The sequence below is a fragment of the Hymenobacter sp. J193 genome, assembly GCF_024700075.1.
Lineage (GTDB): Bacteria > Bacteroidota > Bacteroidia > Cytophagales > Hymenobacteraceae > Hymenobacter.
The window spans coordinates 3610343-3722415 of sequence record NZ_JAJONE010000001.1 but is presented as its reverse complement, the minus strand read 5'-3'; the positions used below and the strand labels follow the sequence as shown (position 1 = coordinate 3722415).

Below are 112073 nucleotides of genomic sequence, written 5' to 3'. Positions count from 1 at the left end.
GTGGCAGGTGAGGGCGTAGGCGAATTTTACCTGCAGGGCATTCAGGAACGGGTCTTTGCGCAGGGCAGCGGAGCGGTCTTTCTTGGTGGGCAGGTCGGCGTAATCAAGGCCCACGGCGTCGTAGAGGGCTTTGCTGCGATCGGCGGGCAGGGCTGGACTTTCTGTGTGCAGGGTATCGAGCAGAAGCTTTACTTCCATGTCGGGCTCGTCGGGGTAGTCCACGAGGCGGACGCGGGCATCGGCGAAGCGGAAGCCGAACTCCTCGGTGCGCCGCACAATCTTCACCACCTGCACAAAGTCGCCGTTGGCTAGAAACCCGATTTCTGAGTCCTTGGGCAGCCAGAAGTAGTTGTTGCGCACCACCATCAGGTAGTCGCCCGACTCAATTTCGTCCTCGGCATCGAACAGGATGCGCCGGATAAACTGGTTGTACTGGTTGGCGTTCTTGTTGGAGCGGCAGATGATGGTGGTATTCTCGTGGCCAAAGTTCTTGTAAGCCCAGCGCAGGCCGTCTTCGAGCTTGTCGCCGCCCATAGAGAAGATATCGGGGTAGCCTTTGGTGAAGAAGGTGATTTTGGGCTGCTCTTCCCGCAGCTCTTCCCGCAGCACCGTGGCGTTCATCAGGATGCCTGAGGACTCGGCCTGGCGCATCACCTGGCGCAGCTCCACCGACTGCACGTGGGCCCGGAAGCGGTGAGCCAGGAGCTCGGGGTCGAGGGCGGGGCTGAGCAGCTGGCCCACGGGCGGCAGCTGGGCCGTGTCGCCGATGAGTAGCAGGCGGTTGGTTTGCTTCTCGAACACGTAGCCCATCAAGTCATCCAGCAGGCCGTTTTCGCCGAAGGCCTTTTCGTCGGAAATCATGGATGCCTCGTCCACGATGTAGAGCATGTCGGCCGTGCGGTTTACCTGCCGCTGAAACGAGAGTCGCTCGGAGGGCGAGCCGCTGGTTTGCCGGTAGATTTTCTTATGGATGGTGCTGGCCGGCACGCCCGAGTAGGTGCTCATTACCTTGGCGGCGCGGCCGGTAGGTGCCATGAGCGTGTACTTGCGCTGGCGGTGGTGCAGCCACTGCACCAGGGCGCTGACCACAGTGGTTTTTCCGGTGCCCGCATAGCCGCGCAACACAAAGGCCTTGCGCCCGGGCAGCTCGTCGCGCAGAAACAGGTCGAGCTGCTGAAACAGCAGGGCTTGGTCGGGCGTGGGCTCGTACGGGAAAAAGTCGCGGACGGAAGGAAGGCGGAGTGAGAGCATAAGTAGGTAAAAAGAATAATGCCGCAGGGCCTTTTAATCGAGCAGGGTCGGATTGACCTCACTAATAAACTGCTGCAAGAACAACATTTCGCGACCAGAAAGTCCCGCACGGCGGCCACTATCTAAGGCCGTTTGCCGGAAGTTGGCCAAAGCCTGAACCCGATTTTCCTCCGTGGAAAAATTGGCGCTGATTCCCCAGACAACCGCTTGGCGCAGGCAGGCTTTGGGGTGCCGCTCAAGGTAGCGCAACGTCAGCATGGGCTGTTGCGCCCATATAGCAGCGGCGGCCTCGCTGATGCCTTCCGAAAGATACCCATCACTCTGGCAATAGATGGAATCCAAAAGTTGCAAGGCACCTACCGACCGCTCAACTGCCACCTGCTGCTGAAGCTGGTAAATTCCCGCCAGCACTAGGCTATCATCGGGCGGCGGCAGTGGGGCCAGCAACGCAGAAGAGGATGCAGCGGTAGACGGATTTTGGCCGGGTACTGTTTGCTCCGATTGGCACCCGGCAAGGGCTAGGACGAATAACGCTGAAAGAATAATCTTCATAGCTGCTCAAGCTTTTCACTTTCCTAAATTACCCAGCACGCTCTAGCTTTTTACCCTTGTGGCTCTACCACGGCCATGGTAGCCGAAGCTTTGGCAATCAGCTTGTCGTCAGCCCACACTTCGGCTTCGCAGAAATAAAGGCGGCGGCCGGGCTTCAGCACCCACCCCACGGCACGGAGCTTCTGGCCGACGCCGGGGCGCAGGTAAGTGGTTTTGAGTTCAGCCGTTACTAGGCTCACGTCTTCCGGGGCCAGGGTAACGGCGGCAAAGCCTGCTGCCAGATCGGCCAGCGTAGCTATTAGGCCACCGTGCGCAAAGCCCCCGTGCTGCTGGTGCTGCTGTTGCAGCAGGACTTCCGCCTCTACGCGCCCCGGCTCAATGCGCGTGAGTTCGGCGCCGATGTGGTGCATGAAATGCTGGCGCTTTAGCCGGCGACGAATGCGGGTTTCCAGCTCGTCGGGCGCTGTTGCCTGGGGACTTTCGGGAGGTGTCATGTAGGGCAAAGATACCGCTCAGATAGTCCTGAACCGCAGAGTTGCGTACCTTAAACCCGACTACTGCCCTACTGCTATGGAACCCAAGCTTTACCTCTTATCGGGCGCCCTCGGGCTGGCCCTGGCCGCGTGCAGCGGCTTCCGGGTGTTTGTGCCGCTACTGGCCGCCAACGTGGCCTACCTCACGGGGTATATGGCGCCTTCTCCCGGCTTCGCGTGGCTGGGAACCTGGGCGGCGTTTGGGGTGCTGGCCACAGCCACAGTGGCCGAAATGCTGGCTTACTACGTACCCGTGGTGGATAATTTCCTGGATACTATCACCACGCCTGCCTCGTTTATTGCCGGCACCTTGCTGATGACTTCGTCCCTGCCCGAGTTAGACCCGGTGCTGCGCTGGGGGCTGGGCATCCTGGTGGGCGGAGGCACGGCCGGCGTTATCCAGACGGGTACCTCCCTGCTGCGGGCGGGCTCCACCGTAACCACCGGCGGCCTAGCTAACCCCGTGCTGGCCACCGGCGAAAACCTGCTGGCCGTGGTAGGCTCGGTACTGGGCCTGCTGCTGCCCGTGCTGGTAGCGGTGGCAGCCCTGGTGTTCGTGGTGTACCTTGCGGGACGGCTGTGGCGCCGGGGCCGCCGCCTGCTGGCCTCGCGCCGCCCGCTGCCACCCACCGGGCACTAACCTTTCTTTTCCTCGTATCCCACCACCTATGCCTGATCTTTCGCCCGACCTTGCCGCTTCGCTGCTCAGACCCTACGCCGGCCAGGTGCGTGTGCGGGTAGGCGGCCTGCTGCTGCGCCAAAATGCCGTGTTGCTGGCCGCTCACCGGGGCTTGCTGCCCGATGGTATTCCGTTTTGGTCGCCACCCGGTGGGGGGTGGCAGTTCGGTGAGTCGGTGCAGGAATGCCTGCAGCGGGAGTTTCGGGAAGAAACCGGTTTGCTGGTGACGGTAGGCCGGTTTCTGCACGTGCATGAGTTCCGGCGTGGGGAGCTGCAGGCCTTGGAGCTGTTTTTTGAGGTGACCCTGGCCGACGACTCCGCCGAAGCCAAGCTGGGCCTTGACCCCGAGCACGCCCGTGACGCCCAACTGCTCACCAAGCTGGCCTACTTCACCCCGCGCCAGCTGGGCGCCTTCGACCCCCAGCAGCTTCACCCCCTCCTGCGCCACATCCTCAGCCCCGACGACGTGTTCATCCCCCAGGTGGTGTTCGATAAAACCCGCCGGTAGCTTGCTGCTACCAGGAAGCCGCTTTTCCGGACATTACTATGTCCCGAGCAAGACATAGTAATGTCCCAAGTAGATCGTGCTGATGTCACAGGTGTGACATAGTAATGTCACGCTACCCGGCCCCGGACCACACAACGCCAACGGGTTTGTACCTTTGGGCGCCCCTGTTCTTTTTCCTTTGCTTTTGCCCGTGTCCGACTCTGCTTCTACTGCCGCTGCCTTAGCCGCGCTGCCCAGCCTGCGTGATGAGACGCTGGACCCGGACCAGCTGGCCGCCTACAACCTGTACCTCTCGGCGGGCGCGGCCGGGCTGCGGGTGGGCGTGGCCGATGCGCGGCGCAACAAGTTCCTCCTGCTGGAAGACTACGCACCCCAGCCCGCCACCCCGCTGGCCGAACAGCTCCAAATCCTCACCGCGCAGCATGATCTGGTAGGCCAGCCGGGCTGGAACCAGGTGCGCCTTTCGGTGCACAACCGCCACTTCACCCTGCTGCCAGCACCCCTGTTCCGCGAGGGCGACGAGGACACCTATCTGCGCCTGCACCACCGCGCCGACGCGGCCCGGGAAGTAGTGCGTAGCTACCGGCACGCCGGCCGCGACATTGTGAGCGTGTTTGCGGCCGAGCGGGATGTGGCCGAGTGGTTTGGGCGCCTCTACCCCACCGGCAAGCTGCTGCACCACACCAGCGCCCTGCTGGAGGGCCTCGTGCACCAGAGCGACCGGGGCGCCCCCCGCCGCCTTTACGTGAGCATCAGTCAGCAGGAAGTCACGCTCCTGGTGGTGCGTGATAAGCAGCCGGAGTTTTGCAACGTGTTTGCCTTCTCTACGCCCGAGGACCTGATTTACTACATCATCCTGGTGATGCAGGAAATGCAGCTCAACCCCGACCAGGACCCGGTGCTCGTCTGGGGCGACCTATTGCACGACTCGGCCCTGTTCACCATTCTGCGCAAGTACATCCGCAACATCCGCTTCGGCAACCGCCCCTACGACCTGGGCTACAGCTACCGCCTCAACGACGTGTTCGAGTACCGCTACTTCGACCTGTTCAGCCTGCATTTGTGCTGAGTTGTGTCTCTTGCTGGCGTGCTGTTACGCGTAGCAATGGCAGTTTTTGCTACTTCACTCAGTCATTCATTCGCTCATTCACCGCATGAACATAGCGCTGTTTCCCGGTTCTTTCGACCCGTTCACGAATGGGCATCTTGATGTAGTGCAGCGCGGGGTAGGCCTGTTCGACCAGATTATTATTGCCATCGGCAATAACAGCAGCAAAACCCGCTACCTGCCCGTGGAGCAGATGGCTACAATGATTGAGCAGGTATTTGCTGATGAGCCCCGCGTGACGGTGCAGACCTACAAGGGCCTCACCGCCGATTTTGCCCGCCAGGCAGGGGCCCGGTACCTTCTGCGCGGCCTGCGCAACACCACCGACTTCGAGTACGAAAACACCATTGCCCAGGCCAACCGCCACGTCAACCCAGAGCTGGAAACAGTGTTTCTGATTACCTCCCCCCGCTGGCGGCTATCAGCAGCACCATTATCCGCGAAATTCACCGCTTCGGCGGCAACGTGGATGACTTCGTACCCTTCAAATTGCCAGCTGTTAGCGAAAAAGGCCCTATATAATGCAGTAGGGTGCGGGGCTTGTCCCCGCCCGTCGTTGAACAATCTGTACAGATTTCGTTCAACGACGGGCGGGGACAAGCCCCGCACCCTACTGCGTGTATCGTGTCAGTTAACAACTATCAGTTAACTGCCAGATGCTGGCTTACTTGCGGCGCGGAATGATGCGCACGCCCTTCACCTTGCCGGACTCCCCGCCACCATCGGGCAGGGGCAGCACGATGTAGTCGGGGCTGGTCATCATCAGGCCGCCGCGCAGCATCAGGTCGTCTTCGTTTTCGCCCACCAGCACAATGTCGCTCACGCGGCGGTTGCGGGCGTTGAAGGTTACCACCAGCGTGTTGCCCTCGGTCTGAAAGGTGTTGATCCAGCCTTCACCATTGGTGCTTTTCATCTGGTCAGCGTTGGGGTCGGCACCTACCAGCTCGTCGCTGGCTTCCTGGGGCTGGCCCAGCTGGCGGCGCAGCTGGTCGATATTGCGCTTGAGCAGGCTGCCTGCGTCGAGCTTGCCGGGTGCCACGGCGGTACCGCGCTCAGCGGCGGGGCGCTCGGCCTCGGAGGCCGTCTGGGAGTTCATGCAGCCAGCCAAACCCAGCAGCCCGGCAAAGGCCGGCACCAGCAGCCGGCGCGAAAAGAAAGAAGAAGCGGACATAAAGCAGGGAGAAAAAGAGGGACGTCCGCTATTTAACGGGTTCGGTTGCGGCGGGTTCGTTGGAGGTGCCGGCTACTTCGCTCAGGTAGTGGCGCACCACCAGGGCAATGGAGGCGTAGGTATCGGGCAGCACAGCCAGGGCCTCCTGGGGCGTCATCCAGCGCACTTCCTCAATGTACTCCTCAGCCTGGGGCTTCATCAGCGAGTCGTCGAGGCACTGCATGATGTACCAGTTGGTTTTCTTGAGGATCTTGTTGCCGTTGTAGGCGTAGGAGTGCCAGGTGCTGGGCAGCTTGTCGCCGAGGGCCAGCTGCACGTTGGTTTCCTCTTCCACTTCGCGCAGGGCGCCTTCGGCCGGGTCCTCATCTTTTTTGAGCTTTCCCTTGGGCAAGTCCCACTTGCCCAGGCGGTAAATCATCAGAATCAGTCCCTCCTTCACCACTAGCCCACCGGCGGCTTTGGCAATACGGAACTGGTCTTTGAGGTGCAGGATGAGGGCCTTTTTCTTGCGGGCCAGCAGCGTGAGGGAGGTGAGCTTCTTGAGCTTTTTCACTTCCATCAGCCGCAGCAGCCGGTCGATGAACGCAGGCGTAGCATCGCGCACCAGCACGTCGCCCACCAGGTCCTTGGAGATAAACTCGTCCTCGGCGTTCAGGATCAGGTCGTAGCGGTGCTTGTACACCTTATCGCTGGTCTTCTTGACAATCAGCGGAATGTCGTTGATGAAAACGTTCATCGCGGGGGTAATAGAGAGGAAAGCAGGAAATTCAGTTGGGTGCGCCGGGCTCCTTTGCAAATCAGTGCATAAATATCGGCAAACGGAAATACCCGGCAAGCCGGGCAAGATACGTGAAGCCAGCGGTTCCGTTGTCAGTTGCCGGTGGTTAGTTGTTCTTTGCTAGTGTTCAGCTAGCGGGCGGTTGCATGCCAGCACCCTGCATGGCGTTTACACAGCATCCCTTCTTCCGTCGTTACCTGAAAACGAACAACGAATAACCGACAACGAGCAACCGCCACCTGTCCACTACCTTGCATCATGCAACAGATTGGCCTGCTCTCCGACACCCACAGCTACCTCGACGACCGGATTCTGCACCACCTGCGGGGCTGCGACGAAATCTGGCACGCCGGCGACTTTGGCACCGCGGCCGTGGTGGAGCAGCTGCAGGAGCTGGCCCCGCTGCGGGGGGTGTATGGCAACATTGATGGCCGCGACGTGCGCCTGACCCAGCCGCTGGTGCAGGATTTTGAGGTGGCCGGCCTGCGCGTGCTGATGACGCACATTGGCGGCTACCCCGGCCATTACAGCCCCGCTGCCCGCCCGCTGGTGCAGCAGGCGCGGCCCGGCTTGTTTATCAGCGGGCACTCCCATATTCTGAAGGTGATGCCCGACTCACGCCTGGGGCTGCTACACCTGAACCCCGGCGCCGCCGGCCGCCACGGCTTTCATAAGGTGCGCACGCTACTCAAGTTTCAGGTAGCGGCCGGCAAGGTGCAGCAGCTTCAGGTAGTGGAGCTGGGCTCACGCACGGGTGAATAGCAGCACGAAAAAAGCGCCTTGCTCCGAGAACAAGGCGCTTTTCAACAATTTATAGGAGCCAACCGACGCGGGTGGCGGGCAAGCTAGAGGGCAATTTCCGGCTTGGGATGCTCGCCTTCCTGACCGTCTTCGTTTACGGGCTTGGTTACAGCCTCAGCATCGTCGAATGCGGCGGCATTGTCCTGCGCTACGCTGGCTTCGGCGTTGGCATCAGCCTGCTTCTGGGAGCGGGCGGCTGCTTTCTCCGCTTTGGTCTGGGATTGGGCGGGGGCAGCACCGCCGTTGAAGCTGGCTTTCAGCTCTTCGATGTCCACGTTCTTCAGAACGGGGGTCAGGAGCAGTTGCTTGATGATGCGCTGCTTGTTGTTGGCGCGCGCAATGTTCTTGCGGTGCTTCCGCTTCAGTCGGGTGACGCTCATATCCGGGTCGGTTTTGTCAATTTAGTAAAGGAGGGGCAAAAGTAAGTCTTATTTTTGAATCCTGAAACCTGATTTAGAACTCCATGACCGCAGCCCGCATCGATTTACGCTCCGACACCGTTACCCGCCCCACGCCGGCCATGCTGGAAGCCATGTTCCGGGCTCCGGTGGGCGACGACGTGTATGAGGAAGACCCGACCGTACGGGCCCTGGAAGACGCCGCCGCGGCCCGTTTCGGGCTGGAAGCCGGCCTGTTCTGCCCATCCGGCACCATGACCAACCAGATTGCCATCAAGGCCCACACCGAGCCGCTGTCGGAAGTTATCTGCGAGCAGACCTCGCACATTTATCTGTGGGAAGTGGGCGGCATTGCCTTTCACTCGGGTGCTTCGGTGGCCTTGCTGACTGGCAACCGGGGCCGCGTTACGGCCGCGCAGGTGGAGGCCGCCATCCGGCCCATTAACGTGCACTACCCTACCACCAGCCTTGTTTCCCTCGAAAACACCCACAACCGGGGCGGCGGCAGTTGCTACACCCTTGAGGAAATTGCCGCCATTGCCGAGGTAGCGCGCCGCCACCAGATTCCGCTGCACCTCGACGGGGCCCGCATCTTCAACGCCCTGGTAGCTACCGGACAGCAAGCGGAGGAGTACGGGCGCTATTTCAACTCGATTTCGGTGTGCCTGAGCAAAGGCCTGGGGGCGCCCGTAGGCTCGGTGCTGCTGGGCAGCCGGGCGTTTGTGCAGAAGTGCAAGCGCATCCGCAAGGTAATGGGCGGCGGCATGCGCCAGGCCGGCTACTTGGCCGCCGCAGGCCTCTACGCGCTGGAAAACAACGTAGCGCGCCTCGCCGATGACCACCGCCGCGCCCGTCAGCTGGCCGATGCGCTGACCGCGCAGCCTTACGTGGCCGAGGTGCTGCCCGTGGAAACCAACCTCGTCATCTTCCGCCTCCACGACGCCCACCCTGCTGACCAGTTTCTGGCGCAGCTGCAGGAGCGCGGTATTATTGCCTCGTCTTTCGGCCCCCAGATGATCCGCTTCGTGACCCACCTGGATGTGGATGACAGCATGATTGAGTCCGTGGTACGGGCGCTGAATGACGCAGCGGCCTAGAAGCTGCTTGTAGGGTTCGGCCCGGGGTCGAGACACAACATGCTGCGTCTCGACCCCGGGCTGACCGTTTCAGTACCTTACGCTTCGTCGTCTGCCTCCGGGGCTGTCTTCAGGATGACGATGCCTACCAGCGCGGCCAGCACCGAGCCAACAATGACGGCCAGCTTGGCTACATCTACGCGGCCGGGCTCGGTGAATGACAGGTTGGCAATGAAAATGGCCATAGTGAAGCCAATGCCCGCCGTGAAGCCCAGGCCCAGCAGCATCCGCCAGGTCACGCGGGCGGGCAGCCCGGCTACGCCGGTTTTCACGGCCAGCCATGTGGCCGCAAAAATACCCAGCGGCTTGCCCAGCAGCAGCCCCAGCCCCACGCCCAGCCCCAGCGGCGTAAGCAGCCCCGCCACCGCCTCACCCGACAGCACAATAGCGGTGTTGGCCAGCGCAAATACCGGCAGAATCAGGTAGCTGACGGGCTTTTGCAGCGCGTGTTCCAGCTTCTCGATGGAAGCCGTGGGGATAGTAAGGGCCAGCAGTACGCCGGCAATGGTGGCGTGAATACCCGACTGCAGCACCACAAACCACAAACCCAGCCCCAGCAGCAGATACAGCGGCAGCCAGCTTACCCGCAGGCGGTTGAGCGCCACCAGCAACGCCAGAATGCCCGCCGCCGCCATCAGGTAGCCCAGGTGCAGCCCCGCCGTGTAGAAAACGGCAATGATGAGCACGGCCAGCAGGTCGTCGATGATGGCCAGGGCCGTGAGGAAGATGCGCAGACCGGGCGGAATCCTACTGCCCAGCAACGAAAGGATGCCCAGGGAAAACGCAATGTCGGTAGCGGTAGGAATGGCCCAGCCGTGAGCGGCCGGCGTGCCCGCCGTGCACAGCAGGTAGATGCCGGCCGGCACTGCCACGCCCCCGGCCGCCGCCAGCACCGGCAGCAGCGCGTGCCGCACATCGGTCAGCTCCCCGTAGAGAACTTCGCGCTTGATTTCCAGCCCAACCAGGAAAAAGAACACCACCATCAGCCCGTCGTCCACCCAGTGGGCCAGGCTTTTGACGAGCGGCCCCGCTCCAACTTCGGTGTGCCAGAAATGCAGGTAGCGCGGCCCCCAGGCCGAGTTGCTGAGCGCCAGAGAAACCAGCGTGGCCAGCAGCAGCAGCAGCCCCGACAGCTTGCCGCTGTCCGATAACTCGCGGATAGGCGTAATGATTTTGCGTAGTGGCATCGTTGGCAAAGTTACCCGGTCCGACCTTATTTGCGGCTGAACAGCCTCAGCACCTCCCCTGCTGTTGCCTGGTATTTGCTTATTTGCCGCTATGAATCTGTTTGTAGTCGGTGATGTACACGGCTGTTATTATACCTTTAAAGAGCTTTTGCGGCACTGGCAGCCCGCCACCGAGCTGTTCGTGCAAACTGGCGACCTGGTAGACCGGGGACGCTACGTGCCCGAAGCCGTAGCGCTGGCCGTGGACCTCAGCCGGCGCTACCCCACGCAAACGGTGTTTCTGAAAGGCAACCACGAGGCCATGATGCTGCAGCACCTGGGCCCCGCCGGGCCGCACCCGGGCTGGCTGCGCTGGGGTGGCCGCAGCACCCTGCAGCAGTACCGAAGCCGGCCGGCTCTGCTGGCCGAGCACCTGCCGTGGCTGGCCTCCCGGCTGCTGTTCTGGGAAAACGACGCCTTGTTCATCAGCCACGCCGGCCTGGCCGACACCCCCGAGCCGCTGCACGAAACCAACCCCGATGGCGTGCTCTGGCGGCGCGGCCCACTGCGGCCCGTAGGCAAGCGCCAGATCATCGGCCACACGCCTACTGCCGATGGCAAACCGCTGTTTGATGCTGCCACCGATGCCTTGTATATTGATACGGGTGCCTACCTTGGCCGGGGCCTGACGGCGGTGCGCCTCAGTTCCGCCGGCCAGCTGCTGGAAACGCTTACGGTGCCCACGCGCCGCCGGGATATTGCCTGACTTTTTGCTTTCTGCCTATGGCTTCCGATGCCCTCACTCACCTTTCCCAGGCCGATCCGGTACTGGCTGAACTGATTCGCCGGGGACGCCCCATCCAGCCCAGCGCCCAAGAGGATTTGTACCTGGCGCTGCTGCGGGCCATTGTATCTCAGCAGATTTCCACCAAAGCAGCCACCGCTATCTGGCGCAAAGTGCAGGCCCTGTTTCCACCCGACGGTTACCCTGAGCCGGCGGCCGTACTGGCCTTATCGGATGAGGACTTGCGCGCCGCTGGCATTTCGCGGCAGAAAGCGGGCTACCTGCGCGCCATTGCCGACTTTGCCCGGCGCGACCAGCTCGACCACGCCCACCTCAGTCAGCTGTCCGCCGATGACTTCACCCTTCACCTCACCCAGATAAAAGGCGTAGGCCGCTGGACTGCCCAGATGCTGCAGATGTTTGCGCTGGATCAGCCCGACGTGTTTCCGGAAGGCGACCTGGGCATTCAGAATGCTATGCGCCGCCATTACCGCCTGGAGGAAACCGGCCGCGCCCTGCTGCGCCGCATGACGGAAATAGCCGAAGCCTGGCGCCCGCACCGCACGCTGGCCAGCAAATACCTCTGGCAGTCGTTGGACAACACGCCGGCCCAGTAGCTTCGCCGGTTATTTTTCCTGCTGTTCAATGGCCTCCCGCCGCCGGGCATCGCGCATGGCCAGCCCAATGGCCACGAAGGCCGACAGCATGGGCACAAAGAAGCCGAACAGCAGCCACGGCCAGAAGCGCCGCCCGTACATATGGGCTATATACACCGTGATAAGGGCCGACAGCGGGCATACCGCCACCAGCAGAAACAGAACGTCAGAAAGCTCCATATACAGTTAAAATCAGCGCTGCCGGAAGTTTTAGCGGCCTTTGTTGCGCTTCACTAGGTAGGCGTAAAGCACTTTGTCAAATGGCTCCCGGATGTCTACCGGCACGAAATCAATTTTGTACTGCCCGCAACGCAGGGCCAGTTCATGCTCGTAGCGCTGCATGGCGGCGCGGTACTGCTCGCGCACCTGGTTGGGCTGCAGCTTGATGGTCTGGCCGGTTTCCAAGTCCTCAAACAAGTACGGCCGCTCCTGGAAGGCAAAATCCGCCTCCGTGGCGCGGTCCATTACGTGAAACAGCAGCACCTCATGCTGCTGGTGGCGCAGGTGCTGCAGGGCCGCCAGCGCCTCAGTTTGCTCCTCGGGGGCGCGGCCCAGCATGTCGCTGAACAGAATCACCAAGGAGCGTTTCGGAATCTGCTGGGCAATCTGGTGGATGACGGCGGCTACATCGGTGGGGCGGCGCACCACGGGGCGCTGGAGCAGCTGCTGGAGCGTGAGCAGCAAGGTGTGGCGGTGGGTGCTGGTGGAGCGGACCGGCGTTTGCAGCTCCACCTGGTCGGCGAAGGTGACAAGGCCTACCGCGTCGCGCTGCCTTTGCAGGAGCGTGCAGAGGGCCGCCGCGCACAGAATGCTGAAGCGTAGCTTGTCGAAGTCGGGCGCGGGGTAATACATGCTGGGGCTCACGTCCAGCAGCAGGTGGCAGCGCAGGTTGGTTTCCTCCTCGTAGCGCTTCACAAACAGCTTATCGGTGCGGGCCAGCACTTTCCAGTCGAGGTGGCGGGTGCTTTCGCCGGGGTTGTAGAGGCGGTGCTCCGAAAACTCCACCGAAAACCCGTGGTAAGGCGACTGGTGCAGACCCGTAATGAAGCCTTCGACCAGTTGGCGGGCCAGGAATTCCAGGTTTTCGAACGAGCGGATGGCCGCCAGGTCCAGGGGTTTTGCCATGGGAAGAAGCTGCGGAAAGCCGATGCGAAGAGAGCCGGCCAACAAAGGCTGCGGGCCGCTTTAATCTCCACAATAGCCGATAAAGACCTTCAATATCGGCAAAAAGCTGCAAGCAAAATCCCCGGTCTTTCTGCCGTACAATTTCCGGAATGCCCTATTTTATGAACGGACCTTAGCTCGCAGGGCCTCTTAATTTTTATATCTATAGATAAGTGCCTATTTTGGTCAGCATTTTAAGCAGTTTTGCATAATCCCAATCTACTCGCACTACCGTGGAAGACCGTCAAGATCAGGAAGAAATCTACTCCCAACGCATCAAAGCTGGTAAACGCACCTACTTTTTTGATGTAAAAGCCACGCGGGGTCAGGATTTCTACCTCACCATTACCGAGAGCAAGCGCCGCCTCCGCGACGACGACACTTTCTCCTACGAAAAACACAAAATCTTTCTGTATAAGGAGGACTTTGCCAAATTCGTGGATGCCCTGCAGGACGCCGTGGACTACGTGCGCGAAGAGCTGCTGACGGAAGAGGAAGTGGCCGAGCTGGACCGCCCCCGCCCTACCTACGACAGCTACGACAGCCGCCCCGGCGACGCCGGCTATAATCTCAATCGCGCCGACGACACCTATTAACCTTACCCCGCGCCTAGCGAAACAAACTCTACTCTTTTTGCCCCGACTACCCCGGCGCGCCCTGCTTTCCCGAAGGCAGCGGCGCGCCGTTGCGTCAGGGGTCTTCTTCATACCTGCGCAGCTTGCCAAAACCACAGGCAGCAAACCCGCCCAAAACGCCCTACCTTTGCGCACGAATTGCGCTTTCGGTGCAAATCACCATTTCACTAACTCACTATTTCACCGTCATATGGGTCTCCGCTGCGGTATCGTCGGCTTGCCGAACGTGGGCAAATCCACGCTGTTCAACGCTCTTTCCAACGCCAAGGCCGAATCGGCCAACTATCCGTTCTGCACCATTGAGCCCAACGTGGGCGTAATTACCGTGCCCGATGAGCGGCTGCAGATCTTGGAAAAGCTGGTGAACCCCAAGCGCGTGCTGCCCACCATCATCGAGTTTGTGGACATTGCCGGCCTGGTGAAGGGCGCTTCCAAGGGCGAAGGCCTGGGCAATAAATTTCTGGCCAACATCCGCGAGGTAGACGCCATCATTCACGTGGTGCGCTGCTTTGAGGACCCCAACATCGTGCACGTAGCCGGCGGCGTCGACCCGGTGTTCGACAAGGACGTTATCGACACCGAGCTCCAGCTGAAAGATCTGGAAAGCATCGATAAGAAGCTGGTGAAGTCGGAGCGCTCGGCCAAAGCGGGCGACGCCGTGGCCAAGAAGGAAGTGGCCGTACTCCAGCGCTTCAAGGCAGCCCTGGAAGGCGGGCAGAACGCCCGCGCCGTGGCGGCCGACGAAGCCGAGCTGGAAGCCGTAGCCGACTTGCAGCTGCTCACCATCAAGCCCGTGATTTACGTGGCCAACGTGGACGAGGCCAGCATTGCCACCGACGGCAACAAGCATGTAGCCGCCCTGCGGGAACACGTGAAGGCCGAAAACGCCCAAGTGGTGCTGGTATCGGCGGCCATCGAGGAGCAGATTGCCGACATGGAAGACCCCGAGGAAAAGGAAATGTTCCTGGCTGAGTACGGCCTCACGGAGTCGGGCCTGAACAAGCTGATTCGCGCCTCCTACGAGCTGCTGAACCTGATTACCTACTTCACGGCCGGCGTGCAGGAAGTGCGCGCCTGGACCATTCACCGCGGTGACAAAGCTCCTGCCGCTGCCGGCGTCATCCACTCCGACTTCGAGAAAGGCTTTATCCGCGCTGAGGTTATCAAGCTGGCTGATTACCAGGAATACAAAACCGAGGTAAAAATCAAGGAAGCCGGAAAAATGGCCGTGGAAGGGAAAGAGTACGTGGTGCAGGACGGTGACATCATGCACTTCCGGTTCAATGTGTAAGTCAGTCCTACACAAATCAGATTACCTCATTTAGACTAACATAAGTGCCCCAGCCGTTATTCGGCTGGGGCACTTACTTTAAAGAATTTTGTATGAAAACTTTATTCACTTGGTTGTCTCTATTAGCAGTATTTTCATTTACATGCTGCGGAAATAGGCAAACTTTGATTCACGAAGAAGGCATTCTAATATTAGATAGTAGCCGCAATCATACTAGCTTTGACTACTTCATACCGTGCAATATTAGCGACTCTATTTCTCTGGGGAAAAATATATTGAATATCAAATCCTATGTAGCTCGTCGAGTGCGGACGGGCTTGTTTCATTTCAATTTAATAAGCACATCTTGGGAAAGCACTGCTGATTCTTTTTATATAACTCAAAGGAAAAATAAATGGAAGTATGTTTCTGCGGTAGAGTTAACACTTGCTCCAGATGAGAACAACAGTTTAATAGTTGAAAAAGTAACTCCGATTAAATTAGGGGGAGTTATTACTACTGATAGATTTTTTGATGGTAGCTACCGCATTTTGCATGCAAGGCAAATTATATTGCCGATGACTGACTAATATCCAAGAGAAAAGCTCGTGTTAAACACGAGCTTTTCTCTTGGATATTAGTCAGTTAAAGCTATTTACCCACCACCTTATACAATTGCCCGGCGGTAAGCTTGGTCGAGGTTTGCATTCCGTTCAGAATGGCTAGTTCTTCATAGCGCTTCGAAGGAATGCCATTAGCAGCCAGGGCCGAAGCCAGGGTCTGGCCGGCTTTGGCGGTGCGCAGGCGGATACGCTCCGGAGCTTTATTGATTTTGGCCGCGTCGGTGAGGCGCTTGAAACCCTGGGCTACTCGCTGGAAGGTGGGGCCGTAGGTGCCGAGCGTCTGCGGGCCGCACATGCCAATGAGAGCATACATCGTCTGGCCGTCCTGAATGATGTAGCTCAGGGTAGCCGCCGTCACGCCCTGCTCTCCTACCTGATTGCCTTGGATGGCCAAAGCTGGGAATCCATTGAGCGTCGTGCGCGAAGCCTGTGGCGACTGCAGGCTCAGCTGCTTGGCTAGGGCCTGAGCCGCCTCATCGAGCGAGCTACCCGGGGCGGCCGTCAGAATCTGGACGGCTTTACCGCTGGGCTCGGCCATCTGAAACTGCTGGGGCGTGTTCTGGGATTTCCAGCCGGTAGGCACCGGAAACTGTATTTTCAGATCGGGGTGGTAAAAGTAGTTGCTCTGCACGTAGCCCTGGCGTGGGTCGTCGCCATACACCAGGCCGTCGAGGCGCTGCAGATAGCCGTTGTGGTTAACGGCCAAGGCCCGGTTACCGGCGCTTTGCTTGGCATTGGCGGCCAGCTTTTTCACGGTAGAATAGCGGTTGGCCGAGTTGGGGTGCGACGATAGAAACGTGGGCACACTAGCGGCGCCGCTGGCCTGCTCGGTGCGCTGCAGCGTCTGGAAGAAGTCGGCCATGCGCGAGGCATCGTACCCGATTTTGGTGGAGTACTTTACGCCCAACTGGTCCGACTCGCTTTCGTCGTCGCGGCCGTACTTCAGCAAGCCCAAACCCACTACCTGCGAGGCCGGCTGCGCCAGAGAGGCTACGCGCTTGGAAAGCAAGGAACCCAGCAGGATAGCACCGTTGGCAATGGTGGAACGCGTCTGCTGCTTTTGGCCGTGGCGGGCCGTGATATGGCCAATTTCGTGACCCAACACGCCCGAGAACTGGGCTTCATCATTGAAGTAAGCCAGAATACCGCGGGTGAAGTACACGTGCCCATCGGGGGTGGCGAAGGCATTGATGATGGGCGAATCCAGCACCGTAAAGCCCTTTACGTCGTTGGGGCGGTCAGATATGCGGCCCATGGCGCTGCCTTTCTGGTCCATGAACTGCTGAAGGGCGGCATTATCGAGCACCCCGAACTGGGCCACTACCTGCGGGTCGGGCTGGGCGCCCTGCACGGGGGCAACGGCGCTGGCCGGCGTGGCGGGTCCTACCAGGCTGCCCAGAGGCAGCAACAAACCCAGCAGAGCGCCGGTGCGGAGAGAACGGGAAAGGAAAGTTTTCATGAGGAGCGAGTAAACAGTGGAAGGCGGCCGGCAGCCCGCCTGACGGGCACCAGCCAGGGCTCCGTTACGCAGGCATCGTGCCAAAAGGAGCGCGGCTACTTTTCCACTACTTTAATGAGGGAGCCGGCATTCACTTGCTCATTCAGCTGCATCCCGTTCAGAATGGCCATTTCCTCCAGCCGCTTTTCGGGCACATTGTAGCGGCGCAGGGCCGTTTCCAGGTTGCTGCGCAGCGTCAGCTTTTTGATGCGTACCCGCTCGGGCTGGCGGTTCAGCTTTTCCGCGTCGGTGAGGCGCTGGAAGCCCTGGGCCACGCTGGTAAACTGCGGCGCAAACCCGTCGAAATCGGCCGGCGCGGCCACGCCAATCAGCGCGAAGATGGTTTTGCCGTCCTGAATCAGGTAGGTGAGGGTACGCACGCCCGCTACCTGCTGACCGGTTTGCTGATCCTGCTGCACCTGGTCGGCCACGAAGGCCAGGGCCGGGAAGTTGTTGATGGTAGTTTTCTTGGAATCGGTAGGCTGCAGGCTGAGCTGCTTGGCCAGGGCCTGGGCCGCTTCTTCGAGCGTGTTGCCGGGCGCCATCATCAGCATTTGCATGCCTTTGCCGCCGGGGTCAGCCATCTGGAATTGCTGGGGCGTATTCTGGTGCTTCCAGCCCGTAGGCACCGGAAAGCGGAACTTCAGTTCGGGGTGGTAGAACACGTTGTTTTCCACGAAGCCCTGCTTGGGGTCGTCACCGTACACGATGCCGTCAATCATGCGCAGGTACTGGTCACGGTTGACTTGCAGGTTGGTGGGGTTGCCGTTGCCGGCTTTCCACTGATCGGCCAGCTGATGCACGCGGTTGTAGCGGTCGGCGGGGTTGGGGTGGGTGGAAAGGAAGTCGGGAATGGGGTCGGCGCCGCTTTTTGCCTGCTCACGCTCCAGCGTCTGGAAGAAGTCGGCCATCTGGGCCGCGTCGTAGCCGATTTTGCTGGAATATTCCACCCCCAGCTCGTCAGACTGGCTCTCATCGTCGCGCCCGAATTTCAGAAATAGCAGCTGCATGCCCTGCATGGCCTGGTCGCCGAACTGGGCCAGCTTGGGCGAGGCAATCATGGCGCCCATCAATCCCACCTGCCCGATGATGGCGTTGGTTTGCTGCTTGGCCGAGTGCCGGGCCGTGACGTGGCCGATTTCGTGGCCCAGCACGCCCGCAAACTGGGCTTCGTTGTTGAAGTGGGCCATGATGCCCCGCGTAAAGTACACGTAGCCACCGGGCACGGCAAAGGCGTTGATAACGGGCGAATCAACTACGCGAAAATTGTAGGTCAGCTCGGGGCGGTGCGAAATGGCGCCCATCTGCTTGCCTTTTTCATTGATGAACTTCTGCAGCTTATCGTCGGGATAAAGCCCAAACTGCGCCGTCACGGCCGGGTCCGACTGCTGGCCCATAGCCAACTCCTGCCCTTCCGACACCAGCATCACCTCTCGTTTGCCGGTGACGGGGTTGGTAGCGCAGGAATTAAACAGCAAGGAGGCAGCCACGCTGCCGCTTAGGAAGAGAATACGCGGTTTCATACGGGAGAGAGTACAGCAGCCAGCCGCGCCGAAGCGCCGCAAGCCAGGTGGGAGAGAAAAGAAACGTAAGTCTGCTGCGGCCAGGAAGGGAGACCAGCCGCCACAGGTACTGCCAGCAACGTAGGGCCGCCGCCGAGGTTACACCGGGAGCCTCAGCGGGTGGGTTTTCCCGGGTTGGCAGGCCGCTAGCGCGGGGCGGCAGAGGACTGCTTGGGCGGCCCTTCCCCGGCCTGCGCCTGCTCATCCAGCTCCTGCGTGGTAGGCCGACCGTGGTAGCGGTCCAGCCAGTTCATCACGGGCGTGGCCAGCACCCCGTGCAGAATGATGGAGGCCAGTACCGTGAAGCCGGTAATAGCCCACAGCTCGCGGGCATCGGGGAATGCCTGCTTGTTGATGGCGTAGGCCAGATAGAAAAAGGAACCGATACCGCGAATCCCGAAAAACGAAATAACCAGCTGCTCGCGCCAGTTCAGGCGGCTGCGCCAGAGCGTGAGCATGCCGCCCATGGGCCGCAGCAGAAACAGCAGAAACAGCCCCAGCCCTACCCCGCGCCACGTCAGCGGCTCCAGCAGGCCCCGCACCAGCGCGCCCCCAAACAAAATCAGAATCACCACGATGAGCAGACGCTCCAGCTGGTCCGTGAATTCGTGCATCTCGGTGTGGTACTCGTGGCTGCGCTCGTGGGTACGCAGCGTAACGGCGGCAATAAACACGGCCAGAAACCCGTAGCCGTGCACCAGTTCCGTAACGCCGTAAGCGGTGAGCGTGACGGCCAGGGCCACAAACCCATAGGCCTCGGGGTTGATGCGGATGCGGTGGGGCAAGTCAAAAATTAGAAAAGACATGGCTTTGCCAGCCAGCCAGCCACCCGCAATACCCGCCGCCACGCGGTAAAGCACATCCATCAGCACCCAGTCGGTGAGGCGTTCTGCTATGGGAACGGCCGCCGGCAGCAGGGCCAGCGCCAGGTACACGAAGGGAAAGGCAAGGCCGTCGTTGAGGCCGGCCTCGCCGGTAAGGGCAAAGCGCACGTTGTCTTCGCGGCCCTCGCCGGGCTTGCCTACCTGCACGTCGCCGGCCAGCACGGGGTCGGTGGGCGCGAGGGTGGCGGCCAGCAGCACAGCCGAAGCCAGTCCCAGCCCGGCCAATCGCCAGGCCACCACCCAGAAGCCGGCAATGGACACCACCATCAGGATAAGTACCAGCTTGAGCGGGGCCCGCCAGCGCACCCGGGAAAACTTCCGGTCGATTTTCAGCCCCGTGCCGGTGAGGGCCACAATCACGCACAGCTCGGTGAGGTGAGTGGCAAAGGCAGAGTGCGTCACGGGGTCGGGCGAGGGCAAGCCCAGCGGCAGCGCGTACACCAAGGCCCCCAGCCCCACGAACAGGACGGGGTACGACAGCGGATATTTTTTCAGCAGCGAAGGCAGCCAGGCCACGGCCAGAATAGCCACGCCCAGCACCACCAGCCCAAGGTTATACAACGACATGCAGCGGGGATAAGCAGAGACAACGGGAGCCTCTACTTACGCAACCTCGGCCGTAGTGGCTGGAATGGGGCCGAGGGCAGTGGCCTGTCTGCTACAACAAGCCGTCATGCTGAGCGGAGTCGAAGCATCTCTACCGCTTCGTCTGCATCGTTCAACGAAGCGGTAGAGATGCTTCGACTCCGCTCAGCATGACGGCCAAAATCAAGCCGCCTCACCGCCCCTGGTTGAGCTGGATGATCTGGGCATTGGCTACGGCCACGGCGCGGTAGCCGATGAGCAGGTCGGTGCGGGTGCCGGGCGGACGGTAGTACACCAGCAGGTCGTACTGGTTTTCGGTTTCCTGGTGGCTGCCCTCAAAGTATACTTCGTTGGCCACTGGCGCGCCTCCCACGGCGTAGCTGTAGTTGTAGTAGCCCTGCTTGAGGAATAGCCGGCCCTGGTACTCCTGGGCCTCGGCGTTGTAAGTGAGCTTGTTTTCGTCGCGCAGCTGCCAGTCTGATAAGGCCCCCAGCACATACACCGGACCGGCCGCGGGCTGGGGGGCGCGCAGGTGAAAGGTCACGTCGAGGTAGTCGCCGTTGGTGTCGCCACTGCCATACTCGCGGCTTTCAAATACGCGCTGCCCGTCCACGTCGGGGTACTGGGAATAAGCCAGTCCGTTGCGGGAGGCCTCGGGCATAAGGTCGGCTTCGCGGGGGTCGGCATCGGGGTTGATGCGGGCCACCCCGGCCCCGCTTGCCCGGAAGGAGCGCAGATCCAGAAAGCGGTACTCGCTCAAGCCGGGGAAGGCATTTTCGAAGTTGAAGTACTGGTAGTCGAGCTGCCGCTCGGCGTCGCGCACGAAGGTGGGACGCAGGTTGTAGCGGGCATTGTCCCAGCGGAAGTTCTGGCGCAACACCACCTTCACTTCCTGGGCGGGGTTGATAATAGGGTAGCCCCCATAGCGGATGCCGAAGTTGAGCTGCTGGTGGGTGTAGCGCTGCTGGCCGGCTGCCAGCGGCCCAGGCTGCAGAAAGGCCTCCACCCTGTTCTCGTATACCAGCACCCGGCGCGAAATCAGCGGTGCGCCGGCCCCGTTCTGCACCACCCAGAGGTAGTTGCCCGAAATCTTCACGCGGGGCAGCTGGGCGCGGTAGTGGTAGTAGGCCACCTTGGTGCCCACGCTGGTGCGGTAGTCGGTGAGGGTTTGCTCGTTTATCTCGCTCAGAAACTGCATATCTGTGAGAATGGAAGGCTTCCAGTCCACATCGCAGTGCACCAGCCGGGCCGTGAGACGCTGGCCCTGGGCGCCCAGCACGTCAAATTCCAACGTGACGGGCAGCTCTTGGCTGAGCGACACCACCGGCGCCGAAAACACCTCCGTAGCCTGCCCCGTGGCCACGTAGCACTGCACCGAGCGCACGTTGGGCGAGTAGGTGACATCCTCGTAGCGCAGCGCGGGCGCAGCGGCCACGGGCGTGCTGCGGGCCGGGCCGGTAGCATTAGGGTCGGTGATGGGCGTGCCCAGGGGCACGCAGGCGGCGCTGGCGAGCAGCAACCCCGGGAGCAGACGAGCGAAGTAACGCATAGACTGCGAAGGTACGGGCAGAACGCGGTTTGCGGGTGCCGGGCGGGGCGACGCGGCAGTTGTAGGAAAGTCCGGGGGAAATTTCCTGATTCATACAAGGTTTGTAGGAATCCGGCGAAAAAATATTTTTTCTCCTACACGTGTGTAGGGGTTTCGGAAAAAATAAACGCTTTGCCTACAAGCCGCTCCGGGGTGCTGAGCCACAGTTGATTGGAGGCGTCCGGCATCTACCGGAGGCTGGTACCAACATTCGCGTTGTCTAGGATCTTTTAGGGCACAGTAGCATTAAAACCACTGAAATTTACACCTATGTGGCCCAACGCAGCCGGCCTGCTTCTCCCCTTGATAGCCTCGGGTTGTAAAGACCATGATTCGGCAATAAGCCCAACGTCAGCGCTATTGCCGAAAGACTATTGCGTACAGAGCGTATATTACCGAAACTCAAACACCCTCACCACCATCGGCAATAGGGATGTTAGCGGTAATTTTACGACCAACCAAAATAATGACAGACATAGACCAAAGACTTGAAATTCTTTACGACTTGTTAGTTGACAATTTCGGAGCACTTGAAACCGAAGTAAAAGACTTAATTTCTAAACCGAAAAAAATAAAGAATACTAACAAATTCGCATCTCTTTTAAGTGCGTTAAAGAACTCTACTTTTATTAATCCACTTTTATTGACAATAAGTTTGTCAGACAAAGGTGATAGTTGGCTGACCGACTTTCTTTATGCTGCAATAAATTTGTTAGACGAAAGCTCTGTAAATGACGAGTTTGACATTCCAGAAAACCTCATAAACAAATTACAAATCTGGGTTCTTGACAACACAGGAGAAATTGCGTGGAAATCAGCTAATCTGTTGAAATTCTATGAATCAGAAGCGGCTGAAAAAATACAGCTGAAGAAACTTGAAGAACGTGGAGACTTTTTTTTTGACATATGCAGAATGCATATTAGGCCTTTTGAGATATGACAAGGAAAAACATATTGAATTAGTGAGACAAATTGCAAAAGATGAAACTCGGGACCAAAAATTAAGGGAATTTGCTCAAGATGCAGAACAAAACTACCGCTAACAGCGTGTTTATAAAATTGTGGCGGGACGTTCAGCATTTGGCTTCAAATCATTATTTTACTTTTGTAGTTAATTTAAACTGACATTTTTCAACTGCCACAACTTCATAAACACTTTAACGTTTGACAATTAAAAAGTAAAAAGCCCCACCTGAAACCAGCAGTTTCAGGTGGGGCTTTTTGAGGTAATGGAGGCAGGCGGTTACATTTCGGCCAGCATTTCCCAACGGTCGTTGAGCTGGGCTAGCTCTTTTTTCACCTGCTCGAATTTGAGGGTGGCGTCCTTGAGCTGGGCGGCGTTCTGGTAAATCTGCGGGTCGGCGAGCTGGGTTTCGTAGCGGGCCAGCTCCTTTTCGCTTTCCTCGATTTTCTTTTCCACCTCGGCCAGCTCCTTCAGGGCCTTTTTCTGGTCGGGCGAAGGCGTTTTGGCGGGGCTGGCGTCTACCTTTTTCTCTTCCTTGGGCAGCGGCTTCGAGGCCGAAGGGCTGGGCAGACCGGCTTTCTTGGCCGCCTTTTCACGGTCATCCATCCACTGCTCCCATTCGGCGTAGGTGCCGGGGTACTCCTTGAGCTGGTAGTCCTCGATGTACCAGATTTTGTTGGCCACATTCTCCACGAAGAAACGGTCGTGGCTAATCACGATGTAGGTGCCTTCGTACTGGTCCAGGGCCTGAATCAGGATGTTCACCGACTGCATGTCCAGGTGGTTGGTCGGTTCGTCGAGCAGCAGGAAGTTGGCCTCCGAAATCAGGGTTTTGGCCAGGGCCACGCGGCTCTTCTCACCCCCGCTCAGCACCTTGATTTTCTTGTACACCTCGTCGCCGGTGAACAGGAAGGAGCCTAGCACCGAGCGCAGCTCCATTTCGGAGCGCTTGGAGCCGGCTTCCACCATTTCCTGCAGAATCTCGTTTTCGATGCGCAGGCTTTCCAGCTGGTGCTGGGCGTAGAACGACATTATCACATTGTGGCCCAACTGGTGGTTGCCGTTGGTGGGCGCCTCCGAGCCGGCCACCAGGCGCATGAGCGTGGATTTACCCTTGCCGTTGGCCCCAATGAGGGCAATTTTGTCGCCCCGCTCGATGTGCACGTGGGTGTCGCGGAAGATGAGCTTCTCGCCGTACTTCTTGCTCACGTGCTCCATGCGCAGGATGTGGCGGCCGGGCGTCACGGTAAAGTTGAACTTGATGTTCACCTTGGCATCGGCCTGGGCCACGTCCTCGATGCGCTCCAGCTTGTCGAGGGCCTTCACGCGGCTTTGGGCCTGCTTGGCTTTGCTGGCTTTGGCTTTGAACCGCTCGATAAACCGCTCGGCCTGCTTGATCTGGGCCTGCTGGTTTTCGAACGCGCCCTTCTGAATGGCGTTGCGCTCCTCCTTTTCTTCGAGGTAGTAGCTGTAGTTGCCGGCGTAGGGCACCAGCTTGCCGCCGGTCACTTCCACGGTGGTGTTGGTGGTGCGGTCCAGGAACTCCCGGTCGTGGCTCACGATGATAACGGCACCTTCGTAGCCGGCCAGGTAGTTTTCAATCCACTTGATACTCGGCAAGTCCAGGTGGTTGGTGGGTTCGTCGAGGAGGAGCAAAGAAGGCTGCTGGAGCAGGATTTTGGCCAGCATCACGCGCATGCGCCAGCCGCCCGAAAACAGCTTCAGCGGCTTCTGCAGCTCCTCGGTGGTGAAGCCCAGCCCTTCCAGGATTTCCTCGGTGCGGGCCTGCATGGTGTAGCCGCCCAGCGACTCGAAGCGGTCCTGCAGCGCGGCCAGCTTTTCCACCAGGTCGTCGGTGTAGTTGGTTTCGAACTCCAGCAGCACCTCGTCAATCTTCTTCTGCACGTCCAGGGCCTCGGCGAAGGCCTGCATGGCCACAATCAGGATGGGCTCGTGGGAGTCGTAGCTCAGCAAATCCTGGTTGAGGAAGCCCAGGCTCACGTCCTTGCTCATGGAGATGGAGCCGCCGTCGGGCTTGTACTCGCCCACCAAGATGCGCAGGAGCGTGGATTTGCCCCGGCCGTTGAGCCCGATCAGGCCAATCTTATCCTTGGGTTTGATGTGGAGGCTGGCCTTGTCGTAGAGCGTGCGCGAGCCGAAGTGAAAGTCGAGGTCGGTAATGGAAATCATCCTACTTTGCGGGGTATCAGGCCGCAAAGGTACGGGTTTGGGGGGAGGGATGCTTATTGTCCTTTCATTACTCTCCACTCTTTACCGATTTCAATAGACAAGCATTTAAAGACAAAATAGGCCAATTCGGCTATTCTTTCTAATGTCTTATCTGCAACATCAATAGTCATATTGACATTAATATAGCCATTGCTACAAGTTTTGTCACAAAATTCACCATGCAATATCCCTTTTTGAGTACTACTAATTTCGCCAATGGTCTTACCTTTTATAACTCCTTCGCTATGTACTAAAGCATGTCTAATAACGGACAGCGCCTGATACCATTCATAAATATCCATACCGGCACCATTATTATTTTCTCCGTTTCTAAACGAACCAGATAATTCTCTAATCAGTTTGAATAGATCTTTATTATTACGACCCGAATTATATTTCCTCATACTTTCTTTATAGTCAATTAATGACGAATTATACTCAACATGCTTTATGGAATGAAAATCCTTATTAAGAAACAAGTATGAAGCTACTATATCTTTAAGAAAAGTTGAAAACGATTCATAAGCTTGAATTACAGAGTAATTAGCTTCCCTGACTTCATAGTTTCTTATCTCTGATTCATATAACTTACTTTGTACAATATAATTTTTACCTGTATGATAGTATAGTTTCCATCCATCTTCGTCAGGGCCTGTCAAGTCCCCAATTACCAGTGAGCTTGCGGATAGAAAATTAGGCAAATTGTTTTCTCTTGACACAATAGATTCTGATTTATCCTTAAAAATATTTACCACGTGATATAGCATGCCTTTTAGGACAATAACTCTATCCAAATAGACTGAGTAAACTTCGTAAAGTTCTGAGCTAACACCAGTTGGATGATTCATTACTAACAAATTAAAATTGAAATTTAAACACCCTCAAACACCTCCGCCCACTCCATCTGCAGCTCCGGCAGCGTGGCTACCGGAATAGCGCCGGGCGTGTAGAACTCGCCGCGCAGCTGGTAGCGGCCGTCGTCGCCCAGCAGGTAAATGACCACGTTGCGCTGCTCGGGCGTAACCATCCAGTACTCACGCACGCCGGCTTCCTCGTAGAGGTCGAATTTTTCCTTGGTGTCGCGGGAGACGGTGCCGGGCGAGAGGATTTCGATAATCCAGTCGGGGGCGCCCAGGCAGCCCCGGTCGTCGAGCTTCTGCGGGTCGCAGATGACGCAGATATCCGGCTGCACCACGGTTTCGATGCTGGCGTCGCCGTTGGGCGTGCTGCGCACGAGGCGCACGTCGAAGGGGGCGTGATAGATTTTACAGGATTGCCCCCGCAGAAACTGCATAATCGGCAGCTCCATATTGCGCGTAATGTCTTGGTGCCGCCGCTTGGGGGCCGGGCTCATCAGGCGCACTTTTCCCCGAATCAGCTCCACCCAGTCGGTTAGCTGCCAGGTGAGGTAGTCGGCGTAGGTGTAGCGGCGCGTCAGGTCGAGTTGGGATATATCGGTTATCGGAGCCATAGAGCAGGTTGTACGTGGCAGGGGTAAAGATAAGCAGCAAACCGCCTCTCCCCTGCCCGCGTACACTCCGGCATGAAGCTGCTCTTCCTGCCTGCCACCCTCCTCCTGTCTTTCAGCGCCTGCACCTCCACCGAGCGGGAAACGGCATCCAACCAAACTCCCGAAACCCTGCCGCCCAACCTTCTGGCCGAGGTATCGACCACCGAAACCGTGGGCGAAACCGGCCGCAACCACGGCTACATCCGGCGTCTCTACCAGCAGAAAGGCCAATATTACGTGACGGTGGACTACATCCAGTTCCTGAGTGGGGAGGCCGCCGTGGCCGCCGCCCGCCGCCGGGGCGACGCTGCCGTAGACGTGAAGGCCAACGGCGACACCACCTACTCCGTCTTCAACGACTACTACATCGTGAACGAGCAGCCGCGCCTGCGCACCCTACGCCTGAGTCCGGCGGCCACCATCACGCTGTGGCGCAGCGCCGAAACCGGTCTGGAGCAGTACCCCGCCACCCCCGCGCAGTTGCAGGAAAAAGACCCGCAGGCCCTGGAACTGTCGCCCTTCATCATCGAAACCCGGCGCGGGCAGGCCATCAGCCTGTCGCAGCAATACGTTCCCTGAAAGCGTCCAGCCCGCTGTCATTCCTCAACCTGATGAGTTGAAAATAAGCTCGATACTCAGCAGAGGGCCACATTTCCGGCACCCAGGCGTCACGCCGCCGTATACAGCTCGTATCCATCCATCCAAACAACCGAACCCATGGCAACTGCCCCTTCCATTACTCCCGACGAAAACGATGACCGCTCCGCCAATGCCGCCCAGGGCCGGCAGGAAGGCGGCACGGTAGGCCAGACGGCCGGTAAACCAACCTATGGCAGCGGAGGCTATGAGCTGAACCTGGACGCCGAAGCCAACGAAGAAGGCGGCTCGGGCAGCGCCACCTCCTCCACGGCCAAGTCCAGCCGGGAGCAGCCCGCCGACGACAAGGAATAGCCTTTGTTGGCACAACAACCAGCCGCCCCGCTTCCGCAGGATTCAGTTCTGCGGAAGCGGGGCGGCTGGTTTTATGAGGTAAAGGGCTACCGCCCAATCAGCGGTTATACAGCACGTCGAACCGGCCCGCTTGAATTTCTACCGTGCTGGCCGGCTTATCGACGTTGGCCAGCCGGCCCCGAAAGGTGCCCGATACAATCCAGGCCACGGTATCAATTTTGGTGATGGTGACGCTGCCGTCGAGCCGGGCGCTGCTCTGGTAAGTGGTGCCCTGGCGGTTATCGGCAAAGGTAAGCTGGGTTTGCGGGGCATCCAGCGGGTAGGTGCCCACGCCCACCAACGAGTCCAGGGTGAGCGTGAAGGCCTGGTCGAGCTGAAAGCCGGTGCGGGCCGCACTTACCTGCAGATGCAGCCGCCCCGCCTGGATGTAGGCCGAGGCTTCCACTTTATTGTCGGTGCAGCCGTAGATGCCGCAGCGCTGGCCCCCGGGCACCCAGGCGTCGTCATTCAGCTGAAAGCCCAGGGTTTCGGCCCCGGAGGTTGTAGCCGGCGGCAAGCCCTGATCGGGCATGGCGTCATCTTTCTTACACCCAGTCAATAACAGTAGTACGGTGCTTAGCACCGGCAGCCAACGTCTCATAGCTCAGCAGGTAAAGCCGCCGGCTACGCGCCAGCGCTACTGCTGGGCATACGAAAGCCGTGCCACCTCTGGCAAAAGCCGGCGCCCTAACCTTTCATCTACCCCACAAACGGTGCCCGGAACGCCGGTGCAGCCCGTTTCTTGGTGGCTTGCTCGTAGACGTAAGCCAGCCCCAGGAGCGGCCCTTCCTGCCAGGCCGTCCCCACAAACGACAACCCCACGGGCAGCCCGTGCGCCTGCCCCATGGGCACCGTAATGTGTGGGTAGCCCGCCATAGCAGCCGGCGACGAGAAGCCCGGACCTTTCCAGGAGTCCCCGTTGATGAGGTCGATGGCGGTGGCGGGCGAGTTGGTAATGGCCACCAGCGCGTCGAGACGGTTATCGGTCAGCACTTTGTCGAGCACGCGCTGCGCCCCTCGTGCGACTTGCGCCGGGCGGCCTGGTACTTGGTGCTTTGCAGGCCTTCCAGCTTATCGGCCATTTCCAGGATTTCCTGCTGGAAGAAGGGCATGGCCTTGGCCTTGTTTTCAGTGTTAAAGCGGATAACGTCGGTGAGGGTTTTGACCGGGGCGCCGGCCGTGGACAAGTACTGGTTTACGCCGTCCTTGAACTCGTAAAGCAGCACTTCGTACTCATCCTCACCCAATGGGTCAATCAGCTTTTCCACCTCCACTTCCACAATGGTGGCGCCCTGGGCCTTGAGCACCGCCAGCGCGGCCTGCAGCATGGGTACCGAGTCGGAAGTGCCGGTGAGGTGGTTTTTCTCTACACCCAGGCGCTTGCCCCGTAGCGCATCGGGCTTTAGGAAAGCAGTATAGTCGAACTGGGCTTTGCCGGCGCCGGCCTGGGTGGCAGCATCGGCGGCATCGGGGCCGGCCAGGGCGCCCAGCAGCAGGGCCGCGTCGCGCACGGTACGCGTCATGGGGCCGGCCGTGTCCTGGGTAGCCGATATGGGGATGATGCCCGCGCGGCTCCAGAGGCCCACCGTTGGCTTCAGTCCCACTAGCCCGCAGCACGAGGCCGGCGACACAATGGAGCCATCGGTTTCGGTGCCGATGGCCAGGGCGCAGAGGTTGGCCGCCGCCGCCGCGCCCGAGCCGGAGCTGGAGCCGCTGGGGCTGCGGTCGAGGATGTAGGGGTTTTTCACCTGACCGCCTACGCTGCTCCAGCCGCTGGTGCTGCGTGTGGAGCGGAAGTTGGCCCACTCGCTCAGGTTGGTTTTGCCCAGCACCACGGCCCCGGCCGCCCGCAGCTTCTGCACGATAAAGGCATCCTGGGCCGCCTTGTTGCCCGCCAGCGCCAGCGAGCCGGCCGTGGTAGGCTGCTGGTCGTGGGTGTTGATGTTGTCTTTGATAAGTACCGGAATGCCGTGCAGCGGCCCGCGCACCTTGCCGGCTTTGCGCTCCGCATCCAGCTGGTCGGCCAGTGCCAGGGCGTCGGGGTTCACTATGCGCACGCTATTCAGCCGCGGGCCGGCCTGGTCGATAGCCTGAATACGGGCCTGATACAACTCCACCAGCCGGCGGGCCGTCAGCTCCCCGCTTTGCATCTTCTCCTGCAGGCCGGCCACCGTGGCTTCTTGCAGCTCAAACGCGTCGTTGGCCAGGCCAGCTTCACCATCGGCGGCCACGGCGGGCTTATTGGTGCTGGACGAGCAAGCGGGCAGCGAAAACGTGGCGAGGGTGAGGCCGGCCAGGGAGCCGTTGCGCAGGAAGATTCGGCGGTTCATCAGGAAAGGATTTGGCGGTAAGATAGACCCGTGCCCCCCACATTTCCGAATGCCTGAGCTGAGGTGCCCCGGCCAGCCCGCGCAAGCCGGACGCTACCGGGCCTCGGCCTTGGCTCCCAGCAGCGCTTCCAAGGCCTTCAGCCGCTCGGCCAGGCTGGCCAGCTCCGCCGTAGCCTGCGTTTGCTGCCGGGTGAGCTGGGCCTGGGCTTGCTGACGCAGGGCTGCGTTCTGCTTTTCCAGGGCCTCCACCCGGCGGGCCAGCTCCTGCGTGGCACTCACGTTCAGCATGGCCAGGGCCTCGTAGTCCACGGTGCGCACGTCGGCATGCTCCAGGCCGAACACGAACACCTGCTGGCCGGCCAGCTGCCGGGCACCGCGCAGCACCAGCACCTTACCGCTGGCGCGTACTACCGTGCCGGTAACATCGCCCGCCTGTCCAATGAGCTTGACGCGCTGGCCGGCTTGGGCTGGCGTAGCGGGGGCCGCAGGCAGAGTCAGCTGTACGAGCGAGTCGCCAGGGAGCAGCGTGGCCGCCGTGGCCAGGGCGTACACGTCGGGCAAAAAGCCGCTGTGCTGGCTCACGGCCTGCGGAAACACCTGCTCGACTTCCTGGGCAATGACTTTCTTGAACTGCCGGCTGCCGTACTGCACCCGGTCGCGCATGGTGTAATCGGTGATGCGGATGCGGTTGAGCAGGGCCAGGTCCTGAGCCGCGTTGCTCAGGCCGATAACGGTTTTGAGGCGGCGGTCGGAGGTGGCGTTGAACTCGGTGGCCAGCACCCGGCCCGTGGCGCGGATGCTCACCGGGCCGGTGCTGCTACCCGTAGAGCCACTGCTAAACGTGCCGTTGGGGGCCGCTGCGAAGTAGGCGTAGGCATAATTGCCGGGGGTAACGGTGCGCTGCACATCCAGCGGAAAGATGGGGTTGGCAGTCCCAATACCCACGTTGGCATTGCTAATGGTCAACCAGTTGGTGCCGGCGGTATTACCAGAGAAGGCGGCGCCTTCGCCAATCTTAAACTTGTAGTTGTCGGATGCATCCAGGCCGAGGGATGCCCACGAGTTGTTGGGCGAGTGCAGCACGATGTACGGGCTGTTCTGGCGGATTTCCAGCGGGCCGTTGGGCAGCGCGGCGTTGTTGAAGCCCGTGCCAATGCCCAGCCGGCCGTCTTTGAGCATCATCTGCATGGTGCCCCCGCCCGCGTCGAACTGCGTGTTGCTGTGTGAGCCGCTCGTGTACCAGGCAAAACCATCGCCCGAGCGGAAGTACTGGGTGTTGTCCTGCACCCCGATGCCGTAGGCGGTACCCCATAGGTTCAGCATCTGCCGGGTGCTGGTGCCGAAAGCCAGCGTGGCGCTGCTGCCGCTGGTGTTGAGGCCCAGGCCCAGGCGGTTGTTGGCTTTGTCCCAGATCAGCTGACTGGGGTTGCCGGCCAGCCGGTTGTTGTCGCTGAATAGAATGGCCCCGTCGGCCTGGCCGGTCTCGGCCTGGGTCAGACTGATGGCGGGTGCTTCGGCGGGCCGGTTGGGCGTCAGGCGAATGTAGCCGTTGCCGGTCTGGTAGCCTTGGGTGTGAATCACGTTGGTGGCAACGGTGGGGTCGGCGTAGGAACTGCCGCCGCCGCCGCCGCCCAGCGGGCGGGCCCCGCCGCCGCCGTAGTACCCGTCGCCGCCGTCGCCGCCGTTGTAGATGGTAGTCCCCAGGCCGTTAACGCTCCGGGTCTGGCCGCCGGTGCCCCCGTAGCGCAACCTACCGGCCGTAGCCGTAATGGCGGTGCTGCTGCCGTGCCCGGTGCCGCCGACGCCCCCGCCGGCCGACTGGCTGCCAGCGCCAGCGCCGTGGGAGCCGTTCGCGCCGGTCAGGCCGCCGCCCGCCCCGCCCGCTTGCACCGGTGGGGCCCCGGTAACCTGGTAAAACTGGATGCTGCCCGCTTGGCCGCCGCCCCCGGCCACCAGCAGAAAGGTTTCGGTGCCGTTGGCCCCTATATAGGATACGGAGCTGGCCTGGCTAAAACTGGTGGCTTGATTCAGGTAGAGCCGGGTGCCGGGGGTAACGGCCAGGGTGGCCTGTACCCGCCCGCCCTTGCCGCCCGGCGAAATAATCGGGGAGCCCACCGGGTTCAACGACTGCCGCGCCTGGCCTTCAGCGCCGGCCATGTCAATCAGCACGCTGGTCACGCCCGCGGGCACCGTCCAAGCGCGGGAACCTTCCAATGACTGGGTCGTGCCGATGGTTTCGGTCCAGTAGCTGCCGTCAAACAAACTCAGGCGGTTGGTTGAGGTGTTGAACACGACCAGCCCGGCGGCCGGATTGGCAATGGCGTCGCGCTGCGCCTGAGTTACGCGCGGGGGCAGAAATCCTTTGTTGGTAGCCGTTACGTCGAGCTGGGCCGAAGCATTGGGGGTGCTGGTGCCGATGCCCACGCTGCCGCCGTTGCTGATGCTCAGGCCACTGCCGCCGCCGTTACCCACCAGCTGGCTCGTGCCCAGGTTCAGGTTCTGGGTGGCGGTGTGGTTGCCCAGGTTATCGGCGACGGGGGCGGTGGTCAGCGTGGTGCCGTCCGGGAATTTCAACCCGTTGCCGCTGCCGCTGATCTGCACGTTGCCCGCCACTTCCAGCGGCTGGGTGGGCGCCGTGGTGCCGATGCCCACGCGGCCCACGCCGTTGTAGTTTTGCAGCGTAAGTACCTGAATATTACCTATGCCTGGCGCACTACTCCCAGTAGCGGTGCCCGCGTTGTTGAGAAAGAAATCCAAGGCGTTGCCACTGGTCATCAATGAGTTGTGGCGGGAGCGTAACCAGTGGCGGTAGCCGCCGCCGCCGTACTGAAAAGCAATGCTGCCGGGGTCGTTGCCGCCGGCGTTGTCGGCCCCGGCCAGCAGGTCGAGGCGACTGGCCCCGACGAGGCTGTTGCCCGCCAGATTTAAGCTCTGCGTGGCGGTGTGGTTGCCCAGGTTGTCGCCGGCCGGAGAGGGGTTCAGGTAAGTCCAGGCCGTGCCCGAGTAGTACCAGAAGCCCAGCTGCACGCCATCGGTCTGGTACACCAGCAGGCCCGGAGCCGGGCTCTGGATAGCCGCGCGCTGACCGGCTGTCATGCGCGGGGCCAGCAGGCCTTTGGTGGTGGAGCTTAAGTCCAGCAGGGCTGAGGCAGCGGGGGTTGTGGTACCGATGCCTACTCCGCCGGTGGTTTGCGCCCGGGTGGCCGGCAAGCTGCCCAGCATGGTTATCAGCAGGCACAGATAGCGTAGTGGTTTCTTCATAGCGGAGCGCGGAAAAAGAGCATGAGAAGGCATCAGCCACAAAGCTCTTTCCCGGCACCCCGCGCCGCAACCCGCACGTGTACCGCATTTGGGGGTATCGGCGCACATTTGCGGCCAAGCGGAGACGCCCCGTCAGCTTTCCGGCCAACGGGGCGTCTCCAGTAACCCTAACCAGCTTGTACTACTGGCGCACCAGCCGCATGGTGGTCTGCTCGGTGCCCTGCCGCGCCGTGAGGGTGTAGAGGCCCGGGCGCAGCGCCGCCGTGGCCTCGGCGGGCAGGGAGGCGGCTCCGTTCAGCAGCGGCAGGGACTGGCGCAGCACCGTGCGGCCCAGGGCATCCTGCACCGTCAGCTGCAGGGGCAGGCCGGGCTTGGCACCGGGCAGCGTCAGGCGCAGGGCCTGGCCCTGGCGGAAGGGGTTGGGCCAAGCCTGGCTGCCTACGGCCAGCACCGAGGCGCGCCGGGCCGTTACTACGTTGCTTTCGGTGGAATAGTCGGCCGCAACGGGGGTGCCGTACTCGCGCGAGGTATAGTAGAGGTCCAGTACCGGCTGAGCCGAGTTGTTGCGCCAGAACTGGTCGAAGTAAAAAGGTGTCTTGCCTCCCTGCTGCATTCCAAAGGACGAAAGCAGAATGGCCGGAGCCGGCTGGCCGAAAAGATACACGCTGTCCTGTCGGATGGAGCGGCTGCGAATCTGCAGCACCGGCAAGGCATCGGAGCCGGCCGGGCGGCCCGCCACCGGAATCTGCAGCCTGCCCCAGCCCGCCACCGAATCGACATAAGTGTAGCGCTGTACCAGGCGGATGGGGGCATTATTGAGGAGAAGGGCCTGGACCGTGAGCGTGCCCTCAGTGGCTACCCGGAAAGAGCGCCGGCTCACGTCGCTGGCCGTAAGGGGCAGGGGCAGGTTGGCCACACCCTCGGGGCCGTAGCGCAGGGTTTGTGCGTCCACCACCACCTTGTCGTTGGGCCCGCCCGTAATGGCCGTAATAGAGGCTTCCTGCCGCTCCATCGTGCGGCCCAGCGCCAGCCAGCCGTTGGGAGCCAGTGCTCCATACACCGTGTAGTTGTAAGCCAGATTACCAAATACGGCCTGCCGGGGCTGCATCCACTGAGCGTCGGCAATGCCGCCCGTGGCCGGGGCGGGTTCCCGCGCAATGGTGTAGGGCGCTCCTTCTGCCACGAGCGTGCGGTAGTCCCAGGTTTGGTTGGCGCCGGTGGGTGTAGGGGCCGCTCCGGTGGGCAGGGCAGCATCCTGGTACCTTTCTACCGTGGCCGCTGAGGCCGGAAAGGTAGCCTGGGTGAGGGTAATGGGGGTTTGAGCCAGGGCCGGCAGCGTGAGCAGCGAGGCCAGAGACAGAAGCGTAACGTTTTGCATAGCAAGAGGGTAAGGTGAAAGAAAACGAAATGCGGCATGCGGTAGCCCGTACCGGCAGCGGCCAGCTGAAGCTACCAAAGCAGCCCCACAAATATGCCGGGGCGCCGTCAGTCTTTCAAGCCTGCGCTGTACCGCATTTGCGGGTAAGGCGGCAGTTGCGCCATCGACGCCCAGCCCCGTCCTTTGCAGCCATGAATTTCCCCGTCCGGCTGGCTTTGATCGAAGACGACCCCGAAGTGCGCGAGCTGCTGCACGGCTACCTGTGCCGCCAGCCCGAGCTGCGGTGCGTGCTGCTGGCCGAGTCGGTAGAAAGCTTCCTGCAGCAGCTGCCCGATGTGCTGCAGCCGCCCCAGGTGCTGCTGCTCGACATCCACCTGCCCGGCCTCAGCGGCCTCGATGCCCTGCCCCTGCTGCGCCAGCGCCTGCCCGAGGTCGAAATCATCATGCAAACCGTGTTCGATGATGCCGACCGCATCTACCGGGCGCTGTGTGCCGGGGCCTCGGGCTACGTGCTCAAGAACTCCTCCCTCGAAGAATACAAAGCCGCTGTGCTGGAAGCCGCCCGGGGCGGGGCCCCCATGAGCCGGGCCGTGGCCCGCAAGGTGCTGGCCCACTTCAAGCCCTCGGCCACCCTGCAGTCCGACCTGCTGTCGGCCCGGGAGCGGGAAGTGGTGCAGGCTATGGTCGATGGCCTGAGCGACAAGCAGGTAGCCACCCGCCTCGAGCTGTCGGTAGAAACGGTGCGTACCTACGTCAAGCGCATCTACAAGAAGCTGGAAGTAGGCAGCCGCACCGAGCTGATGAGCCGGGCCGCCAAAGGCCAGCTCTAGGCCCGCAGTGGGTAAAGGAAGACAAGTTGGATATTTCGCAGATAGTGCCTCTATACTGCTTCTAGGCTTCTTCTAGACTGCCTCTGGACTTTGCTCAGGGAAGGCTCACCCAGGCAGCACACCGCATTTGCATAATATACAGGCCGCCTTACAGAGCGCAGGATTGCACGGTGCGGTTGCCGGGGCGGTCGAAGGCGGTTACTTCCAGATGAAGGGCGCGCTCAGTGGCCAGGGCAGCGGGGGCCGGAGCCTGCCAGCTGCCATCGGCCTGGAGCACGGCTGCTACCTCCCCCAGCAGCGCCCCGGCGCCGCCAAAGAAACGCAGCAGCACGGCCGTCACGGCAAAGTCGTCGGTGGCCAGCACGCGCACCAGGTCGCGGGGCCGGCCGTGGTAGGCGCTCAGGTCCACGGCCGTGATTTTGGGAGCCCGCAGGAAATCGGTAATAGCTAACAGCCGGGAGCTGGTGAGCCGGCCGTTGATGCCCGTGGAGTAGAGGGCTTTGGCGGCCGGGTCCTGCATCTGGGCGTTGGCGTAGCACTGCGCGTGGTACATGCGGTAGCGCTGAGCTTGCTGCCGGGGCGAGCCAGGCCCCGGCTTCTCCCCTTCCGCCGCCGACACGATAGTCTGGTCGCCCACCTGCCGGACTACCAGCCCGCCGAGCTTGCCACTGATACCCCGCAATAAACTGTTTCCGGTTACTCGTGCCATAGAAGCAAGCATGTTGGTTCAGCCCCGACAGCCAACGGCAGGTCCGCCGCTTAGCGTATAGCCTAACGCCGCTGCGGGGCTGTTTATGCGCCCGGCGCTATGCTATGAGCCACAAAAGAGCCAGTAGCTACGCGGGCAAGCGCAGCTGCACCCGGAAGCCCCCGCCCGGCATAGGGCCGGCCTGCAGCTGGCCGCACAGGGCCTCGGCGCGCTGGCGCATGTTGCGCAGGCCCATACCGCTGCGGGGGGCCGGAGCTGAGGCTGCGGGTGCATCGTCGAGCACGGTGAGCTGCAGGGTGCCGGGCGTTTTCTCCAGCTTCACCTGCACCTGGGTGGCCCCGCGGGCATGGCGCGCGGCGTTGGTCACGGCTTCTTTGAAAACCAGGTAGAGGTGCTGGCGCACGACGGGCGCAATGGGGTTGTGGTCGTGCAGGCCGCTGGCTTCGAGGTGCGTTTCCAGGCCGGCGGGCACGGCCGTCTGGTCGAGGTGGTCACGCATCCGGTCGAGCAGAGCCCCCACGGTGTCGGCTTCGGCATCAATGCTCCACACAATGTCGCGCATGGTGCCGGCGGCGGCGCGGCTGTTGGTCAGCAGGCGGTCGAGGGCGGGCTGGGGCGCAGGCTGGGTCTGGCGCAGCAGCTCGGCCTGCAGGCTCACGCGGGTGAGCAGGGTCCCTACCTCATCGTGCAGGTCGGCGGCAATACGGTTGCGCACGCGCAGGGCCTCAGCGGTTGTAGCCAGTATATGGCGGGCCCGCTGCCGCACAATTACCAGCGTGACCAGCAGCCCCACACCTACCAGCACCCCCACGAACAGCAGGGTGCGCTGCCGGAGCAGGGTTTCGCGGGCCTGGGTGCGCAGGCGCAGTCGGGTCAGCTGCTGCTCCTTTTCCTGGGTTTGGTAGAGGGTGTGCATCTCGCGGGCGTGGCGGGCACTGGACTCCTCAAACATACTGTCGCGCAGCACGGTGAGGCGCTGCTGGTGCACCAGGGCTTCGCGGTAGCGCCCCAGCTGGCTCAGGGCCGGCACCAGCTCCTTCAGGGCCTGCAGCTCATCGTTCAGCTGCCGGGCCTGGCGGGCGCGGGCGCGGGCAGGCTCCAGCCACTGCACGGCCGCGGTGTACTGCCCCTGCTGCCGGGCCAGCGTACCCCGCAGCAGGTCCAGCACCAGCTGCACACCCAGGTAGCGCGGAGGTAGGTAGCTGGCGTAGGCCGAGTCGAGTAGCTGTGCGGCCTGGGGCAGCTGCTGCTGCCGGAGGGCATAGGTAGCTAGGCTGGCCAGCGCCACGGCGGTGTTGGCCGAGTCCTGGGTTTGCCGCGTCAGGCGCAGCGCCTGCCGGTAGTAGCGCGCGGCCAGCGGGTAGTCGGGAATGAGGGCGGCGCAGTCGGCCAGGTTGAAATAGATGCCCGTCAGGCGCCGGGCCTGGTCCGGGTCGTGGGCGGGTACCGTGCGCAGGGCCTCCTGGCCGTAGCGCAGGCCGGGTCGGGGGTCTTTCAGCAGAGAATAGGCGTAGCAAAGCCACTCGCAGGCCGTGCTCAGGCGGCTGGAGTCGTGGTCGGCCAGGGCCATGCGCCGGGTTTGCAGCATCTGGATGATGGCCAGGCTGGGCTGGTTTTCGTGCAGGTAGTGGCCGGCCAAGTTGGCCAGCAGCTCGACCCGCACCGCCCGCGGCACTCCCGGGCGGCGCACCAGCTCACCAACCAACGGCGCGGTGGCCGGCGTCACCCGGCGAGTTGCTACCGCCAGCTGCACTGTCAGCGGCCAGCGCCCAAGCTGGCGCAGGCTGTCGAGGCGGGTGAGGGAAGCCGCCCACCCCGGCAAAGCCAGCATACACACGCTCATCAGACAATACAACCACTTCTTCATAGCAAACCGCTGGCCGGCGCCCACAGCCGACGCGGCGCCCCAAGGTACAGCCTGAATGGCGGCCATGCTATCCGGGCTCGAAGCAACTCAACTCAGGCCGTCGGCGGCGCCTCAGTGCGGGGCTTGTTGCGCTGGCATTTCTCCCCGCAGTACTTCACTTCATCCCAAAATGGCTCTCAGTTAGTGGAAAGAGGGTTTTTGATTTCTCATTGATACATGCTTTGATACACAGATTGACACATAAAATCAACTGTGATCAGGCTATTAGAAACCAAAACCCAAATTCAAAATGTCCAAAATCACATTTATACTTCGCCCTGAAAATAAGAAAGGAGAGCACCCAATTAGTATAAAGCATACTCATGAAGGCAGCCCTTTTGTGAAAGCTACAGGTGTTGCAGTACAACTCAAGTACTTCAATCAAACCACCGGAAAGATTAGTAATAAACTACCTATGGCTCCCGAGTGGAATGCTTGCATAGCACAGGTATATGAGGATATTGAGACAGCAGCGAGAAATATATTAGGCAGAGGAGGTGAGCCAGACACTCACAGTATGGCTATTGAGTATACCGAAATCACTACTCTTAGACTTGAGGCAGGACAGAAGAAGAATCAGCAGCCATTACAAGTTACTCAAGCCATTACTCATGTTATAGCGGAATCATGAACGGTGTACGTGGTAGCCGCAGTGGTTAAACCAGGCTTTGGCGTCGCGGCTGGTAATCCAGTCGATGGCGGTTTGCAACGCTTGCTCCAGCGCCTGGCGGGTACGGGCTTGGGCCTGACGGAGCTTGGTTTTGAGCTTGCTCCAGGCCTGCTCAACGGGGGCAAAGTCGGGCGAGTAGGGCGGCAAAAACAGCACCTCGACGCCGCGCCGGGCCAGTTCCTCTTGCAAGCCGCCGAGCTTATGCACCGGCAGGTTGTCGAGCACCAGCACGTCGCCGCGGCGCAGTTGCGGACCCAGCACTTGGCTGATGTAGAAGGCGAATCTGCGCTGGTCTAACGCTCCATCCAGCACCTGCACGGCTTTGAGCCCGCGCACGCCCAGCGCCCCGATCAGCGTCAGGCTCTTACCGCGCCGCAGCGGCACGGCCCCGCCCGCGCGCCGGCCGCCCACGGCCCGCGCGTAACGCCGCGTGTAATCTAGGCGCAGACCGGTCTCGTCCAGAAAGTAAAACCGGTGCACGTCGCCGCGCGCGCTCACTGTTTCCACATACTGACGCCGCAGTTCGTGCACGCGTTGCGTGTCACGCTCGGTGGCGTGCAGGCTTTTTTTGCGGCGTAGCCCGTGCTCGTCCAGCACGCGCCAGATGACGCCCACACTCACCCGCTGCCCCGTGTCGGCCGCTAGCGCGTCGCGCAACTCGGCCAGCGTCGCGTCCGACTGGCGCCCGACCTGCACCACCAGCCAGGCCTGCGCCGCCGCGTCCAGGCACCGCGGCGGCCCGCCCCGGCCGGGCAGCGCCGCCAGCGAACCGGTGTGCCGCTGCCGACGCAGCAGTTTGCCCACGAAGGCCAGGCTCACGCAAAAGCGGGCCGCCACCTGCGCCTGCCGGGCACCCGGCTCGGCCAGCGCCTGCGCCACGCGCTGGCGCAAATCCAAAGAATAGGCTTGCATACAACGCGGTACGTATCTTGTGTAAAAGCAGCTACACCGTTCACGAAACCGCTATAGCAGGCTACAGCAAGAGTTACAACTACTAGAGCAGGCTGTAGCAAGCAAGAAACTTGAAATCAAAAATGCTGAAATCAAACTAGGCATCTATGAGGGAGCTTTGTTCTCAGGATTCATTACTAGGCATATTGAGGAAAAGAAGCAACTCGTTGATAGCAAGACATTAAAGCTGTATGTCAATCTGAGAAACTTAGTCAATGAGTTTAAACCTTCGCTAAGGATTGATGAAATCACTTTATCAGTGATGGACAGCTTTAGAGACTGGTTGATTGCTAGAGGCTTGAGGAATTTAACTATTAGGTCCATTTTCATCAAGTTCAGGGCTGTAATCCATCATTTTGCAGAGGCACTTGAGCTTAATACCAAAGAGCTAACCAAGTTTGTAAATGTTAAAAAGCTCAAAAATAAGAATCTTATTTATCTTACTAAGAATGAATTAGCAGATTTATTGAGCTTGGAGCTTGATAATCCAAGGCATCAAAGAGTGAGGGACATATTAGCTATAATGTGCCTTACTGGATTGCGATGGTCTGATGTTTTCTTTACTAAGGCCAATGTCAGGAATGGAATGGTTAGCCTGACTACCAACAAAACCAATACTACTGTAAGCATTCCTCTATCTAGCCAAGCAATTGAGATACTTGAGAGAAACAACTACTCATTGAAGAGAGTAGCAGTCAGCGAGTTCAATACCCAAATCAAGAAAGTATGTGCCTTGATTCCTTCCTTAAATGTGTTAGAAGAAATTATCCACTATACAGGCACCAACAGGCAAAGAGAGGTCAGACCTAAAGCAGAGCTAATAAGTGCTCATGCAGGCCGTAAAACCTTCATAAATCTATGCTTACAGAATGGTGTTAACCCAGCCACTATTAAGGGGTGGGTAGGTCATTCAGACTTAAAGATGATTATGGAGCATTATGCTCATTTGACTTCAAACCAAACTGAGGAGATAGCCAAGGTATTTGTATAGCCATGAAAGACGAGAAGCACAGGGAAAGGATCACTCCTGACTCTGTGCTACACTCTCTGTTATATGATATGAGTAGTCTCAACCTATCAAGCCTACTAATGGCCCCCATGGCCTTATAAAAGTATGATTATTTTTATATATAATATATAAGACATTTTTTAATTTATGGTGTGTAATGTATATGAAAATGTATTGGACCATTGTTCTGGCCTATAAGAATAGTGCCCTTGCCCTCACTATTACATACCCTCTTACTCTATTCGTTTTGGGCTTAGTCTCGAAATACTTATTAATCTCAGTTCCTTTAGGAGAGATCTTGATATCCAAACTACTGTATACTTTCGCAATTAGTTTCTTTGCATCTTCTGAGCTAATAAAGCTACCAATAGCTACTTTGCCAGAATTGACAAGGAGTTTGAAAACCTTATTATATTCCGATCTGTCAGACAAAGCAATTAACTTATTTTTGATATTTGTTTGAATGTATTTATTATCCTCTACGAATTTAAACCCTAACGCTTTATCGGAAAGAATTTGTTTTAAGAATGGATATTTTATAAATGCTGCTTCATGCAATGTAGTATTTAGCATGGTTACATCTATAATATCATATTCATCCGAATTTTCCAACTCTTTAAGCTTTATTACAACCTCCTTGAAGCTAGCATCTACGTTATCCATATTAACTACTTCATTCTTAATATTAGTAGTGCGTTCTACTACTCTAAAGCCATTAGTGACTAAAGCGTTAGTAACGTTGATTCTTGCTTTGTAAAGAAAATGAGTCTGCTTAAAATTGTATAAATCTACTTTAACTTTATTTGCATCAAATACGAATTTTCCATGGGATTTAGTGATATAGTTTTCATTCTCATTGAAATTCTTCTTATTTCTTTCAGTTAATTCATTAAGTATCTCCACATCTTTCTTATCATCCTTTATCGACTTTTCAGTTGATAACTTATATTCTTCATAAGTCATATTTCCGCTATATCTAGTGGTTGTAAAGATGTGACTTATATCCTGCCAATGCTTTGTATTTCTAACTCGCCCTGCTATCTGTTGCAAAGAGGTTGAAATATCTATTAATGTGTGTGCTTTTGATCCATCAGACACTATGTGAATCTTAGCATCTTCATCATAAAAGTCACACCCTTCAAAGCAAGTGCTAGTCAAAAAATTGATTTTCTTTGGCTTATCAATAGATGAACCTCTATTTAATCCAGGATTTTTTCTATTACTCTTACCCCAGATCGCTCTAGTATTATCATCATTTAAGTTGCATGCTTTAACCATCTCTTTAATAAAGTCTACAGAGTTAACAAAAAAATAAGCATTGCCATCAGTAGATCCGCTTAAAAATTCGTTAATTCGGTTTATTACTGTTGATTTTATACCTTTCTCACATTTGGTAGAATTAACAGTAACCTCTCTTGCATCTTCCCATACTGCTGACACTAAAGGAATATCTGATAATTCATCTAAAACAAACTCCTCTTCTAATACTGTTGCAGTCATAAAGCAGTATTCCCTAAACTCCTTATAAGATTTAAGGACTGCCTTGATAGCAGAATCACCTCTAAAGGAATATTGTGTAAACAACAAGTGGTATTCATCAACCAGTAAATTATATTCAGATGGTGTGATATGATCTATTACTTTGGGCAAGCTATCATAAGTAACTATAATCTTAGGAACCTTAGCAGATTTGACATACTTATCAATTTCTGTAGCGGTTACCTCAGCAGTTACACCTAAGACATTCTCGTGTTGGTTAACCTTGCTCTCAATCAGTGAAATAAAGGGTACTGCTATAACAGTAGGTTTTTCGTCTTTAATTGCTATAGTTGTTCCTCCGCAGCCTACCTTTCCTTTGTCAAATAAGCAATTTGCAGGAAGTGATTTTATAATTTCAGACAGATACTCAGTTCCTGCTGGAATAATAATTGTTTTTGTATTCATGACGTTGTGTTTTTTATTAAATAAAATTTAAATACGTAAAAAATAATAGACATTTAATATTGGTTAGAACACCTTGAATTATAAAATGTCTATCATCAACTCAAAAAAGAGGCAATCCACTAGGCTGCCTTTCTTGTTTTTGTTATACAAATATAGGTATAAAATATCAATATTCCTAGTAAATAGTGATAATATGTTAGGCACTTATTACATTCCTGAGGTTCAAAAGCCACTCAATAGAGTGTTTGTCCATTTAGCAAACTAGCCTCATGTTTTGGAACAAAAAAACTTCATCCAGTAAACCAGCTCATAAACAAGAGAGCTTGAGGATAATCGCAACTGCCTATAACTGCAAATCAATAGAGGTAGAAGATTTTTATAAATCATTCCAAATGAAAGCCCTAGTTACTGGCTTAGGCTCTCGAAGTCAAGCTGAAAGGGCAATGGATGAACTAAATGCTCAGAAACATATTCAGGCTGCTAAAATGAAATTTAATCCATCTGACACACCGGCTGGACTTATGGAATTGTGGAGTCAGGAAGTGTTAGATGAGTTTGGTCCTAATATCGTTGCTAATACAAGTGCTAAGCATTATTTAGACCAAGCTAGTGAGGCTATATCTAAAAATAATCATAAAGAAGCCATTCAGTTATTAGAAAAGGCACTACTTCACACAGATAAAAAATCACGTCATTATCTGCAAAATTCAATTGGAGAATATTATTTAGCATTGAACATTGAACATAAAGCAATTGACTGTTTTAAGGATGCTTCGTACAATGTAGCTTTATTTGAGCCTACCAACATTGTTATATGGAATAAAATCAAAGCAAACGAAGATAAGGCGCTATATATGTACTTTGATAAATATAATAAAGTCCGTAGGGTTAATGATAAGCCAGTAAATGAGCATTCAGGGGGTATTGAGAATAAAGTCAAGATGAATGCTCAAGCATTATTAGAAGCAAGTACTAAAGCGATGGCTTCATTTGGTGTTCTGCCTGCTGTTAAGCCTGAAATGAGTGCTAAAGACTACTTGGTCCAAGCAGATGAATTAGCTGCAAACAATCAGCATAAGGAAGCACTCACGCTAATATCAGATACTATTGGGATGCTAGCAAAGGGTGAGTTAATGGGTGAAAAGCTATTGAAACCCATGTTAATTAATGCTTTAGGTGAGAGCCAGTTAGCATTAGATAAGCCTACTGATGCAGGCATTAGCTTTGAAGTTGCTATAAATTTGGCACAGAGTATTGCTCCTGATAATGAGGAATTATTGAGCAAGCTTATTGCTAATAGGAAAAGGGTAGATGATTACATCATAGCTAAGGCCGCTGGTGCATTTCGACCTAAGCCTAAACCAGTTATTGAGGTATCAGAAGATTCCAATGATGAATCTAAGAGGCAAGCTGATGCTGTTGCTGCTGCTATGGTTAAGGTTTCAGGTTCTTTTGCAAAGGCTGCTACTAAGCAGATTGAAGCTGAGCCTGCTGCTATTGCAAAGGCTAGTCAAGTGTCTGAGGATATTGTCCAAAGTGATAAAGCAGAATCAAAACCTGTAAGAGTGCTTGTTTCTCCACCTTTATTCTATATGGTTAAGAATGACCAGCAGAAAGAGTCTTTTGAAGCAGGAGATGAAATAGTTTTCTGAGTACAAAGACATTGAGAATCCTAGAGGGGAGGTAAGATATTGCATCCCTCACAAAGGTTACTACTCATTTTTGTCAAGTGTCATAAGTTTTTGTCAGCCCTAGTTTACCCAGATTACGCAAGCCTTTTAACACCTCATAAACAATTTAGAACTATTAAATACACCTATAACTGCTCTATATCAGTGTTTAACAAACCCTTGCTTCTTCAGATACCTTACTGATACCAATTAAATTAGAAGAATCTTGAATCCATAAAATAATATCAAGCTCCTTAAACCCTCTAATCTTTTTAAATTCATTAAAAATTTGCAAAGCTACGCTACGTGTAATTCCAGCAGAAATCAATTGTATTACATATGGCTCAGTAGTACCAAGCTCAATCATCAATGGCAAAGACAAAGTAAACTTATATTTTTCTCTTTCTTCATCATTCATTATGTAATTCAGCAAATCCGATAATAACTTAAAATATTTAGCCAACATAAATGTAACAATTTTAGACTGAATATTTATAACCGCACTGATACGCTTGTTTACTGCTTTATCATCATTAGCATCAAGACCAAACCGATCTACATGGTAATTAATATCACTAGAAATTATTTCTTTCAATGGCGTGCTAGTCAACCATCTATATCCTGAATAAGCAATAACCTTTATTGGCAAACCAATATCATGCTTAAAAAAAGACTCTGAAGATAATTGAAAAATATAATCTAACTTCTCGCAAAGAGCATTGAATTGCCAATAGAAACTCAACTCATCGTATTTATAACCAACAATATTTTCCTGCTTAATTCTTTTGTAGAAATTAGATCCATTATAAACAATTACCCAGTTTACAATACCTTCCTTTTTAATTACTTCATATAGAACACTCTGCAATAAAGGATCAATACCAGGATTTAATCTCAAAATTTCTCTTGGCAAAGTAACCGATTCTAAACTCGCTCTAATAGGAACTAACAACTTTAGTATATCTTCTTGATTTAACTTTTTAGCATACAAATATGAGCTAAAACCTTCTGGCAAATGAATGTATTTATGCCTCAGAGTGGTTAACACAGAAGCCACCTGTTCATCTCTTATATCAACACTGCTTTTATCAGCATTATCCACTATAGATACAGTGTTCTGTAAAGCCTTCCTTGTAGCTGGGATGATATCCTTTGTGTAAGAAGCATTATAAAATGTTTCAGCCCACTGCTTGGCATCTTCATTATCCTCTATACAATATACTACCCCATAAAGAGAGTCCCTAATCCTTCCTGCTCTTCCTATAAGGTTGCCGAATTCAAAAGAGGACAAATCTAAGGTTCGCTTTTTAGGCGATGTAATAAAAAGATTATGCGCTGGCAGATTAACTCCCTGCAATAAAGTCGCAGTACAATACAATACACTTATATCACCTTGTTTAAATAAATCCTCTACTTCTTTCCTTACAATATCAGGTAGACGGCTATGATGGAAAGCAATATTCTTTTTGAGGCATTTAATCAAATAGTACTTTGGATGTATTTCTGTAGCTATGAAATCAATTAACTCCTGAAGTTCATCTGAGAGTTCTGTTTCAGCTTGAGAGTACTCTTCCAGCTTGAGTGCCCAAGACTCCGCCAGGTTAGTCTTAGGGCAGTATACCAAGCTTTGCTGTGAAGAGCTAGGGACTAACGCTCTAATAGTCTTTGCAAACGCTACACCTTTGTTCAGGCTTAGCTCATATGCTAAACTAAAATCAACATCAATAGATATTTTAAATTGTTCGCTTTTTGCTGTATCATTAACAAAGAGATCTAATTTATTATCTGACTTAGTATTACGAATTATTGTTTGGAGCTGAAAAACAGGAGGCAAAGATGTTACGCAAGACGTAACAGGAAGATTAAATATCTCTTCAAATACAGCCTTTTCATTGTTAATAAACGGCCCTGCTGTTATTATTTTAGCACTAGGAAACGAAACAGAAATTGACTCTAATACAAACTCAAATAATGCACCATGCCCGCCTGTATCTTCGATATTTTGAATTTCATCAATAAATATTATATTAGGCGAGAACTTAGCTTTTTCTGATTTTTCCAGAAGCCTGAGGCACCTTTCTGGAGTTAATACATAAATTATTCTCCCAGATGGGATAGGTTGATATAAAGACTCGCCTTCCGGATTCTCAATTGATTCATCTTCAATAAATGAAGTCCTTACATTTGTCTCCTTAAGCATCCTCCTCAAGTCATCACTTGCTTGATTGATCAGAGCTTTTGTAGGAACAATATACAACCCTTGTGCATTTGCATTACTAAAATAATAGTCTTGAATAAAATTTTGTATAATGTATGATTTGCCCGCCGAAGTAGGAGCAGAAATTGATATATTCTTGTCAGAATACAGCTTATTCCACAAATCCAACTGAAATGATGTTGTCAATACTTCGTTGTCATTTATTTGTATAATCTTACCTATTCTATCTGAAGCCAATTCGATATTCAATAGTTGCCCAAACTCATATCTAAAGTTATTTGAAGCAATAATGTTATTGTTAAAAAGACTAGTAAGAAATTTTGTGGATAACAAGTTGCCAACTCTGGAAAGTATCACATAACTCAATTTATCATACTCTTCTTTATCACCCCCATATAGGTGAAGAAGAATCGCAAAGACCTGAGCTTGCTGTTTATGAACTTCATTCTCACTCTCAGCTAATATTGAGCATATCCAACCAGCTTTTTTTAATCGACTGAAATCAATGTCTATTCTTTTTGAAAGAAATTTTTTATACACGAAAGCACGAGTCAAGTCATGAATAACAGAGGTTATTGAATGACTTACACTTAATTTATCTACTGCTAGTGAGTTCGTCATTATTTCGTGTAGTTTATTCCGTGAATTTCATAGAATACTTCTTTTCTAAAATCATCAACACTCTTTACAGGAAGTATAAAGAAGTCTAAGTACACAGCATTTAGATTAGAGAAGAGAGCAAGCTTCTCATTTATTAAATTAATATGATCTGAATGTCTACTCGAAATATAATTCTTTATTAATGTTTCAGCTTCAATAGCAGTAAGCGCTTTTCTTTCTATAGTATTAATTGTATTAGTCTCGTACATAATAAAAGTAGGATGCACCATAATACAACTTCGATGCTCAGTAGTTTCTGGCGACAGATAATTATAAAGGACTTCTGGATCAAAATCATCACTCAACGCTATTCCTCTTTTTGCCACTAAGAATTCCTGAGAATTAAATCTTGGACCAGAGGTACTATCATGAAATCTATCTACTGAAGCAAGTGAATCATCAAGTGCAGCTGAGTAATTTTGCCAAATTTTTGACTCGCCAATAAGTATTGCAGTATTATATTCGCCTTTCTTATATTCATAATCACCAATAAAAATACCATCACCTCCCTTGACTTGATCATGAAAACTAGATGGGATCTTATGTGATACCATAGGGCATCTTAATATACTCTCTACTATAGCAAACAAAATCAACTCTCCATAACGGCCATCCTTAGACGGATCTATATTACCAAATATCTTTTGAGCATTTTTATTTGCTTTCAGAATTCCTAATCTTGATAACTGAGACTTATCATGTGTAAACTCTCCTATTATTTCGCTTAATGCTACCGCAAAGTTCTTATAACTATTCTTTGTTCCTGAAAAGGGAATCGAATAGCCTCTGACTACCACTTTGGTATCTCTAGATGTTGTTTGAGAGAGCAAGTGTTTCTCTATCCACTTATCTTCAATCTTAATTAATTTATTCCAGTCTATGGCGCTCATATTTTCATTAAGAGAAATGGATTTATCACCCGTTTAGTAAATTTTATTGCTTTTTTTGAACGATCCAAATCAGCAGTCATCTATTATTAGCAAGGTCAATTAGTAAAAGGGCGAACCTATGTTCAAGGCCTATGAATTCTGTGAACACCATTTCAATAATAGCCTCTTCTCTCTATTATATAGCTTTAAGTCGTTTCTCTTTCAGAAAATACAACCGTTAAACTTTAATTTACACAGGATCATAAGATGCCAGCAATTGCTGCCTTATATGTTTAGCACTTTCTTCAAATATGTTTTTTAATTCAATATTCATTCGAAGATACTCTGTTCGCTTGGCTTCAAAACTATCTTCAGCAATATTATATGCATTAAGAATAATACGCTTTTCAGCAACATCTTCCTCCGACAAGTAAGATTCAGCCAACCTTGATATTTCGATAATTAACGAATTTAATTCTTCATAAACTTTGTTTAAAGCAATTACAATAATATTACTATCCTCCACTAATACAATATTATCAAAATAGACATTTTGATAATCATCAGATGAAAATTGAATATCAATAACTTTAGCATTTATTACATTTGCAATATTTTCCTGAATTTGAAATTCAGTATCTGTCACATTTTTACTTAAATCTAAATTACTGTAATAATTATGTGCCCAGTTCAATTTACTAATATGCAGATTCCAACGACCTACCGTCTTTTCAGCTACCTCTATTTTCCTGGTTAAGTAAATTTTCTGTAGAGCTAATAGATGTTCATCCCTTTTTTGCTGAGCATCTATCCTTTTTGAAACAAGTGTTACACACGAAGTGATTAAAACAACTACCAACGAACTAGCAAATGATAGAATTGCAATCCAGATCGTGATGTTATCCATTATTGATTTTTTAATAAAAATTTTAATACAAGTGCTTTCTTTAGCTTACATCCAAGAAAGGCCCCGTCTAAGCTTCGAGAATCAGGTACGGGGGCCTGTTTGTGTAGCTAAGAAACATTGCAGGAGACTAATGTAATGATTCCTTTTAGAGTGCACAAAAGAAAGCATCTGAGAGACCTCTCCTAATAGAGTGGACTTTCTTACTCAGATTGATTAGCAGGCCAACAGAGAGGAGATATGAGTTTGTAGAAGCCTATACTATTGGAGTTGATGGACTGCAAAGCCTTTCGCAATCACATAGCTTGGTCCAATAGACAGAAGAGAATACTGATTAGGATTTGGCTCAGAGAAGGTCTTAGTAGCTAGTCTATGCTTCTCACATGCTGCAAGTACCCTATTAGCTATTGAGGGAGGAACTGAACTGAGAAGCATTCCTTTGCCCTGTATCAGCACCTCTTTAATAGTCCCCTTCCCTATCGTGTAATCTATTGAGAGTGATTTGAAATCAAGGTTGGCGTAAGCACTCTGTGTATCTACCCATTTTTGAGGACTGCTAGCAATAGCCTGCTGAAGCTCTATATACAGCGCCTCTGGATCATTGGGAGGAGAGTTAATATAGATTGTTGTCTTATCCTCATTGTAATGGTCAAGCAGAGGATGATGGGTGTAATAGGTTAATGCCCCTCCCCTACCTGGCTTAAGGATAGCTTCTGCTTTCTCTCGGAAGTCAACCCTGATCTTACCTCCTTCAACCTCCAAGATCATGTATGTAGTTTGAGCAACAGAGATAGTAGCTGTTGAATATCTATCTATTAGATCAAGGAGCATTATGGAGAGTAGTATTAAGGCTTAGAAAGCTGAAACTACTAGTAATCTATATCAACCTAAATCATCCTCCCTTATGTTCTGTCATTTTCGTATATTACACAGAAGCTTCGCTAATAAGTGCAATTTCAGGAACCACCACTAAAGTCGCTTCCTTAGCAGGCTTAAATTAGCCCAGCAGGCTAAAATTGATACACAGCAGCTTTTCACCTTCAGAAACCCTCTCCATTAGCTGGAAATAGCCTTTTCTTGTTGCGCTGACATTTCTCCCCGCAGTACTTCACCTCATCCCAGCAGCTGCGCCACTTCTTGCGGTACTCGAAGGGCCGGCCGCAGGTCAGGCAGGTTTTGCTGGGCAGGTTGCCTTTGATGAGTTTGGTGGGCAGGGAAGAAGCGCGGGGCATAGTGAAGCAGAGGTTAGCGCACGGTGCCGGGTGCGGGCATGGTGGCGGGCGCCGAGGATGTTTCGCTGGTCTGCCGGGCTATTTTCAGCGGCACCCCCAGGCTGTGCAGCATCCCGCTGATAAGCGCCTGCTGCCAGATGGCAAATACCGACAGGCGCCCGTCGCGGCTCGACTGAATGGTGCCCACTTTCAGCTCCTGGCCAGGCCGGCGCGGGTTGTTGTTGCGAATCAGCAGCCCATCCACCAGCTTCGACTTAGCCTTCACCAGCACCTTCTTCAGGCCCCGGTCCCTATGCTCGGTGAGGAGCTTCAGATGCAGGTCGGAGTAGCGGGCCCACATCTGCCCCTCTACGCCCCGCTGGTCGGCGGTGAAGGCAAACCGCACCTGTTCCACCGTGCCGCTCCGAAACCGGGCCGAGCGGCCCGGCACCGTAATCGGGTTCAGAATGCTGAACGGAGCCCGGCCAAAGGAGCCCGTCACGGTATGGCGTCCGTCGGCCCGGAGCAGCGGCACCCGGATGGTGGCCCGCACGAAACTACGCTGCTGAAACCAGGCGGAGGCCCGGGCCTCCGCTACCGGCGCCATGCGCACCCGGGCGGGGTCGTTGCTGATATTATCGAAGGTACCCGTAAGCCCGGTGATGCTGACGTGGCCCAGCTGCGGGCTGCGCGGGGAGCGGTACGCAAACCAGATATTGCCCCCGGTGATGCGCAGGCGGCGCAAATCAAAGCGCCCGGGCAGGCGGCGCAGCTGCTCCGGCGTCACCAATGAGCGGTTGGGGTTAAGGGGGTAGCGCCCGTCTCCGGCCACGCGCATTATGGGGCGCGTCAGAGTCAGCTCCTGGGCGCGCCAGTAGCCGCTGCGGGTTAGCCGGCCCCAGTCGATGCCAGTGGCCTGCAGCCGGGGCGCCCAAACGCGGATGTGCGAAATCTGGTGTCGCTTGCGCTGGCTTAGCTCCCGCAGCGGCATAGTGGGCGTCAGAAAAAGGGTACTGAGCTTCAGGCTGCGGGTCACGGTAGATAAGGCCAGCTGCTGGTAGCTCAGGCGGTAGAAAGGCGCATCAAACAGTACCGAGCCCGGCCCGGTGCGTACCTCCCAGCTGCGGGCATACAGGATTCGGTCGGGGGCAGCGGCGGCAGCTTTGTCGATACGCAGTTGCTGGCCCAGGATGCGTACCTGCCGGGCCTGCGGTGCCCTCTCCAGCCCCCCTATCCGCACTTGCCCCCCGTCCACGGCAAAAGCCGAGAGCTGAAAGCGGGGAAAAACGTCGGCCAGCACCTCATACACGGGCGGCGGGGGCACCGCGGGCAGGGTGAGGGCCAGCGTGGGGCGCTGCAGCCGCAGGGTGTCGGCCCGAAACGTGCCCTGGCTGAGCGGCCGGGCCCGCAGGCCGGTAAGTGTGCCCGTGGGCAGCACCAGCGAAACCCGCACGCCCGGCGTGCGGCGGGCGCTGACCGGCACCAGCGGCTGCACACCCAGCGAATCGAGCCGAAGCTGACCGGTACGGGTGGAAAACGTGAGCCTGCCCAGCCGCAGCTGGTGCGCCAGGCCCGACGCCCGGGCCTGAGCGGCCTGCAGCTGCCAGGCAGCGGCGTAGGCCACGCGCTGGGTATCGAGGGCGCCGGCCGCGCTTAGCAGCACATCCTGCCCGATAACCCGGGCCTGCCCGATGGCCACCGAGTCCTGCCTATTGCGGCGGTAGATGGCCCGGGCATCCTGCACGGCCAGGTGCGCAATGCGCAAGCCATCCTGGGGCAGGCGCTGGTGCAGGGGTCTAGGATCGGGGGAGGGCAGCAGGTGGCCCCGCAGGCGCAGGTGGGGAGCTTGCAGCACGATGCTGTCGATGGGCACTACGCGGCGGCGTACCAAATCCCAGAGGCCAATGCCCGCCACGCGCAGGCGGGCCGCAGCGAGCTGCACGGCCAGCGAATCGGATGCCAATAGCTGCCGGCTGGGGCGCAGGCGGATGTCGTGCAGGGTGAGGGTGCGGCGCCAGAGGCTGGTGTGCAGTGCCCCGAGCTGCAGCTGGTAGCGCCCGTGGGTGCGCCGGGCTACCTGCTGCTCGGCCTGGCGGCGCAGCCAGGGGTCGAGCAGAAAGTGAACCGCCAGGGCCAGGCCAGCCAGCAGCAGCAGGAAGCCACCCACCCACCACGGCCAGCGCGGCCGGCGGCCGGCCGGTGGCTCCAGTGAGGGCGCAACGGTAGCAGGAACGGATAAGGACACAGCAGCGGAAAAAGCGGCGACAAACGAAGGCTGAACGTGAAGGCCGGCAAATAGTTGAGCTGCGACGGGCCCACCCGCAAATCGGACGACCCTACTGGCGGGAGTAGCGTAGAACCCCTACTTTTACCTGCTACCACACCTTGCGTACCGTACTCTATGGCTGAACTCGACGCGTTGGGACCGGCGGTGCTGATCAGCATCCGCCACGCCTTCACCAGCTACAAAGCCCTGGCCGACCGTGCCCTGGCTCAACTCTCGCCCACCGACTGGCTGGCGGTGCCCGGCCCCGAAAGCAACAGCGTAGCGGTGCTGGTGCAGCACATGGTGGGCAACCTCCGCTCCCGCTTTACCGATTTCTGGATCACTGACGGGGAAAAGCCCACCCGCCGCCGCGACCAGGAGTTTGAGCAGCCCGCCACGGCCGAGCCCACCGTGCTCCTGGCCGAATGGGAAGCTGCCTGGCAGATTCTGTTCGACCTGCTGGACGCTATGCAGCCCGCCGATTTGCTGCGGCCCGTGACAATTCGGGGGGAGGTCTACACGGCGCTGGGGGCTTTGCAGCGGCAGGTGGCGCACTACGCCGCGCACGTGGGCCAAGTGGTGGTGCTGGCCAAGCTCTGGCGCGGCCCGCAGTGGCAAACGCTCAGCATCCCGCGCGGGCAGAGCCACCAGTTCAACCAGCAAATGCAGCTGGCGGCCGGCCGCTAAGCCCGCCGTTTCTTTCTGGCGCTTCGCCGCCCTTCTTTCGCTTCCGTCTCTGCTCCTTCCGATGTCCAAAATGCCTTTATCTTGCAGCCAACCCTCCCAGGCGGCTGCTGAGACTAGCTGCGTATCTTCCTCTATGCTCGCCATCACCTCCATTCTGAACCCGCAGAGCGCCGCCCGCATCAATGGCATCATCAAGAGCCTGGAGGCGGAGTTCGGGCTCGACGACGTGCAGGCCACGCCCGACCCGCACATCACCTACCAGCTGGCAGGAGTACGCAAGCTCTCGTCGCTGAAGGCGGTGCTGCAGGAGGTGGCGCGCACTACGGCGCCGTTTGCGGCCTTCACGACCGGGCTGGGCGTGTTTCCGGGACCTAACCCGGTTATCTACATCCCGGTGCTGCGCTCCGATGGCCTCAACCAGCTGCATCGGCGTATTCTGCGCACCACCGCGCCACTGTGTTTGCGCACCGATAAGTTCAGCGGGCCCGACTGCTGGCTGCCGCATATTTCCCTGGCCTTGCACGACACCACGCCCGATTTGCTGGGGCCGGTGCTGCAGTACCTCAACCAGCAAACCTTCAACCTCAAGCTCAGCATCAACAACCTGGCGATTCTGCGGCAGGAAGACGAAAAGTTTGTGCCGGAGAAGATATTTCCGTTTGAGGGCCACAAGCACGAGGCCGCGCCTACCCTGTTTGCGGCCTCCGGCGCGGCGGCGCGTTAGGGCTTGCAGCCGCTTGGCTTGTAATCTGGCTTTGCGCCCCGACCTTTACCGCTTCTACTTCACCTCTTTTTCCGCGCTATGTACTCAACCGTACTGCTGTTACACTCCTGGACGCGCTGGCTCGTCCTCATCTTCGGGCTGATAGCCTTGTTCCGCGCCCTGAGTGGCTGGCAGGGCCGCAAGCCCTACGTTGGTGCCGACAATGGCATGGGCGCCGCCTTTGTGGGCTCTATGCATCTGCAGCTGCTGCTGGGCATCATTCTGTACTTCATCAGCCCCTGGGGTGCCAAGGCGTTTGAAACGGCCGGCAGCGCCGTGATGAAAGACCCCACCGGCCGCTTTTTTGCCGTGGAGCACCTGGTAGGCATGCTGCTGGCCGTAGTAGCCGCACAGGTAGGCCGCACGCTCTCCAAAAAAGCCACCGACCCGGAGCTCAAGCACAAAAAGGCGTTTATATGGTTTGCTGTGGCCCTGCTGCTGGTGCTGCTCATGATTCCGTGGGGCATCTGGAACCCGGCCCGGCCCTTGTTTCACACGTAATTCGGCGTATTATTGACGTACAGGATTCCGGTGGCGGCATATCAGGACTGCCACCGGAATTTTCTGGTTTTTACGCAGTTAAATTCCGGCCAGACTACCACACCTTTCTATTAGGTGCCGCGTACAAGCCTGTAGCTTCCGCCTAACCTCCCGCCCGCTCCTATTGCCGCTTGCCCTATGAAGTCGCCCACGTCTTCGCCCCGCTTCTCTCCTATTGAGTTCAAACAGCACGTGCTCACGCGCCTGCAGCAGCTGGCGGCCCGGCAAGGAGCTCAGGCGTATGCGCCGCTGCTAATGGAGCTGCGCAAAAACGCTTCGGAGCTGCAGCCCATCAGCCGGTAGTAAATTGCCCGCTTTCCCCTGATGATACCAGCCGGTCTTACTGACCGGCTATTTTTTTGCCTAGCGTGCCAGGGCATTCTGTATTTTTAGGCCGGTTCATTTTCCGTAGGCCTTTGCTATGCACGCTACTTCTGCCTCCAGCCCGGCTACGGCTGCCCTCATCGAGCCCGCGCCGCACGCCTGCCTGAACTGCGGCACCACCCTGCACGACGAGTTCTGCGCCCACTGCGGGCAGGCAGCCAGCACGCACCGGCGCATTACCCTGGGCCACTGGCTGCACGACATTCCGCACAGCATCTGGCACGTGGATAAGGGGCTGCCCTACACCCTGCAGCAGATGCTGCGCCGACCGGGTCCTACGTTGCAGCGGTACTTGGCGGGGCAACGGGCGCCGTTTTTCCGGCCGCTTTCCTACCTGCTCATTATTACCGGGCTTATCACGTTTCTGTACGTGGTGCTGCACCTGCGGCCCTACAATACCCACGACCCTTCCATTCCGGCTGCGCTACGGATAGCACAGGAGCGCTTCATTGGGTTCTTCTCGAAATACATCAACTGGTTTGCGGTGGCCCTGTTGCCCCTCACCTCGGCGGTAGTGCGTCTGTTTCTGCGGCGCGGCGGTTTTAACTACGCCGAGTCCATCACGGTAGCTACGTTCGTGACGGGCACCTCCCACTTTCTGACCTTGCTGGTACTGCCGGTGCTGTATTTGCTGAATGGCACCCGCAGCGGGCAGATGCTGATGATGAGCGTGACATTTCTTACGCTGGCTTACCAAAGCTGGGCCTACGGCAGCTTGTTGCAAGGCACCGGGCTGTCGGCAGTGGGGCGCTACCTGCGCGGCTGGGCAGCGGCTATGGGTGGCTACCTCATCACGCTGACTATAGCTACGTTCATCATGATCATGCTCAACCGGGAGCAGATCCAGGCCTTCATCAAGCACAAAACCCAGCATTCCGCGCAGCCGGTCATCCCTCGGTAGCCTGATAGTTTTTATAAAAAACGCCCGTACGAAATCCGTACGGGCGTTTTGTTTGGTGGCTAGTTGCCTTCTGGTGAAGCTACACGAATATGCCCCCGGAGCCCTCAATGCGCTGGGCATTGATCCAGCGGGCATCCTCGGTGCAGAGGAAGGCTACGATGGGGCCGATATCGTCGGGCAGGCCCACGCGGCCCAGGGCCGTAGCGGCGGCCAGGTGCTGGTTCAACTCCTCGTTGTCGCGTACGCGGCCCCCGCCAAAGTCGGTGGCAATAGGACCGGGCGCTACCACGTTGGCGGCAATACCGCGGCTGCCCAGCTCCCTGGCCTGGTAGCGCGTGAGCACCTCGATTGCGCCCTTCATGCTGGCGTAGGTGGAAGAGCCGGGGTTGGCAAACCGCGCCAGCCCGGAGGAGATGTTGATGATGCGGCCGCCGTGGTTGATAAGAGGTAGTGCTTTCTGGGTGAGGAAGAAGGGGCCTTTGAGGTGGATGTTCATCATCTCATCAAACTGCGCCTCCGTGGTGTCGGCAAAGGGCGCGTACAGGGCCGTGCCGGCGTTGTTGATGAGAAAGTCGAACTTCTCGGCCCCGAAGGTGGTGCGCAACGTGTGCTGCACCTGCGCCAGAAAGCCGTCGAAAGAGGCTACGTTGGTGGCATCCAGCGGCAGCGCGGCGGCCTGGCCTCCCTGCTCCTCAATTTCGGCCACTACCTGGTCGGCGTCGGCCTGCTGGCTGTGGTAGGTCAGCAGAACGCCGATGCCTTTCTGGGCCAGGTGCAGGGCCATGTTTTTGCCCAGGCCCCGGCTGCCGCCGGTTACCAGCGCTATTTTGCGAGTGCTCATAAAAACGAAGTAGGTTAAATACTCCGCAAAGGTCTGGCCCCGGCTGCGTCGCGCTCTGGTGAGTAGTTCAGTTTAACTGGTGACAGCTTCCGTTTTTTCAGGAGCAAGCTGCGCCAGTAGCGCCTCCTCCCGGTACTGGCGGGGCGTAGTGCCCACGAAGCGCTTGAAGAACTTGGTGAAATTGGATGGGTCGTAGGTGAGGCGGGCGGCCACCGTGGCTATGCTCTGGTGCGGGTCCCGGAGCAGCTCTTTCGATACTTCCACCAGCTTGCGCTCATAAATGGCGCAGGGTGCCTCGCCGGTGGTGAGCTTGAGCGTGTTGCTCAGGTGGGTGGGATGAATGCACAGCTGGCTGGCAAAGTCCCGGATTTCCAGCGCTTCCGTAGCCCGTCCGGTGGCCAGGTCGTCCACGTGGGCGTACACGAGGCGGGTGAAGTCGGCCGTGATTTCGTGCTGGCGGGCCAGGAGCTTTTTGGGGATGGGCGTAGGCATAAGCGGTTTTTTTGCGTTTGTCAACTCTAAGCCAAGCAGAAGGTTGGACTCGTTTTAACTATTAGCCCGATGTAGAGACGCATACTTGCGTCTCGTCGTTGAACTACACAGGCCGCGCGGCGCCAACCATTGTCGTTCAACGACGAGACGCAAGTATGCGTCTCTACAGTACTCTACCAAGACAAACAGCCTCCGATCCAAAACAAAAGCCTGCCCTTACAGCGCGGAAGGGCAGGCTTTGTAAGAAAATCGGGGTTGTCTAGCGTACGCGCACCACCAGCTCTACGCGGCGGTTTTCCTTGCGGCCGGCGGCGGTGGCGTTGGTGGCGGCAGGCTGCTGCTCGCCGAAACTCTCGGTGCTGATTTTGGCGGCGGGCATCTTGCCGGTGTCCACGAGGTAGCTCTTCACGGCGTTGGCGCGCTGCTGGGCCAGGTCTTTATTGTAGCTGGCGTCGCCACGCGAGTCGGCAAAGCCCATTACGCGCACATCCTTGTCGGCATGGCGCTGGCCAATGGAGCCAACAACTTCCTGCAGGGTAGCGGCGGCCGAGGGCTTAATGGTGGCCTTGTCGGTGTCGAAGAGCACGGTTTCATCCACGGAGTACACCTGGTAATCCTCGTTGCCGCGCACGGTCACGCCCTTGGTTTTGATTTCGGGGAAAGTGGTATCGGTGAGCTTGGCCGAGGCAATGTCGAAGGCATTTTCCGCGCCGTTGGCGGCATCATCGGCCACGTCGCCGGCAGTTTTACCGTCGCGGTACACCACGGCGGTATCGGCAGTAGCTTCCTGAGGCTCGTCTTTGGCGGCGGGCTTGTTGAGACTGTCGCAGCTGGCCAGCGTGAGGGCCGAGAGGGTGAGCAGGGAGAGAAAAGGAGTTTTCATGGGTCTGTGGGAAAGGTTGGGGCGTTCTTACGACGAGCTTGCCGGAAGGTTCGTCTCCGGCATGGGCTGGCAGAGGGTTTTGCGGCGCCTTTCGTACTCTTTTTGCCCGATATATAGGCCGATTGCATATTTCCCGCGGCTTTTCCCGTAGTTGGTACTTCTCTTCTTACCCGCCTTGCCCCTGCTGCCGTTGCGAACAGTTCTTCTCCTTCTTTGCCTGGTCCTGCTTTCCACCGCCGCCCTGGCCCAGCGCGCCCGTCGGGTGGTGGCCAAGCGCGGCGACGTCGTCCAGACCCTACTGCGCCGCCACGGCCTGCGTTCTGCTGAGCACGTGCGCCAGTTCCGGCAGCTGAACAAAGCCCGGCTGGGCTCCAAGGGGCTCGTTGCCGGCCGCGCCTACGTGTTGCCCCCGGTGGGCCGCCCCGCCCGCAACGTCTCCAAAACCAAAACGGCCCCGCCAGTAGCCGCCAAAACCGCCCCCGTGACGCGGGCCGCGCTGTTTGGCCCGGCCTATGCCGGGGTGCGGGCGCGCGACCAGGCCCTGCGTGGGGCCGTGTACTACCTTTCCTCCGGGCACGGCGGCCCCGACCCCGGCGCCATCGGGCAGTACGGCACCTACAAGCTGGCCGAAGATGAGTACGCCTACGACGTGACGGTGCGCTTGGCCCGCGTGCTGCTGGAACACGGGGCCACGGTGTACGTGATGGTGCAGGACCCTAACGACGGCATCCGCGACCAGGCCGTGCTGGCCACCGACTACGACGAGGTGCAGCACCCCAACCGCCGCATTCCGCTCAGCCAGGTGCAGCGCCTGCGCCAGCGCATTGCCGAGGTAAACCGCCTGCACAGCCGCCACGGCCGAAGCTACCAGCGCCTGCTGGCCTTGCACGTGGACAGCCGCAGCGTGGGCCAGAACATCGACGTGTTTTTCTACCACCACCCCAACAACGCCCTGGGTTTGCGCCTGGCCAAGAACATCCATAAGGTGTTCACCGCCCGCTATAAGCGCGCCCAGCCCAACCGGCCCTACTCCGGCAACGTGTCGGAGCGCGGCACGCTCTACGAGGTGCGCAACAGCCACGCTCCGGCGGTTTTTATGGAGCTGGGCAACATCCGCAACCAGAAAGACCAGCGCCGCTTTGTGGTGCCCGACAACCGCCAGGCCCTGGCCAACTGGATTTGTGAGGGCCTGATTGCCGACTACGCCGGGCGGCGCTAACGTCAATTTCTACGCTGTATTGCTATGCGGGCTTATATCAACCAGGACTCCACCGGAGAGTGGGCCAGTACCAACTGCTTTGCCGCGGCCGACGGATTCCGGCAGATGGGCTGGGAAATCGTGCCCTTTCACCACTTTGCCGAACTACCCCACGACGACCCGGCCGACATCGTGGTAAGCCACATCGACCACGTGGAGGATACGCTGCGCGCCCTGGGACGGCCAGTGCCCCCGGCGGTTGACTACCCGTCGCAGCTGCAGCCGTTTCTGGGGCGGCGCATGTGGCAGTCAACCATCAATGCCGTGGCGGCCGACCCGGCCCAGTGGCCGGTGTTTGTGAAGCCCCTGCTGGCCCGCAAAAAGTTTACCGGCGTGCTGGTGCGCCACTTCCGCGACCTGGCCGGCTGCGGCGACCAGGCCGAAAACACGCCCGTGTGGTGCGCCGAGCCAGTGCGCTTCGTGGCTGAGTGGCGCTGCTTTGTGCGGTACGGGGAAGTGCTGGCGGCCCAGCCCTACCGCGGCGACTGGCGCGCCCATTTCGACCCCGCCGTGGTAGAAGCCGCCGTGGCGGCCTACATCCCGGCCCCGCATGCCTACGCCCTTGATGTTGGGCTGACCTCCACCGGTGCTACGCTGGTTATCGAGGTAAATGAGGGCTACGCCATTGGCAGCTACGGCCTGCCGCCCCTGCGCTATGCCAAGTTTCTGAGTGCCCGCTGGGCCGAGCTGACGGGCACCCCGGACGCGTGTAATTTCTAGCGCACCGCCTACGCGTTCATCAGCAGATACAGCAGATTGTGGTAGAGGATACCCCGCTCGCCGTCGTGGAGGCCGTCGAGGCCGGCGTCTTCCAGCAGGGCTTCTACCTCTTCGTAGTCGCGGAGGAATTCGATTTCGGGCTCGTCTTCGTCGGGGTGCTGGGTATGGGCCAGGTAGCGGCGCGGCGTTTCCAGGGTAATGAACAGCTTCTGATCCTGCGTTTGGGCCACGAGCAGGGCCGCGCAGGTGCGCAGCGTGTCGTCGTCCTCATCGTCGGCGTGCAGGTACACGGTGGTTTTCTCGGCTTCGGGGGTGTGCAGCAGAAAGGTGGCGAGGTCGAGGGGCATGGCGCGGGGCGTGGGCAAGTTCGGGCCGAAGGTAGGGGTTCCGGGGGTGGCGAGGGGCGGAAGCTTCCGGTCGGATGGCTCCACCCGGCTTTCTGTCTATGGTCTAAATGTGCTTTCTGCAATGTTAGTATCTTGCTTTATTGCTTAGCCTTTCTTTCTACCTTGAGAGGACTACGTCCCCAAATTGTTCATTGCGAAGAAGGGCAAAAAGGCTAGTGGGGAAGCAATGGTTGGTAACTTGGCTCCCCAGGCTCTCAGGCGTCACGCGGCTATATCGAGTGACGGCGGAAGGCAGCAAGCAGGCAGATCTAAGATCTATATGAAAAAGCGCTTTTCTTTCGGGCACTTCCTCTTCATAGCAGTTATCCTGGCTTTCGTTTATAATATCATAATCAAGTACGAAACAAGTTGGAGTAGAGAGGCTCAAACAGGCAGAACTAACCTCATAAACATCAAAAGAATACACCAAGGCATGACAAGCCCAACGGTGCTTGCCATCATGGGCCATCCAGAATCGATAGACACTGTACTTGATGGGCGCACTAAGAAAATTTGGTATTCTTACTCGATTCCTCCCGGTTCCTCAGCAAGCTGCAGTGTCATATTCGATACAACCACTCATGTGCATCACACCTACGTGATAGAAGAATAACTTTCTACTTCCCGCACGTTTTCAATCTATTAGGCAGAGCGGCGCGGTATTACAAATCAGATCGAACACCATCGCAGGCAGTTATTTTTCCTAATGAGAGCACTCAATCAGACGCAAGTATTCGGGGATAAGTCCTCCTTTGCTATTGAGTTCACACCCTCACTGGAATCACCTTTTCCCAAGTACGGCTACGTAAGACTCTGGCTAGGGCAAAAACCCATTATCAACGAAGACGAAGTATGTTACCTACCAAGTTTTAGATCTTCCATAAAATATGTTCTCGATAAAATTCTCCTAAATCCAACGACATTTCACACCAGCCGCTTTGAAGGGAAGTCAGCGCAAGAGATATATAAGATGCTTATGCAAGGCCGCAGTATAGTGAATGCCAAGTGGACAATGGGCACACCAAATCCTATCTTAGGAGGGCTTGATGATTCCGTTTATTTCAAGCATTTACTTCGGTTGGACGAAACGATAGACCCATACTATATTTTTCTACTATCAGATGAGCAGTCATTAACTGTGCTTTGGAAATGCGCCGACAAGCACAATTGCTCACCTCAGGAATTTGGGAAGTTATTTGCTCAAACAGTGCCGATACTCTACTTTTCACAAGTTCTCAAGGATTTCTTAACATTTTTCGATTCGTAAATTCACCCCTGTAAACCATACAAAAAGCCCCGCCGCTGAACGTCAGCGGCGGGGCTTTTCATTGTTGCCTGAAGCAGCCCCAGCAATTCTCTATGTGAGGCGTAGAAGTTACTCCGCACCGCTGAGCGACAGCGGGAACTTCATTCGGACAGATATTCAGTATTTATTTACCTGCTTTTGGATAATAAATACTACTTCCTAGTACGGGCTTACCATTAGGCTTGTATTTAATAGCCTTACGAGGCAAACCATTTGGCCAGAAAGTAAGCACTTTTCTAACCTGCCCAGAGTCGTACTGAATAGCGCTTTTTAATCTACCTAGTATACTAACTTTAAACCATATTCCACTCTTTAGCCCCTCCTGCTTGTTATTGAAGGGTTTCGTAGCTGATACCTCTTCACAGATTAATTGAAATCCAGCTTTTTTAATACAACTCACAATTTCCGAAACAAATAATAAAAGCGCCATCTAATGAGCAAAGCTCTAATAATGGAGCATTTTTATACATTATTTCACCCCTCTCGATTCTGAAAGAATTGGCAACAATTCTGGCACAGGCAGAAGTATCTGGTTGCGAATTCTCGCAGAACTCAATAATCTGTGCCTGGCAGTTAATATACAGTAGCAGAGCAGGAAGAAATACTATTATTCGTTTCATAAGTCATTCAGAAAAGCGCTGAAAGTGGGTAACGGCGTACCTTGGACACACGGCCTCACTGCCTCCAAACCGGCGCGGTTGCAGCACCCGCACTTTCTGCTGCAGACGGTTCAGCTTCTGGCGCATCTTCTCTCACTCTGCAACCAGTACAACTACCGACGTGCGCTGCCCAGCCTCGTTGGTAATGTATTCAACCGTGTTTTTCATCCTGCTCTAAAACTAAAGAAATGGGCCGACGAACTGTCGGCCCGTTTCAGAAACGTTAGGCTCCGCAAGGACTACTGCCCCAGTACCATGGCAAACACCAGCGGGGCCACGATGGTCGCGTCTGATTCGATGATGTACTTGGGCGTGTCCTGACCCAGCTTGCCCCAGGTGATTTTCTCGTTGGGCACAGCACCGGAGTAGGAGCCGTAGGACGTGGTAGAGTCCGAAATCTGGCAGAAGTAGCCCCACAGCGGCACCGAGGTGCGGCCAAGGTCCTGGTGCAACATCGGCACCACGCAGATGGGGAAGTCACCGGCAATGCCGCCGCCAATCTGGAAGAAGCCCACTTTGCTTTCCTCGGTCGCCTGCTTGGTGTACCAGTCGGCCAAGTAAATCATGTACTCGATGCCGGTGCGCACGGTGTGCACGTTCTGAATGTCGCCCGAGATGACGTGGCCGGCGAAGATGTTGCCGAGCGTGGAGTCTTCCCAACCGGGGCAGATGATGGGCAGGTTTTTCTCGGCGGCGGCCAGCATCCAGGAGTCCTTGGGGTCAATCTGGTAGTACTGCTCCAGCTCGCCCGACTTCAGGATCTGGTAGAAGAACTCGTGGGGGAAGTACCGCTCCCCGGCTTTGTCGGCCTGCTCCCAGAACTTAAGCACCGAGTGCTCCAGGCGGCGCATGGCCTCTTCTTCGGGGATGCAGGTATCGGTTACGCGGTTCATGTGGCGCTCCAGCAGGGCCTGCTCGTCGGCCGCCGTCAGGTCGCGGTAGTTGGGTACCCGCTCGTAGAAGTCGTGGGCTACCAGGTTGAAGATATCCTCTTCCAGGTTGGCACCCGTGCAGCTGATGATTTGCACCTTGTCCTGACGGATAAGCTCGGCCAGCTGGATGCCCATTTCGGCGGTGCTCATGGCGCCGGCCAGCGTTATCATCATCTTGCCTCCATCGGCCAGGTGCTTGTTGTAGCCTTCGGCGGCATCAATCAAAGCAGCGGCGTTGAAGTGGCGGTAGTGGTGCTTAAGGAAGTTCGTTACGTTCATCGAAATCGAGGTTTCAGTGGTGGGTGTGCGGTGTACAATCAACTAGCAACCGGGAATCGTTCAATACGGAACTCGTATATCGAAGATTCCGAATAGCGTACTATTGCGGCTGGGTTGCTTGCAAAAGCAGGCTTATTCGGGCTGCTCAATCATCAGGTTGTGGTTGGTGTAAATGCAGATGTCGGCGGCAATGTGCAGGGCTTCCTCCACCATCTGGCGGGCCGTGAGGTGGGGGGCGTGCTTCTTCAGGGCCAGGGCCGCAGCCTGGGCGTACATAGCGCCCGAGCCGATAGCGGCGACGTCGTAATCGGGCTCCAGCACGTCGCCGGTGCCGGCAATGATGAGCAGCTCGTCTTTATCGCAGACCACCATCATGGCTTCGAGCTTGCGCAGGTACTGGTCTTTGCGCCACTCTTTGGCCAGCTCAATGGCCGCGCGGCGCAGCTGCCCGCCGTAGCCGCCCAGCTTTTCCTCAAACTTATCGAGCAACATAAAGGCATCGGCGGTGGAGCCAGCAAAGCCCGTTACCACTTTGCCCTCGTGGAGCTTACGTACTTTGCGCACGTTGCTCTTGGCCACGTGCTTGTCCATAGTGGCCTGGCCGTCGGCGCCGAGGGCAATCTGCCCATTGTGGCGTACACCCAGCACGGTAGTCGAGCGAATTCTCATAGCAGCAATACGAAGAGGAAAAACAGGTTTTTCGGCGGAGAAGGCGCAAAGCTACGCGAATCTGCCGGCAACGCCCAGACTGATCATTCCAAGAAGACTGTCATTCCGAGCGCAGCCGAGGAATCTTGCTAGTGTGGTAATTACTATCACAACATCAGCACGCAAGATTCCTCGGCTGCGCTCGGAATGACGGTTAGACGGAATGACGACCTGGTGTTGACTGCTCAGAGTACTTAGAGTCTACTGCACCGCGTTGCGCGGGTCGGGCTTGGACTTCAGTTCGTAGTCGTGCGGTGGCACGGCGCCGGCCAAGTGCTGCACAAAGTAGTCCCAGCGGCGGCGCATCATGTAGTACGAGGAGGAACCGTAGCCGTGGCGGGCCTGCGGGAATACCACCAGGTCGTAGCTTTTGTTGGCTTTGGTGAGGGCATCCACCACCAGCCAGGTGTTGTAGGGCGGCACGTTGTCGTCCATCAGGCCGTGGGCCAGCAGGAGCTTGCCCTGGAGGTTTTTGGCGAAGGGCACGTTAGCTTGGTTGTCGTAGTTGGTGGTGCCGTCGGGGTTGGTTTTGAGCAGGCCGATGTAGCGCTCCGCCCAGTCGTCCTCGTAGTTGCGGTTTTCGTGGTTGCCGGACTCCGAAATGCCTACTTTGAAGAACTCGGGGTAGCGGAACATAGCTGCTGCCGTGGCGTAGCCCCCACCCGAGTGCCCCCAGATGCCGGCCCGCTCCAGGTCGATGTAGGGGTACTTCTGGGCTAGCTGGCGCATGCCGGTTATCTGGTCCGACAGCGTGTTTTCGGCCATGTTGCCGTAACAGGCATCGTGGTAGCTCTTGGAGCGCAGCGGGTTGCAGCTGCCCTCAATCACCACCACCACGAAGCCCAGCTCGGCCAGGGCCTGGTTGTCGTTGCGGGCCGAACTGAACGACCAGCTGCCTACGCCTCCACCCTGCGGGCCGGGGTAGATGTAGTTGATGATGGGGTACTTTTTGCCGGGGTCCAGCGTGGTGGGCGTAAACATCAGCCCGTAGAGGTCGGTCTGCCCGTCGGCGGCTTTCACCGTGACGGGCGTAGGCGCTTTCCAGCCGGTGGCCGTGAGGCGGGAAACGTCGGTTTTTTCCAGGGTCGAGAGCAGCTTGCCATCGGTGGCGCGCAGCACCGTCACGCCGGGGCGGTCGGGCTGGGAGTAGGTATCGATGAAGTACTGGCCCGAGGGCGAGAAAGTCACCTGGTGGTTGCCGGGCTCGGGCGTGAGCAGCTTCAGGTTTTTGCCATCCAGCCCGATGCGGTAGAGGTGCGTGAAGTAGGGGTTGCCCGGTTCCCGGCCGTCGGCCAGGAAATAAACTTCGCGCCGCTTTTCATCTACCTTTACCAGCTGCGTAACAACAAAATTCCCCTTGGTAATCTGCTGCTTTACCTTGCCGCTGGTAGCATCGTAGAGGTAGAGGTGGCCCCAGTTATCACGCTCCGAGTACCAGATAATTTCCTTGCTTTTGGGCAGGTAGCGCCAGTTGATGGCACCCTGCCCCGACTCGTACTGCGTGGCTACGGTTTCCGAAAACACGTCCCGCACCGCGCCGGTGGTGGCATCGGCAATGCGGAATTTCTCCTCCTTATGGTCGCGGGAAGTTGATACGAAGGCCAGCTCCCGGGTATCAGGGCTCCAGTCCACGTCGTCGAAGGTGCCGCTGCTGGAAATGTCGTCGGAGAGCGTGCCGCGGTGCGGGTCGGGGGGCATCTGGAAGCGCACCACTTTGGGGCTGTTCACTTCGATGACCACCCGCTCGATGGTGGCAATGTCCTGGTCGCCGGGCAGCGGGTACTTCCACGCCTCCAGCTTCGGATGGCCTACGTTGGTGGTCACCAGATACATGTCGCCCACGCGGCGCTGGTCCTGGCGGAAGGTGGCAATCTTGCGCGAGTCGGGCGACCAGCGCAGCACGGGCTTGTCGCTGTGGGTCCAGCCGGCGTTGTCGGTGGCGTAGCCGTAGTCCTTGGCGCCGTCGGTGGTGAGCTGGGTTAGGTGGTTGGTGTTGGTGTCGCGCACCCACAGGTTATCGTCCTTGATGAAGGCGGCCAGCTTGCCGTCGGGCGACTCAATTTCGTTGCCGGCGTTGGCATAAGGCGCTGCCGGGGCCGCGTCGGGACTCAGCTGGCCACTTCCTACGCTGTACTTCCAGGCTTTGCCGTTGGCGGCGAAGGATATGGTCTTCGCATCGGGCGAAAACGAGAGCGTGCGGAAAGGCAACCGATTGGCCTCGTACGTCTTGCCACTGGCTGCCGACAGCGCAGCCGCTAGCTTGGCTTGGTCGAAAGCCGGCTTACGGGTTTTGCGGGCCGGGTCTACCAGGATAAACTCGCTGCCCCGGGCCGTGAGCACGCGGTACCAGAACCGGTCATTGTCCAGCCAGTTGGGCTGGCCAGCGCTGCCATCTACCAGCGCTTGGGTGTTGTAGCTCAGAAACCGCTCGGCCCGGGCGTAGTCCTGGGCGGTGAGAGCGGGCCGCTGCTGGGCCGAGGCCACCGAGACGCAGAAAGCGGCGGCGGTGAAGGCCAGTAAATACTTGCGCATAGGGGGTGAAAAACGTGACGTATCCGCCCGACCCGGACGGGGGACGGAAGGTAGCACCAATCCCCGAAACGCGCACCGCCGGCCCGGGAGCCCGCCCAAACAAAGAGGGCCAGCCGTTGAGCCTCAGGAGCACGAAAAACCCTGGCCGAGCAAAGCTCAACCAGGGTCTACGTAAGCACAACTGACGCTCTTATCAGATGAGCATGCGCATGGGGTCTTCCAGCAGGCTCTTCAGCGTCTGGAGGAAGGCAGCGCCGGTGGCGCCATCCACCACGCGGTGGTCGCAGCTCAAGGTCACCTTCATCACGTTGCCGATGGCCAGCTGGCCGTCCTTCACCACAGCCGTTTGCTTGATGCCGCCCACCGCCAGGATGCAGGCATCCGGCGGGTTGATGATGGCCGTGAACTCCTCGATGCCAAACATGCCCAGGTTGGAGATGGTGAAGGTGCTGCCCTCCCACTCGCTGGGCTGCAGCTTCTTGGTTTTGGCTTTTTCAGCCAGGCTCTTCACTTCCGTGGCAATGGTCGACAGACCTTTGCCGTCGGCGTTGCGCACCACGGGCACCAGCAGGCCATCTTCTACGGCTACGGCTACCCCAATATTCACCAGCTTGTTGACGCGGATTTTGTCGCCCAGCCAGGAGGAGTTGACGGCTGGGTGCTGCTTCAGCGCCACGGCGGCGGCTTTAACCACCAGGTCGTTGAACGACAGCTTCACCGGCGACAGCGCGTTGAGCTGGGTGCGCACTTCCATGGCCCGGTCCATCAGGATTTCCATCGTCAGATAGAAATGCGGGGCCGTAAACAGGCTTTCCGACAGACGGCGGGCAATAACCTTGCGCATCTGCGACACCGGCGTGTCAGTGTACGTGTCGGGAGAAGCAGCCACCGCCGGGGCCAGGCCGCCGGTAGTTGCCGGCGCGGGCGCCGCAGCTTTGGGAGCTTCGGCGGCCGGGGCAGCTGACGCGGCTTGTGGAGCGGGCTGTGCGGCAGCAGCCCCGGCTGGAGCAGCTTCCAGGTCGCGGGACACGATGCGGCCGTTTTCGCCCGAGCCTTTGATGGTATTCAGGTCGATGCCTTTGTCTTTGGCAATGCTCTTGGCCAGCGGGGAGGCGAAGATGCGGCCACCAGCGGCGGGAGCAGCCGGTGCAGCTTCAGGAGCCGGAGCGGGGGCCGAGGTGGTAGCAGCTGCCGGAGCAGCGTCGGCCGCAGCCGGAGCCGCGCCGCCGCTTTGCCCGCCCAGCAGGGCCTGTACGTCGGCGCCTTCCTCGCCAATGATGGCCAGAATGCCGTCAACGGGAATGGCTTCGCCTTCCTTCGGGCCGATGTATAGCACGGTACCGTCCTCGTAGTTGTCCAGCTCCATGGTTGCCTTGTCGGTTTCCACTTCCGCCAGCACGTCGCCAGACTTCACCTTGTCGCCTACTTTCTTAAGCCAGGCGGCAATAGTACCTTCCGTCATCGTGTCGCTCATTTTGGGCATCCGGATGACGGTGGCTTTCTTGCCATTGCCAGCCGCCGGGGCGACGGGTACCGCAGCTGCCGGGGCTGGAGCCGGTGCAGGCGCGGGAGTAGGTGCAGGCACAGGGGCCGGAGCTGCTTCGGGCTTGGGAGCTTCGGCCGCGGGGGGCCGGGGCTGGGGCCGCCCCCCCACTTAGCAGGGCCGAAATATCTTCGCCTTCCTTGCCCACAATAGCCAGCAGACCATCCACGGGCACAGATTCGCCTTGTTTGGGGCCGATATGCAGCAGGGTGCCGTCCTCGTAATTTTCCAGCTCCATGGTGGCTTTGTCGGTTTCGACTTCGGCCAGAATATCCCCGGATTTTACTTTATCTCCCACTTTCTTGAGCCACGAGGCAATGACCCCTTCGGTCATTGTGTCGCTCATTTTGGGCATTTTTATGACTTCGGCCATCAGCGTCTTCGGTTGAGTTGAGGGTCAAAAATAGACCGGATTTTTGGGGGGCGCAAACTACGCTTTTATCTTGTAGGCCCGGAAAGCCCGGCGAAAATTCGCCCTGAAATCCTGGCCTGCTGGTTCTGCTAACGTAAGTGAGCCTGGTAGCGGCCAGTCTGACTAGAAACGTGTTTCCTGCAGGTGCCGCAGATCCAGAAAGCTGCGCACCGTAAACAGGCTGCCGGTATAGTGCAGCTTGTAGAGGCAGAGGTTGTGGTGCTCGAAGGAATCCATCTGGCTCAGCGGATAGCCCAGCAGCTGGCACAGCAGCACCCGCATGGCCCGGCCATGCATGCACACCAGCACGGTTTCTTCCTCGGGCCGGGAAACGAGCAAGTCAATTACCGGGCGCTGCCGGGCCGCCACCTCGTCGGGACTTTCGCCGCCCAGCATGGCCAGGCTGGTATTGCCCAGGCGCCATTGCTGCAGCACGTAGTGGTACTCTTCATCTTCTTCGGGTGTGATGCGGGTGCCTTCGCGCACGCCCCAGCTGATTTCGTTGAGGCCTGGGTGCTGCTCGTGCGGCAAACCCAGTTCCAGAAACCCCTGTACCGATTGATGGGTGCGCCGCAGCCCCGATGTATACACTTTGGCGAACGGCACGTGCTGATAGGCGGCAAAAAACTGGGTTGCCTGCCGCCGCCCGGCCGCGTTCAGGTCGGAGTCGACGCCGCTGCCCTGCACGATGCCCTGCACGTTGAAATCGGTTTGTCCGTGTCGGATAAGGTAAATTTTTTTGACGCTCACTGGCCCGCTGCATTTGCTATGAGCCGTTAAAATACACGCTTTCCGCCGGGCTTTGCGCATCGGGCGGCATCTTTTCCGGGGCGTTGGCTAGCTTCGCGGCATCCTTGAGGCGGCGTTTGCGGTTATACCGTTCCGACGGTCTTTCCTCTGGCCTCTTTCTTTATATGACGCTCGAACAACTGCAGCACTGGGTACGCAAGCGCCCGACTCTGGCCGATACGCTCGGAATTGAACTGACTGCCCTCACCCCCGACTACCTCGAAGGCCGCATGCCCGTAGACGGCCGCACCCACCAGCCGATGGGTTTGCTGCACGGCGGCGCCTCCGTGGCGTTGGCCGAAACGCTGGGCAGCATCGGGGCCGCCACCAAAATCGACCCCACCAAGCAAGCCTGCGTAGGCCTGGAAATCAACGCCAACCACATCAAGGGCGTGCGCGAGGGGTACGTAGTTGGGCGGGCCACGGCGCTGCACGTGGGGCGCAGCACGCAGGTCTGGGAAATCCGCATTACCCATGAAGAAACCGGCGCGCTGGTGTGCATCAGCCGCATTACCATGGCCGTCATCGACCTTCCCGCAGCCCCGGATAAGGCATGAGCAGCTTGCAGCAGATAACCTGGAACCCGGCTTTGCCCGTAGCGGTCCGGCTGCGCCAGCTGGTGGCTTTGGCCCTGAGCAGCGGCCGACCAGTGGCTTTGTGGCGGCTGCCCGGTGCTGCCCATGCCCGCCTTTGCCTGAGTTTGAAGGTAGACGCGGCCTACGCCGGCCTGCCGCCCGCGCTGGAGCCTACGGCCCCGGCGGGCTTTGCCTTTTTCCCGTTCCGGGACTCCGACCACAACCCGCCGTTCTTTTTCCCCGCCGACTTATTCTTTGACCTGGCCCGGCCCGAGGAAATCCAGGTGAGCGCGGCGGCCGCGGCCCGACTGCCGGAGCTGCGGCAGCGGTTTGCCGCCCTGCCGGCCGAGGCCCCGCTAACCTGGCACGTGAGTCCGCAGCCCGCACCGGCCACCGCCTCCCGCCCCGAGTATGAAACCCTGGTGGCAGCGGGCGTGGAGGCCATTGAGGCCGGCACCGTGCGCAAAGTGGTATCGAGCCGGGCCGTGCTTCGGCCCCTGCCGCCGGGGTTTGATGCCTTGGCCGCGTTTGAGGAGCTTCAGACGCGCTACCCCAACGCCTTCGTGTCGTTGGTGAGTGCGCCGGGCGCGGGCACCTGGCTGGGCGCTACGCCGGAAGTGCTGGCCGAAATCGACGAAAGCAACACGTTCCGGACAATGGCGCTGGCCGGCACCCAGCCGCTGCTGCCGGGCATGAAACCCGCCACGGCCAAGTGGGCGCACAAAGACATCGAAGAGCACGCGCTGGTGGCCCGCTACATCGTGAACTGCTTTAAGCAGCTGCGCCTGCGCGAGTACGACGAGCAGGGGCCGCGCACGGTAGTGGCCGGGCAGCTCCTGCACCTGCGCACCGATTTTGCCGTGCACCTCGACCAGGTTCCTTTTCCATCTTTGGGTACCGATATGCTGCGCCTGCTCCACCCCACCCCGGCCGTGGGCGGTGTGCCCCGGCAGCCGGCCCTGGATTTTCTGCGCCAACACGAAAACTATGACCGGGCCTACTACGCGGGGTTCCTGGGGCCCGTAAACCTACCTAACGCGGGCGTCACGCGGTTGTTTGTAAATCTGCGCTGCCTGCAGCTGCGGCCCACCGAAGCCATCCTCTACGCCGGCACCGGCCTCACCATCGACTCCGACCCGGCCCGGGAGTGGCAGGAAACCGAGCTGAAGCTGCGCACCGTAGGCGCTATTCTGGAGTAAATACGCCCGGGCTTCAGCCTACCCCGAGCATATCATTCACTTATTTTTCTCCTTATGGAAACCAGCCTTCACCAACAGCTCGAAACCTACGTCACCCGCAATAACTTTCCGGCGGAGAGTTGGCCGGCCAGAGGCCTTAACCCATCTGATGAGGAAGTACAGCAGGATATGCAGCAGGCTATTATCGACTTTGTACGCCACCTGCAGGCCGCGCTGCCTACCGCCGCCCCGGGCAGCCCGGAGCTGACGGCCAGCGTGCAGTCGTTTTTGGAGGAATGGGACACCGACGATTTTGACACGGAGGAACGGGACTTTCTCTATGATGTAGCCTGTACCATTATGCGCGAAGCCGGCGTAAACCCGGCGCACATTCAACTCTAACGTCCATTTACAGCCTCCCCTATACCTGTTCCGACGTACCGGACCTCAGACTCGCGCTACCTTCCACCTATGGCTTCCCTCCAAGCGGTTCATAACATTCCCGAAATCTGCGCTCAGCTGGGCATTACGGACGTGGTGCTGTCGCCCGGCTCCCGGTGCGCGCCGCTTACCATTGCTTTTGCCCGCCACCCCGGGATTCAGGTGCGCACGGTGCCCGACGAGCGGGCCGCCGCCTTCATCGCGCTGGGGCTGGCCCAGGCGCAAAAGCGGGCCGTGGCGCTGGTTTGCACCTCCGGCACCGCCGGCCTGAACTACGCCCCGGCCGTGGCGGAAGCCTATTTTCAGCAAATTCCGCTGGTGGTTTTCACCGCCGACCGCCCCCCGGAGTGGATAGACCAACTCGATGGCCAAACCATCCGCCAGGCCGACCTGTACGGGGCGCATGCCAAAGGCTCCTTCCAGTTCCCGGCCGATACCACTCACGCCGACGCGCATTGGCACGCGACGCGCCTCGTGTCGGAAGCCATTGGGCTGGCCGAGCAGTTTCCGGCCGGGCCGGTGCAGGTGAACGTGCCGCTGCGGGAGCCATTTTACCCCCAGCAAGGCGAGGAGCTGCAGTTCGGGCCAGTACGCGTAACCCGTGAGCTGCCCGGCCGGCCGCAGCTGCCCGCCTCCACGCTGGCAGAGCTGCGCGACGCTATCCGTAATACCAGCCGCGTGCTGGTAGTGGCCGGCCAGCACCCCGCCGATACGGAGCTGCTGCTGGCCTTGCACCGGTTTGCGGCGGCCTGGCAGGCGCCCGTGGTGGGCGACGTAATTGCCAACCTGCACCTGCCCGCTGCTCCCGGCTACGAACAGCGCCGACGCCCCCTGGGCCGCCAGGACGTATTTATGGCCGTGCCGGAGCCGGGCCTGAAGGAAGCCCTGAAACCGGAGCTGCTCATCACCTTCGGCCAGTCGCTCATTTCCAAAGCCCTGAAGCTGTATCTGCGCAACGCCAAACCTGCCCAGCACTGGCACGTGCAACCCGCCGGGGCAGTGGCCGATACCTTCCAGGCCTTAACGAAGGTGGTGCGGATGGGGCCGGCCGATTTCTTTGCGGCGCTGAGTGGGGAAGGTTCAACTTCTTATGCGGCCCTGGCTTCTGATGGTTCGATTCCAACCATTACCGCATCCAGCCAAGCTGCCCAGCCCGATGCTACCCGCGTGGCACCGGTGCCCCAGCCGCTGGGGCAACCCGCCCGCCTGACCTGGACCGCTACTGAGTCGGACTTGGCCAAGGCGGCTTACCTGCGGCCGTGGCTGGCGGCGGAAAACTGGGCCATGGGGTTTCTGCGCGAATTCATGCAAAAGCCCAATCAGCCTTTTAACGAGTTTACGGCTATCTACCGCGCCCTGCAGCACTTGCCCGACCGCACGGCCCTGCACCTGGCCAACAGCATGGCCGTGCGCTACGCCAACATTCTGGGACTGCCGCCGGAGCGCTTCGTGGAAGTGTTTGCCAACCGCGGCACCAGCGGCATCGACGGCTGCACCAGCACGGCCGTGGGCGCGGCCCTGGCTCAGCCCGCGCGGCCGGTGGTGCTGCTTACCGGCGACGTGGCTTTCTTTTACGACCGCAACGCCTTCTGGCACAACTACCCTACAACCAACCTACGCGTGATTCTGCTGAATAACCACGCCGGGGGCATTTTCCGGCTGATTGACGGGCCGCGCCAGCAGCCGGAGCTAGAAGAGTTTTTTGAGACGCGCCAGCCCCTGCGAGGCGAGAATACGGCCCGCGACTTTGGCCTGCGCTACCTGGCCGTTTCAACATTTGCTGAACTAGAGTCGGCGCTACCGGTTTTCTTTGCAGCGGAATCCGGCGCCGGGCTGCTCGAAATCACCACCGACAGCCCCACCAACGCCGAATTCTTTGAACAGTACCGGGCTGCGGTCCGCACTTCTTTTTCCTAAAGCACTCAGCGCCTTCTGCGCAATCATCCGCGTCCTCTGCGGGCTTAATCTATCACAACGACGAAGCCCGCAGAGGACGCCGAAGAAAACGCCGAAGACGCAGAAACCAACGACTTACCTATGAACTGGACGACCATCAAGGAGTTCCGCGAAATCCTCTTCACGCAGGCGGGCGGCATCGCCAAAATCAGCATCAACCGCCCGCAGGTGCACAACGCCTTCACCCCGCTCACGGTGCAGGAAATGATTGAGGCCATGCGCATCTGCCAGGACCGGACCGATATCGGCGTCATCATTCTCACGGGCGAAGGCGGCAAGGCCTTCTGCTCGGGTGGCGACCAGAGCGTGCGGGGCCACGGCGGCTACGTGGGCGAAGACACCGTACCCCGCCTGAACGTGCTGGAGCTTCAGAAAATCATTCGCTCTATTCCCAAGCCCGTGGTGGCTATGGTGGCTGGCTGGGCTATCGGGGGCGGGCACGTGCTGCACGTGGTGTGCGACCTGACCATTGCCGCCGACAACGCCCGCTTCGGACAGACCGGCCCCAACGTGGGTTCGTTCGACGGTGGTTTTGGGGCCTCCTACCTTGCTCGCATTGTAGGTCAGAAGAAAGCACGCGAAATCTGGTTTTTGTGCGACCAGTACGACGCCCAGGAAGCTCTCGACATGGGCCTCGTAAACAAAATGGTGCCGCTGGACAAGCTGGAAGAGACCACTGTAGCCTGGTGCCACAAAATCCTGCAGAAGAGCCCTCTGGCGCTGCGCATGCTGAAATCCTCGTTTAATGCCGAGTTGGACGGGCAGGCTGGGATTCAGGAGCTGGCCGGCAACGCCACTTTGCTGTACTACCTCAGCGAAGAAGCCAAGGAAGGCCGCAACGCCTTTATCGAGAAGCGCCAGCCGGATTTCTCGAAGTACCCGAAGTTCCCGTAACGCCTCGTTGCGCTGTTTCGGCCCCGAAAGCGGCTCGTGCCTTGAGGGTACGGGCCGCTTTTTTGTTGGCTTTACGGGGCCCTGACTATCTTGCCTACCCAACGTTTTTCCTCAGCTTTTCCCGGTATGAAATCCTTGCTCTTCCTTCTGCTGCTGACTTTCGCCAGCGTTGCCACCGCCCAGGCTCAGTCGGTTGCACCGGCCCCGGTGGCCGACGCGCCCGACAAAGCCAGGCCCGTGCAGGTAGTGGAAGCCGCCTGCGGGCAGTGCCGGCTGGGCCTGCCAGGCAAAAGCTGCGACCTGGCCGTGCGCATCAAGGATAAAGCCTACTTTATGGAGGGCACCGGCATCGACTCGCACGGCGACGCCCACGCGCAGGATGGTTTCTGCAACGCCATCCGCCGGGCCGAAGTGCAGGGTGAGGTAATGAATAACCGCTTTGTGGCCACGTATTTCAAGCTACTACCCGAGGGCCAGGCGGGCAGGTAGTACCTTAAGCTCGCAAGCCTAATCTGAGTACTGAATAACCCGAACTCTCAGGAGCTTGTCGGCCGCATTCAGCTGCCCGCTTCAGCGGAAGCTGTAGCGGATCGTTCTGGCTTGGTGACAATGCATAAGCCCGACTTATCGAAATACTCCAGCTTCTCGTAGTAGCGCTTATTGCCAACAAGCTTGACCCGCTGCCCAAACCTTGGCGCCGCCTTATTCAACTATCTGCTTCCATGCGTTTTCCTGTCTTCCTTACTTTCGCCTGCACAACGGGCCTGCTGACTTTGGGCAGCTGCAACGGCCCGGCCGAACAGCCCGCTTCAACTCCCGATACCGGCAGCCAACCCGCAACTTCTTCCGAATCAGTTACTGAGCCCCGCCCGGCCACCGCGCAGGGCCCGCCCGCCCCGCTAACGGGCCAGACGTTTCGCCTTAAATCGTTTCCGCTGAAGGGGAAGGCCTCCGCCGATGATCTGCGCTTTGGCATTTACCTCTACCCAAGCCAGCGCCCCGACAGCGTACTGATAGCCCAGGACGCGGAGCCTTCGGAGCTCGACCGGGACCGGTGGGCCAAGCAGGGCGTGCCAGCCGGCGCCGTTAGTGTATTTCAAACCTATCAGGCGGGGGCGGGCTACTATTACTACGCCGTGGCAGAAAACAACCGCCTGCGCGTGTACCGCAAGCTGCTGGAGGAAACAACGCCGGAAAATGAGGGCACCCCGCTGCCGCAGTGGCAGCTGTTCAAGACGTTTTCCTTCTTTACTGATGGAGTACAGGAGGAGCAGAATATGCCCTAGCTCCTGACGTCGTCCGGTTCAGTAGCGCCCTTGCGCTTCAGCGCAAGGGCCACGTTGGGCATAGCGGCAGCTTCTCGAAAAAGCAGTTGGCCCGCTTCAGAATATCGACCCGTAGGCCTCGCAGCCGGCGCACCAGCCGAAGAAGTTGCGGAGCCGCTCGTGCTTGGCGGCTTTTTTCCGGGCTTTGCGCCGGGCCTTTTCTTCGGCCAGTTGCCGAAGCTTGGCCGTTTTGTCCTCAGGTAAACCCAGGGGCAGGAACCGGAACGTGCGCACGGCGGTGAACGGGCTGGTGGGTTGCATGGCAGGAAGCAGCTGGTGAGAAACTCAATGTACGTTTTTAATATTCTCACTGTCAAGCCTCCCGCATAGTTTCCGGCCGCGGCCGCCGGGGGTTCGTATGTAGTTGCGGTTTTTAGTTGAAATCTTTGCCGCGCTACTTCCTGCTACATGGCTGCCGACGCTTCTCTCCTGCCCGATTCGCTTTCCCTCAACGGCCGCACGTTTCGCTACGCCGACATTCAGCAGTACCCGGCCCACGCCCCCACCGACCTCAACGGCTACGAGGCCCGCGTGCTTGACTTCTGCCGGCAGTGGCTGAACGGGGCCCAGGAATTCGGCCTGCGCACTTCCGGCTCCACGGGCAAGCCCCAGCTCGTGACTATGAAGCGGCGGCAGCTGGAAGCCTCGGCGGCCCGCACCGGCGACTACTTCGACCTGGGCCCCGGCGACCGGATGCTGGTGTGCCTGAACTGCGAGTTTGTGGGCGGGCTCATGATGCTGGTGCGGGGCTTTGAGCGTCGTATGCACCTCACCATTGTGGAGCCCCACGCCGACCCGCTGGCGTTGGTGCCCACCTCCGCCGAGTTCGACTTTGCTTCCTTCGTGCCCCTGCAGCTACGGGCCGTGCTGGATGCCGGCCACGCCCCGCGCCTCAACCGCATGAAAGGCATTCTGGTAGGGGGCGCCGCCGTGGAGCGCCGGCTGGAAAAGGACCTGCAGCAGCTGCGCGTGCCGGTATACCTCACCTACGGCATGACGGAAACGGCCTCGCACATTGCCCTGCGCCGCCTCAACGGTGCCCAGCCCGGTACGGCTTACCACGTGCTGCCCGGCATTACGGTGGCCCAGGACGCGCGCGGCTGCCTGACCGTGCGCGCCGACGTGACCCTGGACCAGCTCATCATCACCAACGACCGGGTGCAGCTGCTGGATGCGCACACGTTCGAGTGGCTGGGCCGGGCCGACTTCGTGATAAACAGCGGGGGCGTGAAGGTGCAGGCCGAGAAAGTGGAGCAAGTGCTGGAAGTGGCCCTCACGGAGCTGGGTCTGGGCCGTCGTGCATTCGTAACGGGCCGCCCCGATGCCCGCCTAGGCGAGCAGGTGACGGCCGTGCTGGAAGGCAAGCCGCTGACCGCCGCCCAGGAGCAGCAGCTGCACGAGCTGCTAGCCCAGCGCCTCGACAAATACGAGCGGCCCCGCGCCCTGGTGTATGCGCCGCAGTTCCGCACCACGGCCTCCGGCAAGCTGGATCGGCTCAACACCGTCCGCTCCCTGGCGCCCGCGCCCCCGGCCGGCCGCTGAGGTTGTTTTCGGGGGGCGGAATACGTTAGCTTTGTAGGTAGCTAGTAGTCTGACTAGCCGATTGCTCATTTCCTTTCTATGTCCCGTTTGCTTTTCCCGGCGGCGGCCCTGCTGCTGGCTGCCCAGCTTAGCGGCTGCGCCAGCACCACCCCGGCCAGCGTAAGTGCCTCCACCCCACCCACCGACGCTACCGTCTCCACCGCCGTTACCACGCCCAATACACCCGCTGCCTCCGCTCCCGCTGCCGGGCCCTTTCAGGTAGTCAGTGAGCAGTTTGCCGATCTGCGCATTCTGCGCTACGAGGTGCCCGGCTTCGAGGCCCTGGAGCCCAAGCAGAAAGAGCTGCTATATTATCTGTACGAAGCAGCCCTGAGCGGGCGCGACATCATTTACGACCAGAACTACGCCTACAACCTACGCGTGCGCCGCACCCTGGAAGCCCTCTGGGAAACCAACCAGGAGCGCCGCGCCGCTACCACCAACACCCAGCAGGTGGAGCAGGCCCAGCAGTTCAACACCTACGCCAAGCGCGTGTGGTTTTCCAACGGCATCCACCACCACTACTCCACCCGCAAGCTGCTGCCGGAATTCTCGCCGGCCTACTTCCGGGAGCTGGTGCTGAGCACGCCAGAGCGCAGCCTGCCCCTGCTGCCCGGCCAGACGGTAAAGCAGTTCGCGGAGACGATGACTTCCGTCCTCTTCGACCCCAAGGTGGCGCCCAAGCGCGTCAACCAGGAGTCCGGCCAGGACTTGCTCACAACATCGGCCAACAACTACTACCAGGGAGTGACGCAGGCGGAAGCCGAGGCGTTCTACGCCAAGAAAATCGACAAAAACGACCAGCGCCCCATTTCCTACGGCCTCAACTCGCGGCTGACTAAGGACAAGCAGGGCAACATCGTGGAGCAGCCCTGGAAAGTGGGCGGCCTCTACGGCGAAGCCCTCACGCAGGTGGCCTTCTGGCTGAACAAGGCCCTGGACGTGGCCGAAACGCCCGAGCAGCGCGCCGCCCTTACCAAGCTCATTCAATACTACAGCACCGGCGACCTGAAGCTGTGGGACGAATACAACATTGCCTGGGTACACGACACCAACTCGGATACCGACGTGGTGAACGGCTTTATTGAGGTATACGGCGACCCGCTGGGCTACCGCGCTGCCTACGAGTCGGTGGTGTCGTTCAAGGATGTGGAGGCCACCAAGCGCATCAAAACCATCGGCGACCAGGCTCAGTGGTTTGAGAACCACTCGCCCATCAAGGCCGAGCACCGGAAGAAAAACGTGGTGGGCATCACGGCCAAAGTCATTACCACGGTAGTAGAAGCCGGCGACGCGGCCCCGAGCACCCCTATCGGCATCAACCTGCCCAATGCCACCTGGATTCGCAAGGAGCACGGCTCGAAGTCGGTGAACCTGGGCAACATTGTAGAGGCTTACGACCGCGCCTCGGCCGGCGGCATGCTCGACGAGTTTGCCTTCGATGAAGCCGAGAAGAAGCGCGCCAAGCAATACGGCGCCCTGGCCGGCAAGCTCCACACCGATATGCACGAGGTAATCGGGCACGCTTCTGGGCAGATCAACAAAGGCGTGGGCACCACCAAGGAAACCCTGAAAAGCTACGCCTCCGCCATTGAGGAAGGCCGCGCCGACCTGGTGGCCCTGTACTACCTGATGGACGATAAACTGGTGCAGCTGGGGGTGATGCCGAGCCTGGAAGTGGGCAAAGCGGAGTACGACAGCTACATCCGCGGCGGGCTGATGACCCAGCTGGTGCGCCTGCAGCCCGGCGAAACTGTGGAGGAAGCCCACATGCGCAACCGCCAGATGGTGGCCCGCTGGGTGTTTGAGAAAGGCAAGAAAGACAAGGTGGTTGAGCAGGTAACGCGCAACGGCAAAACCTTCTTCCACATCAACGACTACCAGAAGCTGCGCGGTCTGTTTGGGCAACTGCTGCGCGAAACCCAGCGCATCACGAGCGAGGGCGACTACAACGCGGCCAAAAACCTGATTGAAACCTACGGCGTTAAGGTAGATGCCGACTTGCACAAGCAGGTGCTGGCCCGCTACCAGAAGCTGGGCATTGCGCCCTACGCGGGCTTCATTCAGCCCAAGCTGGTGCCGGTGGAGCAGGAAGGCAAAATCATCGACGTGAAGCTGGAATACCCCACTGACTTTGCCCAGCAGATGCTGGAGTACGGCCGCAAGTACTCGTTTCTGCCGAACGTGAATTAGCGCCGGTCCTCGTATATTACCGAAGCGGCTGGCCGGATGAGGGGAAAATGCATGGCATCAATTCCCGCATCCGGCCAGCCCTTTTTCATGCTTCCCCAAATTCTTGCGCCCTCTTATGAAACGCCTTCTCTTCCTAGCTTTCTTCCTGCCGCTCCTGAGCTGGACCGGCCGCGCCCAGGCCCAAACCATCGACACCCAGCGCTACGAGTACTGCGAGCTGCTGACGACCGACAACCTGTTTTCTCCCGACAATAAAGCCAAAACCGGCGACATCTTCGTGGACTTTGGCTACGGTTTCGAGAAGCTGGGCGGCGGCTCCCTTTCCCAGCGCGAGGCGGGCAAGCTGCAGGTGTTTGCCACCCATGTGAGTGCCCTCACCTACATGGGCAAGCTGGGCTGGGAAGTGGTACAGATGTATCAGCAAACCGACAAGCGTCCCGCCCACACGCTGTTCGTGCTGCGCCGCCCCGCCCGGGGAAACTGAATGTAATGTACTAATGTGGAGAATGTGCTAATGTGCTAATGTGCTAATGTGAGGCAGTAAAATGGTGACTGACGTGTCATGGCGAGCAGCGCGAAGCCATCCGTTCTGCACAAAACCAGACCCGCTCTTCTACCAGAAAGCCCTTACTCGTTGCGCACGGGTAAGGGCTTTTCGCATTTCAAGGTTTGGCACGTTACTCAGGACGGATGACTTCGGTTCCGCCCCGCAATGCCAGGAGATATTAGCACATCAGCACATTCCCCACATCAGCACATTACCTCAAAGCCCCTGCTGGGAGAACAGGCGCTGGCGGCCGCGCACGATTTTGTATAGGTCGCCCAGGAACAGTTTGACGCGGCCGAAGAAAATGGGGCCGTTCAACTCGCTTTCGAGTGCATTGTTCATGAACAGCATCTGACGGTAGCCGCCACCGGCACCCACGCCCACCCACCGGAACACGCGCACGTGTCCGGCCACGGAAGGCTCAAACATGTAAATCAGCCGCCGAGGGGTACGCTCCACTTCGCCATCGGGCTTTTCGTAGCGGGCGTAGTAGCGGCCGATGCCCAGCTGCGTGGGTGTGCTCAGCTCCCAGCGGGGCGTGCCCTTCACCACATATTCGCCGTAGGCCGCCACGTAGCGGAAGCGCAGCTCGTCGCGGGTGCCAGCGGGCAGGTGGGCGGGCAAAGCCACATCGGTGGGCACGCCATCGGAGAGCAGGTACAGGCCCAGGCCCGTACGCACCCGCCCCCGGAATTCCACGCCCACCTTCAGCCCGTTGATGCCCACCACGCTGCCATTGAGCACCGAGTAGCGCTGGTCGAACTGAAACACCAGCCGCCGGTGCGACTGACGCACGCGGCTGGAATCGGGCGGTAGCGGCTCCGCACCAGCAGCCGTTGCCAGCCACCCGCAGCCCAGCACTCCCAGCAGAATTCCACGCAAAGCCGTCATACGCTGCAAAAGTACGCAGCTACTCGTCAGTTGTTGGTTATCTGTTGATAGTAAGGCGTCATGCTTTATCTGGCGTCCGCACAGCCGAAGCATCTCTACCGCTTCGGTGAGTTTACCATACTAGCGCGATGCTTCGGCTGCGCGGACGCCAGATAGAGCACGACAGTTCCTTTTAGCTGCTATCAACTGGCAACGGACGCCAGACACTTCGCCCCGGCTATTCTACGCTTCACCCCGGATGGGTTAGCCAGCTGGCCGGGCGGCTGATACTTTTACGGCTGTACTTCTGCCCGTTTGTATGCCCGCCTTCCTCACTCCCGAATTCGTGTTTTCCGTGGCTAACACCGCCGTGCTGCCCGCCTGGCTCCTGCTGATGGCCGCGCCCCGCTGGGTGGTTACGCGCCGGCTGGTACGCAGCGGCGTGTGGCCCTTGCTGCTAGCTGCCACTTACGCCGCCTTGCTTACGATGCATTATTTTAGCCCTCATGCTACGGAAGGCGGCTTCAGCTCCCTGGCCGAGGTGAGGGCCCTGTTTCAGGATCCGTGGGCCCTCACGGCCGGCTGGGTGCACTACCTGTGCTTTGATCTGGCCGTAGGCATCTGGGAAACGCAGGATGCCGAGCGGCGCGGGCTGGCTTGGTATCTGCGCGTGCCCTGCCTTCTGCTCACTTTTTTGGTGGGGCCGATAGGCCTGCTGCTCTACGCCGGGTTGCGCCAGCTGCGCCCCGTTTCTTCCCCTGCTGATCTTGCCTCCTAACCTCCTACCGCTATGAACTCATCTTCCCTTTCTCTGCCCCCGTCGTTTGACCTGTCCCCAAAGCCGGCTCCCACGAGCAGCATAGGCGGCTGGCTGCGGATCCTGCACCGCGTAAACCCTGTGCTTTCCTGGACGGGTTGGCTGCACGTAGCCTTGCTGGGAGTAGCCCTGGTGCTGCTGCCGCTGGATGCCCGCCTGGTTACGGGCGCCCTGGTCTGGCTGAAGCCCATTAAGTTTTGCCTGTCGGTGCTGGCTTTTGTCTGGACGCTGGGCTGGCTACTGGCTGACCTGCCCGCTCCGGCGCAACGCGGGGTACGGCGCGTAAGCCGGGTAGTAGCTGTCTGCATGGTGGCCGAAATTGCCTGCATTGTGCTGCAGGCCGCCCGCGGCACCTCCTCGCACTACAATATTGCTACGCCGCTGGACGGCCTTGTCTTCAACCTGATGGGCGTAGCCATTATGGTGAATACCGGGGCCACCATAGCCGCCGTGTACCTGGGGTGGCGCTACCGGCCCCACGGCCCGGCCGGCTACGTGTGGGGCGTGCGCCTCGGGCTGCTGCTATTTCTGGTGGGCTCGGTGCTGGGCGGCATGATGATTCACCTCAACCAGCACACGGTAGGCGCCCCCGACGGCGGCACCGGTCTGCCCGGCCTGGGCTGGAGCACCCGCGCCGGCGACCTGCGCATTGCCCACTTCCTGGGCATGCACGCCCTGCAGGTGGTGCCGCTGCTGGGCTGGTGGCTGAGCCGCCGCCTGCCGCGCCGGGCCGCGCTACTCACCTGGCTGGGGGCGCTGCTGTACGCGGGATTGGTGGCCCTGCTTTTCGCTCAGGCCCTGCAAGGCCAGCCCGTGGTGAAGTTGTGAGATGGTGAGTTGACGTTCTAACGGCATAATGCGTCTTTCCGGTAGTCGTGCTCCTTATGCGGAAAAAGTCTGCCACTCTTGCGGCAAGAGTAATAGACTTTTGCCTCGGGAGTGCACTACGCCTGCTTCGGGGTGCGAAGAAGCTGTCATGGCGAGCAGTGCGAAGCAATCCGTCCTGTACAAAACCAGATACGTTCTTCTACCAGAAAGCACCTGACGTCCGTGCTGGCATCAGGGGCTTTTCACGTCTTCGGGCTGGGTGCGTTGTTCAGGACGGATTACTTCGCACTGCTCGCCATGACAGCTTCTCCGCACTCACCAATTTCCTACTTGAGCTTGGGGAACTTACGGCGGATGATATCCTGCACGGGCACGTTCTCAATCTTGCTTTCCAGCCAGGAAATGATGTCGAGGTAGAGGAAGGGGCGCCGCTCGTAAGGGTTTTCGGCAATGACAATAAGCTTGTTTTTGAGTTTGAGGAAGGACTCCTTGAGCTGAGACGGAGCCACGTCGCCAAGGCTGCGCAGGAACTTGAAGATGGCCTCCTGCATCTGCTGCTGGTCGTTCATCTTGCCCAGGAAGCGGTACACCGACCGGATCTGGTAGTCCAGGGATTCGTCGCGGCCGGCTTCGTAGTGGGCAATTAGGTTGAGGATTCGGGCAAAGCACTGAATGTCTTCGCGCAGGCTGGCTTCCTTGAAATAGATAACCTTGTTGAGGTACTCAATGGCCTTATCGGGCTGGCCGCTGCCGAAGTACAGGCTGGCAATTTTGTAGTAGAACACCAGGCGCCGGTGCGAGTCGAGTTGCAGGCGGAAGTGGTCGAGGTTTTCGAGCAGCTCCGGCACGATCTTCAGCCCCTCCGTGAACTGCCCGCGCATGAAGTAGCCGTTGATGCGGTTGGTGTAAATGTACAGGAACAGCAGCATGTCGATGTTGGGGCTGGTGCGGCGCTCCGGGTCGGCGGCGTAGGCCTCCAGCAGGGTTAGCACCTCCTCAAACTTGCTGTAGTAAAGCATGTTGTAGGCCGTCACTAGCAGGTTGTGCAGGCCCTTGATGTAGAGCATGGCCTGCTGCTCGCGCATCAGGGGGTTGGCCTCAAACAAATCCACCCACTTCTGGGCATAGCGGAAGCAGAGCCGGAAGTTTTGCGTGATGGTGTAGTACCACACATGGGCCTGGTAGTAGTACAGCTGCTCGAAGAACGTGGCCTGCCGGGGGTCCAGCAGCGGCAGGTCCTGGCGGAAGTAATCGGTAATCTTGTCGTAGTCCTGCTGGTTGCGGGTGTGCCCGATTTTGAGGTAGCGCCCGTACATGCGCAGCGCCAGGTTGGACAGGGCATGCTCCCGCGCCACGTGCGCCACGGTGGTCGTAGCCTCGTCCGACAGTTCCCGCGCCCGGCCGCGCAGGCTCCGGGTGATGTACTGGCCCTCAATCAGCTTCTCGAAGTCGAGAGCCATGAGCGTGATATGCTGCATTTCGGCCTGCTGGGCGGCTTGCTTTACCTTTTCCAGCATCCGCAGGCTCTGGATATACAGGCCGCGGTTGTAGAGCACGCGGGCGTAGTCGAGCTGCTCGCGCAGCTGGATATCGGTGTTGTGGCCCGCGTGGTACATGCGCAGGCTGGCCAGCAGCTGCCGGTACAGATTGGCCTTGAGGTTGGCTACTTGCACTTTTTTGATGGCTGGCACTTGGGCCAGCACGCGCTCCTCATCGTAGCGCTCCTGCCCATCCAGCGCATCGAACAATTGCAGGAACTTAAGGCCGTCCGCCGAGCCCTGCCGGTTGGCAAACAAACGGAAATGACGCTTCTCGGTGCGGGTCAGGGACTTGATGAGCTGAAAAACCGGGTCCGTGTTTTCGTTGGGCATTGTATTTACAAAAAAATCAACGTACTGTTTTACAATGTTTTACCAAACAAAGCGCAAATAGTAGAAATAGTAGGCAGCTGAAGAGAAAGTTTTAATTACGTGCTGTAGCTGATGTACTTGCTATCATCCTAACAACGCAAAGATGACATGTCGGAGCACTTTTCCACTTCCTGGTCGGCACAATTTATTTCGTTGGTAGCGGCGGGCTGGCGCCCGTGTATGCAGCCGGCCACTTCGCCCAAGCCCGGCCCCACCGCATATTACTCCGTCGAGCGAATAGAATCAAACCAAGCGCCCCGCCCGTCCTCTACCGTTGTTTTTCCCTTTCGCCTCACATGACCTTGATTCTCAATTCCGTCGGACCAGTCATTACGCTGCCGCTGCCAGGCTGAAAGGAACCGCGTTATCCGCCACGCCAGCAGCCTTTCTCAGCCCGGTGCTCTGAAAGGCTTTTTTGTCTTCATTCGTTATTTTCCGCTAGTCCTCCGCATGTACTTCACCTCTGATACAGTTGCTTTCCTGGATGGCGAGTTCGTACCGGCCGAGCAGGCTACGTGCGGCGTCTACGCCCAGTCTTTGCACTATGGCTACGCCGTGTTCGAGGGCATCCGGGCCTACCAGACGCCGGCCGGCACGCGCATCTTCAAGCCCGAAGAGCACTACGAGCGGCTGCACTATTCCTGTAAATCCATTGGGCTGCCGCTGGCTTACTCGGTGGAAGAGCTGACGCGCATCAGCTACGAAGTGCTGGAGCGCAACCACCTCACCGATGCCTACCTCCGGCCGCTGGTGTACGCCGCCACGCCCAACATGAGCCTGAAAGCCGCCTCCTCCGGCAACCTGCTGATTGCCGTGTGGGAATGGGGCAAGTACCTCGGCGACCAGAGCCTGCGCCTCACCATCTCGCCTTACGAGCGGCCCAACCCCAAGGCCGTGCCCATTGAAGCGAAAGTCGCCGGCCACTACGTCAACTCCATCATTGCCAGCACCGAGGCCAAGGGCCGGGGCTACGACGAAGCCCTGCTGCTGGATATGAACGGCTACGTGGCGGAAGGTCCGGGAGCCAACTTCTTTTTCGAGCGGGAAGGTGAGCTGTACACCGCTCCTCAGGGCAGCATTCTGCGTGGCATCACCCGCAACACCATCATCGACCTGGCCCGCGAGGCCGGCATCACGGTACACGAGCAATTCTTCAAGCCCGAGGAGCTGCGCACCGCTTCTGCCGCCTTCATGACGGGTACCGCCGCCGAGGTTATCGGCGTGGCTTCGGTGGATGACGTGACGTTTACCACCCCTTTTCAGCAAACCATCGGTGGTATGCTGGCCAGCCACTACCAGGCCCTGGTAACCGGGCAGTCAGTTAAAGCTGAACACCTGGAAGTCAGAACCTAGACCTAGGCAGCTTATTGCTGCTTGTTTTCTATTTCCCTCTCAGTTCTCAGCTCTGACTTCTAATCTCTCAACTAAATGGCTCTGAATAAATACAGCCGCATCTACACCCAAGACGACAGCCTGCCGGCCTCCCAGGCCATGCTCATCGGCTCGGGGCTGTCGGATGAGGATTTGCGCAAGCCGTTCGTGGGCATCTGCTCCACGGGCTTCGAAGGCAACACCTGCAACATGCACCTCAACGGCCTGGCCGACCAGGTGAAGACCGGCGTGCAGCAGCAGGGCCTGGTAGGACTGCGCTTCAACACCATCGGCGTATCCGACGGCATTACCAACGGCACGGCCGGCATGCGCTACTCCCTGGTTTCGCGCGAAATCATTGCCGATTCCATTGAGGCCATGGCCGGGGCCCACAACTACGACGCGCTGGCCTGCGTGATGGGCTGCGACAAGAACATGCCCGGTGCCCTCATTGCCATGGCCCGCCTCAACCGGCCTTCCCTGATGGTATATGGCGGCACCATCAAGGGCGGCACCTTCAAAGGGCAGCAGCTCAACATTGTTTCGTGCTTTGAGGCCTACGGCAAAAAGCTGCAGGGGCAGATATCGGACGAGGATTACAAAGGCATTATCCACAACGCCTGCCCGGGTCCGGGAGCGTGTGGAGGCATGTACACGGCGAATACGATGGCGGCCGCTATTGAAACGCTGGGCATGAGTGTTCCGTTTTCCTCGTCCTCCCCGGCCGTAAGCGCCGAAAAGCAGCAGGAGTGCCACGACGCCGGCGCGTACCTGCGCCGCCTGCTGGAGCTGGACCTCAAGCCCCGCGACATTCTGGTGCGCGAGGCCTTCGAAAACGCCCTGGTGATGACTACCGTGCTCGGCGGCTCCACCAACGCCGTGCTTCACCTCATTGCCATTGCCCACGCCGCCGGCGTGCACCTGACGATGGAGGACTTCCAGGCCGTGAGCAACCGCGTGCCGGTGCTGGCTGATCTAAAGCCCAGCGGCAAGTACCTGATGGAGGATTTGTCGGCGCTGGGCGGGGTGCCGGCCGTGATGAAGACCATGCTCAACGCGGGCCTGCTCCACGGCGACCTGCTCACGGTGACGGGCCGGACGCTAGCCGAAAACCTGGCCGACGTGCAGCCCCTGGGTGCCGAGCAGGACTTGTTGCGCCCCTTGAATAACCCCATCAAAGCTGACGGCCACATTCAGATTCTGTACGGCAACTTGGCCACCAAGGGCGCGGTGGCCAAAATCACGGGCAAGGAAGGGCTGCGGTTTGAAGGTCCGGCCGTGGTGTTCAACTCCGAAGAAGAGCTGAACGAAGGCATTACCCAGGGCAAGATTCAGCCCGGCCACGTGGTCGTGATTCGCTACGTAGGACCCAAGGGTGGACCGGGCATGCCGGAAATGCTCAAGCCCACCTCGGCCATCATCGGCGCGGGCCTGGGTGACAAAGTGGCCCTGATTACCGACGGGCGCTTTTCGGGCGGTACGCACGGCTTCGTCATCGGCCACGTCTGCCCCGAGGCCTACGACGGCGGCACCATTGCCCTGGTGGAAGACGGCGACTGGATTGTGCTGGATGCCGGCACCAACACGATAGATGTGCAGGTAGATGCGGCCCTGCTGGAGCTGCGTCGCCAGCAGTGGCAGCGGCCCCGGCCGAGTGTGCAGCAGGGCGTATTGCTGAAGTATATCCGCACGGTCAGCGACGCAAGCCGCGGCTGTATCACCGATTACGAGGAAGACCATGTACACGAAAGAGCAACCCCAGCCCGCGCCGACCTCGCCTGAAACGGCCGTGGCCGCGCCAGCTACCCGCACGCTTTCCGGCGCTGAGGCTACGCTGCACGCCCTGCTGGCCGAGGGCGTGGACACCATTTTCGGGTATCCGGGCGGGGCCATCATCCCGATCTATGATGCCCTCTACGACTTCAAGGAGCAGCTGAACCACGTGCTGGTGCGCCACGAGCAGGGCGGCATTCACGCCGCCCAGGGCTACGCACGGTCATCGGGCAAAGTGGGCGTGGTCTTCGCCACCAGCGGCCCTGGTGCTACCAACCTCGTCACGGGCCTGGCCGATGCCCTCATCGACAGCACCCCGCTGGTGTGCATTACGGGGCAGGTGTTTGCGCACTTGCTGGGTACCGATGCCTTCCAGGAAACCGACATCATCAACATCACCACGCCCATTACCAAGCTGGAACCACCAGGTAACGGACGCCAGTGAAATTCCCGAGGTGCTGGCCAGGGCCTTCTACATTGCCCGCAGCGGCCGCCCCGGCCCGGTACTGATTGACATCACCAAAAACGCCCAGATTCAGAAGGCCGACTTCGCGCCCTACCAGCCCTGTATTCATATTCGCAGCTACCGGCCCAAGCCCATTGTACGGCCCGAGTACGTAGCGCAGGCCGCCGAGCTCATCAACCAGGCCAAGCGGCCCCTCGTGCTCTGGGGGCAGGGTGTGTTGCTGGGTCAGGCCGAGCAGGAGTTCCGGGAGTTCATTGAGAAAAGCGGCATCCCGGCGGCCTGGACCATCCTAGGTGCGGGGGTGCTGCCCACCGGCCACCCGCTGAACGTGGGCATGCTGGGCATGCACGGCAACTACGGCCCCAACGTGCTGACCAACGAGTGCGACGTGCTCATTGCCATCGGCATGCGCTTCGACGACCGGGTAACGGGCCGCCTCGACAAGTACGCCCGCCAGGCCCAGGTCATTCACCTCGACATCGACCCCACGGAAATCGACAAGAACCTGAAGGCTACCGTGCCGGTGTGGGGTGACTGCAAGGAAACCCTGCCCCTGCTCACGCAACTGGTAGAGCCGCGTACCTACCCCGAGTGGCGGCAGCGCTTCACGGAGCACGATGCCGAGGAAATTGCCGCCGTCATTCAGGACGAGCTGTTTCCGACTTCCAACGAGCTGACTATGGGGGAGGTGATTCAGCAGCTGAATGAGCTGACCCAGGGCGAGGCCATCATCGTGACGGACGTGGGCCAGCACCAGATGGTGGCCTGTCGCTACGCCCGCTTCAATCACACCCGCAGCAACATCACCAGCGGGGGCCTGGGTACCATGGGCTTTGCCCTGCCCGCCGCCATCGGGGCCAAGTTCGGGGCACCGGAACGGCAGGTAGTAGCCGTTATCGGCGACGGGGGCATTCAGATGACGATTCAGGAGCTGGGCACCATTATGCAAACTGGCGTGAACGTGAAGATCCTGCTGCTCAACAACCAGTTTCTGGGCATGGTGCGCCAGTGGCAGGAGCTGTTTCACGAGCGACGCTACTCCTTCGTAGACATTGCCAGCCCCGACTACGTGACCGTGGCCCAGGGCTACAGCATAGCCGGCCGCCGTGTGGATGCCCGCGCTGAGCTCCAGCCCGCCTTGCGCGACATGCTGGCTCATCCCGGCTCCTTTCTGCTGGAGGTGATGGTGACCCGCGAAAATAACATCTTCCCCATGGTACCGCAAGGCTGCGGCGTGGGCGAAATAAGGCTGCGATAAACGGTAGAATTGTGAGGTGGTGAAATGGTGAGTTTTCCAACTGACAACTTATCCTGCTCTTTACAAAACTCACCATTTCACCATCTCACCATTTCACAACTTCGCTATGACCATAGACCGGTGCGAGTACAACATCACGGTGTATACCGAGAACCAGGTGGGGCTGCTGAACCGCATTGCTATCATCTTCTCGCGGCGCAAAATCAATATCGAAAGCCTCAACACCTCCCCTTCGGAAATCGAGGGTATTCACCGCTTCAACATTGTGGTGGTGGAGACGGAGGAAGTGGTGCGCAAGATTGCCCGCCAGATTGAAAAGCAGGTGGAAGTGCTCAAGGTCTACTTTAACCCCAATGAGGACGTCATCTGGCAGGAAATGGCCCTCTACAAAGTGCCCACCGACGTTATTGCCGAGCGGGCTCTGGTGGAGCGGCTGCTGCGGGAACACGGCGCCCGGGCGGTGGTGATTCGCAAGGACTATACGGTGTTTGAAACCACCGGCCACCGCGAAGAAACGGACAAGCTGCTGGCAGTGCTGCAGCCCTACGGCCTTATCGAGTTTGTGCGCTCGGCCCGCATTGCCATCATCAAAGACAGCAAGGGCTTCCACCACAAGCTCCGCGAGTTTGAGCGCATTGAGCCCGGCCACGAAGTAAGCGAAAACGACTACCTCAACAGCCGCGACAAGGTGTTTTCGATGTGACTTGCGTCAGGTTTTTGGTTGGTTGTTTTTGGTTTTTGGCCCTAGCGCATTCTCAAAGACAAACAACTAAAAACGAATAACAAAAAACCAGAAACCAATAACCATAAACCACTCAACCTCCAACCAACATGGCAACCATCAACTTCGGCGGCGTAGAAGAGCACGTAGTAACCCGCGACGAATTTCCTCTGGAAAAAGCCCGCACGATTCTCAAGGATGAAACCATTGCCGTGATTGGCTACGGCGTGCAGGGCCCCGGCCAGGCCCTGAACCTGCGCGACAACGGCTTCAACGTCATCATCGGGCAGCGCCGCGACTCGGCCTCCTGGAACAAGGCTGAAGCCGACGGCTGGGTGGAGGGCGAAACCCTGTTCGATATCGAGGAAGCCGCGGAGCGCGGTACCATCATTGCCAACTTGCTCTCCGACGCCGGCCAGATTGCGGTGTGGCCCACGCTGAAAGCCCGGCTCACGGCCGGCAAAACGCTGTACTTCTCCCACGGCTTCGGCATCACCTTCAACGACCAGACCAACATCATCCCGCCCGCCGATGTGGACGTGGTGCTGGTAGCGCCTAAGGGCAGCGGCACCAGCCTGCGCCGCCTGTTTGTGGCTGGCGGCGGCCTGAACTCTTCCTTTGCCGTGTACCAGGATGCCACTGGCCACGCCTACGAAAAGGCCATTGCTTTGGGTATCGGAGTGGGCTCGGGCTACCTGTTCGAAACTGACTTCAAGCGCGAAGTGTACTCTGACCTTACGGGCGAGCGGGGCGTGCTGATGGGTGCCCTGGCCGGCATCATTGAGGCCCAGTACCAAGTGCTGCGCCAGCGTGGCCACTCCCCTTCCGAGGCTTTCAACGAAACCGTGGAAGAACTCACCCAGAGCCTGGTGCCGCTGGTGGGCGAAAACGGCATGGACTGGATGTTCAGCAACTGCTCTGTGACGGCCCAGCGCGGCGCCCTCGACTGGAAAGGCAAGTTCCGCGAGGCTACCCTGCCCGTGCTCAACGAGCTGTACGACAGCGTAGCCTCCGGCGCCGAAGCCGCCCGCACCATCCAGCGCGGCTCTACGCCCGGCTACCGCCAGGAGCTGGAAGCCGAACTAAAGGAAGTGCGCGACTCAGAGCTGTGGCAGACCGGCGCCACTGTGCGCGAGTTGCGCTCCAAGGCCACCGAAAAGGTGGAAGAATTGAGCTAATCAGAAAATAAATAAAGGAAGGCTGGCCGCAACGCCAGCCTTCCGCTTTTCGCTGAACCTATGCACTGGAATGCCGACTCCTATACCCAAAAGCATGCTTTTGTCTCTCAGTACGGCGCAGGCTTAGTGGAAGTACTTTCTCCGCAGCCGGGCGAGTGGGTGCTGGACCTAGGCTGCGGGGCTGGGGAGCTGGCGCAGGAAATAGCCAGCCGGGGCGCTAACGTAGTGGGCCTGGACGCCTCGGCCGACATGCTGACCAAGGCCCGGGAGCAGTTTCCGGCGCTTGATTTCCGGTTAGCCGATGCGGCCACGTTTGAGCTATCAGAACGCTTCGATGCCGTATTCTCGAATGCGGCGCTGCACTGGGTTCCGCAGGCAGAGGCCGTGGTGCGGCAGGTATATCAACATCTGCAGCCGGGTGGGCGCTTCGTAGCGGAGCTTGGCGGGAAGGGCAATGTGGGGCATATTGTGGAAACCCTGCTCCGCCAGCTGCACCAGCACGGCTACCCACACGCCAGCGCCGACTGGTGGTACTTTCCCTCAGTGGCCAAGTACACCGCGCTGCTCGAACAACAAGGGTTCCAAGTGCGCCTGGCCCAGCACTACGACCGGGAAACGCCCCTTGCCGACCCCGATACCGGACTCCGGGACTGGATTGAGCAGTTTGGGGACAATTTCTTCCGGGGCGTTGAACCGGAAACCCAGGCAGACATTTTAGCTGCCACCGAAGCCGAGCTGCGCCCCGTTCTGTTCCGGGATGGGCAGTGGCGGGCCGATTACAAGCGCCTGCGCATCGTGGCAGAGAAGCCCGGGAGCTAGTTGTTCGTTGACAGTGTCAGAGTCACTCAACAACCAAAACAAATAGCTAGCAACGAATACCCCCTTTAATGACCACTGAACCTATGCAAGAAGACACGCTTACCGCTACTCCGGTAGTGCAGCTGGCCAACGTGGAGCGCGCCGCCCGCACCCTGGATGGCGTCATCTACAAAACCCTGCTGCAGCACAATCTGGGCCTTTCCGATGCCTATGGAGCTAACGTGTACCTCAAACGCGAAGACCTGCAGGTGGTACGCTCCTACAAAATCCGGGGTGCCTACAACAAGATAGCCGGGCTTAGCCGGGAACAGGTGACGCGGGATGTAGTGTGCGCTTCGGCCGGCAACCATGCACAGGGAGTGGCCTATGCCTGCCAGCTGCTTGGGATTCGCGGCTACATCTTCATGCCCGCCCAAACGCCAGCCCAGAAGGTAAGTAAAGTGCGTCTGTTTGGCAAAGATCAGGTGGACGTGGTGCTGGTAGGCGCCACCTTCGACGATACGTACCAGGCCGCCAAAAACTTCTGCGACCAGCGCGGCAGCACCTTCGTGCACCCGTTCGATGACCTGGCCATTGTGGAAGGCCAGGCTACTGTGGGCCTGGAAATCCTGCGCGACGCGCCCGCTCAAATTGATTTTCTGTTTATGCCCATCGGCGGCGGGGGGCTGGCTTCGGGGGTGAGCAGTGTGTTTCGGCAGCTGAGCCCGCGCACCCGCCTGATTGGGGTGCAGCCGCTGGGGGCGCCTTCGATGCAGCGGGCCATTGCCAACGGGCAGCGCCAGGCCCTGGAATCTATTGAGAGCTTCGTGGACGGGGCAGCCGTGAAATGCCCCGGCGAGCTGACGTTTCAGCTGTGCCAGGAGCTGCTGGATGAGGTGGCCCTGGTGCCCGAGGGGCAGGTATGCGAGGATCTGCTGAAGATGTACAACGAGGAAGGCATTGTGCTGGAGCCGGCGGGCACGCTCAGCGTCTCGGCCCTGCACCAGTACGCCGACCAGATCCAGGGCAAAACGGTGGTGTGCGTGCTCAGCGGCTCCAACAACGACATCACCCGGATGGAGGAAATCAAGGAGCGGGCCATGCGCCACCAGGGCCGCAAGCACTACTTTCTGGTCACCTTCAACCAAAAGCCTGGGGCTTTGCGCCGCTTTGTGAACCACGTGCTTCAGGAGGGCGACGACATCATCCAGTTTCAGTACATCAAAAAGAATAACAAGGAAAAAGGGCCCGTCTTTATCGGCCTGGAAGTGCAGAACCCGCACGACGTGGCGGGCATTCAGCAGCGCATGGCTGCCGAGGGCTTCGGCTACGAGTACCTGAACGGCAAGCAGGATTTCCTGAGTTTGCTGGTGTGAGGTAAGCGAAATACTATCCTGAGGTGGTAGCCAAAGGATCTTCCCACCTTTGACCTGTGCTTACTGCTGGTCAGACAGAGTTTCGCACAACTGTTCGTGTTGTGGTATCAGGACTCCTCTTATCAAAAGCTAAACTACTCCTCTCCAGAGTGTCTTAAGCTGCTCCCGCCACGACTTTTTGATTGTGGCGGTGAGTTGCCCGCTAATTTCTGCGGAGAGCTTCAGTAACTCCTCTTCTACTTCCTCGTTCTCACAGGCTTCCTTTATTTGTTTTAAAAGCCGCTGTCTAAATGGTTCGGAAACATTGGTATACTTAATCAGATACACGTTATACAGCAAATCTTGTATCTCATACCAGACGCTATCTGTCATAGGCCATTTTGGATTGTTCAACCTGGCCCAAATGTCAATATCTCCTTCTATAGTATCGGTATACTTTGATATGCTCGACTGTAATCATGGCTCCTACACAGTTTCGTATATTGGAAAACAAAGTATCCAAATCTACCTCGTTACAACAGCCGTTCTGCTTAAAACAATTACCAAATATAGGCAGCTAAGTCATTATTACCTTGGAATTATCCAACATGGTATTGTGACTATCATCCCTTCCTTATGAGCTAGCAGAAAGTTCCGGCCAATTTACACTGGGTTAGGTATTGTAGCTGTATTATTTTCTGTCTCCTGTATTTCAGCTCTTTATAAATTAAACCTCAACTTTTAGAAATAGTAGGCTTGCCGATGAAGGGTTTCCGAAGCCCTGGCCTGGGAGCGTACTTGGTGCTTTGCGGCTGAAAGACCCCTGTGCCATGGCTACTCAGAAAATCCACATCTTCGATACCACCCTGCGCGACGGGGAGCAAGTGCCGGGCTGCAAGCTCAACCGGGACGAGAAACTGCTCATTGCCCGGCAGCTGGAGCTACTCGGCGTGGATGTGATTGAGGCCGGCTTTCCGGTTTCCAGCCCCGGCGACTTTGACGCCGTGGCGGCTATTGCGGCCCAAACGCGCTACGCCACCGTCTGCGGCCTCTCCCGCGCCGTGGAACACGACATCATTACAGCGGCGGAAGCCCTGAAATCGGCCAAATATCCGCGCATTCATACCGGCATCGGTACTTCCGACTCGCATATCAAATTCAAGCTCTGCACCACGCCCGACAAGATTATTGAGCGGGCGGTAGCGGCCGTGAAGCTGGCCAAAAGCTTTGTGGAAGACGTGGAGTTTTACGCCGAAGACGCCGGCCGCACTGAAAACGAATTTCTGGTGCGCGTGTGCGAAGCCGCTATCCGGGCTGGTGCCACGGTGCTCAACATTCCTGATACCACCGGCTACTGCCTGCCGAGCGAGTACGGCGCCAAGATTAAATTCCTGGTCGACAACGTGCGCGGCATCGAGCACGTGCGCCTGTCCACGCACTGCCACAACGACTTGGGCATGGCCACGGCCAACTCCATTGCGGGCGTGCTCAACGGCGCCCAACAGGTGGAGTGCACCATCAACGGGGTGGGCGAGCGGGCCGGCAACACGGCGTTGGAAGAAGCCGTGATGGTGCTCCGCCAACACCCCTACCTCAACTTCGAAACCGGCATCAACACCAAGCTGCTGGCCGAAACTTCGGCTATGGTTTCGCACCTCATGTCGATGCCCGTGCAGCCCAACAAGGCCATTGTGGGCGCCAACGCGTTTTCGCACTCCAGCGGCATTCACCAGGATGGTGTAATCAAGCACCGCCAAACCTACGAAATCATCGACCCGCTGGAGGTGGGCATGCCCGACTCGGCCATTGTGCTCACGGCCCGCTCTGGCCGCGCGGCCCTCGCCTACCGCCTCCAAAAGATCGGCTACGACTTCGACCGCACGGCCCTCAACAAAGCCTACGCCTCATTTGTGGCCCTCGCCGACCGCCAGAAGGAAGTCGTGGACGAGGATTTGCACGTGATGGTAGAGCAGGAAAACCTCGTTACCGTCGGCTAACCCAACGCTGGACCGTCATGCCAACACACCCGGGCACGGCGGTTTTCTATTTTATGCTGAGCCCGAACTACGGGAACCTCAAGTTCCCGTCACCCCACCCTTCTCATGGCTAAGACCTTATTTGATAAAATCTGGGACGCCCACGTGGTGCGCGAAGTAGCCGGTGGCCTCACCGTGTTCTATATCGACCGGCACCTGATCCATGAAGTCACCAGCCCGCAGGCGTTTGACGAGCTGACGGCCCGCGGCCTCACGCTGCGCCGCCCCGGCCAGATCGTAGCCACCGCCGACCACAACGTACCCACGCGCCACCAGGACCAGCCCATTCAGGACCCACTGTCCCGCTCCCAGGTGGACAAGCTCACCGAGAACTGCGCCAAGTTTGGCGTGGAGCTTTACGGCCTCGGCCACCAGTACCAGGGCATTGTACACGTCATTGGGCCGGAGCTGGGCATCACCCAGCCGGGCCTGACGATGGTGTGCGGCGACTCGCACACCTCCACGCACGGCGCGTTCGGCACCATTGCCTTCGGCATCGGCACCAGCCAGGTAACGCAGGTAATGGCTTCCCAGTGCCTGCTGCTCGACAAGCCCAAGCGCATGCGCATCACCCTGGACGGGGAGCTGCGCCCCGGCGTGTCGGCCAAGGATTTGATTCTGCACGTTATTTCCCAGTTGGGTACCGGCGGGGCCACGGGCTACTTTGTGGAATATGCTGGCAGCGCCATCCGCGCCCTGAGCATGGAAGGCCGCATGACGGTGTGCAACATGAGCATAGAAATGGGCGCCCGCGGTGGCCTCATTGCGCCTGATGCTACTACGTTCAGCTACCTCGAAGGCCGCCGCTTTGCGCCCCAGGGCGAGAACTGGGACCGGGCCGTGGCCTACTGGCAGACGCTCTATTCCGACGAAGATGCCCAGTTCGACGCCGAACTGCAGTTCGACGCCTCGGCCATTCAGCCGATGATAACCTACGGCACCAACCCCGGCATGGGCATTCCGCTCAGCGCCAGCATTCCCATGCTGGCCGATTCGGGCGAGGCCGCCAGCTTCGACAAGTCGCTGCGGTACATGGGCTTTGAGGCGGGCGAGTCGCTGCTGGGCAAGGAAATCAACTACGTGTTCATTGGCAGCTGCACCAACTCCCGCATAGAGGATCTGCGCACGGTGGCGGCTTACGTGAAGGGCAAGCGCAAAGCCGCCCACGTGGAGGCCATCATCGTGCCCGGCTCCAAGCAGGTAGAGCTGCAGGCCATTGCCGAAGGCATTGACCAAGTGCTGGCCGACGCGGGCTTTGAGCTGCGCGAGCCAGGCTGTAGCGCCTGCCTGGCCATGAACGACGACAAGATTCCGGCCGGCGCCTACTGCGTATCGACCTCCAACCGCAATTTCGAAGGCCGCCAGGGGCCCGGCGCCCGCACGCTGCTGGCCTCCCCGCTGGTGGCGGCTATCACCGCCGTGGAAGGTCGCCTGGTTGACATCACGCAGTACTTGAACTAACCCAACTCCCACCCCATGGAAAAGTTTCAGACCCTGCAATCCGGCGTGGTACCGCTGCCCATCGAAAACGTGGACACCGACCAGATTATCCCGGCCCGCTTCCTGAAGGCGACGACCCGGGAAGGCTTCGGGGCCAATCTATTTGCCGACTGGCGCTACGCCGCCGGTGGCCAGCCGAAAGCCGATTTTGTGCTCAACGACCCGCGCTACCAGGGCCACCAGATTCTGCTGGCCGGCAAAAACTTCGGGTGCGGCTCCAGCCGGGAGCACGCCGCCTGGGCCCTGTACGACGCCGGTTTTCGGGTGGTCATCAGCAGCTACTTCGCCGATATTTTCCGGGGCAATGCCCTGAACACCGGCCTGCTGCCTCTCCAGGTGTCGGATGAGGTGCTGCAGGCGCTGTTTGCCGCCGTGGCCGCCGACCCGCAGCTACCGCTGACGGTGGACCTGGGCGCGCAAACCCTCACGGTGCCCGGACGGACGGAAGCCATTCCCTTTGAACTGGATGCCTACAAAAAAGAGTGCCTGCTAAACGGGTACGACGACATTGATTTTCTCATAAGCCAAGAGGCGGCCATTACGGCCTACGAACAGCAACGGTCATGGATAGCGTAAGCAAACGAATAGTAGTGTTGCCCGGCGACGGTATCGGGCCGGAAGTATGTAGCGAGGCGGTGCGCGTGCTTAAGGCAGTGGGTGACCGGTTCGGCCACGAGTTTCACTTCGACTACCAGCTGATGGGCGCCTGCGCCATCGACGCCGTGGGTACGCCACTGCCGGACGTTACGCTGGAAGCCTGCCGCCAAGCTGACGCCGTGCTGCTAGGCGCCATCGGCGACCCGAAGTACGACAACGACCCCACTGCCAAAGTGCGTCCTGAGCAGGGGCTGCTGGGGCTGCGCAAGTCGCTGGGACTGTACGCCAACATTCGCCCCATCACGGCCTACGACCAGCTGCTAGAACACTCCCCGCTGAAAGTCGAGCGCATTCAGGGCACCGATATCCTGATTTTCCGGGAGCTGACCGGTGGTATTTACTTCGGGGAGAAAGGCCGCAGCGAGGACCGCGCCAGCGCCTACGACCACTGCACCTACCACCGCGACGAAATCCTGCGCATTGCGCACCTGGCCTTCAAGGCCGCCGAAACGCGCCGCCACAAGCTCACGCTGGTTGATAAGGCCAATGTGCTGGAAACTTCCCGCCTCTGGCGCGAAACGGTGCAGAGCATTGCACCTCAGTACCCCAGCGTGGCCCTGGATTATCTGTTTGTGGACAACGCCGCCATGCAGATTATCCTGAATCCGCGTCAGTTTGACGTGATGCTGACGGAAAACATGTTTGGCGACATCATTTCCGACGAGGCTTCGGTTATTGCTGGCTCCCTGGGCTTGCTGCCCTCCGCCTCCATCGGCGACGGTTCGGCGCTGTTTGAGCCCATCCACGGCTCCTACCCGCAGGCCAAGGGCAAGGGCATTGCCAACCCCATTGCCACCATTCTCTCGGCGGCCATGCTGCTGGACCACTTCGGTCTGATAGAAGAAGCCGACTGCGTGCGCGACGCCGTACAGCACGCCCTCAACGAAGGCGTAGTGACGCCCGAGCTGAGCCCGGTCGTGGTACACACCACCGAGCAGGTGGGCAGCTTCATTGCCTACGCCGTGCTGGACATTGCTGACTGCGAGCTGCACCGCAATAACATCCGGCTCGGCATGAGCACGATTATCTAAGTGGTGAAATGGTGAGTTGATGTTCCGCAGGCGCAGTTTGCGCAAGTGGTGCGGACAGAAATCAATCTCACAACTTCACAAATTCACCACTTAAAAAGTACCTCAGGGGTGGGGTTAAAGCCCGAGTATCTGGTCGCCGGACCGGATGCTTGGGCTTTTTAGCGTTTGGCGGGCGGCAGTCGGCCCCGGCGGTTTTGGCGGTTCACCGGGCGCGGGCGACGGTTCACCCGGTTTGGCCTGGGGCCGCGCAGGCAAAGTGCGGAAGTTTGGAGCATCAAATCTGACTTCTCAACCCTCACGCTTCGTCTTATGAAAACGCTTCGCCCCCACTTCGCCTTCCTGCTCCGCGGCCTCGGCAGCCTGCTGTTCACGCTCTTGCTCCTGCAAAATGCCACTGCTGGCGGCCTCACAAATGGCACCCCGGCTTTTCAAACTTCTGATGGCGTGAAGCTTTTCGTGAAAGTGGCCGGCCAAGGGCAGCCCTGCCTGTTTGTGCATGGCGGACCGGGCGCGGGCAGCCAGGCGGTGGAAGTGCTGGCCGGCGCCCCGCTGGAAAAGCAGCTGCAGATGATTTACCTCGACCAGCGCGGCAGTGGCCGCTCGGCCAGCGACCCGCAGAAAAACTACTCCCTGGAGCGTCAGGTGCAGGATATGGAAGAATTACGCCAGCAGCTGCACCTGGAAAAATGGACGCTGATGGCCCACTCCTTCGGCGGTATTCTGGCCGTGGCCTACGCTCAGAAATATCCCGGCCGCGTGCACAGCCTGATTCTGGTCAACAGTATTCTGAATTTGCCGGCTTCGATGGAAAGCACCACGGCTTACGGCTACACCCTGCTGCCCGCCGCTACCCGCCCGCCGCTCGATGCCGCCGCGCCTCTGCCCCAGCGCTACTTTATGGTAACGGGCCTGCTCCAGCGCCAGGGCCTCTACAACCAGCTTCAGTACGCTTCCGATTCCTCGGCGGCGCGGGTGAGCCGCACGATGAAAGGCCAGCCTGCCAACCACGACTTTGCCGCCAGCATGTTCCAGAACCCCGGCAGCTACCTGCTCGATTACACGCCCGCCACTGCCAGTCTCGCTATGCCCGTGCTGGTGCTCACCGGTCAGCAGGACTACGTAACCGGCCCCGAGCACTACAAGAGCTTCCAATTTCCCAAGCAGCAAGTGGTAGTGTTGCCCGGTAAGCATGTCCCTTTCCTCGATAACCCACAGGAATTAAACCAGGCCGTGCAGCGCTTTGTGCGCCAGCTGCCCCGCAAAAGCTAAGCAGGTATCCTGACTCACTTACCCACCCGTCATGCTTCATCTGGCGTCCGCTTGTCGAAGCATGACGGCCAGGAATTATTTTTACAAAATTCAGCAAACGCGCTTATCACCAACTCACTTCGCGAAAAAGCTACTTTTACCGTCCATGAACGACCGAAAGTTTCTACTCTGGGGAATTCCCATTCTGGCGCTGCTGGTGCTGATTCCCCGGGGCGTGCTGCACATTCGGTCGGTGCCGGTTTTTTTCCTGAACTGGGGCATTTCGCTGCTCTTTACCTGCGCCTTCTGGTTTACGGGGCGGGCCCTGTGGCAGGCCTTATTTCGGCGGTTTCCGCGGGTCGACCAGACCCGCAAGCGGCTCTGGCGGCTGGCCGTCATCAACACCGCTATTGCGGCGGCCGTCACCTTTATTCTGGACAGCATTGCGGCCTGGGCCCAGGGTGGGCAGCTGGATAGCGCCTCGTTCTGGCGGGAGTTTGGGCTGAACATGGTGCCCACGGTGGTCATTCAGCTGATTTACGAGAGCATGAACTTCTTTCAGCAGTGGGAAGAGAACGTGCGTCGGGCCGAGCAGCTCCAGAGTGCCGGCGTGCAAAGTCAGCTCGAAGCCCTGCAAAGTCAGCTCGACCCGCACTTCCTGTTCAACTCCCTCAACACTCTTTCCGCCCTCATTGAGCCCGAAAACGAGCCAGCTCAGGACTTCGTGGAACAGCTTTCCGATGTATACCGCTACGTGCTGCTGGCCCGCGACCGGCCCACCGTTCCGCTCAGCGAGGAATTGGCCTTCGTCGATACGTACCTAGCCTTGCACAAGGCCCGCTTCCGCGACAATCTGCGCGTGACTATCGATGTGCCGCCGGCCGCTTTAACTCGGCAAGTAGCCCCACTGAGCGTGCAGCTGCTGGTGGAAAATGCGCTAAAGCACAACGTGGCTTCGCGGGAGTTTCCGCTGCAGCTGCGCCTCGCGGCCGACCCTATTGCCGGCCACTTCACCGTGGAGAATACGCTGCGGCTGCGCACCGCCGGGTTAGCGCCCGGCACCGGCACCGGCCTACGCAATGTGCGCCACCGCTACGAGTTGCTCCGCGCCCCGCACCCAGTTGACGTCACTTCCGAGGCTGGCCTTTTTCGGGTGAGGCTGCCGCTGTTAAGTTAGTGGCCGCTGCTGCCAGCTTAGCTGGTGAAGACTGCGGCACTCCCCATTTCCCTAGCTCACTATTTCACCGTCTATGACCGTTTTGCTGCTCGAAGATGAGTACCCGGCCGCCGAGCGGCTGCAGCGCCTGCTGCGCCAAGCCGCGCCCGAGGCCCAGGTAGCCGCCGTGCTCGACAGCGTATCCGGCGCCGTGCAGTGGCTGGAAAGCAACCCCGCTCCCGACCTGATTCTCTCCGATATTCAGCTGGCCGATGGGCTGAGCCTGGAAATATTCGACCAGCTGCTGGTGCGCAGCCCGGTTATCTTCACCACGGCCTACGACGCCTACGCCATTCGGGCCTTCAAAGCCAACAGCATAGACTACCTGCTGAAACCAGTAAAGCTAACTGAGCTAACGGCCGCCCTCACCAAGCTCCGCGACTGGCGTCTGGCCCTCCGCGAATCGGCCGCGGCCGGAGTAAACGGGCCGCCCGAAGAGGCCTCCGTGCACCGCCTGGAGCGCCTGGCGGATTCTCTACCGCGCCCCGACCGGCAGTTCAAAACCCGTTTTCTGGTGCGCAGCGGCGAGCAGCTGCTGCCGCTGCCGGCCGCCCAGGTGGCCTGGTTTCAGAGCCGGCACGAAACCACTACCCTCACCGCCACCGACGGCCGCCGTTTTGTGGTGGATTACACCCTGGAGCAACTGGAAAGCCTGCTCGACCCCCGACAGTTTTTTCGCCTGAACCGGCAGTTCATTGCCCAGCTGCCGGCCGTGCAGCGCCTCCACCCGCACTTCAATGGCAAGCTGCTGCTGGACTTACAGCCCGCTCCCAGCGACGAAGTCTTGGTGAGCCGGGAAAAAGCGGCGGCGGTGAAAAGCTGGCTGGAAGGATGATTTTGTAATGTGCTGATGTGAAGAATGTGGGTAATGTGCTAATGAGGTGAAACGTGTCATGCTGAGCGTAGCCGAAGCATCTCTACCGCTTCGTCTGCATCGTTCAACGAAGCAGTAGAGATGCTTCGGCTACGCTCAGCATGACGTTCAAGGATGCAGTGGCGACTTACACCTTCACCAGCACATTCCGCACATTAGCGAAGCGCAGCACATTACCTGTCCAGCCAGGCCTTGAAAGCCGACACCTTCTCCCGGCTCACTAGCACGGTGTCGTTGTCGGGGGCGGCGGGCTTGAGGACGGTCTGCAGGCGGGAGTTGGTGTAATGTATGATGTCGTGGATGGCCTCGGCGTGGGCAAGGTAGGCGCGGTTGAGGCGAAAGAATTCGGCCGGGTCGAGCATGCCTTCCAGTTGCTCCAGGGTGTAGTCCACCACGAAGCGCCGGCCTTCGCGGGTGTGCAGCAGCGTCACTTTTTCCAGGCTGGCGAAGTAGGCAATCTGCTCCACGGGAATGGCCTTCAGGTGCTCCCCCACCCGCACCACAAAGCGCGACTTGTACTCCTTGGCGGGCTGGGCCTGGCGCAGCACCTGGGCCAGCAGCGTGGCATCAAAAGCCGGGGCGGTGGCCTCGCGCTGGCGGCGCAGCTTGTCCAGGGCCGCCGTCAGTTCCTCCGGGTCGATGGGCTTGAGCAGGTAGTCCACGCTGTTCACCTTGAACGCGCGCAGGGCGTACTTGTCGTAGGCCGTGGTGAAGATAACCGGGCTCTGCACGTCCAGCCGCTCAAACAGCTCGAAGCTCAGCCCATCGGCCAGGTGAATATCCAGAAACAGCACATCCGGGGCCGGGCGCAACGCGCGCAGCAGGGCCTCCGCCTCCGCTACCGACTCGGCCGTGCCGACCACCTCCACCGGCTGCGGCTGCTTGCGCAGCAGCTCCGTGAGGCGGCGGGAGGCCAGGGGTTCGTCTTCAATAATCAGGGCGCGCACGGGAGTAGTCATAAGCGAAAGTAACGCGGCGGGTGGATTCCGGCCCGAAAAACTACTGCAGCTCCAACAGCGGCAGCGTCACGCAGAACTCGGTTTCGGTTTGGGCTACCTGCACCGTTTGCTTGGTGAGGAAAGCGTAGCGGGCTCCCAGGTTCTGCAGCCCCAGCCCCGTCGACTCGCCTTCCGGGAGGCGGCGCGGGCGGCGCTGGTTGCGCACCGTGAGCGTGCGAGCGGCTGCATCCAGCGTTACCTGAATTTGCAGCGGGTCGCGCTGACTCGTAGCGTTGTGCTTGAGGGCATTTTCCAGCAGCAGCTGCACGGCCAGTGGAGGCACCAGCAGGGTTTCCAGCGCGGCGGGCAGGGCCGGCATCTCCACCTGCACGCCTTCACCCAGGCGGGTGCGCTGCAGAAACAGGTAGGCCTCCACAAAGCGCAGTTCCTCGGCCAGCGTTACCACTTCCTGCTCCTGGGCATCGAGCACGTAGCGGTACACCTGGCTGAGCTGACGGATAAAGCGCGTGGCCCGGGCCGGGTCGTTTTCCTCCACCAGGGAGGTCAGCGCGTTCAGGGAGTTGAACAGAAAGTGCGGGTCGAGCTGGCGGCGCAGGGAATCGGCCTGGGCCTGGGCGTTTTCCTTCTGAAGCCGCTCCGTCTGGATGGCGGCTTCGCGCCAGCCCAGCAGAAACGAGCGGCTGTGCATAAAAAGGGAAATAACCACGGTAATCAGCAACGGAACGACAAACTGCCGAACTGAGAGGTCGGAAAGCGGGCGGTGGTGGTAGAATACCAGAAAGCTGCCCGACACAAGCAGAATCACCAGCAGCGACACGACCAGCGAAAAGGCCAGCGTGATGAGAAACCGTCGGATGGGTTGGGCGGTCCAGTCGGCGCGGCGGTTGAGCCACTCGCTGGGGTAGCCGTTGGCCAGCCACAGCCCCACCGTGTAGCAGAAATTGTAGCCGAACGTGACCAGGAAATCCTCGCTCAGAATCGAGCACCCCCGACAGAACAACAAGCTCAGACCCAGCGACAGCGCCAGCATCAGGCTCAGCATGAATGCCCACTTGCGGTGCGGGTAATAGCGGCCCAGGTTGGTGAGGGAAGCTTTGCGCGCCTGTAGCGCGTCTGCGGGAGTCTGGGCCGGGCGGTTCGGGGGAAGGGCAGATTCAAGCATAGCACAAGGCCCGGCGGGCTGATAAAACAGGCGAAAAGGTAAGAAAAGCTGACGGGGCAGGTACGCGGGCTTGCGGACGAAAGCATAGATAAACATATATATTCACCCTGTTTGCTTGCGGCTGCTTGCCGGCAATACCTTTGGCGCCGCTGGACCAGCAGTTGGTTCACCCGAAAAAGACATATAGCAAAGCTCTTGTTTGCAGGCATCGAAGAATGAAAAATCCGAAGGCATTCGTGAAAAAACTGGTGAAGTGGGGCGTGATAGGGCTGTGTGGCTATGGGGTAATTACAACGCTGGTGTATGGGCAGGACCGCACCAACGAAGAAACGGGCGTGTATGACTTCAGCTGGTCGGGGCTGGATGCGCTGTTCAATGAGGAGGAATTTGGGTTCTTCACCAACAAGCCCGTAGCAACGCCCCTGCAGGGCCTAGACGGTCCTTATCTTATGGATAGCACCCGATTCGACGTTGATGAAAACAGCCAGCTGACGCGCCAAACTTTTACTGTAGGCCAGCCCGTACGGGTGCGGGTTCCGAACGCTGACGGTGACTCGTTTACATTCATGGTACGCCCGGCTCACCCCCAGCCCCCGCATGCCTACCCCTTGCCGGCGCGGCTGCTGGCCATTTCCGATATCGAAGGCAACTTCAACGCCCTGGCGGGCTTTCTGCAACGCAATGGGGTGGTTGACAAGCAATTCAACTGGATTTTCGGGGCGGGCCATCTGGTGCTGAATGGTGACTTTATGGACCGGGGCAATGAGGTGACGCAGGTGCTGTGGCTGCTGTATAAGCTGGAAGGGCAAGCCGATCAGGCCGGTGGCAAGGTCCATTTCATCCTGGGCAACCACGAGGTGATGAACCTCTACGGCGACGTTTCCCACGCCCAACGCAAGTATATCGGGGCGGCGCAACGCATCAGTGGACAGCAGCGCTGGGACAAAGCCGGGCAGGCGCTGTACTCCACCCGCTCGGAAATGGGCCGGTGGCTGCGCAGCAAAAACGTCATCGAGAAGATTGGCCCCTACCTCTTCGTGCACGCCGGCCTCAAGCCCAGGCTGCTCACCGACAGCCTCACGATTCCGGAGCTAAACCGCATTGCCCGGAAGTACTACGGCCTTCGGATGGCCAAACAGCTCAGCGGCTCCCGCGAAGGCACCGTGCTCAGCCACTACGATGGGCCCTACTGGGACCGAAGCCTCTCGCTGAACTTGCTGTATAAGGCCGTTTTCTTCTTCAACGACCCGCTCAACGCCTCCTACCACAGCACCACGCAGGCTGAGCTGGAGCAAATTCTGCGGTTTTACCGGGCCTCGCGGGTAGTGGTAGGCCACTCAGTGGTCAGTCAGGTGACACCCGACTACGAAGGCAAGGTGCTGAAAATCGACGTCAAGCACGGGCAGGAGAAACACAGCGACCAAACCCAGGGCTTACTTATTGAAGGCAACACCGAATACCGCGTGAACGGCAAAGGCGAAAAGACCCGAATCGGGGGCGCGGCCTGAGTAGCTGAAGTAGCTCTCCGGTTAAAGAAACTGTCATGCTGAGCTTGTCGAAGCAGGACGTTCTGTTTTCCTGTTGATTGTGGCCTGGCTATGCGGCAGCAGCTTACTTCACCGACGCCGTTTCGTAGCTTTTCAGCCGGCCTTTCAGCTGCTGCTCGCCCCAGTTGGGAGCCAGCGCGGAAGAGGGCTTGAAGGCCTCGAAACGCGCTTTGGCTACTTCGTAGATGGGCTTGGCTACCTCGGCTCCACCACCAAACATGCTGGGTGTGTAGTACACGTTGTTGGCCTGCACCAGGTAGATGCGCGGGTTGGCCGGGTTCAGCTTTTTGGCCTGGCCCAGCGTTTCATTCACCATGCCCGAGTACTTCATGGAGCGCGCCATCGGCGACACGTTCAAGCGGGCCTGGTAAAGGTAGGCCTGCAGCACCAGCAGCTCCGATTCGTCGCCGCCCAGCTTGCGGGCCTGGGTGAGGGCGGCTTCGGCCTGGTCGAGGTACTTGTCCTTGGTATCTCCGTCTTCCTTGCTCACAAAGCAAGTGATGACGCGTGCATAGGCCTGGTAGTAGCGCGGCAGCCAGTCCTGGGGCTTCACCGAAGCGGCGCGCTCCAGCTTGGCGTCTACTTGTTTGAGCTGGGCCGGGTCGCCGGTGCTCATCAGCTCCTGAATAGTGGCGGCCAGCAGCTGCGTATAGGCATCGGTGGGCTGGCTAGTAGCCGCAGCCGGGGCGGCAGGGGAAGTCTGGGCCTGGGCGGCAAAAGAAGCGGCAACGAGGGCGAGGGTGAACAAAGTCTTTTTCATAACGCAGAAAGGCTGAAGGGTTGTTGAAGCGTTGTTGTGTGGTTGAGTGACTCAAAGGTGCGGCGCCGCTGGCCCCATTGAAATTTGCCTTTACCGAAGCGTCGGATTTTCGGGATGAAGCGTTGGTATCGGTTGTCAGTTGCCCGTTGCTAGTTGTTAGTTGCCCCTTGATAGATAGGACGTCATGCTGAGCGGAGTCGAAGCATCTCTACTGCTTCGTTGCAAGGCCAATTAATTAGTCAGAGGTAGAGATGCTTCGGCTTCGCTCAGCATGACAGGCAACGAATAACGAGCAACTATTAACTGGAAACCAGCAACTAGAAACCCGAAACCCCCTTTACTCCGGTGCGGTATTCAGGTCTACCGGCTTCTTGTTGATGGAGATGAACAAGCCCACGAATAGCATGCGTGGGGCCGAGGGCGTGACGGCCGTACGGGCGTAGGTGCCGTCGGGGCTGGCCTGGGTGGCGTAGCGGTAGCCGTACACATTCTCGCGGCCCAGCACGTTGCTCATGCTCACGTAGAGAATGGTGAACTGCCCCCGAATGCGGGTAAGGTAGCTGGCGTTGAAACTCAGGTCCTGGTAGCTGGGCAGACGGCCCTGGTTGTAGCCTTCCTGCGCAGGGTTGTGGTAGCGGCGGGAGCTGCCGTAGCTGGCCGTGAAGCCCACCTGGGTGTGCGCCCTGGCAATCCAGTATTTGCCTACCAGACTCAGGTTGTGGCGGGCTGCGAAAGAGGGCACGGCCAGCGCAGGGTCTTGCCGGGCCTGGCGGCGCGTGTCCAGCAGGCCGTAACTCACCCAGTAATCCGTGTTTTTGAGAGTTTTCCGGTCACGCCAGTACAGGTCGAGGCCGCGGGCGTAGCCGGTGCCGGGGCTGCGGTAAGCGTTGGGGTTATTGGGCTGCTGCGCGTCGAATACCGTAAGGTTTTGGTAAGACTTATCGTAGGCTTCGAGGCGCAGGGTGCGGTTGTCGCGGGCGTACTGGTAGGTGAGCAGGGCGTGGCGCGCCCGCTCGAAGCGCAGCTCCGGGCGCACCCGCAGCAGGTCGTTGGCCGGCGTCTGGTAAAACAAGCCGTAGGCACCCGAAATTGAGCTGTTCTCGCCCGTCTGCCAGGCCAGGGCCAGGCGCGGGGCGGCGTTCCAGCGGCCCAGCAGCGCCGAGTACTCGGCCCGGCCGCCCACGCGGCCCCCCAGCCGGTCAGCCAGACTAATATCGGCCTCGGCGAAGACAGCCCCCCGACGCTCGGTGAAGGAGCCCGCCTGCCACGTTGGCGCATCGACGGCTTCCTGATAGGTGCGGCGGTACTGCTGGCCCAGAGCTTCGGCGCCCAGCTTCAGGCTCCAGTTGGCGCCGGCCGAGTCGTTGGTAAGCATCAGGCGGCCCACCAGGCTTTGCTCGATTTCCCGCAGCCGCCCGTCATCGGGGCGCACTTGGTTGTCGTCGCGGGTGAGGGCAGCGCCGGTATTCAGGCTCCAGCCCCGGCGCAGGGGGCTGCGGAAGGTGGCGTTTAGGTAGCCGTTGCCGTTGTGCAGGGCCACGGTGCGGTCGGCGGTAAATGCCTCATTAGGCTGCCGCAGGGCCAGCTGCTGCTGATGCCACACGCCGTACACTTTCAGCATCCCGGCCTCGCCGGTGCGGTGGCGCATGCTCACCGATGAACCCAGGCTCTGCGGGGCCTTCACCCACCCGAAGCTCTGCGGCACCAGCCCATAGTAGGGCTGCAGGTTCATGTAGTCGGCCGTAACAGCCACGGAAGTACGCTCCCAGCGCTGTACCCGGCTCAGGCTCCCCCCCACCGACATCAAGCTCACGCCCGTCTGGGATTCGGGGGCCAGATCAGTAGTGTTCAGCAGCACCACGGCGCTGAGGGCCTGCCCGTACTCGGCCGAGTAGCCCCCGGTGCTGAACACGGTGCCCTTGAACAGGAATGGCGAAAACCGCCCCCGGGCCGGCACGCTGGGCACCGAGCCGCCGTAGGGGTTCTGCACGGGCAGCCCATCGAGGTAGGTTTTGGTTTCGCCGGCGGCCCCGCCCCGCACGAACAGCTTGCCCTCGTCGCCCACGCGGGTGGTGCCGGGCAGGGCGTTCAGGGCTCCGGCCACGTCGCCCAGTGCGCCGGCCGTGGTTACAATGTCGAGGGGCTTGAGCACGGCGCTGCGCTTTTCGTCGCTGGCCTCGAAGGAGCCGGCCGTGATGACCACGCCGCCGAGCTGGTGCCGGTCGGCTTTCAGTTGCAGGGGCAGCATCAGCTCCCCGCCCGCCAGCTGCACGGGCATGGCCTGGGCCAGGTAGCCCAGCAAACTGAGCTGCAGCGTCTGGGCGCCGGTTTGGGTGGTTTCAAAGCGGAAAGCGCCCACTGAGTCGGTGCTGGCCCCATCGAAGGAGCCGCGCAGGAATACGTTCACGCCGGGCAGGGCCTGGCCGTGGTCGTCGCGGACGGTGCCGCGCAGGGTGGTGGTTTGGGCCAGCCCGAGCAAGGGGGCGAGCAGAAGCAGAACGAGAACAAGTGGTTTCATAGCCAGCAGCGGTGAGGTGATGGGTCAAAAGTGGCCCACCGTCACCGCGCCGGAAACTTGCCGTTACCGAAGCGTCAGAATAAGGGGATGAAGCGTCGGGAGAAGGGAGTTTCTGGTTGCTGGTTGTTCGTTGTCAGTTGTTCGTTGCTGGTTGTCAGTTGTTAGGACTGTCATCCTGAGCGTAGCGAAGGACCTTCCTCTGGTAAGTGGTAAGGCCAGCTCAGCGCTTGACTGCTGGGTACACAAGGACAAGCACGTTGGATTGACGGCAACATATAGGCGAGGAAGGTCCTTCGCTACGCTCAGGATGACAGAACCAGCAACTAGAAACTAGAAACCAGCAACTAGAAACTCGCAACTTCCCCTATCATCACCCCGAAGTCTCCGTCCAGCTGCTCCCAGCCCTGGGCGGGCAGGTAGGTGCGCGACACGAATCCATCCAGGTACAGAGCCTGCTGGCAGCCCTGGAGCTGGAAGTAGCGGGCGAAATCGTAGAAGTTGATTTCCTGCTTCGACATGGCCAGCAGCACGCGCCCATCGGGCAGCAGCCCCACGCCGTTGCGAATCTGGCGGTTGGCGGAGCCGGGCCGGAACGCCGGGTGCAGCTGCCCGTCCAGCACCAGCATCGGCCCCGACTGCGTAGCGTACTGCACCTGCCGCCCCGCCCGAAACGCGGCGGTGGGCACAATGGCGGCCTCCCCGGCTCGGGTGAAGTAGAACACGCCGTTGGGCTGCAGGTAAAAGTTGCCGGTGCCGCGGGTGGTATCCAAAGGGGTGCGCTGCTGGCCGTCTTCAATAAACAGCCCCAGGGGAACCGGGCCGGTGCGGTACATGCCCCCGTTGCAGGCAAACACGAGGCGCTGCCCCCGGCCCGCCAGCCAGTCGCGGAGGCGGCCAAGGCTGCGCAGGGGCTGGCCGTGCTCATCCCGCCAGTATAGGCGCAGCATTTGCCGCCGCGGGTTCATGGTGTAGCTGATGAACTGGTTGGCGTCGGGCGTATCGGGCGGGGTGCAGTGGGTAACCAGCAGCAGGCAGATGAGTCCTAGCTTGCTCCTACAGATGCTACTGTATCTGCTTGCCACGGGCCGCATACTCCGCTAATTCTGCCTCCTGCGCGGCTTTTTTCTGAATAGTAGCAATGGTGCGCATCAGGTATATGGCTACAAGATTTATGCTTAGGGTATTTAGCTCCGCCCTGCTGTTGATATGTAATTCAAAGCCTGAAGATGTCAGCAAGGAAATAACTTTCGAACCCTCCGTGAAATCAACTCCCAGCAAAAACCCTAGTCCGGCCACGTAATTCAGCCCGAAGCCTACCACGGTAAAACTGAGTACCTGCAATGCCTGATTCAGCATAGCAAGCCGGAGTCCTTTCTCTATTGCCCCCTTTAGGAGTTGCTGCCCACAGTAGATTGAGAAACTAAAAAAGCCAAGCCCAATCGCCAAAACCAGTAGCGTACCTCCCGTAATGGATTCCGTCATCATCATGCTCCAGATGGCTATACCGAATCCAACGACCCCGCCGATGATCTGATAGTAGGCCAGTCGCTTTATGGTTTTCTCCTTTCTTCGATACACGGACATCGTTGGATATGCTTTGCGCGGTTTCTGGTTCTTTCGGCTGCTCTGCCTTTGCTTGGACTATCCAAACTACGCCAATCCCAGCTACTCCTCCAAACCACGCCTCCCAACCACCCCGCCAGGGCACCGATGGTCCTCCGAAGCTCTGCGTTGGTCCTCCGAGGACCAACTTCTCTCCTCGGTGGACCAACGATGGTCCTCGGAGGACCACCCGAGGGCTTCCGAAGCCCACCCGAGGTCCTCGCCGGACCATCGTTGGTCCTCCGAGGACCATCTGACGTCCTCCGAGAACCAACCGAGAGCTTCCGAAGCACAACTGCCCCGCCCGGCAGACCAGACGGGGCAGCGCCAGGGCCGCGGCGGTGGCTCAGGCCCCCGCTTTTTTATCGGCGGGCTTGGGCTGCTTGGCAAAGCGCACCTTCAGGTCTTCGTAGGCGGCCTGGGCACCGGGGGCGTTGGCTTTGGCGGCGCTCTGGATGTTGCGGTAAATGCTGAGGGCATCCAGGTAGGCCTCGCCGCCGGTCTGCATCATGGTGCTTTCCAGGTCGGTGACGAGCTGCTGCAGGGGGCGCAGCAGGGCGCCCAGGTCGGCGGTGGCTTTGATGTCCTCCTGCAGGTCGGGGAAGCTCACGAAGGAGGGCACGAAGCCGGGGGTGGCCTGGCCGTACTCCTCCACCTTGGTGAGGAAGGCTACCGACCGGTCGCCCATTTTCACCACGTCCTGGCGCTCGTCGGGGGTAAGGGGGTAGAGGTAAGGCGTGAGCACCGATTTGAGGGTGCCGATGGCTGCTTCCAGCTTGGCCATATCGGCAGCGGGAATGGAGACGGAAATGCGGGGCAACATGGGAGAATGGGGTTGGAAGTGAGAAAAAGAACCGGCCCCATTGCGGTGTGACTAACAGGGATAAGCAGATAATATATCGCGGACTAAATATTCAAAGAACCCGGCACATCCGCAAGCCCCAGGCCAAACCCCCGGGTGGCAAAATGGGTTAGAAGCAAGCATGCTGTAGAGACGCATACTTGCGTCTCCTCGTTGAACGATACTCGTTGAACGAAATCCGTTGTTTCGGCGCAGCCTAGCTTCGTTCAACGACGAGACGCAAGTATGCGTCTCTACATCGTTCCGCTACTACTTTCCCTCTCCCCCATGCCTCCTACCTATCCCGGCCGCCGCATCTTTCAGATTATTGATGGCAACAAGAAAGCCGTGGGCGACGGCTTCGACGTGACCAGCCCCATGCCCGGGCCGCGCATCCGTCAGCTCAGTCCCTACCTGCTCATCGACCACACCGGGCCCATGCCGGTGGCGCCCACCGAGGCCCCGCTGGGCACCCCGCCCCACCCCCACCGCGGCTTCGAGACGGTGACGGTGGTGTACGAAGGTGCCCTGGCCCACCGCGACACGGCCGGGCACAGCGGTACCCTGGGCCCCGGCGACGTGCAGTGGATGACGGCCGGCGCGGGCCTCTTGCACGAGGAGCGCCACGAGCGGGAGTTTGCCCGCCAGGGCGGCACCCTGGAGTTGCTGCAGCTGTGGGTGAACGTGCCCAGGAAGGACAAGCTGGCCCCGCCCCGCTACCAGAACATCCGGGCCGCGGCCATTCCCGAAGTGCCCGCTGCTGAGGGCCGGGGCCGCATCCGGGTGGTGGCCGGTGAATACGAAGCCGTTACGGGGCCCGCCGAAACGTTTTCGCCCATCACCCTGCTGGATGTACACCTCCCGGCCGGGGCCGAAACGACCATCAGCCTGCCCGCCGAGTACAACGTGGGCTTCTACGTGGTGCACGGGCAGCTTCAGCTGGCTGATGGGCGCCTAGCCGGCAGCAAGCAGCTGGTGGTTTTCGGCTGGAACTCGCCCGACGTGCCCTTCACCGCTACGCAGGATACGGTGCTCCTGGTGCTGGCCGGGGCGCCCATCGAGGAGCCTCTGGCGACCTACGGCCCCTTCGTGATGAACACCAACCAGGAGCTGGTGCAGGCCATTGCCGACTTCGAAAGCGGCGGCATGGGCACGTTTCCGGAGGATGAGTAGCGCGGTTTAACAGAAAACTGAAAGAACGTCATGCTGAGCTTGTCGAAGCATCTCTACCACTTCGTTGCCGTGGTATTGATTAGCCAGAGG

Annotated in this window: 103 protein-coding genes and 4 pseudogenes (1 of these 107 cut by a window edge); 55 read left to right on the top strand and 52 right to left on the bottom strand. The window is 58.7% G+C overall.

Features of this window, described 5'->3' with window-relative positions:
- The 3 genes in view from LRS06_RS16345 to LRS06_RS16335 are tightly spaced (at most 50 nt apart) and all read right to left on the bottom strand, a layout consistent with a single transcriptional unit that may run on beyond the window.
- A protein-coding gene (locus LRS06_RS16345) for an ATP-dependent RecD-like DNA helicase (RefSeq protein WP_257872456.1) crosses the window boundary here: on the bottom strand, positions 1-1251 show its 5' portion. The gene continues 162 nt to the left of window position 1, outside the view; 1251 of the gene's 1413 nt are visible here — the first part of the coding sequence; its start codon is at positions 1249-1251; its stop codon lies beyond the left edge, outside the window.
- A gap of 33 nt (positions 1252-1284) precedes the next feature.
- A complete protein-coding gene (locus LRS06_RS16340) occupies positions 1285-1803 on the bottom strand; it encodes a hypothetical protein (RefSeq protein WP_257872455.1) in 519 nt (172 codons plus the stop codon).
- A 50-nt stretch (positions 1804-1853) separates the two neighbouring features.
- Positions 1854-2297: a PaaI family thioesterase gene (locus tag LRS06_RS16335; protein WP_257872454.1), complete on the bottom strand. Its 444-nt coding sequence runs from the start codon at positions 2295-2297 to the stop codon at positions 1854-1856.
- Positions 2298-2373: 76 nt separating this feature from the next.
- On the opposite strand from LRS06_RS16335, the gene LRS06_RS16330 reads away from it, so the two are divergent.
- From LRS06_RS16330 to coaD, 4 genes and pseudogenes are all read left to right on the top strand, one after another.
- Positions 2374-2976, top strand: coding sequence for a DUF4126 domain-containing protein (locus LRS06_RS16330; protein ID WP_257872453.1), 603 nt, complete (start codon positions 2374-2376; stop codon positions 2974-2976).
- A 28-nt stretch (positions 2977-3004) separates the two neighbouring features.
- A complete protein-coding gene (locus LRS06_RS16325) occupies positions 3005-3523 on the top strand; it encodes an NUDIX domain-containing protein (protein WP_257872452.1) in 519 nt (172 codons plus the stop codon).
- A gap of 190 nt (positions 3524-3713) precedes the next feature.
- The gene (locus tag LRS06_RS16320) at positions 3714-4592 is read left to right on the top strand and encodes a DUF3822 family protein (protein WP_257872451.1); all 879 of its coding nucleotides are present in this window, start codon (positions 3714-3716) and stop codon (positions 4590-4592) included.
- A gap of 85 nt (positions 4593-4677) precedes the next feature.
- Positions 4678-5153, top strand: a pseudogene (gene coaD, locus LRS06_RS16315) (pantetheine-phosphate adenylyltransferase).
- A gap of 142 nt (positions 5154-5295) precedes the next feature.
- On the opposite strand, the gene LRS06_RS16310 reads toward coaD, so the two are convergent.
- Positions 5296-5802 (bottom strand): hypothetical protein, encoded by a 507-nt coding sequence (locus tag LRS06_RS16310; protein WP_257872450.1) that lies wholly within the window; start codon positions 5800-5802, stop codon positions 5296-5298.
- A 28-nt stretch (positions 5803-5830) separates the two neighbouring features.
- On the bottom strand, positions 5831-6538 hold the full coding sequence (locus LRS06_RS16305) for an NUDIX hydrolase (RefSeq protein WP_257872449.1): 708 nt from the start codon (positions 6536-6538) through the stop codon (positions 5831-5833).
- Between the two features lie 300 nt (positions 6539-6838).
- On the opposite strand from LRS06_RS16305, the gene LRS06_RS16300 reads away from it, so the two are divergent.
- On the top strand, positions 6839-7342 hold the full coding sequence (locus LRS06_RS16300; RefSeq protein ID WP_257872448.1) for a metallophosphoesterase: 504 nt from the start codon (positions 6839-6841) through the stop codon (positions 7340-7342).
- 83 nt (positions 7343-7425) lie between these two features.
- Here the strand turns inward: LRS06_RS16300 and LRS06_RS16295 are convergent, their stop codons facing one another.
- Complete coding sequence (locus tag LRS06_RS16295) at positions 7426-7761, bottom strand: hypothetical protein (RefSeq protein WP_196956641.1); 336 nt, start codon at positions 7759-7761, stop codon at positions 7426-7428.
- 83 nt (positions 7762-7844) lie between these two features.
- Between LRS06_RS16295 and ltaE the strand changes: the two genes are divergently transcribed.
- Entirely contained in the window at positions 7845-8876 is a 1032-nt protein-coding gene (gene ltaE, locus LRS06_RS16290) for a low-specificity L-threonine aldolase (RefSeq protein WP_257872447.1), read from the top strand.
- A 77-nt stretch (positions 8877-8953) separates the two neighbouring features.
- On the opposite strand, the gene nhaA is transcribed toward ltaE, so the two are convergent.
- Positions 8954-10102 (bottom strand): Na+/H+ antiporter NhaA, encoded by a 1149-nt coding sequence (gene nhaA, locus LRS06_RS16285; RefSeq protein ID WP_257872446.1) that lies wholly within the window; start codon positions 10100-10102, stop codon positions 8954-8956.
- Between the two features lie 91 nt (positions 10103-10193).
- Here nhaA and LRS06_RS16280 point away from each other — a divergent pair, with 91 nt between their 5' ends.
- Entirely contained in the window at positions 10194-10847 is a 654-nt protein-coding gene (locus LRS06_RS16280) for a metallophosphoesterase (RefSeq protein ID WP_257872445.1), read from the top strand.
- Between the two features lie 17 nt (positions 10848-10864).
- Positions 10865-11482, top strand: a complete 618-nt coding sequence (locus tag LRS06_RS16275; protein ID WP_257872444.1) for a DNA-3-methyladenine glycosylase — start codon at positions 10865-10867, stop codon at positions 11480-11482.
- A 9-nt stretch (positions 11483-11491) separates the two neighbouring features.
- Here LRS06_RS16275 and LRS06_RS16270 read toward each other — a convergent pair whose 3' ends face one another.
- Positions 11492-11701, bottom strand: coding sequence for a hypothetical protein (locus LRS06_RS16270; protein ID WP_257872443.1), 210 nt, complete (start codon positions 11699-11701; stop codon positions 11492-11494).
- A gap of 30 nt (positions 11702-11731) precedes the next feature.
- Positions 11732-12646, bottom strand: a complete 915-nt coding sequence (locus tag LRS06_RS16265) for a DUF58 domain-containing protein (RefSeq protein ID WP_257872442.1) — start codon at positions 12644-12646, stop codon at positions 11732-11734.
- 272 nt (positions 12647-12918) lie between these two features.
- Between LRS06_RS16265 and LRS06_RS16260 the strand changes: the two genes are divergently transcribed.
- The 3 genes from LRS06_RS16260 (at position 12919) to LRS06_RS16250 (ending at position 15180) form a co-directional block, all read left to right on the top strand.
- Complete coding sequence (locus tag LRS06_RS16260) at positions 12919-13281, top strand: PUR family DNA/RNA-binding protein (protein WP_257872441.1); 363 nt, start codon at positions 12919-12921, stop codon at positions 13279-13281.
- Between the two features lie 229 nt (positions 13282-13510).
- Positions 13511-14611, top strand: coding sequence for a redox-regulated ATPase YchF (gene ychF / locus LRS06_RS16255; protein ID WP_257872440.1), 1101 nt, complete (start codon positions 13511-13513; stop codon positions 14609-14611).
- A gap of 92 nt (positions 14612-14703) precedes the next feature.
- On the top strand, positions 14704-15180 hold the full coding sequence (locus LRS06_RS16250) for a hypothetical protein (RefSeq protein WP_257872439.1): 477 nt from the start codon (positions 14704-14706) through the stop codon (positions 15178-15180).
- Positions 15181-15241: 61 nt separating this feature from the next.
- Here the strand turns inward: LRS06_RS16250 and LRS06_RS16245 are convergent, their stop codons facing one another.
- The 4 genes from LRS06_RS16245 to LRS06_RS16230 form a co-directional block, all read right to left on the bottom strand.
- The gene (locus LRS06_RS16245) at positions 15242-16672 is read right to left on the bottom strand and encodes a M48 family metalloprotease (protein WP_257872438.1); all 1431 of its coding nucleotides are present in this window, start codon (positions 16670-16672) and stop codon (positions 15242-15244) included.
- Positions 16673-16767: 95 nt separating this feature from the next.
- Positions 16768-18234, bottom strand: a complete 1467-nt coding sequence (locus LRS06_RS16240; RefSeq protein WP_257872437.1) for a M48 family metalloprotease — start codon at positions 18232-18234, stop codon at positions 16768-16770.
- Positions 18235-18419: 185 nt separating this feature from the next.
- Positions 18420-19724, bottom strand: a complete 1305-nt coding sequence (locus LRS06_RS16235) for a sodium:proton antiporter (RefSeq protein WP_257872436.1) — start codon at positions 19722-19724, stop codon at positions 18420-18422.
- 211 nt (positions 19725-19935) lie between these two features.
- Positions 19936-21291: a DUF5103 domain-containing protein gene (locus tag LRS06_RS16230; RefSeq protein ID WP_257872435.1), complete on the bottom strand. Its 1356-nt coding sequence runs from the start codon at positions 21289-21291 to the stop codon at positions 19936-19938.
- Between the two features lie 505 nt (positions 21292-21796).
- On the opposite strand from LRS06_RS16230, the gene LRS06_RS16225 reads away from it, so the two are divergent.
- The gene (locus LRS06_RS16225; RefSeq protein WP_257872434.1) at positions 21797-22270 is read left to right on the top strand and encodes a hypothetical protein; all 474 of its coding nucleotides are present in this window, start codon (positions 21797-21799) and stop codon (positions 22268-22270) included.
- 303 nt (positions 22271-22573) lie between these two features.
- On the opposite strand, the gene LRS06_RS16220 is transcribed toward LRS06_RS16225, so the two are convergent.
- Genes LRS06_RS16220 through LRS06_RS16210 form a run of 3 tightly spaced genes read right to left on the bottom strand, consistent with a single transcriptional unit; the run spans position 22574 to position 25994 of the window.
- Positions 22574-24484: an ABC-F family ATP-binding cassette domain-containing protein gene (locus tag LRS06_RS16220; protein ID WP_257872433.1), complete on the bottom strand. Its 1911-nt coding sequence runs from the start codon at positions 24482-24484 to the stop codon at positions 22574-22576.
- Positions 24485-24537: 53 nt separating this feature from the next.
- Complete coding sequence (locus tag LRS06_RS16215; protein ID WP_257872432.1) at positions 24538-25371, bottom strand: hypothetical protein; 834 nt, start codon at positions 25369-25371, stop codon at positions 24538-24540.
- Positions 25372-25394: 23 nt separating this feature from the next.
- A complete protein-coding gene (locus LRS06_RS16210) occupies positions 25395-25994 on the bottom strand; it encodes a Uma2 family endonuclease (protein WP_257872431.1) in 600 nt (199 codons plus the stop codon).
- Between the two features lie 72 nt (positions 25995-26066).
- Between LRS06_RS16210 and LRS06_RS16205 the strand changes: the two genes are divergently transcribed.
- Together LRS06_RS16205 and LRS06_RS16200 are read left to right on the top strand one after the other, a co-directional pair.
- On the top strand, positions 26067-26612 hold the full coding sequence (locus LRS06_RS16205) for a hypothetical protein (RefSeq protein ID WP_257872430.1): 546 nt from the start codon (positions 26067-26069) through the stop codon (positions 26610-26612).
- 138 nt (positions 26613-26750) lie between these two features.
- On the top strand, positions 26751-26984 hold the full coding sequence (locus tag LRS06_RS16200) for a hypothetical protein (protein ID WP_257872429.1): 234 nt from the start codon (positions 26751-26753) through the stop codon (positions 26982-26984).
- A gap of 97 nt (positions 26985-27081) precedes the next feature.
- Here LRS06_RS16200 and LRS06_RS16195 read toward each other — a convergent pair whose 3' ends face one another.
- The 5 genes from LRS06_RS16195 to LRS06_RS16175 form a co-directional block, all read right to left on the bottom strand.
- Entirely contained in the window at positions 27082-27624 is a 543-nt protein-coding gene (locus LRS06_RS16195) for a DUF6252 family protein (protein ID WP_257872428.1), read from the bottom strand.
- Between the two features lie 98 nt (positions 27625-27722).
- Entirely contained in the window at positions 27723-28028 is a 306-nt protein-coding gene (locus LRS06_RS16190; RefSeq protein WP_257872427.1) for an amidase family protein, read from the bottom strand.
- Positions 28010-29353 carry an amidase gene (locus LRS06_RS16185; protein WP_257872426.1) on the bottom strand — a complete coding sequence of 448 codons (1344 nt, stop codon included), beginning with the start codon at positions 29351-29353 and terminating at the stop codon, positions 28010-28012. Before LRS06_RS16185 ends, LRS06_RS16190 begins: the two co-directional genes overlap by 19 nt.
- Before the next feature lie 93 nt (positions 29354-29446).
- Positions 29447-32614 carry a tail fiber domain-containing protein gene (locus tag LRS06_RS16180; protein ID WP_257872425.1) on the bottom strand — a complete coding sequence of 1056 codons (3168 nt, stop codon included), beginning with the start codon at positions 32612-32614 and terminating at the stop codon, positions 29447-29449.
- Positions 32615-32795: 181 nt separating this feature from the next.
- Positions 32796-33992 carry a hypothetical protein gene (locus tag LRS06_RS16175; protein ID WP_257872424.1) on the bottom strand — a complete coding sequence of 399 codons (1197 nt, stop codon included), beginning with the start codon at positions 33990-33992 and terminating at the stop codon, positions 32796-32798.
- Between the two features lie 191 nt (positions 33993-34183).
- Between LRS06_RS16175 and LRS06_RS16170 the strand changes: the two genes are divergently transcribed.
- Entirely contained in the window at positions 34184-34822 is a 639-nt protein-coding gene (locus tag LRS06_RS16170) for a response regulator transcription factor (RefSeq protein ID WP_257872423.1), read from the top strand.
- A gap of 148 nt (positions 34823-34970) precedes the next feature.
- On the opposite strand, the gene LRS06_RS16165 is transcribed toward LRS06_RS16170, so the two are convergent.
- The 3 genes and pseudogenes from LRS06_RS16165 to LRS06_RS25570 form a co-directional block, all read right to left on the bottom strand.
- Positions 34971-35531, bottom strand: a complete 561-nt coding sequence (locus tag LRS06_RS16165) for a hypothetical protein (RefSeq protein WP_257872422.1) — start codon at positions 35529-35531, stop codon at positions 34971-34973.
- A gap of 127 nt (positions 35532-35658) precedes the next feature.
- Positions 35659-37398 (bottom strand): ATP-binding protein, encoded by a 1740-nt coding sequence (locus LRS06_RS16160; RefSeq protein WP_257872421.1) that lies wholly within the window; start codon positions 37396-37398, stop codon positions 35659-35661.
- Positions 37399-37490: 92 nt separating this feature from the next.
- A pseudogene (locus tag LRS06_RS25570) lies at positions 37491-37568 on the bottom strand (hypothetical protein); the annotation flags it as partial.
- Between the two features lie 119 nt (positions 37569-37687).
- On the opposite strand from LRS06_RS25570, the gene LRS06_RS16155 reads away from it, so the two are divergent.
- Positions 37688-38068, top strand: a complete 381-nt coding sequence (locus LRS06_RS16155; protein WP_257872420.1) for an Arm DNA-binding domain-containing protein — start codon at positions 37688-37690, stop codon at positions 38066-38068.
- On the opposite strand, the gene LRS06_RS16150 is transcribed toward LRS06_RS16155, so the two are convergent.
- A complete protein-coding gene (locus LRS06_RS16150; protein WP_257870339.1) occupies positions 38063-39019 on the bottom strand; it encodes an IS630 family transposase in 957 nt (318 codons plus the stop codon). The two genes, LRS06_RS16155 and LRS06_RS16150, sit on opposite strands and share 6 nt — an antisense overlap.
- Before the next feature lie 157 nt (positions 39020-39176).
- Between LRS06_RS16150 and LRS06_RS16145 the strand changes: the two genes are divergently transcribed.
- Entirely contained in the window at positions 39177-40049 is an 873-nt protein-coding gene (locus LRS06_RS16145; RefSeq protein ID WP_257872419.1) for a site-specific integrase, read from the top strand.
- A 210-nt stretch (positions 40050-40259) separates the two neighbouring features.
- Here the strand turns inward: LRS06_RS16145 and LRS06_RS16140 are convergent, their stop codons facing one another.
- Positions 40260-42011 carry a hypothetical protein gene (locus LRS06_RS16140; RefSeq protein ID WP_257872418.1) on the bottom strand — a complete coding sequence of 584 codons (1752 nt, stop codon included), beginning with the start codon at positions 42009-42011 and terminating at the stop codon, positions 40260-40262.
- A 269-nt stretch (positions 42012-42280) separates the two neighbouring features.
- On the opposite strand from LRS06_RS16140, the gene LRS06_RS16135 reads away from it, so the two are divergent.
- On the top strand, positions 42281-43663 hold the full coding sequence (locus tag LRS06_RS16135) for a hypothetical protein (RefSeq protein ID WP_257872417.1): 1383 nt from the start codon (positions 42281-42283) through the stop codon (positions 43661-43663).
- A gap of 187 nt (positions 43664-43850) precedes the next feature.
- Here the strand turns inward: LRS06_RS16135 and LRS06_RS16130 are convergent, their stop codons facing one another.
- The 6 genes from LRS06_RS16130 to LRS06_RS16105 form a co-directional block, all read right to left on the bottom strand.
- Positions 43851-46520 (bottom strand): DEAD/DEAH box helicase, encoded by a 2670-nt coding sequence (locus LRS06_RS16130; RefSeq protein ID WP_257872416.1) that lies wholly within the window; start codon positions 46518-46520, stop codon positions 43851-43853.
- Positions 46520-47449: a DUF1837 domain-containing protein gene (locus tag LRS06_RS16125; protein ID WP_257872415.1), complete on the bottom strand. Its 930-nt coding sequence runs from the start codon at positions 47447-47449 to the stop codon at positions 46520-46522. The genes LRS06_RS16130 and LRS06_RS16125 overlap by 1 nt, the downstream gene beginning before the upstream one ends.
- Before the next feature lie 229 nt (positions 47450-47678).
- Complete coding sequence (locus LRS06_RS16120; RefSeq protein WP_257872414.1) at positions 47679-48335, bottom strand: hypothetical protein; 657 nt, start codon at positions 48333-48335, stop codon at positions 47679-47681.
- 258 nt (positions 48336-48593) lie between these two features.
- Entirely contained in the window at positions 48594-49163 is a 570-nt protein-coding gene (locus tag LRS06_RS16115; RefSeq protein WP_257872413.1) for a hypothetical protein, read from the bottom strand.
- A 209-nt stretch (positions 49164-49372) separates the two neighbouring features.
- Complete coding sequence (locus LRS06_RS16110) at positions 49373-49564, bottom strand: DUF2256 domain-containing protein (RefSeq protein ID WP_257872412.1); 192 nt, start codon at positions 49562-49564, stop codon at positions 49373-49375.
- 13 nt (positions 49565-49577) lie between these two features.
- On the bottom strand, positions 49578-51788 hold the full coding sequence (locus LRS06_RS16105) for a hypothetical protein (protein WP_257872411.1): 2211 nt from the start codon (positions 51786-51788) through the stop codon (positions 49578-49580).
- A 156-nt stretch (positions 51789-51944) separates the two neighbouring features.
- Here LRS06_RS16105 and LRS06_RS16100 point away from each other — a divergent pair, with 156 nt between their 5' ends.
- The 5 genes from LRS06_RS16100 to LRS06_RS16080 all read left to right on the top strand — a co-directional run bounded on the left by LRS06_RS16100 (position 51945) and on the right by LRS06_RS16080 (position 55084).
- The gene (locus tag LRS06_RS16100) at positions 51945-52496 is read left to right on the top strand and encodes a DUF1572 domain-containing protein (RefSeq protein WP_257872410.1); all 552 of its coding nucleotides are present in this window, start codon (positions 51945-51947) and stop codon (positions 52494-52496) included.
- Between the two features lie 133 nt (positions 52497-52629).
- Positions 52630-53220, top strand: a complete 591-nt coding sequence (locus LRS06_RS16095) for a 2'-5' RNA ligase family protein (RefSeq protein ID WP_257872409.1) — start codon at positions 52630-52632, stop codon at positions 53218-53220.
- Positions 53221-53298: 78 nt separating this feature from the next.
- A complete protein-coding gene (locus tag LRS06_RS16090; RefSeq protein ID WP_257872408.1) occupies positions 53299-53760 on the top strand; it encodes a hypothetical protein in 462 nt (153 codons plus the stop codon).
- 177 nt (positions 53761-53937) lie between these two features.
- Entirely contained in the window at positions 53938-54102 is a 165-nt protein-coding gene (locus tag LRS06_RS16085; RefSeq protein WP_257872407.1) for a hypothetical protein, read from the top strand.
- Between the two features lie 118 nt (positions 54103-54220).
- Positions 54221-55084 carry a DUF3667 domain-containing protein gene (locus tag LRS06_RS16080; RefSeq protein WP_257872406.1) on the top strand — a complete coding sequence of 288 codons (864 nt, stop codon included), beginning with the start codon at positions 54221-54223 and terminating at the stop codon, positions 55082-55084.
- Positions 55085-55163: 79 nt separating this feature from the next.
- On the opposite strand, the gene LRS06_RS16075 is transcribed toward LRS06_RS16080, so the two are convergent.
- From LRS06_RS16075 to LRS06_RS16065, 3 genes are all read right to left on the bottom strand, one after another.
- Positions 55164-55925 carry an SDR family NAD(P)-dependent oxidoreductase gene (locus LRS06_RS16075; RefSeq protein ID WP_257872405.1) on the bottom strand — a complete coding sequence of 254 codons (762 nt, stop codon included), beginning with the start codon at positions 55923-55925 and terminating at the stop codon, positions 55164-55166.
- Positions 55926-55997: 72 nt separating this feature from the next.
- On the bottom strand, positions 55998-56417 hold the full coding sequence (locus LRS06_RS16070; protein WP_257872404.1) for an AraC family transcriptional regulator: 420 nt from the start codon (positions 56415-56417) through the stop codon (positions 55998-56000).
- A gap of 259 nt (positions 56418-56676) precedes the next feature.
- Positions 56677-57300 (bottom strand): OmpA family protein, encoded by a 624-nt coding sequence (locus tag LRS06_RS16065; RefSeq protein ID WP_257872403.1) that lies wholly within the window; start codon positions 57298-57300, stop codon positions 56677-56679.
- Positions 57301-57490: 190 nt separating this feature from the next.
- On the opposite strand from LRS06_RS16065, the gene LRS06_RS16060 reads away from it, so the two are divergent.
- Together LRS06_RS16060 and LRS06_RS16055 are read left to right on the top strand one after the other, a co-directional pair.
- Positions 57491-58519: an N-acetylmuramoyl-L-alanine amidase gene (locus tag LRS06_RS16060; protein ID WP_257872402.1), complete on the top strand. Its 1029-nt coding sequence runs from the start codon at positions 57491-57493 to the stop codon at positions 58517-58519.
- Between the two features lie 24 nt (positions 58520-58543).
- Positions 58544-59278, top strand: coding sequence for an ATP-grasp domain-containing protein (locus tag LRS06_RS16055; RefSeq protein ID WP_257872401.1), 735 nt, complete (start codon positions 58544-58546; stop codon positions 59276-59278).
- Between the two features lie 8 nt (positions 59279-59286).
- Here the strand turns inward: LRS06_RS16055 and LRS06_RS16050 are convergent, their stop codons facing one another.
- Complete coding sequence (locus tag LRS06_RS16050; RefSeq protein WP_257872400.1) at positions 59287-59643, bottom strand: hypothetical protein; 357 nt, start codon at positions 59641-59643, stop codon at positions 59287-59289.
- Between the two features lie 166 nt (positions 59644-59809).
- Here LRS06_RS16050 and LRS06_RS16045 point away from each other — a divergent pair, with 166 nt between their 5' ends.
- Positions 59810-60277 (top strand): hypothetical protein, encoded by a 468-nt coding sequence (locus LRS06_RS16045; RefSeq protein ID WP_257872399.1) that lies wholly within the window; start codon positions 59810-59812, stop codon positions 60275-60277.
- 93 nt (positions 60278-60370) lie between these two features.
- Complete coding sequence (locus LRS06_RS16040) at positions 60371-60931, top strand: hypothetical protein (RefSeq protein WP_257872398.1); 561 nt, start codon at positions 60371-60373, stop codon at positions 60929-60931.
- A 163-nt stretch (positions 60932-61094) separates the two neighbouring features.
- Here the strand turns inward: LRS06_RS16040 and LRS06_RS16035 are convergent, their stop codons facing one another.
- The 6 genes and pseudogenes from LRS06_RS16035 to LRS06_RS16010 all read right to left on the bottom strand — a co-directional run bounded on the left by LRS06_RS16035 (position 61095) and on the right by LRS06_RS16010 (position 68785).
- A complete protein-coding gene (locus LRS06_RS16035; RefSeq protein ID WP_257872397.1) occupies positions 61095-61400 on the bottom strand; it encodes a hypothetical protein in 306 nt (101 codons plus the stop codon).
- Positions 61401-61868: 468 nt separating this feature from the next.
- Positions 61869-62840 carry a deoxyhypusine synthase family protein gene (locus tag LRS06_RS16030; protein ID WP_257873423.1) on the bottom strand — a complete coding sequence of 324 codons (972 nt, stop codon included), beginning with the start codon at positions 62838-62840 and terminating at the stop codon, positions 61869-61871.
- Positions 62841-62972: 132 nt separating this feature from the next.
- A complete protein-coding gene (hslV, locus tag LRS06_RS16025) occupies positions 62973-63509 on the bottom strand; it encodes an ATP-dependent protease subunit HslV (RefSeq protein WP_257872396.1) in 537 nt (178 codons plus the stop codon).
- 240 nt (positions 63510-63749) lie between these two features.
- Complete coding sequence (locus LRS06_RS16020) at positions 63750-66080, bottom strand: S9 family peptidase (RefSeq protein WP_257872395.1); 2331 nt, start codon at positions 66078-66080, stop codon at positions 63750-63752.
- A 193-nt stretch (positions 66081-66273) separates the two neighbouring features.
- Positions 66274-67996 (bottom strand): annotated as a pseudogene (locus tag LRS06_RS16015) (pyruvate dehydrogenase complex dihydrolipoamide acetyltransferase).
- Positions 67997-68158: 162 nt separating this feature from the next.
- The gene (locus LRS06_RS16010; protein WP_257872394.1) at positions 68159-68785 is read right to left on the bottom strand and encodes a histidine phosphatase family protein; all 627 of its coding nucleotides are present in this window, start codon (positions 68783-68785) and stop codon (positions 68159-68161) included.
- A 164-nt stretch (positions 68786-68949) separates the two neighbouring features.
- Here LRS06_RS16010 and LRS06_RS16005 point away from each other — a divergent pair, with 164 nt between their 5' ends.
- The 7 genes from LRS06_RS16005 to LRS06_RS15975 all read left to right on the top strand — a co-directional run bounded on the left by LRS06_RS16005 (position 68950) and on the right by LRS06_RS15975 (position 75154).
- A complete protein-coding gene (locus tag LRS06_RS16005) occupies positions 68950-69381 on the top strand; it encodes a hotdog fold thioesterase (RefSeq protein ID WP_257872393.1) in 432 nt (143 codons plus the stop codon).
- On the top strand, positions 69378-70598 hold the full coding sequence (locus LRS06_RS16000; RefSeq protein WP_257872392.1) for a chorismate-binding protein: 1221 nt from the start codon (positions 69378-69380) through the stop codon (positions 70596-70598). Before LRS06_RS16005 ends, LRS06_RS16000 begins: the two co-directional genes overlap by 4 nt.
- 54 nt (positions 70599-70652) lie before the next feature.
- Positions 70653-70979, top strand: coding sequence for a hypothetical protein (locus LRS06_RS15995; RefSeq protein WP_257872391.1), 327 nt, complete (start codon positions 70653-70655; stop codon positions 70977-70979).
- A gap of 69 nt (positions 70980-71048) precedes the next feature.
- The gene (gene menD / locus LRS06_RS15990; RefSeq protein ID WP_257872390.1) at positions 71049-72935 is read left to right on the top strand and encodes a 2-succinyl-5-enolpyruvyl-6-hydroxy-3-cyclohexene-1-carboxylic-acid synthase; all 1887 of its coding nucleotides are present in this window, start codon (positions 71049-71051) and stop codon (positions 72933-72935) included.
- A gap of 120 nt (positions 72936-73055) precedes the next feature.
- Positions 73056-73868, top strand: a complete 813-nt coding sequence (gene menB / locus LRS06_RS15985) for a 1,4-dihydroxy-2-naphthoyl-CoA synthase (protein ID WP_257872389.1) — start codon at positions 73056-73058, stop codon at positions 73866-73868.
- A gap of 126 nt (positions 73869-73994) precedes the next feature.
- The gene (locus tag LRS06_RS15980) at positions 73995-74357 is read left to right on the top strand and encodes a DUF6370 family protein (RefSeq protein ID WP_257872388.1); all 363 of its coding nucleotides are present in this window, start codon (positions 73995-73997) and stop codon (positions 74355-74357) included.
- Between the two features lie 233 nt (positions 74358-74590).
- Complete coding sequence (locus tag LRS06_RS15975; protein ID WP_257872387.1) at positions 74591-75154, top strand: hypothetical protein; 564 nt, start codon at positions 74591-74593, stop codon at positions 75152-75154.
- 96 nt (positions 75155-75250) lie between these two features.
- Here LRS06_RS15975 and LRS06_RS15970 read toward each other — a convergent pair whose 3' ends face one another.
- Positions 75251-75454 carry a hypothetical protein gene (locus LRS06_RS15970; protein WP_257872386.1) on the bottom strand — a complete coding sequence of 68 codons (204 nt, stop codon included), beginning with the start codon at positions 75452-75454 and terminating at the stop codon, positions 75251-75253.
- 147 nt (positions 75455-75601) lie between these two features.
- Here LRS06_RS15970 and LRS06_RS15965 point away from each other — a divergent pair, with 147 nt between their 5' ends.
- From LRS06_RS15965 to LRS06_RS15955, 3 genes are all read left to right on the top strand, one after another.
- On the top strand, positions 75602-76735 hold the full coding sequence (locus tag LRS06_RS15965; protein ID WP_257872385.1) for an AMP-binding protein: 1134 nt from the start codon (positions 75602-75604) through the stop codon (positions 76733-76735).
- 78 nt (positions 76736-76813) lie between these two features.
- Entirely contained in the window at positions 76814-78967 is a 2154-nt protein-coding gene (locus LRS06_RS15960; RefSeq protein ID WP_257872384.1) for a dihydrofolate reductase, read from the top strand.
- A 115-nt stretch (positions 78968-79082) separates the two neighbouring features.
- Positions 79083-79451, top strand: a complete 369-nt coding sequence (locus tag LRS06_RS15955; RefSeq protein WP_257872383.1) for a hypothetical protein — start codon at positions 79083-79085, stop codon at positions 79449-79451.
- A gap of 279 nt (positions 79452-79730) precedes the next feature.
- On the opposite strand, the gene LRS06_RS15950 is transcribed toward LRS06_RS15955, so the two are convergent.
- Positions 79731-80405, bottom strand: a complete 675-nt coding sequence (locus tag LRS06_RS15950; protein WP_257872382.1) for a hypothetical protein — start codon at positions 80403-80405, stop codon at positions 79731-79733.
- Between the two features lie 298 nt (positions 80406-80703).
- Here LRS06_RS15950 and LRS06_RS15945 point away from each other — a divergent pair, with 298 nt between their 5' ends.
- Both LRS06_RS15945 and LRS06_RS15940 read left to right on the top strand, forming a co-directional pair.
- Positions 80704-81162, top strand: coding sequence for an ABA4-like family protein (locus LRS06_RS15945; RefSeq protein ID WP_257872381.1), 459 nt, complete (start codon positions 80704-80706; stop codon positions 81160-81162).
- Between the two features lie 12 nt (positions 81163-81174).
- Positions 81175-82029, top strand: coding sequence for a hypothetical protein (locus LRS06_RS15940; protein ID WP_257872380.1), 855 nt, complete (start codon positions 81175-81177; stop codon positions 82027-82029).
- Between the two features lie 326 nt (positions 82030-82355).
- On the opposite strand, the gene LRS06_RS15935 is transcribed toward LRS06_RS15940, so the two are convergent.
- Positions 82356-83900, bottom strand: coding sequence for a hypothetical protein (locus LRS06_RS15935; protein WP_257872379.1), 1545 nt, complete (start codon positions 83898-83900; stop codon positions 82356-82358).
- A gap of 489 nt (positions 83901-84389) precedes the next feature.
- Between LRS06_RS15935 and LRS06_RS15930 the strand changes: the two genes are divergently transcribed.
- The 14 genes and pseudogenes from LRS06_RS15930 to LRS06_RS15865 all read left to right on the top strand — a co-directional run bounded on the left by LRS06_RS15930 (position 84390) and on the right by LRS06_RS15865 (position 101382).
- Entirely contained in the window at positions 84390-85292 is a 903-nt protein-coding gene (locus LRS06_RS15930; RefSeq protein ID WP_257872378.1) for a branched-chain amino acid transaminase, read from the top strand.
- Positions 85293-85367: 75 nt separating this feature from the next.
- Positions 85368-87092 (top strand): dihydroxy-acid dehydratase, encoded by a 1725-nt coding sequence (gene ilvD, locus LRS06_RS15925; protein WP_257872377.1) that lies wholly within the window; start codon positions 85368-85370, stop codon positions 87090-87092.
- A pseudogene (gene ilvB, locus LRS06_RS15920) lies at positions 87049-88807 on the top strand (biosynthetic-type acetolactate synthase large subunit). Before ilvD ends, ilvB begins: the two are co-directional and overlap by 44 nt.
- 106 nt (positions 88808-88913) lie before the next feature.
- Positions 88914-89510 (top strand): acetolactate synthase small subunit, encoded by a 597-nt coding sequence (ilvN, locus tag LRS06_RS15915; protein ID WP_257872376.1) that lies wholly within the window; start codon positions 88914-88916, stop codon positions 89508-89510.
- A gap of 128 nt (positions 89511-89638) precedes the next feature.
- Positions 89639-90706, top strand: coding sequence for a ketol-acid reductoisomerase (gene ilvC, locus LRS06_RS15910; protein WP_257872375.1), 1068 nt, complete (start codon positions 89639-89641; stop codon positions 90704-90706).
- A gap of 60 nt (positions 90707-90766) precedes the next feature.
- Positions 90767-91525 (top strand): class I SAM-dependent methyltransferase, encoded by a 759-nt coding sequence (locus LRS06_RS15905; protein WP_257872374.1) that lies wholly within the window; start codon positions 90767-90769, stop codon positions 91523-91525.
- Between the two features lie 83 nt (positions 91526-91608).
- Positions 91609-92880 (top strand): threonine ammonia-lyase IlvA, encoded by a 1272-nt coding sequence (gene ilvA, locus LRS06_RS15900; protein ID WP_257872373.1) that lies wholly within the window; start codon positions 91609-91611, stop codon positions 92878-92880.
- Between the two features lie 809 nt (positions 92881-93689).
- A complete protein-coding gene (locus LRS06_RS15895; protein ID WP_257872372.1) occupies positions 93690-94856 on the top strand; it encodes a 2-isopropylmalate synthase in 1167 nt (388 codons plus the stop codon).
- A gap of 105 nt (positions 94857-94961) precedes the next feature.
- A complete protein-coding gene (gene leuC / locus LRS06_RS15890) occupies positions 94962-96356 on the top strand; it encodes a 3-isopropylmalate dehydratase large subunit (protein WP_257872371.1) in 1395 nt (464 codons plus the stop codon).
- A 15-nt stretch (positions 96357-96371) separates the two neighbouring features.
- Positions 96372-96971, top strand: a complete 600-nt coding sequence (gene leuD, locus LRS06_RS15885; protein ID WP_257872370.1) for a 3-isopropylmalate dehydratase small subunit — start codon at positions 96372-96374, stop codon at positions 96969-96971.
- Positions 96959-98083, top strand: a complete 1125-nt coding sequence (gene leuB, locus LRS06_RS15880) for a 3-isopropylmalate dehydrogenase (protein ID WP_257872369.1) — start codon at positions 96959-96961, stop codon at positions 98081-98083. The genes leuD and leuB overlap by 13 nt, the downstream gene beginning before the upstream one ends.
- A 309-nt stretch (positions 98084-98392) precedes the next feature.
- Complete coding sequence (locus LRS06_RS15875) at positions 98393-99352, top strand: alpha/beta fold hydrolase (protein ID WP_257872368.1); 960 nt, start codon at positions 98393-98395, stop codon at positions 99350-99352.
- Between the two features lie 145 nt (positions 99353-99497).
- Positions 99498-100508, top strand: a complete 1011-nt coding sequence (locus LRS06_RS15870) for a sensor histidine kinase (protein ID WP_257872367.1) — start codon at positions 99498-99500, stop codon at positions 100506-100508.
- A gap of 73 nt (positions 100509-100581) precedes the next feature.
- Entirely contained in the window at positions 100582-101382 is an 801-nt protein-coding gene (locus tag LRS06_RS15865; RefSeq protein ID WP_257872366.1) for a LytTR family DNA-binding domain-containing protein, read from the top strand.
- Between the two features lie 212 nt (positions 101383-101594).
- Here LRS06_RS15865 and LRS06_RS15860 read toward each other — a convergent pair whose 3' ends face one another.
- Both LRS06_RS15860 and LRS06_RS15855 read right to left on the bottom strand, forming a co-directional pair.
- On the bottom strand, positions 101595-102380 hold the full coding sequence (locus tag LRS06_RS15860) for a LytTR family DNA-binding domain-containing protein (RefSeq protein WP_257872365.1): 786 nt from the start codon (positions 102378-102380) through the stop codon (positions 101595-101597).
- Positions 102381-102420: 40 nt separating this feature from the next.
- On the bottom strand, positions 102421-103542 hold the full coding sequence (locus tag LRS06_RS15855) for a sensor histidine kinase (RefSeq protein ID WP_257872364.1): 1122 nt from the start codon (positions 103540-103542) through the stop codon (positions 102421-102423).
- A gap of 215 nt (positions 103543-103757) precedes the next feature.
- Here LRS06_RS15855 and LRS06_RS15850 point away from each other — a divergent pair, with 215 nt between their 5' ends.
- The gene (locus LRS06_RS15850; protein ID WP_257872363.1) at positions 103758-105050 is read left to right on the top strand and encodes a metallophosphoesterase; all 1293 of its coding nucleotides are present in this window, start codon (positions 103758-103760) and stop codon (positions 105048-105050) included.
- 103 nt (positions 105051-105153) lie between these two features.
- Here LRS06_RS15850 and LRS06_RS15845 read toward each other — a convergent pair whose 3' ends face one another.
- From LRS06_RS15845 to LRS06_RS15825, 5 genes are all read right to left on the bottom strand, one after another.
- A complete protein-coding gene (locus LRS06_RS15845; protein WP_257872362.1) occupies positions 105154-105849 on the bottom strand; it encodes a hypothetical protein in 696 nt (231 codons plus the stop codon).
- A 337-nt stretch (positions 105850-106186) separates the two neighbouring features.
- Positions 106187-108367: a TonB-dependent receptor gene (locus LRS06_RS15840; protein ID WP_257872361.1), complete on the bottom strand. Its 2181-nt coding sequence runs from the start codon at positions 108365-108367 to the stop codon at positions 106187-106189.
- 344 nt (positions 108368-108711) lie between these two features.
- Positions 108712-109449 carry a phosphodiester glycosidase family protein gene (locus tag LRS06_RS15835; protein ID WP_257872360.1) on the bottom strand — a complete coding sequence of 246 codons (738 nt, stop codon included), beginning with the start codon at positions 109447-109449 and terminating at the stop codon, positions 108712-108714.
- Positions 109430-109951: a hypothetical protein gene (locus LRS06_RS15830; protein WP_257872359.1), complete on the bottom strand. Its 522-nt coding sequence runs from the start codon at positions 109949-109951 to the stop codon at positions 109430-109432. The genes LRS06_RS15835 and LRS06_RS15830 overlap by 20 nt, the downstream gene beginning before the upstream one ends.
- Positions 109952-110315: 364 nt before the next feature.
- The gene (locus LRS06_RS15825; protein WP_257872358.1) at positions 110316-110792 is read right to left on the bottom strand and encodes a hypothetical protein; all 477 of its coding nucleotides are present in this window, start codon (positions 110790-110792) and stop codon (positions 110316-110318) included.
- A gap of 306 nt (positions 110793-111098) precedes the next feature.
- Between LRS06_RS15825 and LRS06_RS15820 the strand changes: the two genes are divergently transcribed.
- Positions 111099-111983 (top strand): pirin family protein, encoded by an 885-nt coding sequence (locus tag LRS06_RS15820; RefSeq protein ID WP_257872357.1) that lies wholly within the window; start codon positions 111099-111101, stop codon positions 111981-111983.
- Positions 111984-112073: the final 90 nt, after the last annotated feature.

What these genes read in the sequence shown, in the direction of transcription:
- LRS06_RS16340 (WP_257872455.1), bottom strand. Translation starts at nt 1,803, where the DNA reads ATGAAGATTATTCTTTCAGCGTTATTCGTCCTAGCCCTTGCCGGGTGC.
- LRS06_RS16335 (WP_257872454.1), bottom strand. Translation starts at nt 2,297, where the DNA reads ATGACACCTCCCGAAAGTCCCCAGGCAACAGCGCCCGACGAGCTGGAA.
- LRS06_RS16330 (WP_257872453.1), top strand. Translation starts at nt 2,374, where the DNA reads ATGGAACCCAAGCTTTACCTCTTATCGGGCGCCCTCGGGCTGGCCCTG.
- LRS06_RS16325 (WP_257872452.1), top strand. Translation starts at nt 3,005, where the DNA reads ATGCCTGATCTTTCGCCCGACCTTGCCGCTTCGCTGCTCAGACCCTAC.
- LRS06_RS16310 (WP_257872450.1), bottom strand. Translation starts at nt 5,802, where the DNA reads ATGTCCGCTTCTTCTTTCTTTTCGCGCCGGCTGCTGGTGCCGGCCTTT.
- LRS06_RS16305 (WP_257872449.1), bottom strand. Translation starts at nt 6,538, where the DNA reads ATGAACGTTTTCATCAACGACATTCCGCTGATTGTCAAGAAGACCAGC.
- LRS06_RS16300 (WP_257872448.1), top strand. Translation starts at nt 6,839, where the DNA reads ATGCAACAGATTGGCCTGCTCTCCGACACCCACAGCTACCTCGACGAC.
- LRS06_RS16295 (WP_196956641.1), bottom strand. Translation starts at nt 7,761, where the DNA reads ATGAGCGTCACCCGACTGAAGCGGAAGCACCGCAAGAACATTGCGCGC.
- ltaE (WP_257872447.1), top strand. Translation starts at nt 7,845, where the DNA reads ATGACCGCAGCCCGCATCGATTTACGCTCCGACACCGTTACCCGCCCC.
- nhaA (WP_257872446.1), bottom strand. Translation starts at nt 10,102, where the DNA reads ATGCCACTACGCAAAATCATTACGCCTATCCGCGAGTTATCGGACAGC.
- LRS06_RS16280 (WP_257872445.1), top strand. Translation starts at nt 10,194, where the DNA reads ATGAATCTGTTTGTAGTCGGTGATGTACACGGCTGTTATTATACCTTT.
- LRS06_RS16275 (WP_257872444.1), top strand. Translation starts at nt 10,865, where the DNA reads ATGGCTTCCGATGCCCTCACTCACCTTTCCCAGGCCGATCCGGTACTG.
- LRS06_RS16270 (WP_257872443.1), bottom strand. Translation starts at nt 11,701, where the DNA reads ATGGAGCTTTCTGACGTTCTGTTTCTGCTGGTGGCGGTATGCCCGCTG.
- LRS06_RS16265 (WP_257872442.1), bottom strand. Translation starts at nt 12,646, where the DNA reads ATGGCAAAACCCCTGGACCTGGCGGCCATCCGCTCGTTCGAAAACCTG.
- ychF (WP_257872440.1), top strand. Translation starts at nt 13,511, where the DNA reads ATGGGTCTCCGCTGCGGTATCGTCGGCTTGCCGAACGTGGGCAAATCC.
- LRS06_RS16250 (WP_257872439.1), top strand. Translation starts at nt 14,704, where the DNA reads ATGAAAACTTTATTCACTTGGTTGTCTCTATTAGCAGTATTTTCATTT.
- LRS06_RS16245 (WP_257872438.1), bottom strand. Translation starts at nt 16,672, where the DNA reads ATGAAAACTTTCCTTTCCCGTTCTCTCCGCACCGGCGCTCTGCTGGGT.
- LRS06_RS16240 (WP_257872437.1), bottom strand. Translation starts at nt 18,234, where the DNA reads ATGAAACCGCGTATTCTCTTCCTAAGCGGCAGCGTGGCTGCCTCCTTG.
- LRS06_RS16235 (WP_257872436.1), bottom strand. Translation starts at nt 19,724, where the DNA reads ATGTCGTTGTATAACCTTGGGCTGGTGGTGCTGGGCGTGGCTATTCTG.
- LRS06_RS16230 (WP_257872435.1), bottom strand. Translation starts at nt 21,291, where the DNA reads ATGCGTTACTTCGCTCGTCTGCTCCCGGGGTTGCTGCTCGCCAGCGCC.
- LRS06_RS16225 (WP_257872434.1), top strand. Translation starts at nt 21,797, where the DNA reads ATGACAGACATAGACCAAAGACTTGAAATTCTTTACGACTTGTTAGTT.
- LRS06_RS16220 (WP_257872433.1), bottom strand. Translation starts at nt 24,484, where the DNA reads ATGATTTCCATTACCGACCTCGACTTTCACTTCGGCTCGCGCACGCTC.
- LRS06_RS16215 (WP_257872432.1), bottom strand. Translation starts at nt 25,371, where the DNA reads ATGAATCATCCAACTGGTGTTAGCTCAGAACTTTACGAAGTTTACTCA.
- LRS06_RS16210 (WP_257872431.1), bottom strand. Translation starts at nt 25,994, where the DNA reads ATGGCTCCGATAACCGATATATCCCAACTCGACCTGACGCGCCGCTAC.
- LRS06_RS16205 (WP_257872430.1), top strand. Translation starts at nt 26,067, where the DNA reads ATGAAGCTGCTCTTCCTGCCTGCCACCCTCCTCCTGTCTTTCAGCGCC.
- LRS06_RS16200 (WP_257872429.1), top strand. Translation starts at nt 26,751, where the DNA reads ATGGCAACTGCCCCTTCCATTACTCCCGACGAAAACGATGACCGCTCC.
- LRS06_RS16195 (WP_257872428.1), bottom strand. Translation starts at nt 27,624, where the DNA reads ATGAGACGTTGGCTGCCGGTGCTAAGCACCGTACTACTGTTATTGACT.
- LRS06_RS16185 (WP_257872426.1), bottom strand. Translation starts at nt 29,353, where the DNA reads ATGAACCGCCGAATCTTCCTGCGCAACGGCTCCCTGGCCGGCCTCACC.
- LRS06_RS16180 (WP_257872425.1), bottom strand. Translation starts at nt 32,614, where the DNA reads ATGAAGAAACCACTACGCTATCTGTGCCTGCTGATAACCATGCTGGGC.
- LRS06_RS16175 (WP_257872424.1), bottom strand. Translation starts at nt 33,992, where the DNA reads ATGCAAAACGTTACGCTTCTGTCTCTGGCCTCGCTGCTCACGCTGCCG.
- LRS06_RS16170 (WP_257872423.1), top strand. Translation starts at nt 34,184, where the DNA reads ATGAATTTCCCCGTCCGGCTGGCTTTGATCGAAGACGACCCCGAAGTG.
- LRS06_RS16165 (WP_257872422.1), bottom strand. Translation starts at nt 35,531, where the DNA reads ATGGCACGAGTAACCGGAAACAGTTTATTGCGGGGTATCAGTGGCAAG.
- LRS06_RS16160 (WP_257872421.1), bottom strand. Translation starts at nt 37,398, where the DNA reads ATGAAGAAGTGGTTGTATTGTCTGATGAGCGTGTGTATGCTGGCTTTG.
- LRS06_RS16155 (WP_257872420.1), top strand. Translation starts at nt 37,688, where the DNA reads ATGTCCAAAATCACATTTATACTTCGCCCTGAAAATAAGAAAGGAGAG.
- LRS06_RS16150 (WP_257870339.1), bottom strand. Translation starts at nt 39,019, where the DNA reads ATGCAAGCCTATTCTTTGGATTTGCGCCAGCGCGTGGCGCAGGCGCTG.
- LRS06_RS16140 (WP_257872418.1), bottom strand. Translation starts at nt 42,011, where the DNA reads ATGAATACAAAAACAATTATTATTCCAGCAGGAACTGAGTATCTGTCT.
- LRS06_RS16135 (WP_257872417.1), top strand. Translation starts at nt 42,281, where the DNA reads ATGTTTTGGAACAAAAAAACTTCATCCAGTAAACCAGCTCATAAACAA.
- LRS06_RS16130 (WP_257872416.1), bottom strand. Translation starts at nt 46,520, where the DNA reads ATGACGAACTCACTAGCAGTAGATAAATTAAGTGTAAGTCATTCAATA.
- LRS06_RS16125 (WP_257872415.1), bottom strand. Translation starts at nt 47,449, where the DNA reads ATGAGCGCCATAGACTGGAATAAATTAATTAAGATTGAAGATAAGTGG.
- LRS06_RS16120 (WP_257872414.1), bottom strand. Translation starts at nt 48,335, where the DNA reads ATGGATAACATCACGATCTGGATTGCAATTCTATCATTTGCTAGTTCG.
- LRS06_RS16115 (WP_257872413.1), bottom strand. Translation starts at nt 49,163, where the DNA reads ATGCTCCTTGATCTAATAGATAGATATTCAACAGCTACTATCTCTGTT.
- LRS06_RS16110 (WP_257872412.1), bottom strand. Translation starts at nt 49,564, where the DNA reads ATGCCCCGCGCTTCTTCCCTGCCCACCAAACTCATCAAAGGCAACCTG.
- LRS06_RS16100 (WP_257872410.1), top strand. Translation starts at nt 51,945, where the DNA reads ATGGCTGAACTCGACGCGTTGGGACCGGCGGTGCTGATCAGCATCCGC.
- LRS06_RS16095 (WP_257872409.1), top strand. Translation starts at nt 52,630, where the DNA reads ATGCTCGCCATCACCTCCATTCTGAACCCGCAGAGCGCCGCCCGCATC.
- LRS06_RS16090 (WP_257872408.1), top strand. Translation starts at nt 53,299, where the DNA reads ATGTACTCAACCGTACTGCTGTTACACTCCTGGACGCGCTGGCTCGTC.
- LRS06_RS16085 (WP_257872407.1), top strand. Translation starts at nt 53,938, where the DNA reads ATGAAGTCGCCCACGTCTTCGCCCCGCTTCTCTCCTATTGAGTTCAAA.
- LRS06_RS16080 (WP_257872406.1), top strand. Translation starts at nt 54,221, where the DNA reads ATGCACGCTACTTCTGCCTCCAGCCCGGCTACGGCTGCCCTCATCGAG.
- LRS06_RS16075 (WP_257872405.1), bottom strand. Translation starts at nt 55,925, where the DNA reads ATGAGCACTCGCAAAATAGCGCTGGTAACCGGCGGCAGCCGGGGCCTG.
- LRS06_RS16070 (WP_257872404.1), bottom strand. Translation starts at nt 56,417, where the DNA reads ATGCCTACGCCCATCCCCAAAAAGCTCCTGGCCCGCCAGCACGAAATC.
- LRS06_RS16065 (WP_257872403.1), bottom strand. Translation starts at nt 57,300, where the DNA reads ATGAAAACTCCTTTTCTCTCCCTGCTCACCCTCTCGGCCCTCACGCTG.
- LRS06_RS16055 (WP_257872401.1), top strand. Translation starts at nt 58,544, where the DNA reads ATGCGGGCTTATATCAACCAGGACTCCACCGGAGAGTGGGCCAGTACC.
- LRS06_RS16040 (WP_257872398.1), top strand. Translation starts at nt 60,371, where the DNA reads ATGAGAGCACTCAATCAGACGCAAGTATTCGGGGATAAGTCCTCCTTT.
- LRS06_RS16035 (WP_257872397.1), bottom strand. Translation starts at nt 61,400, where the DNA reads ATGGCGCTTTTATTATTTGTTTCGGAAATTGTGAGTTGTATTAAAAAA.
- LRS06_RS16030 (WP_257873423.1), bottom strand. Translation starts at nt 62,840, where the DNA reads ATGAACGTAACGAACTTCCTTAAGCACCACTACCGCCACTTCAACGCC.
- hslV (WP_257872396.1), bottom strand. Translation starts at nt 63,509, where the DNA reads ATGAGAATTCGCTCGACTACCGTGCTGGGTGTACGCCACAATGGGCAG.
- LRS06_RS16020 (WP_257872395.1), bottom strand. Translation starts at nt 66,080, where the DNA reads ATGCGCAAGTATTTACTGGCCTTCACCGCCGCCGCTTTCTGCGTCTCG.
- LRS06_RS16005 (WP_257872393.1), top strand. Translation starts at nt 68,950, where the DNA reads ATGACGCTCGAACAACTGCAGCACTGGGTACGCAAGCGCCCGACTCTG.
- LRS06_RS16000 (WP_257872392.1), top strand. Translation starts at nt 69,378, where the DNA reads ATGAGCAGCTTGCAGCAGATAACCTGGAACCCGGCTTTGCCCGTAGCG.
- LRS06_RS15995 (WP_257872391.1), top strand. Translation starts at nt 70,653, where the DNA reads ATGGAAACCAGCCTTCACCAACAGCTCGAAACCTACGTCACCCGCAAT.
- menD (WP_257872390.1), top strand. Translation starts at nt 71,049, where the DNA reads ATGGCTTCCCTCCAAGCGGTTCATAACATTCCCGAAATCTGCGCTCAG.
- menB (WP_257872389.1), top strand. Translation starts at nt 73,056, where the DNA reads ATGAACTGGACGACCATCAAGGAGTTCCGCGAAATCCTCTTCACGCAG.
- LRS06_RS15980 (WP_257872388.1), top strand. Translation starts at nt 73,995, where the DNA reads ATGAAATCCTTGCTCTTCCTTCTGCTGCTGACTTTCGCCAGCGTTGCC.
- LRS06_RS15975 (WP_257872387.1), top strand. Translation starts at nt 74,591, where the DNA reads ATGCGTTTTCCTGTCTTCCTTACTTTCGCCTGCACAACGGGCCTGCTG.
- LRS06_RS15970 (WP_257872386.1), bottom strand. Translation starts at nt 75,454, where the DNA reads ATGCAACCCACCAGCCCGTTCACCGCCGTGCGCACGTTCCGGTTCCTG.
- LRS06_RS15965 (WP_257872385.1), top strand. Translation starts at nt 75,602, where the DNA reads ATGGCTGCCGACGCTTCTCTCCTGCCCGATTCGCTTTCCCTCAACGGC.
- LRS06_RS15960 (WP_257872384.1), top strand. Translation starts at nt 76,814, where the DNA reads ATGTCCCGTTTGCTTTTCCCGGCGGCGGCCCTGCTGCTGGCTGCCCAG.
- LRS06_RS15955 (WP_257872383.1), top strand. Translation starts at nt 79,083, where the DNA reads ATGAAACGCCTTCTCTTCCTAGCTTTCTTCCTGCCGCTCCTGAGCTGG.
- LRS06_RS15950 (WP_257872382.1), bottom strand. Translation starts at nt 80,405, where the DNA reads ATGACGGCTTTGCGTGGAATTCTGCTGGGAGTGCTGGGCTGCGGGTGG.
- LRS06_RS15945 (WP_257872381.1), top strand. Translation starts at nt 80,704, where the DNA reads ATGCCCGCCTTCCTCACTCCCGAATTCGTGTTTTCCGTGGCTAACACC.
- LRS06_RS15940 (WP_257872380.1), top strand. Translation starts at nt 81,175, where the DNA reads ATGAACTCATCTTCCCTTTCTCTGCCCCCGTCGTTTGACCTGTCCCCA.
- LRS06_RS15935 (WP_257872379.1), bottom strand. Translation starts at nt 83,900, where the DNA reads ATGCCCAACGAAAACACGGACCCGGTTTTTCAGCTCATCAAGTCCCTG.
- LRS06_RS15930 (WP_257872378.1), top strand. Translation starts at nt 84,390, where the DNA reads ATGTACTTCACCTCTGATACAGTTGCTTTCCTGGATGGCGAGTTCGTA.
- ilvD (WP_257872377.1), top strand. Translation starts at nt 85,368, where the DNA reads ATGGCTCTGAATAAATACAGCCGCATCTACACCCAAGACGACAGCCTG.
- ilvN (WP_257872376.1), top strand. Translation starts at nt 88,914, where the DNA reads ATGACCATAGACCGGTGCGAGTACAACATCACGGTGTATACCGAGAAC.
- ilvC (WP_257872375.1), top strand. Translation starts at nt 89,639, where the DNA reads ATGGCAACCATCAACTTCGGCGGCGTAGAAGAGCACGTAGTAACCCGC.
- LRS06_RS15905 (WP_257872374.1), top strand. Translation starts at nt 90,767, where the DNA reads ATGCACTGGAATGCCGACTCCTATACCCAAAAGCATGCTTTTGTCTCT.
- ilvA (WP_257872373.1), top strand. Translation starts at nt 91,609, where the DNA reads ATGCAAGAAGACACGCTTACCGCTACTCCGGTAGTGCAGCTGGCCAAC.
- LRS06_RS15895 (WP_257872372.1), top strand. Translation starts at nt 93,690, where the DNA reads ATGGCTACTCAGAAAATCCACATCTTCGATACCACCCTGCGCGACGGG.
- leuC (WP_257872371.1), top strand. Translation starts at nt 94,962, where the DNA reads ATGGCTAAGACCTTATTTGATAAAATCTGGGACGCCCACGTGGTGCGC.
- leuD (WP_257872370.1), top strand. Translation starts at nt 96,372, where the DNA reads ATGGAAAAGTTTCAGACCCTGCAATCCGGCGTGGTACCGCTGCCCATC.
- leuB (WP_257872369.1), top strand. Translation starts at nt 96,959, where the DNA reads ATGGATAGCGTAAGCAAACGAATAGTAGTGTTGCCCGGCGACGGTATC.
- LRS06_RS15875 (WP_257872368.1), top strand. Translation starts at nt 98,393, where the DNA reads ATGAAAACGCTTCGCCCCCACTTCGCCTTCCTGCTCCGCGGCCTCGGC.
- LRS06_RS15870 (WP_257872367.1), top strand. Translation starts at nt 99,498, where the DNA reads ATGAACGACCGAAAGTTTCTACTCTGGGGAATTCCCATTCTGGCGCTG.
- LRS06_RS15865 (WP_257872366.1), top strand. Translation starts at nt 100,582, where the DNA reads ATGACCGTTTTGCTGCTCGAAGATGAGTACCCGGCCGCCGAGCGGCTG.
- LRS06_RS15860 (WP_257872365.1), bottom strand. Translation starts at nt 102,380, where the DNA reads ATGACTACTCCCGTGCGCGCCCTGATTATTGAAGACGAACCCCTGGCC.
- LRS06_RS15855 (WP_257872364.1), bottom strand. Translation starts at nt 103,542, where the DNA reads ATGCTTGAATCTGCCCTTCCCCCGAACCGCCCGGCCCAGACTCCCGCA.
- LRS06_RS15850 (WP_257872363.1), top strand. Translation starts at nt 103,758, where the DNA reads ATGAAAAATCCGAAGGCATTCGTGAAAAAACTGGTGAAGTGGGGCGTG.
- LRS06_RS15845 (WP_257872362.1), bottom strand. Translation starts at nt 105,849, where the DNA reads ATGAAAAAGACTTTGTTCACCCTCGCCCTCGTTGCCGCTTCTTTTGCC.
- LRS06_RS15840 (WP_257872361.1), bottom strand. Translation starts at nt 108,367, where the DNA reads ATGAAACCACTTGTTCTCGTTCTGCTTCTGCTCGCCCCCTTGCTCGGG.
- LRS06_RS15830 (WP_257872359.1), bottom strand. Translation starts at nt 109,951, where the DNA reads ATGTCCGTGTATCGAAGAAAGGAGAAAACCATAAAGCGACTGGCCTAC.
- LRS06_RS15825 (WP_257872358.1), bottom strand. Translation starts at nt 110,792, where the DNA reads ATGTTGCCCCGCATTTCCGTCTCCATTCCCGCTGCCGATATGGCCAAG.
- LRS06_RS15820 (WP_257872357.1), top strand. Translation starts at nt 111,099, where the DNA reads ATGCCTCCTACCTATCCCGGCCGCCGCATCTTTCAGATTATTGATGGC.